Annotated in this window: 108 protein-coding genes, 2 tRNA genes, 1 other RNA gene and 9 pseudogenes (1 of these 120 only partly in view); 59 read left to right on the forward strand and 61 right to left on the reverse strand. The window is 62.2% G+C overall.

The window, feature by feature from the left end:
• The 5 genes from ACZ1G0_RS03685 to ACZ1G0_RS03705 form a co-directional block, all read left to right on the forward strand.
• A protein-coding gene (locus ACZ1G0_RS03685) for an O-fucosyltransferase family protein (protein WP_472735706.1) crosses the window boundary here: on the forward strand, nt 1-386 show its final stretch. It extends 1,714 nt beyond the left edge of the window; 386 of the gene's 2,100 nt are visible here — the last part of the coding sequence; its start codon lies off the left edge, out of view; its stop codon occupies nt 384-386.
• A 236-nt stretch (nt 387-622) separates the two neighbouring features.
• Nucleotides 623-922, forward strand: coding sequence for a BufA1 family periplasmic bufferin-type metallophore (locus ACZ1G0_RS03690; protein ID WP_472735707.1), 300 nt, complete (start codon nt 623-625; stop codon nt 920-922).
• Nucleotides 923-979: 57 nt separating this feature from the next.
• The gene (gene bufB, locus ACZ1G0_RS03695; RefSeq protein WP_472735708.1) at nt 980-1,828 is read left to right on the forward strand and encodes an MNIO family bufferin maturase; all 849 of its coding nucleotides are present in this window, start codon (nt 980-982) and stop codon (nt 1,826-1,828) included.
• On the forward strand, nt 1,825-2,547 hold the full coding sequence (locus tag ACZ1G0_RS03700) for an HvfC/BufC family peptide modification chaperone (protein WP_472735709.1): 723 nt from the start codon (nt 1,825-1,827) through the stop codon (nt 2,545-2,547). Before bufB ends, ACZ1G0_RS03700 begins: the two co-directional genes overlap by 4 nt.
• Before the next feature lie 4 nt (nt 2,548-2,551).
• Entirely contained in the window at nt 2,552-3,112 is a 561-nt protein-coding gene (locus ACZ1G0_RS03705) for a DoxX family protein (RefSeq protein ID WP_472735710.1), read from the forward strand.
• Here ACZ1G0_RS03705 and ACZ1G0_RS03710 read toward each other — a convergent pair.
• Nucleotides 3,109-4,548, reverse strand: coding sequence for an aldehyde dehydrogenase family protein (locus ACZ1G0_RS03710; RefSeq protein ID WP_472735711.1), 1,440 nt, complete (start codon nt 4,546-4,548; stop codon nt 3,109-3,111). The two genes, ACZ1G0_RS03705 and ACZ1G0_RS03710, sit on opposite strands and share 4 nt — an antisense overlap.
• Before the next feature lie 96 nt (nt 4,549-4,644).
• Nucleotides 4,645-8,052 carry a bifunctional proline dehydrogenase/L-glutamate gamma-semialdehyde dehydrogenase PutA gene (gene putA / locus ACZ1G0_RS03715; protein WP_472735712.1) on the reverse strand — a complete coding sequence of 1,136 codons (3,408 nt, stop codon included), beginning with the start codon at nt 8,050-8,052 and terminating at the stop codon, nt 4,645-4,647.
• A 125-nt stretch (nt 8,053-8,177) separates the two neighbouring features.
• Between putA and ACZ1G0_RS03720 the strand changes: the two genes are divergently transcribed.
• Nucleotides 8,178-8,651: an Lrp/AsnC ligand binding domain-containing protein gene (locus tag ACZ1G0_RS03720; protein WP_472735713.1), complete on the forward strand. Its 474-nt coding sequence runs from the start codon at nt 8,178-8,180 to the stop codon at nt 8,649-8,651.
• Here the strand turns inward: ACZ1G0_RS03720 and ACZ1G0_RS03725 are convergent.
• The 9 genes and pseudogenes from ACZ1G0_RS03725 to ACZ1G0_RS03765 all read right to left on the reverse strand — a co-directional run bounded on the left by ACZ1G0_RS03725 (nt 8,648) and on the right by ACZ1G0_RS03765 (nt 17,247).
• Entirely contained in the window at nt 8,648-9,409 is a 762-nt protein-coding gene (locus ACZ1G0_RS03725; RefSeq protein WP_472735714.1) for an ABC transporter permease, read from the reverse strand. The genes ACZ1G0_RS03720 and ACZ1G0_RS03725 overlap by 4 nt on opposite strands.
• Nucleotides 9,406-10,202: pseudogene (locus tag ACZ1G0_RS03730) on the reverse strand (ABC transporter ATP-binding protein). The gene ACZ1G0_RS03725 and the pseudogene ACZ1G0_RS03730 overlap by 4 nt, the downstream one beginning before the upstream one ends.
• 63 nt (nt 10,203-10,265) lie before the next feature.
• Nucleotides 10,266-11,270 carry an ABC transporter substrate-binding protein gene (locus ACZ1G0_RS03735; protein ID WP_472735715.1) on the reverse strand — a complete coding sequence of 335 codons (1,005 nt, stop codon included), beginning with the start codon at nt 11,268-11,270 and terminating at the stop codon, nt 10,266-10,268.
• A 171-nt stretch (nt 11,271-11,441) separates the two neighbouring features.
• Complete coding sequence (locus ACZ1G0_RS03740) at nt 11,442-12,614, reverse strand: DegT/DnrJ/EryC1/StrS family aminotransferase (RefSeq protein ID WP_472735716.1); 1,173 nt, start codon at nt 12,612-12,614, stop codon at nt 11,442-11,444.
• Nucleotides 12,611-13,537 carry a GDP-L-fucose synthase family protein gene (locus ACZ1G0_RS03745; RefSeq protein ID WP_472735717.1) on the reverse strand — a complete coding sequence of 309 codons (927 nt, stop codon included), beginning with the start codon at nt 13,535-13,537 and terminating at the stop codon, nt 12,611-12,613. Before ACZ1G0_RS03745 ends, ACZ1G0_RS03740 begins: the two co-directional genes overlap by 4 nt.
• A gap of 2 nt (nt 13,538-13,539) precedes the next feature.
• Nucleotides 13,540-14,658, reverse strand: coding sequence for a GDP-mannose 4,6-dehydratase (gene gmd, locus ACZ1G0_RS03750; protein ID WP_472735718.1), 1,119 nt, complete (start codon nt 14,656-14,658; stop codon nt 13,540-13,542).
• Between the two features lies 1 nt (nt 14,659).
• The gene (kdsA, locus tag ACZ1G0_RS03755; RefSeq protein WP_472735719.1) at nt 14,660-15,496 is read right to left on the reverse strand and encodes a 3-deoxy-8-phosphooctulonate synthase; all 837 of its coding nucleotides are present in this window, start codon (nt 15,494-15,496) and stop codon (nt 14,660-14,662) included.
• 1 nt (nt 15,497) lies between these two features.
• Entirely contained in the window at nt 15,498-16,280 is a 783-nt protein-coding gene (locus tag ACZ1G0_RS03760; protein WP_472735720.1) for a 3-deoxy-manno-octulosonate cytidylyltransferase, read from the reverse strand.
• Nucleotides 16,281-16,290: 10 nt separating this feature from the next.
• Complete coding sequence (locus ACZ1G0_RS03765; protein ID WP_472735721.1) at nt 16,291-17,247, reverse strand: KpsF/GutQ family sugar-phosphate isomerase; 957 nt, start codon at nt 17,245-17,247, stop codon at nt 16,291-16,293.
• 78 nt (nt 17,248-17,325) lie between these two features.
• Here ACZ1G0_RS03765 and ACZ1G0_RS03770 point away from each other — a divergent pair, with 78 nt between their 5' ends.
• Nucleotides 17,326-17,991 carry a DUF2161 domain-containing phosphodiesterase gene (locus ACZ1G0_RS03770; protein ID WP_472735722.1) on the forward strand — a complete coding sequence of 222 codons (666 nt, stop codon included), beginning with the start codon at nt 17,326-17,328 and terminating at the stop codon, nt 17,989-17,991.
• Here the strand turns inward: ACZ1G0_RS03770 and ACZ1G0_RS03775 are convergent.
• On the reverse strand, nt 17,988-18,524 hold the full coding sequence (locus tag ACZ1G0_RS03775) for a hypothetical protein (RefSeq protein WP_472735723.1): 537 nt from the start codon (nt 18,522-18,524) through the stop codon (nt 17,988-17,990). The two genes, ACZ1G0_RS03770 and ACZ1G0_RS03775, sit on opposite strands and share 4 nt — an antisense overlap.
• A 385-nt stretch (nt 18,525-18,909) precedes the next feature.
• Between ACZ1G0_RS03775 and ACZ1G0_RS03780 the strand changes: the two genes are divergently transcribed.
• From ACZ1G0_RS03780 to ACZ1G0_RS03795, 4 genes are all read left to right on the forward strand, one after another.
• Nucleotides 18,910-19,197 (forward strand): co-chaperone GroES, encoded by a 288-nt coding sequence (locus tag ACZ1G0_RS03780; protein WP_472735724.1) that lies wholly within the window; start codon nt 18,910-18,912, stop codon nt 19,195-19,197.
• 38 nt (nt 19,198-19,235) lie between these two features.
• The gene (gene groL, locus ACZ1G0_RS03785) at nt 19,236-20,879 is read left to right on the forward strand and encodes a chaperonin GroEL (RefSeq protein ID WP_472735725.1); all 1,644 of its coding nucleotides are present in this window, start codon (nt 19,236-19,238) and stop codon (nt 20,877-20,879) included.
• Nucleotides 20,880-21,214: 335 nt separating this feature from the next.
• Nucleotides 21,215-22,138, forward strand: a complete 924-nt coding sequence (locus ACZ1G0_RS03790) for a hypothetical protein (protein ID WP_472735726.1) — start codon at nt 21,215-21,217, stop codon at nt 22,136-22,138.
• Nucleotides 22,138-22,983: a DMT family transporter gene (locus ACZ1G0_RS03795; RefSeq protein WP_472735727.1), complete on the forward strand. Its 846-nt coding sequence runs from the start codon at nt 22,138-22,140 to the stop codon at nt 22,981-22,983. The genes ACZ1G0_RS03790 and ACZ1G0_RS03795 overlap by 1 nt, the downstream gene beginning before the upstream one ends.
• On the opposite strand, the gene ACZ1G0_RS03800 is transcribed toward ACZ1G0_RS03795, so the two are convergent.
• A complete protein-coding gene (locus ACZ1G0_RS03800; protein ID WP_472735728.1) occupies nt 22,953-23,402 on the reverse strand; it encodes an NUDIX domain-containing protein in 450 nt (149 codons plus the stop codon). The two genes, ACZ1G0_RS03795 and ACZ1G0_RS03800, sit on opposite strands and share 31 nt — an antisense overlap.
• Before the next feature lie 64 nt (nt 23,403-23,466).
• Here ACZ1G0_RS03800 and ACZ1G0_RS03805 point away from each other — a divergent pair, with 64 nt between their 5' ends.
• The 6 genes from ACZ1G0_RS03805 to ACZ1G0_RS03830 all read left to right on the forward strand — a co-directional run bounded on the left by ACZ1G0_RS03805 (nt 23,467) and on the right by ACZ1G0_RS03830 (nt 26,880).
• The gene (locus tag ACZ1G0_RS03805) at nt 23,467-24,252 is read left to right on the forward strand and encodes an esterase/lipase family protein (RefSeq protein WP_472735729.1); all 786 of its coding nucleotides are present in this window, start codon (nt 23,467-23,469) and stop codon (nt 24,250-24,252) included.
• Nucleotides 24,253-24,419: 167 nt separating this feature from the next.
• Nucleotides 24,420-24,566, forward strand: coding sequence for a hypothetical protein (locus ACZ1G0_RS03810; RefSeq protein WP_472735730.1), 147 nt, complete (start codon nt 24,420-24,422; stop codon nt 24,564-24,566).
• Nucleotides 24,563-25,231, forward strand: coding sequence for a LysM peptidoglycan-binding domain-containing protein (locus tag ACZ1G0_RS03815; protein ID WP_472735731.1), 669 nt, complete (start codon nt 24,563-24,565; stop codon nt 25,229-25,231). Before ACZ1G0_RS03810 ends, ACZ1G0_RS03815 begins: the two co-directional genes overlap by 4 nt.
• A 41-nt stretch (nt 25,232-25,272) precedes the next feature.
• Nucleotides 25,273-26,385, forward strand: a complete 1,113-nt coding sequence (locus tag ACZ1G0_RS03820) for a pyridoxal phosphate-dependent aminotransferase (protein ID WP_472735732.1) — start codon at nt 25,273-25,275, stop codon at nt 26,383-26,385.
• A 51-nt stretch (nt 26,386-26,436) separates the two neighbouring features.
• Entirely contained in the window at nt 26,437-26,643 is a 207-nt protein-coding gene (locus ACZ1G0_RS03825; RefSeq protein ID WP_472735733.1) for a hypothetical protein, read from the forward strand.
• An 18-nt stretch (nt 26,644-26,661) separates the two neighbouring features.
• Nucleotides 26,662-26,880: a hypothetical protein gene (locus tag ACZ1G0_RS03830; RefSeq protein ID WP_472735734.1), complete on the forward strand. Its 219-nt coding sequence runs from the start codon at nt 26,662-26,664 to the stop codon at nt 26,878-26,880.
• A gap of 3 nt (nt 26,881-26,883) precedes the next feature.
• On the opposite strand, the gene ACZ1G0_RS03835 is transcribed toward ACZ1G0_RS03830, so the two are convergent.
• Nucleotides 26,884-28,068: a pyridoxal-phosphate-dependent aminotransferase family protein gene (locus ACZ1G0_RS03835; protein WP_472735735.1), complete on the reverse strand. Its 1,185-nt coding sequence runs from the start codon at nt 28,066-28,068 to the stop codon at nt 26,884-26,886.
• Nucleotides 28,069-28,170: 102 nt separating this feature from the next.
• Between ACZ1G0_RS03835 and ygfZ the strand changes: the two genes are divergently transcribed.
• Nucleotides 28,171-28,899, forward strand: coding sequence for a CAF17-like 4Fe-4S cluster assembly/insertion protein YgfZ (gene ygfZ, locus ACZ1G0_RS03840; protein ID WP_472735736.1), 729 nt, complete (start codon nt 28,171-28,173; stop codon nt 28,897-28,899).
• A gap of 20 nt (nt 28,900-28,919) precedes the next feature.
• Nucleotides 28,920-30,733 (forward strand): annotated as a pseudogene (locus ACZ1G0_RS03845) (M3 family oligoendopeptidase).
• A 96-nt stretch (nt 30,734-30,829) separates the two neighbouring features.
• Here ACZ1G0_RS03845 and ACZ1G0_RS03850 read toward each other — a convergent pair.
• The 4 genes from ACZ1G0_RS03850 to ACZ1G0_RS03865 form a co-directional block, all read right to left on the reverse strand.
• Nucleotides 30,830-31,099 carry a DksA/TraR family C4-type zinc finger protein gene (locus ACZ1G0_RS03850; RefSeq protein ID WP_472735737.1) on the reverse strand — a complete coding sequence of 90 codons (270 nt, stop codon included), beginning with the start codon at nt 31,097-31,099 and terminating at the stop codon, nt 30,830-30,832.
• Nucleotides 31,099-32,067, reverse strand: coding sequence for a Gfo/Idh/MocA family protein (locus ACZ1G0_RS03855; protein ID WP_472735738.1), 969 nt, complete (start codon nt 32,065-32,067; stop codon nt 31,099-31,101). The genes ACZ1G0_RS03850 and ACZ1G0_RS03855 overlap by 1 nt, the downstream gene beginning before the upstream one ends.
• Nucleotides 32,068-32,119: 52 nt before the next feature.
• Entirely contained in the window at nt 32,120-33,016 is an 897-nt protein-coding gene (gene rpoH, locus ACZ1G0_RS03860; protein WP_472735739.1) for an RNA polymerase sigma factor RpoH, read from the reverse strand.
• Nucleotides 33,017-33,200: 184 nt separating this feature from the next.
• Nucleotides 33,201-34,205: an RluA family pseudouridine synthase gene (locus tag ACZ1G0_RS03865; RefSeq protein WP_472735740.1), complete on the reverse strand. Its 1,005-nt coding sequence runs from the start codon at nt 34,203-34,205 to the stop codon at nt 33,201-33,203.
• Here ACZ1G0_RS03865 and ACZ1G0_RS03870 point away from each other — a divergent pair.
• Nucleotides 34,195-34,500 carry a DUF6476 family protein gene (locus tag ACZ1G0_RS03870; RefSeq protein ID WP_472735741.1) on the forward strand — a complete coding sequence of 102 codons (306 nt, stop codon included), beginning with the start codon at nt 34,195-34,197 and terminating at the stop codon, nt 34,498-34,500. The genes ACZ1G0_RS03865 and ACZ1G0_RS03870 overlap by 11 nt on opposite strands.
• A 12-nt stretch (nt 34,501-34,512) precedes the next feature.
• Here the strand turns inward: ACZ1G0_RS03870 and ACZ1G0_RS03875 are convergent.
• A tRNA-His gene (locus ACZ1G0_RS03875) sits at nt 34,513-34,589 on the reverse strand.
• A gap of 115 nt (nt 34,590-34,704) precedes the next feature.
• Here ACZ1G0_RS03875 and ACZ1G0_RS03880 point away from each other — a divergent pair.
• Nucleotides 34,705-34,890, forward strand: a complete 186-nt coding sequence (locus ACZ1G0_RS03880) for a DUF6324 family protein (protein ID WP_472735742.1) — start codon at nt 34,705-34,707, stop codon at nt 34,888-34,890.
• On the opposite strand, the gene ACZ1G0_RS03885 is transcribed toward ACZ1G0_RS03880, so the two are convergent.
• Nucleotides 34,874-35,344, reverse strand: coding sequence for an MmcB family DNA repair protein (locus ACZ1G0_RS03885; protein WP_472735743.1), 471 nt, complete (start codon nt 35,342-35,344; stop codon nt 34,874-34,876). The genes ACZ1G0_RS03880 and ACZ1G0_RS03885 overlap by 17 nt on opposite strands.
• A gap of 76 nt (nt 35,345-35,420) precedes the next feature.
• On the opposite strand from ACZ1G0_RS03885, the gene ssrS reads away from it, so the two are divergent.
• A non-coding RNA gene (gene ssrS / locus ACZ1G0_RS03890) (6S RNA) lies at nt 35,421-35,577 on the forward strand.
• A gap of 11 nt (nt 35,578-35,588) precedes the next feature.
• Here ssrS and ACZ1G0_RS03895 read toward each other — a convergent pair.
• From ACZ1G0_RS03895 to ACZ1G0_RS03985, 19 genes and pseudogenes are all read right to left on the reverse strand, one after another.
• Nucleotides 35,589-37,933 (reverse strand): annotated as a pseudogene (locus tag ACZ1G0_RS03895) (ligase-associated DNA damage response DEXH box helicase).
• A 109-nt stretch (nt 37,934-38,042) separates the two neighbouring features.
• Nucleotides 38,043-38,540, reverse strand: coding sequence for a hypothetical protein (locus tag ACZ1G0_RS03900; protein ID WP_472735744.1), 498 nt, complete (start codon nt 38,538-38,540; stop codon nt 38,043-38,045).
• Between the two features lie 219 nt (nt 38,541-38,759).
• Nucleotides 38,760-39,332 carry a hypothetical protein gene (locus ACZ1G0_RS03905; protein WP_472735745.1) on the reverse strand — a complete coding sequence of 191 codons (573 nt, stop codon included), beginning with the start codon at nt 39,330-39,332 and terminating at the stop codon, nt 38,760-38,762.
• 83 nt (nt 39,333-39,415) lie between these two features.
• Nucleotides 39,416-40,729, reverse strand: a pseudogene (locus ACZ1G0_RS03910) (ATPase).
• A 50-nt stretch (nt 40,730-40,779) separates the two neighbouring features.
• Nucleotides 40,780-41,283, reverse strand: coding sequence for a prepilin peptidase (locus tag ACZ1G0_RS03915; protein ID WP_472735746.1), 504 nt, complete (start codon nt 41,281-41,283; stop codon nt 40,780-40,782).
• A gap of 3 nt (nt 41,284-41,286) precedes the next feature.
• A complete protein-coding gene (locus ACZ1G0_RS03920; RefSeq protein ID WP_472735747.1) occupies nt 41,287-42,144 on the reverse strand; it encodes a tetratricopeptide repeat protein in 858 nt (285 codons plus the stop codon).
• 32 nt (nt 42,145-42,176) lie between these two features.
• The gene (locus ACZ1G0_RS03925) at nt 42,177-42,734 is read right to left on the reverse strand and encodes a tetratricopeptide repeat protein (RefSeq protein ID WP_472735748.1); all 558 of its coding nucleotides are present in this window, start codon (nt 42,732-42,734) and stop codon (nt 42,177-42,179) included.
• A 27-nt stretch (nt 42,735-42,761) separates the two neighbouring features.
• Nucleotides 42,762-43,718 carry a type II secretion system F family protein gene (locus tag ACZ1G0_RS03930; RefSeq protein ID WP_472735749.1) on the reverse strand — a complete coding sequence of 319 codons (957 nt, stop codon included), beginning with the start codon at nt 43,716-43,718 and terminating at the stop codon, nt 42,762-42,764.
• A 3-nt stretch (nt 43,719-43,721) separates the two neighbouring features.
• The gene (locus tag ACZ1G0_RS03935; RefSeq protein ID WP_472735750.1) at nt 43,722-44,690 is read right to left on the reverse strand and encodes a type II secretion system F family protein; all 969 of its coding nucleotides are present in this window, start codon (nt 44,688-44,690) and stop codon (nt 43,722-43,724) included.
• A 15-nt stretch (nt 44,691-44,705) separates the two neighbouring features.
• Nucleotides 44,706-46,166, reverse strand: coding sequence for a CpaF family protein (locus ACZ1G0_RS03940; protein WP_472735751.1), 1,461 nt, complete (start codon nt 46,164-46,166; stop codon nt 44,706-44,708).
• A gap of 17 nt (nt 46,167-46,183) precedes the next feature.
• Nucleotides 46,184-47,191 (reverse strand): AAA family ATPase, encoded by a 1,008-nt coding sequence (locus ACZ1G0_RS03945; protein ID WP_472737766.1) that lies wholly within the window; start codon nt 47,189-47,191, stop codon nt 46,184-46,186.
• A gap of 513 nt (nt 47,192-47,704) precedes the next feature.
• Complete coding sequence (locus ACZ1G0_RS03950; RefSeq protein WP_472735752.1) at nt 47,705-48,340, reverse strand: OmpA family protein; 636 nt, start codon at nt 48,338-48,340, stop codon at nt 47,705-47,707.
• Between the two features lie 5 nt (nt 48,341-48,345).
• A complete protein-coding gene (locus tag ACZ1G0_RS03955) occupies nt 48,346-49,722 on the reverse strand; it encodes a type II and III secretion system protein family protein (RefSeq protein ID WP_472735753.1) in 1,377 nt (458 codons plus the stop codon).
• A 169-nt stretch (nt 49,723-49,891) separates the two neighbouring features.
• Nucleotides 49,892-50,047, reverse strand: a complete 156-nt coding sequence (locus ACZ1G0_RS03960) for a hypothetical protein (protein ID WP_472735754.1) — start codon at nt 50,045-50,047, stop codon at nt 49,892-49,894.
• A 53-nt stretch (nt 50,048-50,100) separates the two neighbouring features.
• Nucleotides 50,101-50,715 (reverse strand): Flp pilus assembly protein CpaB, encoded by a 615-nt coding sequence (gene cpaB / locus ACZ1G0_RS03965; protein ID WP_472735755.1) that lies wholly within the window; start codon nt 50,713-50,715, stop codon nt 50,101-50,103.
• A 227-nt stretch (nt 50,716-50,942) separates the two neighbouring features.
• Nucleotides 50,943-51,158 (reverse strand): pilus assembly protein, encoded by a 216-nt coding sequence (locus tag ACZ1G0_RS03970; RefSeq protein WP_472735756.1) that lies wholly within the window; start codon nt 51,156-51,158, stop codon nt 50,943-50,945.
• 200 nt (nt 51,159-51,358) lie between these two features.
• Nucleotides 51,359-51,544, reverse strand: coding sequence for a pilus assembly protein (locus ACZ1G0_RS03975; RefSeq protein WP_472735757.1), 186 nt, complete (start codon nt 51,542-51,544; stop codon nt 51,359-51,361).
• Between the two features lie 200 nt (nt 51,545-51,744).
• Nucleotides 51,745-51,930 carry a pilus assembly protein gene (locus ACZ1G0_RS03980; RefSeq protein ID WP_472735758.1) on the reverse strand — a complete coding sequence of 62 codons (186 nt, stop codon included), beginning with the start codon at nt 51,928-51,930 and terminating at the stop codon, nt 51,745-51,747.
• 207 nt (nt 51,931-52,137) lie between these two features.
• On the reverse strand, nt 52,138-52,356 hold the full coding sequence (locus ACZ1G0_RS03985; RefSeq protein WP_472735759.1) for a pilus assembly protein: 219 nt from the start codon (nt 52,354-52,356) through the stop codon (nt 52,138-52,140).
• A 333-nt stretch (nt 52,357-52,689) separates the two neighbouring features.
• Between ACZ1G0_RS03985 and ACZ1G0_RS03990 the strand changes: the two genes are divergently transcribed.
• On the forward strand, nt 52,690-53,499 hold the full coding sequence (locus ACZ1G0_RS03990; RefSeq protein ID WP_472735760.1) for a lytic transglycosylase domain-containing protein: 810 nt from the start codon (nt 52,690-52,692) through the stop codon (nt 53,497-53,499).
• A gap of 2 nt (nt 53,500-53,501) precedes the next feature.
• Here the strand turns inward: ACZ1G0_RS03990 and ACZ1G0_RS03995 are convergent, their stop codons facing one another.
• The 4 genes from ACZ1G0_RS03995 to ACZ1G0_RS04010 form a co-directional block, all read right to left on the reverse strand.
• The gene (locus ACZ1G0_RS03995) at nt 53,502-54,005 is read right to left on the reverse strand and encodes a hypothetical protein (protein WP_472735761.1); all 504 of its coding nucleotides are present in this window, start codon (nt 54,003-54,005) and stop codon (nt 53,502-53,504) included.
• 86 nt (nt 54,006-54,091) lie between these two features.
• Nucleotides 54,092-54,718, reverse strand: coding sequence for a 3-oxoacid CoA-transferase subunit B (locus ACZ1G0_RS04000; protein WP_472735762.1), 627 nt, complete (start codon nt 54,716-54,718; stop codon nt 54,092-54,094).
• Between the two features lie 4 nt (nt 54,719-54,722).
• The gene (locus tag ACZ1G0_RS04005) at nt 54,723-55,436 is read right to left on the reverse strand and encodes a CoA transferase subunit A (protein ID WP_472735763.1); all 714 of its coding nucleotides are present in this window, start codon (nt 55,434-55,436) and stop codon (nt 54,723-54,725) included.
• 109 nt (nt 55,437-55,545) lie between these two features.
• Nucleotides 55,546-56,139 (reverse strand): SRPBCC family protein, encoded by a 594-nt coding sequence (locus ACZ1G0_RS04010; protein WP_472735764.1) that lies wholly within the window; start codon nt 56,137-56,139, stop codon nt 55,546-55,548.
• A gap of 99 nt (nt 56,140-56,238) precedes the next feature.
• On the opposite strand from ACZ1G0_RS04010, the gene ACZ1G0_RS04015 reads away from it, so the two are divergent.
• A complete protein-coding gene (locus ACZ1G0_RS04015) occupies nt 56,239-56,727 on the forward strand; it encodes a MarR family winged helix-turn-helix transcriptional regulator (protein ID WP_472735765.1) in 489 nt (162 codons plus the stop codon).
• A gap of 122 nt (nt 56,728-56,849) precedes the next feature.
• On the opposite strand, the gene ACZ1G0_RS04020 is transcribed toward ACZ1G0_RS04015, so the two are convergent.
• Genes ACZ1G0_RS04020 through ACZ1G0_RS04030 form a run of 3 tightly spaced genes read right to left on the reverse strand, consistent with a single transcriptional unit; the run spans nt 56,850 to nt 58,974 of the window.
• A complete protein-coding gene (locus tag ACZ1G0_RS04020; RefSeq protein ID WP_472735766.1) occupies nt 56,850-57,956 on the reverse strand; it encodes a class II histone deacetylase in 1,107 nt (368 codons plus the stop codon).
• Between the two features lie 33 nt (nt 57,957-57,989).
• Nucleotides 57,990-58,220, reverse strand: coding sequence for a DUF6455 family protein (locus ACZ1G0_RS04025; protein ID WP_472735767.1), 231 nt, complete (start codon nt 58,218-58,220; stop codon nt 57,990-57,992).
• A 55-nt stretch (nt 58,221-58,275) separates the two neighbouring features.
• Entirely contained in the window at nt 58,276-58,974 is a 699-nt protein-coding gene (locus ACZ1G0_RS04030) for a M48 family metallopeptidase (RefSeq protein WP_472735768.1), read from the reverse strand.
• Between the two features lie 50 nt (nt 58,975-59,024).
• Between ACZ1G0_RS04030 and ACZ1G0_RS04035 the strand changes: the two genes are divergently transcribed.
• On the forward strand, nt 59,025-59,396 hold the full coding sequence (locus tag ACZ1G0_RS04035; RefSeq protein ID WP_472735769.1) for a thiol-disulfide oxidoreductase DCC family protein: 372 nt from the start codon (nt 59,025-59,027) through the stop codon (nt 59,394-59,396).
• Between the two features lie 18 nt (nt 59,397-59,414).
• Nucleotides 59,415-59,765, forward strand: a complete 351-nt coding sequence (locus ACZ1G0_RS04040) for a YigZ family protein (RefSeq protein WP_472735770.1) — start codon at nt 59,415-59,417, stop codon at nt 59,763-59,765.
• Nucleotides 59,766-59,774: 9 nt separating this feature from the next.
• On the opposite strand, the gene rimO is transcribed toward ACZ1G0_RS04040, so the two are convergent.
• Nucleotides 59,775-61,133, reverse strand: a complete 1,359-nt coding sequence (gene rimO, locus ACZ1G0_RS04045; RefSeq protein WP_472735771.1) for a 30S ribosomal protein S12 methylthiotransferase RimO — start codon at nt 61,131-61,133, stop codon at nt 59,775-59,777.
• Between the two features lie 132 nt (nt 61,134-61,265).
• Nucleotides 61,266-62,945 (reverse strand): acyl-CoA dehydrogenase family protein, encoded by a 1,680-nt coding sequence (locus ACZ1G0_RS04050; RefSeq protein WP_472735772.1) that lies wholly within the window; start codon nt 62,943-62,945, stop codon nt 61,266-61,268.
• A 166-nt stretch (nt 62,946-63,111) separates the two neighbouring features.
• Between ACZ1G0_RS04050 and ACZ1G0_RS04055 the strand changes: the two genes are divergently transcribed.
• Nucleotides 63,112-63,870, forward strand: a complete 759-nt coding sequence (locus ACZ1G0_RS04055; RefSeq protein ID WP_472735773.1) for a sulfite exporter TauE/SafE family protein — start codon at nt 63,112-63,114, stop codon at nt 63,868-63,870.
• Here ACZ1G0_RS04055 and ACZ1G0_RS04060 read toward each other — a convergent pair whose 3' ends face one another.
• From ACZ1G0_RS04060 to ACZ1G0_RS04070, 3 genes are all read right to left on the reverse strand, one after another.
• On the reverse strand, nt 63,871-64,968 hold the full coding sequence (locus tag ACZ1G0_RS04060; RefSeq protein ID WP_472735774.1) for a tetratricopeptide repeat protein: 1,098 nt from the start codon (nt 64,966-64,968) through the stop codon (nt 63,871-63,873). It abuts the gene before it with no gap.
• 3 nt (nt 64,969-64,971) lie between these two features.
• On the reverse strand, nt 64,972-65,484 hold the full coding sequence (locus tag ACZ1G0_RS04065) for a DUF3859 domain-containing protein (RefSeq protein ID WP_472735775.1): 513 nt from the start codon (nt 65,482-65,484) through the stop codon (nt 64,972-64,974).
• Between the two features lie 99 nt (nt 65,485-65,583).
• Nucleotides 65,584-67,194: a phosphoenolpyruvate carboxykinase gene (locus ACZ1G0_RS04070; RefSeq protein WP_472735776.1), complete on the reverse strand. Its 1,611-nt coding sequence runs from the start codon at nt 67,192-67,194 to the stop codon at nt 65,584-65,586.
• Between the two features lie 303 nt (nt 67,195-67,497).
• Here ACZ1G0_RS04070 and ACZ1G0_RS04075 point away from each other — a divergent pair, with 303 nt between their 5' ends.
• The 7 genes and pseudogenes from ACZ1G0_RS04075 to ACZ1G0_RS04105 all read left to right on the forward strand — a co-directional run bounded on the left by ACZ1G0_RS04075 (nt 67,498) and on the right by ACZ1G0_RS04105 (nt 72,928).
• Nucleotides 67,498-68,199: a response regulator transcription factor gene (locus tag ACZ1G0_RS04075; protein ID WP_472735777.1), complete on the forward strand. Its 702-nt coding sequence runs from the start codon at nt 67,498-67,500 to the stop codon at nt 68,197-68,199.
• Nucleotides 68,196-69,930 (forward strand): annotated as a pseudogene (locus ACZ1G0_RS04080) (sensor histidine kinase). Before ACZ1G0_RS04075 ends, ACZ1G0_RS04080 begins: the two are co-directional and overlap by 4 nt.
• 47 nt (nt 69,931-69,977) lie before the next feature.
• The gene (locus tag ACZ1G0_RS04085; protein ID WP_472735778.1) at nt 69,978-70,412 is read left to right on the forward strand and encodes an HPr kinase/phosphorylase; all 435 of its coding nucleotides are present in this window, start codon (nt 69,978-69,980) and stop codon (nt 70,410-70,412) included.
• A 53-nt stretch (nt 70,413-70,465) separates the two neighbouring features.
• A complete protein-coding gene (gene rapZ, locus ACZ1G0_RS04090) occupies nt 70,466-71,380 on the forward strand; it encodes an RNase adapter RapZ (RefSeq protein ID WP_472735779.1) in 915 nt (304 codons plus the stop codon).
• A complete protein-coding gene (locus tag ACZ1G0_RS04095) occupies nt 71,377-71,775 on the forward strand; it encodes a PTS sugar transporter subunit IIA (RefSeq protein WP_472735780.1) in 399 nt (132 codons plus the stop codon). The genes rapZ and ACZ1G0_RS04095 overlap by 4 nt, the downstream gene beginning before the upstream one ends.
• On the forward strand, nt 71,772-72,041 hold the full coding sequence (locus ACZ1G0_RS04100; RefSeq protein WP_472735781.1) for an HPr family phosphocarrier protein: 270 nt from the start codon (nt 71,772-71,774) through the stop codon (nt 72,039-72,041). The genes ACZ1G0_RS04095 and ACZ1G0_RS04100 overlap by 4 nt, the downstream gene beginning before the upstream one ends.
• Nucleotides 72,042-72,058: 17 nt before the next feature.
• Nucleotides 72,059-72,928: a lysophospholipid acyltransferase family protein gene (locus tag ACZ1G0_RS04105; RefSeq protein WP_472735782.1), complete on the forward strand. Its 870-nt coding sequence runs from the start codon at nt 72,059-72,061 to the stop codon at nt 72,926-72,928.
• Here the strand turns inward: ACZ1G0_RS04105 and ACZ1G0_RS04110 are convergent.
• Entirely contained in the window at nt 72,925-73,800 is an 876-nt protein-coding gene (locus tag ACZ1G0_RS04110; RefSeq protein ID WP_472735783.1) for a 3-hydroxybutyryl-CoA dehydrogenase, read from the reverse strand. The genes ACZ1G0_RS04105 and ACZ1G0_RS04110 overlap by 4 nt on opposite strands.
• Nucleotides 73,801-73,962: 162 nt before the next feature.
• Between ACZ1G0_RS04110 and ACZ1G0_RS04115 the strand changes: the two genes are divergently transcribed.
• Nucleotides 73,963-74,778 carry a DUF6473 family protein gene (locus ACZ1G0_RS04115; RefSeq protein WP_472735784.1) on the forward strand — a complete coding sequence of 272 codons (816 nt, stop codon included), beginning with the start codon at nt 73,963-73,965 and terminating at the stop codon, nt 74,776-74,778.
• 59 nt (nt 74,779-74,837) lie between these two features.
• On the opposite strand, the gene ACZ1G0_RS04120 is transcribed toward ACZ1G0_RS04115, so the two are convergent.
• The 6 genes and pseudogenes from ACZ1G0_RS04120 to ACZ1G0_RS04145 form a co-directional block, all read right to left on the reverse strand.
• Complete coding sequence (locus ACZ1G0_RS04120) at nt 74,838-75,767, reverse strand: electron transfer flavoprotein subunit alpha/FixB family protein (RefSeq protein WP_472735785.1); 930 nt, start codon at nt 75,765-75,767, stop codon at nt 74,838-74,840.
• Nucleotides 75,768-76,529: an electron transfer flavoprotein subunit beta/FixA family protein gene (locus ACZ1G0_RS04125; protein ID WP_472735786.1), complete on the reverse strand. Its 762-nt coding sequence runs from the start codon at nt 76,527-76,529 to the stop codon at nt 75,768-75,770.
• Between the two features lie 127 nt (nt 76,530-76,656).
• Nucleotides 76,657-77,228 (reverse strand): annotated as a pseudogene (locus ACZ1G0_RS04130) (cob(I)yrinic acid a,c-diamide adenosyltransferase).
• A 14-nt stretch (nt 77,229-77,242) separates the two neighbouring features.
• Complete coding sequence (locus ACZ1G0_RS04135) at nt 77,243-77,440, reverse strand: twin transmembrane helix small protein (RefSeq protein ID WP_472735787.1); 198 nt, start codon at nt 77,438-77,440, stop codon at nt 77,243-77,245.
• Between the two features lie 33 nt (nt 77,441-77,473).
• Nucleotides 77,474-78,294 (reverse strand): annotated as a pseudogene (locus ACZ1G0_RS04140) (SDR family NAD(P)-dependent oxidoreductase).
• Nucleotides 78,295-78,351: 57 nt separating this feature from the next.
• Nucleotides 78,352-78,864, reverse strand: a complete 513-nt coding sequence (locus ACZ1G0_RS04145) for an SH3 domain-containing protein (protein WP_472735788.1) — start codon at nt 78,862-78,864, stop codon at nt 78,352-78,354.
• A gap of 148 nt (nt 78,865-79,012) precedes the next feature.
• Between ACZ1G0_RS04145 and ACZ1G0_RS04150 the strand changes: the two genes are divergently transcribed.
• The 7 genes from ACZ1G0_RS04150 to ACZ1G0_RS04180 all read left to right on the forward strand — a co-directional run bounded on the left by ACZ1G0_RS04150 (nt 79,013) and on the right by ACZ1G0_RS04180 (nt 86,872).
• Nucleotides 79,013-81,319 carry a DNA topoisomerase IV subunit A gene (locus ACZ1G0_RS04150; RefSeq protein WP_472735789.1) on the forward strand — a complete coding sequence of 769 codons (2,307 nt, stop codon included), beginning with the start codon at nt 79,013-79,015 and terminating at the stop codon, nt 81,317-81,319.
• 3 nt (nt 81,320-81,322) lie between these two features.
• On the forward strand, nt 81,323-82,525 hold the full coding sequence (locus tag ACZ1G0_RS04155) for a DUF898 family protein (RefSeq protein ID WP_472735790.1): 1,203 nt from the start codon (nt 81,323-81,325) through the stop codon (nt 82,523-82,525).
• Nucleotides 82,525-83,691, forward strand: a complete 1,167-nt coding sequence (locus ACZ1G0_RS04160) for a M48 family metallopeptidase (protein ID WP_472735791.1) — start codon at nt 82,525-82,527, stop codon at nt 83,689-83,691. The genes ACZ1G0_RS04155 and ACZ1G0_RS04160 overlap by 1 nt, the downstream gene beginning before the upstream one ends.
• 63 nt (nt 83,692-83,754) lie before the next feature.
• The gene (locus ACZ1G0_RS04165; RefSeq protein WP_472735792.1) at nt 83,755-84,336 is read left to right on the forward strand and encodes a hypothetical protein; all 582 of its coding nucleotides are present in this window, start codon (nt 83,755-83,757) and stop codon (nt 84,334-84,336) included.
• 100 nt (nt 84,337-84,436) lie between these two features.
• A complete protein-coding gene (gene tuf / locus ACZ1G0_RS04170) occupies nt 84,437-85,612 on the forward strand; it encodes an elongation factor Tu (protein WP_472735793.1) in 1,176 nt (391 codons plus the stop codon).
• A gap of 123 nt (nt 85,613-85,735) precedes the next feature.
• A complete protein-coding gene (locus tag ACZ1G0_RS04175; protein ID WP_472735794.1) occupies nt 85,736-86,713 on the forward strand; it encodes a hypothetical protein in 978 nt (325 codons plus the stop codon).
• 83 nt (nt 86,714-86,796) lie between these two features.
• Nucleotides 86,797-86,872 (forward strand) — tRNA-Trp (locus ACZ1G0_RS04180).
• Between the two features lie 4 nt (nt 86,873-86,876).
• Here ACZ1G0_RS04180 and ACZ1G0_RS04185 read toward each other — a convergent pair.
• A complete protein-coding gene (locus ACZ1G0_RS04185) occupies nt 86,877-87,569 on the reverse strand; it encodes a lysophospholipid acyltransferase family protein (protein ID WP_472735795.1) in 693 nt (230 codons plus the stop codon).
• 109 nt (nt 87,570-87,678) lie between these two features.
• Between ACZ1G0_RS04185 and secE the strand changes: the two genes are divergently transcribed.
• Nucleotides 87,679-87,870: a preprotein translocase subunit SecE gene (gene secE / locus ACZ1G0_RS04190; RefSeq protein ID WP_472735796.1), complete on the forward strand. Its 192-nt coding sequence runs from the start codon at nt 87,679-87,681 to the stop codon at nt 87,868-87,870.
• Between the two features lie 143 nt (nt 87,871-88,013).
• Nucleotides 88,014-88,547, forward strand: a complete 534-nt coding sequence (gene nusG / locus ACZ1G0_RS04195; protein ID WP_472735797.1) for a transcription termination/antitermination protein NusG — start codon at nt 88,014-88,016, stop codon at nt 88,545-88,547.
• Nucleotides 88,548-88,589: 42 nt separating this feature from the next.
• Here the strand turns inward: nusG and ACZ1G0_RS04200 are convergent, their stop codons facing one another.
• On the reverse strand, nt 88,590-90,209 hold the full coding sequence (locus ACZ1G0_RS04200) for a methyl-accepting chemotaxis protein (RefSeq protein WP_472735798.1): 1,620 nt from the start codon (nt 90,207-90,209) through the stop codon (nt 88,590-88,592).
• Nucleotides 90,210-90,808: 599 nt separating this feature from the next.
• Here ACZ1G0_RS04200 and rplK point away from each other — a divergent pair.
• The 11 genes and pseudogenes from rplK to ACZ1G0_RS04255 all read left to right on the forward strand — a co-directional run bounded on the left by rplK (nt 90,809) and on the right by ACZ1G0_RS04255 (nt 105,777).
• Nucleotides 90,809-91,257 (forward strand): annotated as a pseudogene (gene rplK / locus ACZ1G0_RS04205) (50S ribosomal protein L11).
• 1 nt (nt 91,258) lies between these two features.
• Nucleotides 91,259-91,957, forward strand: a complete 699-nt coding sequence (gene rplA, locus ACZ1G0_RS04210; protein WP_472735799.1) for a 50S ribosomal protein L1 — start codon at nt 91,259-91,261, stop codon at nt 91,955-91,957.
• A gap of 123 nt (nt 91,958-92,080) precedes the next feature.
• Entirely contained in the window at nt 92,081-92,563 is a 483-nt protein-coding gene (locus ACZ1G0_RS04215) for a putative pterin-binding protein (RefSeq protein WP_472735800.1), read from the forward strand.
• 3 nt (nt 92,564-92,566) lie between these two features.
• On the forward strand, nt 92,567-93,919 hold the full coding sequence (locus ACZ1G0_RS04220; RefSeq protein WP_472735801.1) for a sensor histidine kinase: 1,353 nt from the start codon (nt 92,567-92,569) through the stop codon (nt 93,917-93,919).
• Between the two features lie 280 nt (nt 93,920-94,199).
• Nucleotides 94,200-94,712: a 50S ribosomal protein L10 gene (gene rplJ / locus ACZ1G0_RS04225; RefSeq protein ID WP_472735802.1), complete on the forward strand. Its 513-nt coding sequence runs from the start codon at nt 94,200-94,202 to the stop codon at nt 94,710-94,712.
• Between the two features lie 66 nt (nt 94,713-94,778).
• Entirely contained in the window at nt 94,779-95,156 is a 378-nt protein-coding gene (rplL, locus tag ACZ1G0_RS04230) for a 50S ribosomal protein L7/L12 (protein ID WP_472735803.1), read from the forward strand.
• Between the two features lie 255 nt (nt 95,157-95,411).
• On the forward strand, nt 95,412-99,566 hold the full coding sequence (gene rpoB, locus ACZ1G0_RS04235) for a DNA-directed RNA polymerase subunit beta (RefSeq protein WP_472735804.1): 4,155 nt from the start codon (nt 95,412-95,414) through the stop codon (nt 99,564-99,566).
• A gap of 65 nt (nt 99,567-99,631) precedes the next feature.
• On the forward strand, nt 99,632-103,852 hold the full coding sequence (gene rpoC / locus ACZ1G0_RS04240; protein WP_472735805.1) for a DNA-directed RNA polymerase subunit beta': 4,221 nt from the start codon (nt 99,632-99,634) through the stop codon (nt 103,850-103,852).
• Nucleotides 103,853-104,060: 208 nt separating this feature from the next.
• Nucleotides 104,061-104,255, forward strand: a pseudogene (locus ACZ1G0_RS04245) (glycosyltransferase); the annotation flags it as partial.
• A 23-nt stretch (nt 104,256-104,278) separates the two neighbouring features.
• Nucleotides 104,279-104,878, forward strand: a complete 600-nt coding sequence (locus tag ACZ1G0_RS04250; protein WP_472737767.1) for a glycosyltransferase — start codon at nt 104,279-104,281, stop codon at nt 104,876-104,878.
• Nucleotides 104,879-104,880: 2 nt separating this feature from the next.
• Entirely contained in the window at nt 104,881-105,777 is an 897-nt protein-coding gene (locus tag ACZ1G0_RS04255) for a DMT family transporter (RefSeq protein ID WP_472735806.1), read from the forward strand.
• Here ACZ1G0_RS04255 and ACZ1G0_RS04260 read toward each other — a convergent pair.
• On the reverse strand, nt 105,745-106,542 hold the full coding sequence (locus ACZ1G0_RS04260; RefSeq protein ID WP_472735807.1) for a glycosyltransferase: 798 nt from the start codon (nt 106,540-106,542) through the stop codon (nt 105,745-105,747). The two genes, ACZ1G0_RS04255 and ACZ1G0_RS04260, sit on opposite strands and share 33 nt — an antisense overlap.
• A 289-nt stretch (nt 106,543-106,831) precedes the next feature.
• Between ACZ1G0_RS04260 and rpsL the strand changes: the two genes are divergently transcribed.
• The 4 genes from rpsL (at nt 106,832) to tuf (ACZ1G0_RS04280) (ending at nt 111,126) form a co-directional block, all read left to right on the forward strand.
• Entirely contained in the window at nt 106,832-107,203 is a 372-nt protein-coding gene (gene rpsL / locus ACZ1G0_RS04265; RefSeq protein WP_472735808.1) for a 30S ribosomal protein S12, read from the forward strand.
• A gap of 12 nt (nt 107,204-107,215) precedes the next feature.
• Entirely contained in the window at nt 107,216-107,686 is a 471-nt protein-coding gene (gene rpsG / locus ACZ1G0_RS04270; protein WP_472735809.1) for a 30S ribosomal protein S7, read from the forward strand.
• A 61-nt stretch (nt 107,687-107,747) separates the two neighbouring features.
• Entirely contained in the window at nt 107,748-109,865 is a 2,118-nt protein-coding gene (gene fusA / locus ACZ1G0_RS04275) for an elongation factor G (protein WP_472735810.1), read from the forward strand.
• Nucleotides 109,866-109,950: 85 nt separating this feature from the next.
• A complete protein-coding gene (gene tuf, locus ACZ1G0_RS04280; RefSeq protein WP_472735793.1) occupies nt 109,951-111,126 on the forward strand; it encodes an elongation factor Tu in 1,176 nt (391 codons plus the stop codon).
• The last annotated feature ends 102 nt before the right edge of the window (nt 111,127-111,228 follow it).

A 111,228-nucleotide genomic window follows, 5' to 3' on the forward strand; every position in this document is an offset into this window, starting at 1 on the left:
GCCGCGCCGATCTGTTTGCGGCCATGGACAAACCGATCCGGGCCGAGGCCGACTACAGGGCCGCCGCTGCCGTGGCGCCGGACAATCCGTTCTATCTGACGGATCTGGGCACATGGCTGTTCGACAATGACGCCCGGCGCGAGGGGCTGGACACCCTGCAGCGGGCGGCCCAGATGCCCCACGATTTCGTCGGGCTGCATGTCCACCTCGCCCGGATCATGCGCCCGGGGCGCACCCGCGCGCTGGCCCACACCATGGCCGATCGCGCCTTGGACATCCTGCCCACCGAGGTGCCCGTTCTGCGCGCCAAGATCCGCCTGCTAGAGGCTGATGACCGCGACGCAGAGGTCGCGGCCCTGCGCGCCCGCCTGCCGGGACAGCAGTAATTTTGTCACGCGACCGCAGCGATTCTTGAAACATTTGATCCAATTTCGCGCCGCACGTGACGGGCGCGTTTCGTCCGATCCATGGAAATTCAAAGACTTGTATCCCACGGTATGCTCACGCGCGATCACCGCGCCGTGACCCACGCCTCCGTGATTGGTTTGTGATCGAATTTGCCGATTAGGGTGAAAGCGTACCCCAATGGGGCACAGCACACCTCAAACTAAGGAAAACGTAAATGTCCAAAGCAACCACAACTCTGGCCCTCGCCGCTACCCTCGCAACCGCTGTCGCTGGCGTGGCCACCGTTGCAAACGCCCAAGCCAACGAAAAATGTTTCGGTGTGTCCTTGGCCGGTGCCAATGATTGTGCCGCCGGTCCCGGCACCACCTGCGCGGGGTCTTCCACCGTTGACTATCAGGGCAACGCTTGGACCCTTGTCCCCGCGGGGACATGCGAGACCACTGTGATCGAGGCTGCCGACGGCGAGAAGCGCATGGGCTCTCTCGAAGCGTTGGATCGTGACCTGCCCGCATAAGACACGCTGCCCCCCGGTCCATCTGCCGGGGGGCACCCAATTTCCGGACCCGCACCCATGTTTGACCTGACCCATCCCCGCCTGCCCAACCGCCCCGGCGTCGGCTACAAGCCGCAGCACTTTAGCGATCTGTTGAACGATCCCGGTGCCGTGGGCTGGCTGGAAATCCACGCGGAAAATTACATGGGGGCCGGGGGGCGACCGCAGGCGCAACTGCGCCACTTGGCCGAACGCTTTGCGATATCCGTACACGGGGTCGGCCTGTCCATCGGCGGCGAAGGCCCGCTGGACGTCGATCACCTGACCCGCCTGCGCACCCTCTGCGATGCCATCAACCCCGCCAGCTTTAGCGAACACCTTGCATGGTCCACCCATGATGGCGCGTTCCTCAATGACCTTCTGCCTTTGCCATACACCGCCGCCACCTTGTCTCGCGTGGCGGACCACATTGATCAGGTGCAAAACACTCTTGGTCGTCAGATGCTGTTGGAAAACCCCTCCAGCTATCTGGCCTTTGCCGACAGCGAGATGTCCGAGACGGATTTTCTGGCCCAAGTGGTGGCCCGCACGGGCTGCGGCCTGCTGCTGGATGTGAACAACGTGTTCGTGTCGGCCACCAACCTTGGCTATTCCCCCCAAGGCTACATCGACGCCTTCGCCTTGGACGCGGTGGGCGAGATCCACCTTGGCGGCCATGACGAGGACGCCGACGAGACCGGCGCGCCGCTGCTGATCGACAGCCACGGGCGCGCGGTGGCGGACCCGGTCTGGGCGCTGCTGAACTATACCCTCGCACGTTCCGGCCCCAAGCCTGTGTTGATCGAATGGGACACGGATGTCCCCGAGTGGCCCGTTCTCGCCGCAGAGGCTGCGCGCGCCGCCACCGCCCTTGCGACTGCGCCATGACCCAGACCGATTTTCGCATAGCCCTGCTGGACCCCGCCGCGCCCGCGCCCGCAACCTTGCGCAATCCGGGCGGGGCGGGGGCGACCAAGCGGTTCGACGTCTACCGCAACAATGTGGCCGTGTCCCTGACCGAGGCGCTGGTGCAGGCTTTCCCCGTGATCCACAAACTGGTGGGGGAGGCGTTCTTTCGCGCCATGGCGGGCGTGTTCCTGCGCGCCCATCCCCCGACCTCGCCCGTGATGATGCACTACGGGGCACAGATGCCGGGCTTTCTTGCGGGCTTTGCCCCCGCCGCCAGCCTGCCCTACCTGCCCGATGTGGCCCGGTTGGAACAGGCGGTGCGCGCGGCCTATCACGCCGCCGACGCGGCCGCCGTGCCCGCCGATGCGCTGACAGCCGTGGCCCCCGATGCCCTGCCGGACCTGCGGTTCACCTTTGCCCCCAGCGTGCACCTGATCCCGTCCGCCTATCCCTTGGCCAGCCTGTGGCACGCCAATTCCGGCGGCGGGACGGTCGGGCAGGGGGCGCAGCCCGCCCTTGTGACCCGTCCAAACTTTGACCCTCACGTGGATGCCTTGACCCCGGCGCAGGCCCTGATCCTTGGGGACCTGATGCAAGGTGTCCCCATGGGGACAGCGGCCCTGCACGGGGGCGATGCCTTGGGTCCCCTTCTCACCCTCCTGCTTGCGCGCGGCGCGATCACCGAACTGAAAGTCTAGCCCCATGATCCCTATGTACACCCGCGCCACCACTGCGCTCCAGGCCAGCGCCCCGGCGATCCTGCCCACACTGGCCCGCTTCGTCTTTGCCGCAACGCTGTTCATGTACTTCTGGAACTCGGGGCTGACCAAACTGGGCGACGGGGTCTTGGGCCTGTTCTCGCCATCCTTGGGTGCCTATGCCCAGATCTTCCCGCAGGCCATGGCCGCGGTTGGCTTTGACGTGTCGCAACTGGGTTGGTTCCACTGGGCCGTGGTCGTGGGCGGCACGGCGGCAGAGTTCGTCTTGCCCGTGCTGATCGTGCTGGGTCTGTTCACCCGGTTGGCGGCCTTGGGCATGATCGGGTTTGTCGTGGTGCAATCCCTGACCGACCTTTACGGCCACGGCGGGATTGCCCATGCAGACACCCTTGGCGCGTGGTTCGATCCCATTGCGGACGGGGTGATCCTGGACCAACGGGCGTTCTGGGTGCTGGGGTTGACCACCATCGCGATGCTGGGCGCTGGCCCCCTGTCCGCCGACCGCGCGCTGCGTGCGCGCGGCCAGCGTTTGCAAGTCGCCTAGGCGGAGGTCCAGCCGCCGATGGCGCGGACCTCAAGGAACTCGTCCAGGCCCCACTCCCCGCCTTCGCGCCCGTTGCCCGATTGCTTCATGCCTCCGAACGGAGAGCCTGCACCACGCGCGCGTCCGTTGATATCCACCATGCCCGACCGCACGGCCCGCGCCACGCGGCGGGCCTTGTCGCCGTCGGTGGTCTGGACATAGTTCGTCAGGCCATAGTCGGTGTCGTTGGCAATCGCGATGGCCTCTTCCTCGGTGTCGAAGGGCATCATGGACAGAACGGGGCCAAAGACCTCTTCGCGCATGATGCGCATGTCGTTGGTGCAATCCGCGAACACAGTGGGCCGGACGAAGTAGCCGCGATTCAACCCCTCGGGGCGACCTGGGCCCCCGGCCACAAGATGTGCCCCTTCGTCGATCCCGATCTGGATCAACTCTTGCACCTTGTCGAACTGCATCTGCGACACCAGCGGGCCGATATGCTTGCCCTCTACCGCCGCAGGGTTCACGGTGGTGGCATTGGCGGCGGCGACCGCTTCTTGCACGGCCGCATCATAGCGGGACCGTTCCACCAACATCCGGGTCGGCGCGTTGCACGACTGGCCGGTGTTGTTGAAACAGCGCGCGATCCCCTGGGCCACGGCGCGTGGGTCGGCATCGGCGAACACGATGTTGGCCCCCTTGCCGCCCAGTTCCAGCGAGACGCGCTTGATCGTCTCGGCGCCCGCGATGGAGATGGCCTTGCCCGCGCGGGTGGATCCGGTGAAGGAAACCATGTCCACGTCCTTGTGCGACGACAGCTGCGACCCCACGCCCGGACCATCGCCGTTCAGCATGTTGTAGACGCCTGCGGGCACGCCGGCCTCGTGCATGATCTCGGAAAACAGGATGCCCGACAGGGGCGATTGTTCCGACGGTTTCAGCACCATGGTGCAGCCCGTGGCCAGCGCCGGGATCACCTTGAGCGTGATCTGGTTCATGGGCCAGTTCCACGGCGTGATCAGGGCACATACGCCGATGGGTTCCTTGATGATCTGGGTGTCTTCCTCGCCCGGGCGCAGGGGGTGTTCGAACTCAAACCCCTGTAATGCCTCGATAAATGCCTTGAGGTGGTAGGACCCGGTGCCCGATTGCTGCACCCGTGCCATGTCGATGGGCGCGCCCATTTCCGTGCTGATCACCGCCGCCATATCGTCGGAGCGTTTCATGTAGACGTCCAGGATCGACTGCAACAGGTCCAGACGTTCCGCCTTGGACGACAGGCGCCATTTCGGAAAGGCGGCCTTGGCGGCGGCGACGGCGGCGTCCGTGTCGGCCTGCCCGCCCAGCGATATCGTGGTTGCCACCTCTTCGGTGCTGGGGTCTATGACGTTGAAATCATTGCCCGATTGCGGGGCGACCCAAGCGCCGTTGATGTAGAAATTGCGTGCGTTGTCCATGGGGACCCCCTTTTTGCGTTTGTCGATACATGGGGGTCCGGCGCGCCGATGTCCACGGGGGATGCGGCGCGCCGGGGCTTTGTTGCGACCTTTGCGCTAGCTCGCCTCGGCCAGCAGGGCGGCGTTGCCCCCGGCGGCGGTGGTGTCGATGCACACATGGCGTTCCGCCTGACACATCAGGGCCATGTCCGACCGGGTCAGCAGGGGCAGGATCGCCCCGTCCCGCGCGGCCAATGCGGTGCGGTAGGGGGTCAGATCCGCGCCAAAATAGGCCACGGCGGCCAGGCCGGTCAGGGTCGAAAGATCGTGGGGATACAATAGTTTACCCTTGGGCAAGGTCACGGGCACCGCGCCGTTCGCGGTGGCCGTGCGCACCTGATCCGCCACGTCCTGGGCCGTGGGGCCAAGGCACAGAACCGTCCCGCGCCCCAGAGTGGTCAGGCGGTTCGATTCGCCGGTCGGACCGGGTAGGGACTGGGTGGTCAGCACGCGCGGGGCAGGGGCATTGTCCAGCGCGGCCTGCACTGTGGCGGGGTCGGCCAGCGGGGCGTCGGACCCCGGCGCGCCGGTCACGACCCGGCCCGTGAACCGCGCCACGTAAGAGGGCCCGCCCGCCTTGGGTCCGGTGCCAGAAAGTCCTTCGCCGCCAAAGGGTTGGGAGCCTACGACCGCCCCGATCTGGTTGCGGTTGACGTAGATATTGCCCGCGTGCACCGCGCTGGTCAGCTGCTGCACCCGGTCGTCAATCCGGCTGTGGATGCCGAAGGTCAGGCCGTATCCGCTTGCGTTGATATCAGCGACCACTTGGTCGATCTGGTCCGCCTCAAAGGTGGCGACATGCAGGACGGGGCCGAAAACCTCGGACGTCAGATCCTTGATCCCCGATACCCGCAGGACCGTCGGCCCGGCAAAAGTGCCGATTTCGGGGGCGGGCGACTCGTGCATGATCCCGCACGCGTGGGCCGCGACATGTGCACGAATCCCAGCAAGTGCGTCGGAATGGATGATCGGGCCCACATCCGTGGACAGGTCCCAAGGGTCGCCCACGCGCAGCTGATCCATGGCCCCTTTCAGCATCTCGATCATGGTGTCGGCCACATCCTTTTGGACATACAGCATCCGAAGGGCAGAGCAGCGCTGCCCCGCCGATTGGAACGCGCTGGCGACGATGTCGCGGACCGCCTGTTCGGGCAGGGCGGTGCTGTCCACGATCATGGCGTTCAGCCCGCCGGTTTCCGCGATCAGGGGGGCGGCGGGGCTGGCGGGGGCCAGGGTCCGGTTGATCCGCTGGGCCGTGGCGGTGGAGCCTGTGAAACACACGCCGTCCACGGTGCGGGTCAGGGCCGCGCCGACCTCGGCCCCCGTGCCGGGCAGCAGTTGCAGGGCGGACAGGGGCACGCCCGCCCGGTGTAGCAGCGACACGGCGAGATGGGCGATCAGGGGCGTGGGTTCGGCAGGTTTGGCCACCACCGCGTTGCCCGCCGCCAGAGCCGCCGCGATCTGGCCGGAGAAAATCGCCAGCGGGAAGTTCCACGGCGAAATGCAGGTGAAGGTGCCGCGCGCGGGTGCCGTCAGCTCCGTTGCGCGGGCGGCGTAGTAGCGCAGGAAGTCCACCGCCTCGCGCAGCTCGGCAATGGCGTCCATGGCGGTCTTGCCCGCCTCGCGGTGGAGCAGGGCAAAGACCTCGCCTGCGTTGTCCTCGTACAGGTCGGCCGCCGCGTTCAGGATGCGCGCCCGGGTCGCGGCATCTGCCCCCCAGGGGGAGGCGTCGGATAGGGCTTGGGCGGCATCGGCGGCTGTGGCCAGTGTCGCGGTGCCCACGGTGTCGCCGGGGCGGGCGGGGTTGGTGATCGTGTCGACCGCTGTCCCCGTGGGGACGGCCACCATCAGGGGGGCCACGTGCCACTGGCACTCGGCAAAGGGGGCGCGCCGGGCGGTGTAATCCGCAAGGTCCACCGGGTCGTGCAGGTCCCAGCCCTTGGAATTGGGCCGTTCGGGCGCGTAGAGGTCGCGGGGGTGATCCACCACCGGGGCCGCGCCAAGGTCCAGCACGGGATCGCGGGCGACCTGTGCGGCGGGCACATCCTCGTCCACGATCTGGTTCACAAAGCTGCTGTTGGCCCCGTTTTCCAACAACCGGCGCACCAGATAGGCCAGCAGGTCCGCGTGGGCCCCCACGGGGGCATAGATGCGCGACCGCGCCCCGCCCGCAAGGATCAGGTCGTGCAGCGCCTCGCCCATGCCGTGCAGGCGCTGGAATTCGAACGCCGCCGGGTCCGCGCCCATTTCCAGAATGGTGGCGACGGAATGGGCGTTGTGGGTGGCAAACTGCGGATAGATGCGATCCGTGACCGACAGCAGCCGCGCCGCGCAACACAGATAGCTGACGTCGGTGGCGGGTTTGGTGGTGAACACCGGAAACCCGTCCAGACCCTCGACCTGGGCGCGTTTGATTTCCGTGTCCCAATAGGCGCCCTTGACCAGCCGCACCATGATGCGGCGGTCGTGTTGGGTGGCCAGGGCGTGCAGCCAGTCGATGACCGGCAGGGCGCGTTTGCCATAGGCCTGCACCACCACGCCGAACCCGTCCCAGCCCGCAAGGCTGGGGTCCGACAGCACGGCCTCGATCACGTCGAGGGACAGGTCGAGGCGGTCTGCCTCTTCGGCGTCGATGTTCAGGCCCATGTCGGCGCCCCGGGCCATCTGGGCCAGTTCCAGCGTGCGCGGCACCAGTTCGGCCATGACGCGGTCGCGCTGGCCTTCCTCGTAGCGCGGATGCAGGGCGGACAGTTTGATCGAGATGCCGGGGTTGCTGCGCACATCGCCGGTGCAGGTCTTTGCCAGCCGCTGGATCGCGGCGCGGTAGGCGGCAAAGAAGGCATCGGCGTCGGCCATGGTCAGGGCCGCCTCGCCCAGCATGTCATAGCTGAAGGTGTAGCCCTGTTTGGCCTTGGGCGCACCGCGCTTGAGCGCCTGTTGGATCGTCTCGCCCAGCACGAATTGCCCGCCCAGTTCCTGCATCGCGCGGCGCACGGCCACACGGATCACCGGTTCGCCCATGCGTTTGATCGCGCCGCGCAGGACCTGCGCCGTGCCCCGGCCGTCCGACAGCACCTTGCCCGTCAGCATCAACGCCCACGTAGAGGCGTTCACAAGGGTCGAGGAGGAGTGCCCCAGATGTTCGGACCACTGGCTGGGGGCGATCTTGTCCTCGATCAGGGCGTCGATGGTGTCGGCGTCCGGCACGCGCAGCAGCGCCTCGGCCAGACACATCAGGGCGATGCCCTCGTCCGTGGACAACCCGTATTCGGCCAGGAACACCTCCATCAGGCCGGGGGCCTTGTCGGACCGGATCGCCTGCACCAGACCCGTGGCCCGGGCGGTGGCGCGGGCGCGCAGGTCGCTGTCCAAGGGGGCGATGCGTTGCAAGGTGTCCAGCACGGCGGCGTCCTCGGCGCGGGCTTGGGCACGGATGCGGGCGCGGATCGGGTCGAGCATGTTCATGGCGGCACCTTTGGGCTGTGGGGTTTGGCGATGGAGCCAGTCTAGGCGATTGCCCCTAGGCAAAGGGCCTTTTCAGGGGCAATATGCAGACGATCCGCCCTTATTTCAGCGAAAGGTGCGTCATTATGGATGCAAAACTGGCCCATGCGCGGCAAATCGACCAATTTGACCGCAAGATGCTGCGGATTCTGGCCAGCGACGGGCGGATCGCCATCACCGAGCTGGCCAGCCGGGTGGGTCTGTCCAAGACCCCCTGTCAGAACCGCCTGAAACGCCTGATGGCCGAAGGGTATATCGAGGGGTTCCGCGCCGTGCTGTCGCCCGAAAAGCTGCGCGTGGATCACGTGGCCTTTGTTGAGGTGACGCTGTCGGACACCCGCGAGACGGCCCTGCGGGACTTCAACACCGCTGTGCTGGCGTTGGAAGAGATCGAGGAATGTCACATGATCGCCGGGGCGTTCGATTATCTGCTCAAGGTACGGACCACGGACATCCGCGCCTATCGCAGCACCCTGGGCGAGCGGATCAGCACGCTGCCCCATGTCGCCTCCACCTCCACCCATGTGTCCATGGAGGCGGTGAAGGACGAGGCGTTCTAGCCCGGTTGCCGGTCGGCCCAGCCTGCAAAGACTTTCTCCAGCGCGACCACGACGTAGTAGAGCACGATGCCCAGAAACGCCAAGGCGATCAGGACCGCGAACATCAAGGGATAGTCGCTGTTGGTCTTGCCGCTGTCGAACAACGCGCCCAGGCCGCGCCCGTGGGGGGACACGATTTCCATTAGGTTGGTGCCGATAAAGGCCAGCGTGACCGACACCTTCAGCGCGCCGAAGAATTCGGGCAGGGTCTTGGGCAGGGCGATTTTCCAAAAGATCGTGGTCTGCGAGGCCCCCAGGGACCGCAGGATGTCGCGGTATTCCGGTTCCAGCGTGGACAGGCCGATGCTGACCGAGACGGCGATAGGGAAGAATGAGATCATGAAGGCGATCAGCACGGTGTTGAAATCATGCTGGCCCACGAACATCAGCGCCACGATGGGCACCACGGTGGCCTTTGGAATGGCGTTGAAGCCCACCAGCAGGGGGTACAGCGCGTCGCGCATGGTCTTGGAAAAGCCCATGATCATGCCGATCCCCGTGCCCACCACGATGGCCAGCAGCAGGCCCACCACCGTGCGCCACAGGGTCTGCCAGCCCATGGTCAGGAACAATTCCCAGTATTTCACATAAGCGGGCCACAGGTCCGAGGGGGACGCCATGCGGAAGTTCGGCCAGCCGTTGAACCAGACGATCCATTCCCAGAACACAAGAAAGATCACGATGGCCAGCAGGGGCGTTGCGATTTGTTTGACGGTCATTGGGCGGCCTCCGTGGCGTCTGCGCGGCCTTGGGCGACCTCGATCTGGTGGCGCAGGATCGCCAGTTTGTCGGCGGTGTCCTTGGTGTACAGCATGTCGATGGGGCGCGGCCCGTTTAGGGGGTTGTCCATGACGTATTGCGTGCGCGCCGGGCGGCCCGACAACACGATCACCTGATCCGCCAGATAGATGCTTTCGCGCAGGTCGTGGGTGATCAGCACGCCGGTGAAGGGTTCCTTGTCCTTGACCTGGTGCATGATCTGCCAAAGGTCCTCGCGGGTGAAGGCGTCCAGCGCGCCGAAGGGTTCATCCAGGATCAACACCTCGGGCGAATGGACAAGGGCGCGGCACAGGCTGGCGCGCTGGCGCATCCCGCCGGACAGCTCGGACGGGCGCTTGTCCTCGAACCCCGCAAGGCCCACAAGGTCCAGCAAGTACCGCGCGCGGTCCTGTTGCTGTGCCTTGGTCATCTTGTTGGGTACGATTTCAAGGGGCAGGATCACGTTGTCCAGAATGGTACGCCATTCCAGCAGGACGGGGTTTTGGAACGCCATGCCCACGGTGGACCGGGGGATTTCACCCGCTCGCCGTGCAGCCAGACCTCGCCGTGGTCGGGTTTCAAAAGGCCCGCCACCAGTTTGGTCAAAGTGGACTTGCCACAGCCCGAGGGGCCGACAACGGCCACGAAACCGCCCTCGGCCACTTGCAGTTCCAGCCCGTCCAGAACCGGCAGGGGGCCGTCCTTGGTTTGATAGGCGTGGCGCACGCCCTTGATGTCGATCAGGTGTTCCATGGTCTTCCCCACACGTAAAAAAGGCCGGGCGGTGCCGCCCGGCCTTGTGTCGTCCGCGCGCGCTTATTTCAGCGCGAACCCGCCCTCGGGCAGGTAGGCGTCGGTGAAATACAGGCTTGCGTCAGGTTCGGCCTGGAATTCGTAGGTCAGCTTCATCTGCTCCAACGCGTTGGCCATGCGGTCGGCGTCCACCAGCCCCATGCCGTTGGCCATCACCGCGTCCGTGGCCACATTGGCGTCGATGGCCAGTTGCAGGCGGCGCTGTTCAAGGGCGGCATCGGCGGCGGGGTTGCGTTCAATCAGGCTGGCGGTGGCGGCGGCGGGATCGGCAATCGCGTCTTTCCACCCCATGGCCACGGCCTCCAGAAAGCCCTTCACGGCATCGGGGTTTGCGGCGGCAAAGTCGGTGTTCACGATGATCGCGTTGCCATACAGGTCCACGCCGTGATCGGCCATCAGGATGGTGCTGATGTCATCCTCTGGCACGCCAAGGCGCACAAGGTTCAGGTAGGACGAGAAGGAAAAGCCGGTGATCGCGGCCACGTTGCCCTCGGCCAGCATGGGTTCGCGGGTGGGGAAGCCCACGGGTTCCACGGTGATGCTGTCCACGTCGATGCCCGTTTCGGCGGCAAAGATTGGGAACTGTGCCCATGCGCCGTCCGGGGGCGGGGCGCCCAGCACCTTGCCTTCCAGATCGGACGGGGCCATGACGCCCAGGGACTTGCGGCCCACGATGGCAAAGGGCGGCTTGTCATAGACCATCATGGCGGCAATCACGGGCGCGCCGGGGTTTTGATCCAGAAAGCGCACAAGGCTGTTGATGTCGGCAAAGCCGATGGGGAAGGCACCGGTGGCCACCTTCGGGATCGCGTCCAGCGAGCCTTGGCCCGCGCTGATCTCGACGCTGAGGTCGGCGGCGGCGAAGTGGCCGTTGTCGATGGCGGCGAAATAGGGGGCGGCGGGGCCTTCGAATTTCCAATCAAGGGCGAAGGGCATGGAAGTTTCTGCCGTGGCGGCGGTGGCCGCGATGGCCAGACCCACAGCAGCAGTGAGTGAGCGATAGAACATGGAGGTCTCCCGGTTGTGACGTTGGTCCTAGACGCGCAGACTTTTCCTTGCCCGTGCGCCGGTGGCCAGATGCCATCGTTTTTTTACCGGTTTACCCTGCCCACTGCCTTGGAATTGGGCAAGGAAAATCATCCCTGCCCAAGGTTTGCGCGTTTGTTACAGGGCCACGTGTTATAGTCTCAGGGCGGCCAAGGTCTCTACCGCTTCGTCCAGCGGGTAGTGGTGGTTGCCCACGAACAGGCCCCGGTCGTGGATGCGGTCGGCCACGGACAGATCGCCGTGCACGGTGTAGTCAAAGTAGTCGATCACCGGGTTGCGGGTGAAGTTGCCGGTGACGATGGGGCGACATTCGAACCCCGCCGCTTGCAGCTGGGCGATGGCGTCCTTGCGGTCGGCGGTCACGTCTTCGCGCAGCACAAGGCTGAAGCCGAACCAGCTGCTGGCGCCCTGTTCGGCCTGAATGTCGAACACGGGGTGGTCGGCCATGGCCGCTTGGAACTTGGCCCCGTTGGCGCGCCGCCCCTCGATCAGGCCGGGCAGCTTTTTCAACTGTTCCTGCCCCAAGGCCCCGGACATCTCCAGGGGGCGCAGGTTGTAGCCCGGCAGCACGAAGCGGAAGCTTTCGACAAAGGGATCGTCGGATTTGGTCCCGGTGACATGGTTTTCGCGCGGCAGGTTGCGGGTCCAGCCGTGGGCGCGGATCGACAGCAGGACGTGGTAGATCTCTTCGTCGTCGGTCACGATGATCCCGCCTTCCATGGTCGAGATATGGTGCGAGAAGAACGACGAATAGCTGCCCATGATGCCAAAGGTGCCGCATTGTTTGCCGCCCCACGTGGCCCCCATGCTTTCGCAATTGTCCTCGATCACGACCAGATTGTGCTTGTCCGCCAGGGCTTGGATCCGGTCGAAATCGTTGGGGTTGCCCAGCAGGTTCACCACCATGATGGCCCGGGTTTTGGGGGTCACGGCGGCCTCAAGGGCGTCCAGATCGTAGTTCAGTGTGGCGGCGTCGATATCGACGAACCGCATTTTCAGCCCGTATTGGTGCAAGGGGTAATAGGTGGTGGACCACGACACGGCGGGCACCAGCACCTCGTCGCCTTCGTTCAGGCGCAGGGCATCGTTCTTGGTGTAGCGCAGGGCCGCGATGATGGCGAGGTTCGCCGAAGAGCCGGAGTTGACCATGACCGCAAAACGCGACCCGGCCCACTGGGCAAACTGTGCCTCGAAGGTGGCGACCTCGGCCCCCATGGAAAACATGTCAGAGGCGATCACCCGTTGCAGGGCGGCCTGTTCGGCCTCATCCCAGCTGGAGGTGGCAAGGGGGAAACGGTAGCTCATGTGCGGGCCTCGTTGCGGTAAAAGTCCAAAGTTTGGGCAAGGCCCTGTTCCAGCGTCGTCTGTGCCCGCCAGCCCCAGTCGTGGGCGCGGGCTGCATCGCAGAGTTTCTGCTTCATGCCCACGGGTTTGGTGGTGTCATGGGTGAACTGCCCGTCCCAGCCGACGATCCGGGCGGCGATGGCGTAGTAGTCGTTGATCGAATAGTCGTGCCCCAGCCCGACGTTCATCAGGTCGGGCATGGTGTCCATGTGATCCACGGCGCGCCAGATGGCATCGGCCAGATCGGTGGCGTACATGAATTCGCGCCGGGCGGTGCCGTCGCCCCAGATCTCGACCGTGTCCAACCCTTGGTCCTTGGCGGTCTGCATCTTGTGCAGGATCGCCGGGATCAGGTGAGAGGCGGCCGGATCGAAGGTGTCGTGCCGCCCGTACAGGTTGCAGGGGATCATGGTCTTGTACTGTGCGCCCGGATCCTCGCGCCGGATGTATTCACACAGGCGCAGGGCGGCGATCTTGGCGATGGCGTAGCCTTCGTTGGTGGGCTCCAGCGGGCCGGTCAGGATCAGATCCTCGGTCAGGGGATTGCGCCCCTCGCGCGGGTAGATGCAGGTGGACCCAAGGTTCAACAGGGCCGGGACGCCCGCGCGCCACGCCCCTTCGATCACGTTCTGCCCGATGGACAGGTTTTGGGTCAGGAACGCCACCGGGTGGGCCATGTTGGCCTGTATCCCGCCCACGCGCCCGGCGGCGTGGATCACGATGTCCGGCTTGTGGGTGGCATACCACGCGTCCACGGCGCGGCGGTCGGTCAGGTCCAGATCGGCGCGGCCGGGGGCCAGCACCTCGTGGCCTTGGGCCAAGGGATGCTCGGCCACGTTGCGCCCCACCATGCCGCGTCCGCCTGTCAGAAAAACCCGCGCCATGGCTAGTCCTCGATGCTGACGGGCATTTCCAGCCCGTGTTCTTTCAACAGGGCGTGGCGGCGGGCGGTCTTGAGGTCCTCGCGGACCATTTCGGCGCACATTTCCTGAACGGTGATTTCTGGCACCCAGCCCAACTCGCGCTTGGCCTTGGACGGATCGCCCAGCAGGGTCTCGACCTCGGCGGGGCGGAAGTAGCGGGGGTCCACCCGCACGATCACGTCGCCCACCTTCAGGGCCGGGGCCAGATCGCCCTGCACCGCATCCACGATGCCCACCTCGTCCACGCCGGTGCCTTCGAACCGCAGGGTCACGCCCATTTCGGCGGCGGACCATTCCACGAACTGGCGGACCGAATACTGGACACCGGTGGCAATCACGTAATCCACCGGCGCATCTTGTTGCAGCATCATCCACTGCATCCGCACGTAATCCTTGGCGTGGCCCCAGTCGCGCAGGGCGTCCATGTTGCCAAGGTACAGGCACGGCTCCAGACCTTGGGCGATATTGGCCAGCACCCGGGTGATCTTGCGCGTCACGAATGTTTCGCCGCGACGGGGGCTTTCGTGGTTAAACAGGATGCCGTTGCAGGCGTACATGCCGTAGGCCTCGCGGTAGTTCACGGCGATCCAATAGGCGTACATCTTGGCCACCGCGTAGGGGGAGCGGGGGTGGAACGGCGTCGTCTCGGTCTGGGGGATTTCCTGCACCAGACCATAAAGTTCCGAGGTGGAGGCCTGATAGAACCGGGTCTTCTTTTCCAGCCCCAGAAAGCGGATCGCCTCCAGCAGGCGCAGGGTGCCGATGGCGTCCACGTCTGCGGTGTATTCCGGTGCCTCGAAACTGACGGCCACGTGGGATTGTGCGCCGAGGTTGTAGATCTCGTCCGGTTCGATGTCGCGGATCAGGCGCGTCAGGTTGGAACTGTCCGTCAGATCGCCGTAATGCAGGTTCAGGGGGTTGTTCTGCTGTGGCCCGGTGATCAGGTGGTCAATCCGGCTGGTGTTGAAGGAGGAAGCGCGGCGTTTGATGCCATGCACCTCGTAGCCCTTTTCCAGCAGAAATTCCGCCAGATAGCTGCCGTCCTGTCCGGTGATCCCGGTGATAAGCGCGCGTTTGGTCATGTCATAGTCCTTTGCGAAGGGCGTCGAAGGCCCGCAATTCTGCGATCAGCGCGCCCATTTGATCCACGGGGATCATGTTGGGGCCATCGCTGGGGGCGGTGTCGGGATCTTGGTGGGTCTCGATGAACAGGGCGCTGACGCCCACGGCGCAGGCGGCACGGGCCAGAACCGGGGCAAATTCGCGCTGGCCGCCGGACGTGGTGCCTTGCCCGCCCGGTTGCTGCACCGAATGGGTGGCGTCAAAGACGACCGGATAGCCCGTCGCCTCCATGGTGGGCAGGCCGCGAAAGTCCGACACCAGCGTGTTGTAGCCAAACGACGTGCCCCGGTCGCACAGCAGGATGCGCGTGTTGCCGGTGCTGGCGATCTTGGCGGCCACATTGCCCATATCCCAAGGGGCCAGAAACTGCCCCTTTTTGACGTTGATCGCGGCCCCGGTTTCACCGGCGGCCAGCAGCAGGTCCGTCTGGCGACACAGGAACGCAGGGATTTGCAGGATGTCGCAGACGGCGGCGGCAGGGGCGCAATGGCTGGCCTCGTGCACATCCGTCAGGACGGGGCAGCCGAATTCCGCCTTGATCTGGCCCAGTATTTCGAGGCCCTTTTCCATGCCCAGGCCCCGTGCTGTCCCGATGGAAGAGCGGTTGGCCTTGTCGTAGCTGGCCTTGAAAATGAAGCGCGTGCCTGTGGCCGCACACGCCTCTGCGATGCGTTCGGCCATCATGCGGGCGTGGTCGAGGGATTCCAGCTGGCACGGCCCGGTGATCAAGGCAAAGGGGTTGGCTGCGCCAATAGGTATATCGCCTACGACCACGGTCTGGGACTTTATCGGGTCCATGTCAGCTCTCCTTCAGGACGGCGTTGATGCGGTCCACGTCTGCGGGGTTGTTGAGTTCCCAGAACACGCGGCCCCGGGCATCCACTTCGACACATTTCACGGTTGCGCCGTTTTCAAGGAAACGCAACTGTTCCAACCCTTCGCGGGCCTCTAGCGTGCCCTCGGGCCATGTCACGTATTGGCGCAGGGCGGCGGGGCGATAGGCGTAGACGCCCACGTGGTGGAACACCGGGATCGGGTCGGGCAGTTTGCCCGGGTCGATGTAGGGGATCACTTCCTTGGAGAAATAGAGCCCCTGATGATCGGTGCCGAACACCGCCGTCGTCCCGCCCACGCGCCCCGCCGCGCGGTCCTCGCGGAACATGGCGTAGGTCTGGGCGTCACAGCGCAGAACCGGGGTGGCCACCTGGGCCTGTGGGTCGGCGGCCATGGCCTCGATCAGCGCCTCAAGGAACCACGGGGGCGTCAGGGGGGCGTCGCCTTGCAGGTTTACGATCAGGTCGGCGTCCAGCCCCCGTGCGGCCTCGGCACAGCGGGCGGTGCCGTTCTCGGCCTCGGGGCTGGTCATCAGGACCGGGGCCCCGATGCGCGCAGCCTCGGCGGCGATGCGGTCGTCGTCGGTCACCACATAGGCGTCGTCGGCGCCTTTGATGCCTTGCGCCGCCTCCCACGTCATCTGGATCAGGCTTTTCTGCGTGCCGTCCTTTTGGGTCAGCAGGGCCAGCGGTTTGCCCGGATACCGGGTCGAGGCATAGCGGGCGGGGATCAGGATGGTGGTTTTCATGTCAGCCTCCTTACGCGACGCCGGCGCGCAACAGATCGTGCAGGTGCACGATGCCCACGGGGGCGGACCCCTCGCAGACCATCAGCACGCTGATCTTGCGGGTTTGCATGGTGGCCAGCGCCGAGGCGGCCAATGTGCCGGGGGTGATGGTCACGGGGCCGGGGGTGGCCACTTGCCCGGCGGTGCGCGCCATCAGCTCGCCCATGTTGCGGCGCAGGTCCCCGTCGGTGATCACCCCCACCAACGCGCCGCCCGCCGTCGCGTCCACAACGCCCGTGACGCCGAACCCCTTGGAGGTCATTTCCAACAGGGCATCGGCCATGGCGGTGTCCGCAGTGACCAAGGGCACCTCGTCGCCCCGGTGCATCAGGTCGCCCACCTGCGCCATCTGTGCGCCCAGCTTGCCGCCCGGGTGGAACACGGCGAAATCCTCGGGCGCAAAGTTGCGCCGCCGCAACAGCGCCACGGCCAGCGCGTCGCCCATGGCCAGCGTCAGGGTGGTGGATGTGGTGGGCACCATGCCGATGCCGCAGGCCTCGGGCAGTTTGGGCAGGGTCAGGCAGTGGGTGGCGGCCCGGCCCAGTGTGCTGTCCGCGTTGGAGGTGATCGCCACAAGGGGCACCTTGAACCGCAGGCAATGGCCCAGGATGTCCTTCAACTCCGCCGTTTCGCCCGAGTTCGACAGCAGCACGCAGATGTCGTCCCGGGTGATCATGCCCAGATCGCCGTGGCTGGCCTCGGCCGGATGGACGAATTGCGCGGGCGTGCCCGTGCTGGCCAAGGTTGCGGCAATCTTGGCGCCGATGTGGCCGGACTTGCCCATGCCCGAGACGATCACGCGCCCCGCCGTGGCCTCGGCCGCTTGGACAACGGCGTCGAAATCGGGGGGCAGGTGGGCTGCCAGATAAGTCAGCGCCTCGGCCTCGGTCGTCAGGACCTCGCGGGCGATATCGGGTGCATTTGTCATGCCCGCGCTTATGGTACGCCCCGCGCCCCCGCGCAAGCGGGCGTGACACCGGCGGCCCCCCGTGCCACGGTCCGCCCCATGAAAGAAAGCGATCTTTATGCCCCGGTAAAGGCCTATCTGCAGCGCCAAGGCTATACCGTGAAGGCCGAGGTGGGGGCGGCGGATGTGGTGGCCCTGCGCGGCGGCGAGGACCCGGTGGTCGTGGAGCTGAAGGTGGGTTTCAGCCTGACCCTGTACCATCAGGCCATCGCGCGCATGGGGGTGACGGACACGGTCTATGTCGCCGTGCCCCGGCCCAAGGGGGCGCGCGCCCGGCGGATCCTGTTGGAAAACACCCGCATGTGCCGGCGACTGGGTCTGGGCCTGCTGACCGTGCGGCCCGACGGCATGGTCGAGGCCCAGTGCGACCCCGGCCCCTACGCCCCGCGCCGCAACAAGAAGAAGGGCGAGAAACTGCTGCGCGAGTTTGACCGCCTGCCCGGGGATCCGAACCTTGGGGGGGCGACGCGCCACGGGATCGTCACAGGCTACCGCGCCGATGCCCTGCGCTGCGCGGCCTATCTGGCGGAAACGGGGGCCGAGAAGGGGGCGATTGTGGCAAAGGCCACGGGGGTCAAGGCGGCCACAGGCATCATGCGCGACAACCACTACGGCTGGTTCTTCAAGGTCGAAAAGGGCGTCTATGACCTGACGCCCGAGGGCCGCAAGGGCCTGGCCGATTGGGGGGATGTGTTGGCCCCCTAAAGGAAACCTTCCTCGACGGCGCGGCATTCGCGCGCTTCGACCACCCTTGACTGCTCGTCGATGTTGGACTGGATGCGGTTGTAGGCTTCGCTGCCTTCTGCATAGTCGCCCGAGGCCAACAACGCCTCGAACCCAGCCAGTTTTTCGCGGTCACGATCGATGTTGGAAAGGATCAATTCTGCGGCCAGCTCGGGGTCTCTATCGAGCGTATCGTCCCAATTGCCCCACATCGTGCCATAGGTGTCATGTTCGATCCACATGGCAGAGCGGCTCTGATTAGCGGTGTTTGCAGGCTCGATCCACAGCCAGACCCGATCGTCGGGCTTGTAGAAGTCGCTGCCATGAAAACACCCGTTGGCAAAGCTGGTCTTGATGATGTCGTTACGCTTCAATTCGGCGTCGATATCCTTGCTCAGGTCCTCTACGCCGCCACGCACCACACCCATCGCCGCAAGGCCCAAGCCCACAATTGCGGCCGTCAAGACCACCCAATCTACGGTGACAGCACCGGTGTCATCTTTAATAAATGTCACGCGATCTGCTCCCGTGGTTGCGCGAATGTGGAAAGAGAGTGCTTGTGGAAAATGTCATTTTTATGGCGCTGTCTGGGTGGCTTTATGGCGCTGTCTGGGTGGCGGCCCAGTTCGTGCGTGGGTGATCCAAAGGCGCGCGGCTGTTAGGCCTGAAAGAAACCACGCGAAGACGCGGCGTTTTGCAACAGGTCCGGGGGGCGGTTCGCAAGCGGCGCAGGGGCGTCGCGGGGTGACGTGTGCCCCCGTTAATCGATGCGACACTCTGTCAAAAAACTCTGGTTCTGCCCGTTGACTCGCCTCGGCCACCCGCCTATCTACCGGTCGTTAGCACTCACCCCGAGGGAGTGCTAAAGCAAATTCACGAGAACCCAAGGAGAGTTCTGAAATGGCTTTGACACCACTTCACGACCGCGTTCTGGTCCGCCGCGTAGAGTCCGACGAAAAAACGTCCGGCGGCCTGATCATCCCCGAAAGCGCAAAAGAAAAGCCAGCAGAAGGCGAAATCATCGCCGCCGGTGAAGGCGCCCGCAAAGACAGCGGCGAGCTGATCCCGATGGCCGTGTCCGTTGGCGACAAAGTGCTGTTCGGCAAGTGGTCCGGCACCGAAGTCACCGTTGATGGCGAAGAGCTTCTGATCATGAAAGAAAGCGATATTCTGGGGATCATCTCCTAATTTTCGCTTTTGAAACAACATTCTAAGGAGACATGAAAATGGCTGCTAAAGACGTAAAATTCAACACCGACGCCCGCAACCGCATGCTGGCTGGTGTCAACATTCTGGCCGACGCCGTGAAGGTCACCCTGGGCCCCAAAGGCCGCAACGTGGTGCTGGAAAAATCCTTCGGCGCACCTCGGATCACCAAAGACGGTGTGTCCGTGGCCAAAGAGATCGAGCTGGAAGACAAGTTCGAGAACATGGGCGCGCAGATGGTGAAAGAGGTTGCCTCTCGCACCAATGACGAAGCCGGCGACGGCACCACCACCGCCACCGTTCTGGCCCAGGCCATCGTCAAAGAAGGCATGAAATCGGTTGCCGCTGGCATGAACCCGATGGACCTGAAGCGCGGCATCGACATGGCAACCGCCAAAGTCGTCGAAGCGATCAAGGCGGCCTCGCGCCCCGTGAACGACAGCGCCGAAGTGGCACAGGTCGGCACGATCTCTGCCAACGGCGAAGCCGAAATCGGCCAGCAGATCGCAGACGCGATGCAGAAGGTCGGCAACGAGGGTGTCATCACCGTCGAGGAAAACAAAGGCCTGGAAACAGAGACCGATGTTGTCGAAGGCATGCAGTTCGACCGCGGCTACCTGAGCCCCTATTTCGTGACCAACCCAGACAAGATGATTGCAGAGCTTGAAGACTGCATGATCCTGCTGCACGAAAAGAAACTGTCCTCGCTGCAGCCCATGGTGCCCCTGCTGGAATCCGTGATCCAGTCGCAAAAGCCCCTGCTGATCATCGCAGAAGACGTGGAAGGCGAGGCGCTGGCCACGCTGGTCGTCAACAAACTGCGCGGCGGTCTGAAAATCGCAGCCGTCAAGGCACCTGGCTTCGGCGATCGTCGCAAAGCCATGCTGCAGGACATCGCCATCCTGACCGGTGGTCAGGTGATCTCCGAAGATCTGGGCATGAAGCTTGAGTCCGTGACCATGGACATGCTGGGCACAGCCAAGAAAATCCAGATCACCAAGGACGAAACCACCATCGTCGACGGCAATGGCGCCAAGGCCGAGATCGAGGCCCGCGTGTCCCAGATCCGTCAGCAGATCGAGGAAACCACCTCGGACTACGACCGCGAGAAACTGCAAGAGCGCGTGGCCAAGCTGGCCGGCGGTGTTGCCGTGATCCGCGTCGGTGGCATGACCGAAGTGGAAGTCAAAGAGCGCAAGGACCGCGTTGACGATGCCCTGAACGCGACCCGTGCGGCCGTGCAGGAAGGTGTTGTCGTGGGCGGCGGTGTCGCGCTGGTGCAAGCCGCCAAGGCCCTTGCGGGTCTGGAAGGTGCGAACAACGACCAGAACGTCGGTATCTCGATCATCCGCAAGGCCATCGAAGCACCTCTGCGCCAGATCGCCGAGAACGCCGGTGTCGACGGTGCCGTTGTTGCGGGCAAGATCCGCGAAAGCGACGACCTGACCTTTGGGTTCAACGCGCAGACCGAAGAATATGGTGACATGTTCGCCTTCGGTGTGATCGACCCTGCCAAAGTGGTGCGCACCGCGCTGCAAGACGCGGCCTCCGTGTCCAGCTTGCTGATCACCACCGAAGCCATGGTGGCCGACAAGCCTTCGAAAGAAGGCGCAGGCGCCGGCGGCGGCATGCCCGACATGGGCGGCATGGGCGGCATGATGTAAGGCGAAAACGCCTAGCGTTTTCTGCCGGCGCGATGCGACCGGCAGTGCAAAGGGGTCCCCGAGAAATCGGGTGGCCCCTTTGTCACGAGAGGGCGTGTCGCACCCCGCAAAAGAATGGTGCGAAAACGCCTAGCGTTTTCTGCCGGCGCGATGCGACCGGCAGTGCAAAGGGGTCCCCGAGAAATCGGGTGGCCCCTTTGTCACGTTTGGGGGCGCTGCCCCCACACGCCTGCGGCGCTCCCCCCGAGGGTATTTGTGGAACAATGAGGGGCGGGGGCGCCTTGACCCGGCGCGGGCTTGGTGGCCTAGCTGGGACAACCAAAGCGAAGGCCCCCATGATCCGTCGAGTTTTCCGAATAAGCGTTGTGACGGTGATCGGCCTGTCGGCGGTGCTGTACATCCCTTACGTCCTGCTGGGCGTGTGGAACCGGGTGTTTGGCGGCTGGCAATCGGTGTTCTTTTGCTATCCAGCCACGCAGGCCCATGTGACACGATATGCCCCGCCGGTGATCTACCGGGCGTTTCGCTGGGTGCCTTCCCCCATCGGGGTGCTGCAGCAGAATGGCGCGCGCGGGGTCGTCTTTGCCGCCCCCGTGACCGAGGCGCAGATGCTGGATCCGGCCAACCGCGCGGCCTGCCTGCGGTTGCAAAAGCGCCTGCGCCGGATCGCAGCGGCGCTGGGCACGCCGGATATCAATCTGGCCGGTGTCTTGCCCGGGCGATTTGCCCCCATGGGGGTGATTGCCGTGCCGGATCGGCGCGATGTGGTCGTGGGGGCCGTGGCCCAAGCGGTGGCCGAGATGGATGATATGGCCTTTGGCGGGGATCCGGTGCCGGTGATCGTTCTGGGCGGCGCAGGCTACATCGGCGCGCCCTTGGTCGCGGAACTGGTGGCACGCGGGCGCGCGGTCCATGTGGTGGACCCCAAGACCGGTGCCACGGACCTGCCGCCCGCCTTGCGTGGCCAACCCGCCCTGTTGCTGGACGTGGCGCGCAAGGGTGCGTTGGAGGCTTTGGCGGACCAGATGTGGCCGGGCCTTGTCGTGTTGAACGAGACCTTTCCGCCGCCCGACCCTGCTACCTTGCGCCTGTGTGCCGACCGGGCGGTCGCGGTCTGGCACCTGTCCGGGGTCGCGGGGCGGGTCACGCCCAAGCTGCCCATGGGGTATGACGACGCGGTGCCCTGTTGCGCCGTGCACGGGCTGGGCGATCCCGTGTCCGTGCGCCTGCGCGCGCTGTCTGCGCCAAGGGGGGCGTGATGCGTTTGTTCCTTTTGACCGTGCTGACGATGCTGCTGTTTGCGGCGAACTCCCTTCTGACCCGGGCGGGGGTCGGCGCGGGCGCGGAGCCTGTGACCTTTGCCCTGATCCGCGTGGCCGCTGGGGCCGCGACCCTTGCGGCCATCGCCTATGCCACGCGCGGGCATGTGCCCCTGACAGGCCGGGCGCGAGGGGTCGCGGCGGCGGCACTGGCGGTCTACCTGATCGGCTTTTCCATGGCCTACCTGACCTTGGATGCCGGTGTCGGCGCGCTGATCCTGTTTGCCGTGGTGCAGGCGGGTCTTTTCGCAGGCGCTGTGGCCACGTCCGAAGGGGTCGGGCCCCGCCGGTGGCTGGGCATGGGGGTGGCGCTGGCGGCCCTGGCGTGGCTGGTCTGGCCCGGGGCAGGGGCCTCCGTGCCATTGGCGGGGGCGGCGTGGATGGCCTTGGGCGGGATGGGCTGGGCGCTGTATACATGGCAGGGCCGGTCAGAGCCTTGGGCCCTTGGCGGATCGGCGGGCAATTTCATCTGGGCCACGGTCGCCTTTGCGGGCCTTGCGGCGGTCTGGGGTGGGCCGGTGACGTGGGGCGGCTCGGGCTATGCCGTGGCCTCGGGCGTTGTGGCCTCGGGCCTTGGATACGCCCTGTGGTTCACGGTCCTGCCGCAAATGCGCGCCACCACCGCCGGGCTGACGCAACTGTCGGTGCCGGTTATCGCGGTGCTCGGCGGGGCGCTGTTTCTGGGCGAGGCGCTGGACCGCGACACCCTGTTGGCCTGCGCCGGGGTGTTGGGCGGCATCGCGCTGGCCACGGTTCAGGTCACAAGACGTTCCAAGGGGTCGTAGGCGGGCGCCCCCGGATCGGCCCAAGCCACGGCGGGCAGGGCATCGGGCTTGAACCGAAGGTCGGCCATGTCGGCGCGTGTGACCCAGCGGCGGCGGTTCACCACGCCCTCGGGGTCTTGCCACGCGGGGTCCAGCACGCCCCGGCGCAGGCGGCAGCGAAAGAAGACCTCCACCTGGTGGAACCCGCGACGGGGGTCGTGAAATTCATTGACCAGACAGGGGGCGTCCACCCGCACGCTCAGGCCCGTTTCCTCGTAAACTTCGCGGGCCAGATTGTCGGGCAGGCTGGCGTGGGGGTCGGCCCCGCCGCCGGGCGCGCACCACAGATCGCTTTGATCACCGGGAAAGGCGTTGACCAGCAAAAGGCGGTTTTGGTGCATCAGGATGGCGCGGGCGGCAAGGCGGATGGGATGGGTCATGGGGGTGGCTTAGCGGGCGCGCTTCCCCCTCGCAATGGGGCGGCAAAGGGCCTAGATAGGCGGCATGTTGAAATACGCCGCCCTTTTCGCCCTGCTGGCCAGCCAAGCCGCCGCGCAAGAACCTGCACAGGACCCCGCACTGGACCCCGGATCCAAGGGCTGTGCGATCCTGCTGCATGGGTTGGCGCGGTCCGACCTGTCCCTTGGCGTCATGGAAGAGGCGCTGGAGCAGGCGGGTTTCGCCGTCATCAACAAATCCTACCCCAGCACCGAAACCTCGATCAAAGGGCTGGCCGAACGGGCGATCCCCGCCGCGCGCATCCAATGCGCGATCACCGCCCCCGGCGCGCCGATCCATGCGGTCACACATTCCATGGGTGGGCTGTTATTGCGCGACTGGGCCAAGGCGCATCCGTCTGCGGCCTGGGGCCGTGTCGTCATGCTGGCCCCGCCCAATCAGGGCAGCGAGCTGGTGGACCAACTGGGCCAACTGCAACCGTTCCAGTGGATCAACGGCCCCGCCGGGATGGAGTTGGGCACTGGTCCCGATCACACGCCTGCGCGCCTTGGGCCCGTGGATTTCGAGCTTGGCGTGATTGCCGGGGACCGCAGCCTGAATGCGATCTATTCCAGCCTGCTGCCCGGGCCGGACGATGGCAAGGTCACTGTCGCCTCGACCAAGGTGGCGGGGATGGCCGCCCATACGGTTTTGCCCGTGACCCATACGTTCATGATGAACAACCCAAGGGTGCTGTTGCAGACCGTCACCTTTCTGGAACAGGGCCGCTTTCTGGACGATCCGACCCTTGCCGATGCCGTGGTCGAAGTGATCGAGCGGGCCACGGACTAGGCCCACAGATTAGGCCCTTGCGCTAAATCATGGGGTGCACCCGCCCGGTCGCACCCACTTGTGGTTGACTTTGATTCGCACCTTCCGCACTATGTTAACCAATCGGCAGGACATGCGCAGTCAACCAAAAAAACAACAGGTGGTGCGCATCACCCAAGGACAGAAACATGATTTGCACCCAAGCGGCCATTGATCCGGCCGCAGCACAGATCGGATTCGAGGCACGCGACACCATGGGTGTTGCGCTGCGTGGTCCGGTCGGTGCGGGACCGTGGGCCGCCGCCCGCACCCCATGGGCAGGAGGCGTACAATGATCCGCATGATCCTCATCTACACTGGTTTGTTTGCCGCCGCCGCCGTGGCCCTGTGGCTGCGCCCGGATGCAGCGGCGCAGGATCAGGCCGAAGTTGCCACCCGCAATGATGCGACCGGCAGCCTGATGATGGCCAGCGCCCGCCCGACAGAGCGTCCCACCTACACCACCGCCAGCCCAATTACCGCCAGCCCAATTACCGCCAGCCTTGACACCGTCAGCGACGAGGCGATGCAGCAATTCCGCAGCCGCAACGGCCTTGCCTCTTTGGTGATGCAAGAGTTGGAACAGGACGCCAGCAGCAACGCCCTGGCCAACCTTGGCGCGACCGATGGCGGCGCAGTCGATCTGGCCCCTCTACTGGAGGTGCCGGGCTCGGTGCGCACCGGGGACGGCACGCGCGTGCTCGCCTCTGCCCTGCGCCACGCCGAGACGTTGAACGGCGGGTCCAGCCTGCAGGACGAGATCAGCAACATCGCCACCGTAGCGGTGACGCCTGATCCGGATGTGCAGTATTACACCGTCAAGGCCGGGGACAGTCTCGCGTCCATTGCGCGGGCGCACTACGGGTCCACCAGCGCCTACCAAGAGATTTTCGAGGCCAACCGCGATGTCTTGCGCACCATGGACGCGATCCGCGTCGGTCAGCGGTTGCGTCTGCCCTGACCGCCTGCTTTGACTTGGTCACCACATTCAGGGGCCAAGACATGACCGGACCGAAACTGACCGAACTTGCCGCGGGCCTGCCTGCCACCGTCCCCTTCGTGGGGCCAGAGGCGCAGGAGCGCGCCTTGGGCCGCCCCTTCGCGGCGCGCATGGGGGCCAACGAGTCCGGCTTTGGTCCCAGTCCCCGTGCCGTGGATGCCATGACCCGCGCCGCTCAGGATGCGTGGATGTACGGCGATCCCGAAAGCTTTGATTTGCGCATGGCCCTTGCCGCCCACCACGACATTGATCCCGCGCACATCATGGTGGGCGAGGGGATAGACGGCCTGCTGGGCTATCTGGTGCGCCTGCTGGTGGGGCCGGGGGACAGTGTCGTCACCTCTGCCGGGGCCTATCCGACCTTTAACTACCACGTGGCGGGGTACGGCGGAGCGCTGCACACGGTGCCCTACGAGAACGACCGCGAGGATCCGCAGGCCCTGATCACCCGCGCGGCGGAGGTGGGGGCCAAGCTGATCTACCTTTCCAACCCGGACAATCCCATGGGCACCTGGCACGATGCACAGGCCGTGCAGCGGATGATCGACGCCGTGCCAGAGGGCTGCCTGCTGGTGCTGGACGAGGCCTATGTGGACCTCGCCCCCGAAGGCACGGCCCCGGCCCTGAACCCCGCCGATCCGCGCGTGATCCGGATGCGCACATTTTCCAAGGGCTATGGTTTGGCGGGTGCGCGGGTGGGCTATGCCATCGGCGGGGCGGATATGATCATGGCCTTCAACAAGGTGCGCAATCACTTCGGCATGTCCCGGGTGTCACAAGCCGGAGCCTTGGCGGCGCTGGCCGATCAGGACTGGCTGGCCGCCGTCCGCACACAGGTCGAGGCCGCACGCCTGCGCATTGCCGCCGTGGCCGCGCCCAATGGGTTCGTGGCGATCCCCTCTGCCACGAATTTCGTTACGCTGGACTGTGGCCGGGACGGGGATTTCGCCCGCGCGGTGCTGGCTGGCCTGATCCAGCGCGGGGTCTTTGTGCGGATGCCCGGCGTGGCGCCCCTGGACCGGTGCATCCGCGTGTCCTGCGGGCCAGACGCCGATGTGACCGCCTTTGCCGCCGCGTTGCCCGAAGCCATCGCAGAGGCGCGCGCAACTTTGTGACTTTTCAAATCGTGATGCTCCGCTACCGTTAAGACGGCAGGAGGATACGATATGCGAGGACGCCCCCAAGGCCGCGCGCCGGATTTCACGAACGCCTTTCTGGTGTCCGCCTACGCCGTTCTGGTCATCGCGCTGGTGGCGGTCTGGGCGATCTGGGGCTACGGCGCGGCGCTGCTGGTCGGGTTCGCGGGCCATGTCTATCTGGCGCGCAAACTTTCCGCGCGCTACCGCAATTCGGGGCTTGATGCGGCGGAATGACGCACTATCGTTTCGGCCATGGATTGGTTCGGACGCATATTTTTGGGGCTTGGGATCACGATTGCCCTGAACGCCTTGGTCATTCTGTTCCTGCTTGGGGGGCTTTGGCTGATCGGGGCGGTGGCCCTGCTGGTGCACGGATTGCTGTGGCTGGCAGAGCGGTGCGAAGACGGGGAACAGGCCCGCGTCCGGTCGCAGACGGAAGACAGCCTTTGGGATGCCTTCCGCCGGGACTAGGCGTCAGCCCTCGGCCAGGACCTCTGCCGCTGCGGCCAGGGCTCCGTTGCCGTAGGGCAGGCCAAGGGCCGCCATGGCGGTCTCGATGGACCCAAGGGTGCCCATCATCATATGCCCGGTCTGGTGCCCCATATGCCCGATGCGGAAGGCCGCGTCGGGGTCGTCCATGCCCAGACCGATGCCGAGGGTCACACCCATTTTCTGTTCCAGATGTTCGCGCAGACGTGTCCCCATGGGGACAGGTAGGCGCAGACTGGTGACCGCGTGGCTGCGGTGGGCAGGGTCGGCCACGTTCAGGGACAGCGCGCCGCCCTCGGCCCAGACATCGCAGGCGGCCCACAGGGCGCGGGCCAGGGTTTCGTGCCGGGTCCAGACGTTTTCCACACCTTCCTCGTGCACGATCATGTCCAGCGCCGCGCGCAGGCCATACAGGTGATGGGTGGGGGCGGTGCCGTTCCACAGTTGCCAATATCCCGTGGGGTTCGCGCGCCCGGTCCAATCCCAGTAGCCCGTGGCCAGATCCGCCGTCGCGCGCGCCGCGGCCGCCTTGTCGTTGAACCAGACAAAGCACATCCCGGGGGGCGTCATCAGACCCTTCTGGCACCCGGCCATGGTGATATCCACGCCCCATGCGTCCATCTCGAACCGGTCGCAGCCCAGGGACGCCATGCAATCGGCCATCAACAACGCGGGGTGGCCGGCCGCATCCAAGGCGCGGCGCAGGGCCCGGATATCCGCCTTGATCGAGGTGGAGGTGTCCACATGCACCGCCAGCACGGATTTGATCTGGTGCTGTGTGTCTGCGCGCAGACGTTCCTCGATCGCGGCGGGGTCCATGGGGTTGGATTTGCCGAAATCCATGAACTCCACGTCCAGACCCATGGTCTTGGCATGGTTCGCCCAGCCCATGCCGAAATGCCCGTTGGAGGGCACCAGCACCTTGTCCCCGCGCGAATGGGTGTTGGCAAGGGACGCCTCCCACGTGGCGTGGCCGTTGCCGATGTACATGGCCAGATTTCCCTCGGTCCGGGCCACGGCCTTGAGGTCGGGGATCAGGGAATAGGTCATGTCGATCAGCTGCCCGGTATAGATGTTGGGCGCGGCGCGGTGCATCGCCTGCAACACCCGGTCGGGCATGATCGAGGGGCCGGGAATGGCAAGGGTATGGCGGCCGTGGGACAGGGTCATGGGCATCTCCTTTCCCATTGGCGTAGCCTTGGGGCGCGGAACGGTCAATCGCCTCTTGTTGCCCCGCGCCGTGACGTTATCTGTTAAGGGAAGGAGACGCCGATGCGCACGATTTTCCGCCTGACCGGGGCTGACCGGCTGAAATTTCTGGACGGGCTGATCACCAACAAGGTGCCCGAGGCGGGGCTGGGCTATGCCGCGCTGCTGACGCCGCAAGGCAAGTACCTGGCGGACTTTTTCGTGTGGCAGGACGGGGATGCTGTGTTCCTTGATGTCGCCACCGATCTGGCGCAGGACATTGGGCGGCGGCTGATGATGTACAAGCTGCGCTCTGACGTTGGGATCGAGGACAGCGGGCTGCACCTGTCGCGCGGCACCGGCCCTGCGCCCGACGTGGCCATGGCCGACCCGCGCCACCCGGACATGGGCTGGCGCGCCTACGGGGCGCAGGCGGGCGATGACGGCACCGATTGGGACGCCCTGCGCGTGGCCTGCAAGGTGCCCGAAACCGGGGTCGAACTGATCCCCAACGCGACCTTCATCCTTGAGATGGACTTTGAACGGCTCCACGGCGTCGATTTTCGCAAAGGCTGTTACGTGGGGCAGGAAATCGTCGCCCGCATGAAACACAAGACCGAACTGCGCAAGGGGCTGGCCCGCGTGACCCTGTCCGGCCCTGTCCCCACGGGGACAGAGATTACTGCCGACGGGAAACCCGCAGGCACCCTGCACACGGTCGCGGGCTCCCGCGCGTTGGCCTACCTGCGATTTGACCGCGCCACGGGCGCGATGCAGGCGGGCGGCGCAACGCTGACCCGCGACGACACATGACCACAGAATTGAGGCACCTTATGACCCACCCCATCCCCCGCGACGCCCAGTCCGACACCGGCAGCCAACCCTATGGCGATCTGCCCGAATGGGACCTGACGGACCTATACGCCGCGGATGACGCCCCTGAACTGCTGCGCGATCTGGAGTGGTTGGAGGGCGAATGCGCCGCCTTCGCCGCCGACTACCAAGGCAAGATGGCAGACCTCGACGCCGCCGGCCTGCGCCAGATGATCGAGCGCAACGAGAGGATCGACCAGATCGCCGGGCGCATCATGTCCTACGCGGGCCTGCGCTATTACCAGCAGACCACCGATGGCGAACGGGCCAAGTTCATGTCCGACATGCAGGACAAGCTGACGCAATTTACCGGGCAACTGGTGTTCTTCAGCCTTGAATTCAACACGCTGGACGATGCCGCCCTAGAGGCCGCCTATGGTGCCGACGCGGGCCTGGCCCGCTATCGCCCGGTGCTGGACCGGATGCGCGCGATGAAGCCCTACCAGCTGTCGGATGAATTGGAACGGTTCCTGCACGACACCTCGGTCGTGGGGGCGACCGCGTGGAACAAGCTGTTCGACGAGACCATTGCCGGGTTGGAGTTCGAGGTGATGGGCGAGACCTACAACATCGAAGGCACCCTGAATTTCATGTCCGACCCCGACCGCGCCAAGCGCGAGGCGGCGGCCGTGGAACTGGCCCGGGTCTTTGGCCAGAACGTGCGCACCTTTGCCCGGGTGCACAATACGCTGGCCAAGGAGAAAGAGATCGGCGACCGCTGGCGCGGGTTGGAGACGCCCCAGATGGGCCGTCACCTTGCCAACCACGTGGAGCCGGAGGTGGTGCAGGCCCTGCGCGATGCGGTGGTGGCCGCCTATCCGAAACTGTCGCACCGGTACTACGCGCTGAAGGCGAAATGGATGGGGCTGGACACGTTGCAGGTCTGGGACCGCAACGCCCCCCTGCCCATGGAAGACACCCGCACGGTAAACTGGGACGAGGCGCGCAGCACTGTGATGGACGCCTACGCCGGGTTTGATCCGCGCATGGCCGATCTGGCCGCCCCGTTCTTTGACAAGGGCTGGATCGACGCGGGCGTGAAACCGGGCAAGGCGCCGGGTGCCTTTGCCCACCCCACGGTGACGGATGTGCACCCTTACGTGATGCTGAACTACATGGGCAAACCGCGCGACGTGATGACCCTGGCCCATGAATTGGGCCACGGCGTGCACCAGGTGCTGGCGGCCGAGCAGGGAGAGATGTTGTCCTCCACCCCCTGACCCTGGCCGAGACGGCCAGCGTGTTCGGCGAGATGCTGACCTTCCGGTCCATGTTGGACAAGGCCGACAGCGATGCAGCGCGCAAGGTGATGCTGGCGGGCAAGGTCGAGGACATGATCAACACCGTTGTGCGCCAGATCGCCTTTTATGACTTTGAATGCAAACTGCACGCCGCCCGCCGCGAAGGCGAGTTGACGCCCGACGACATCAACGCCCTGTGGATGAGCGTACAGGCCGAAAGTCTGGGCCCCGTGTTCGAGTACATGCCCGGCTACGAGACGTTCTGGGCCTACATCCCGCACTTCGTCCACTCGCCCTTCTACGTCTATGCCTATGCCTTTGGGGATGGTCTGGTGAACGCGCTTTATGCGGTCTACGAGGAGGGCGACGCGGATTTCCAGGAAAAGTATTTCGAGATGTTGCGCGCAGGCGGGTCCAAGCACCACAAGGAGCTGCTGGCCCCCTTTGGGTTGGACGCAAGCGATCCGGCATTCTGGGACAAGGGCCTGTCGATGATCTCGGGCTTTATCGACCAGTTGGAAGCGATGGAGTGAGGGTTTGCGCCGGGCCTTGCGGCCCGTCGCGACGCCGGGGGAGGCGCTGCCTCCCCGGACCCCCACCGGGGTATTTTTGACCCAATGAAGCTGGGCTTATTTTAGTTGGCTGTCCTTTGAGCCGCGGCGGTTGATGCCGCCTTTGGGGGCGGCGGCTGCCGCGCGGTCCTGGGCGCAGTCGATGCAGATTTTGACGCCGGGGATGGCCGTGCGGCGGGCCTCGGGGATCGGTTCTTCGCATTCCGCACAGTGGGTCAGGCTGTCGCCCTGGGGTCTGGATTGCGCGCGCAGGCGCGCCAGCTCATCGTTGATCGAAGCCTCGATCTGTTCGCCCACGGCCCCGTCCTTTGCCCAGCCGCCCGCCATCACTGCGCCGCCTGACCAATGGCGTCGATCACCTGTTGGGTGCCGCGCGCCTGTTCCAGCGTCCAGCGCAGCGGGGCATCCCCGCGCACGGCGGCGGCGAAATTTTCCACCTGGGCCATGTATTGGTTGGCGCGCGGAAAGCGGTGTTCGGTTCGTCTGTGCTGCGTCTCGACCGTGACGCGCGCGGCATCATGGGCCAGGGGGTTGAAGGGCGTGTCCAGCCGGATCACCCCTCGCGTGCCGTGGAAGGTCATCTGCTGCCACCGGTCCATCCGCATGGAGGTCAGCCAGTGCGCCGTGAACCCGGCAAAGCGCGCGGCGGCGCGGGCGGTGACCTCGGTCTCGCCCTCAAGGGTCAGGTCTGCGTAAGCGATGGCCAGCGGTTCTGCCCCGGTGGCCCAGCGGGTGGCACCGATGGTGTAGACGCCGATATCGGGCAGGGATCCGCCGCCCATATCCGCCCTGTTGCGGATGTTGCCCGGGTCTGCGGCGTTGTTGTAGGTGAAGGTGCCCTGCACGTGCCCAAGGGTGCCGATCGCGCCCTTTGCCAGCAGGTCGCGCACGAGGTCCCACTGGGGATGGTGGACGATCATGAAGGCCTCGGTCGCCACCAGGCCCGCCGCGTCCCGGGCGGCGATCAGGGGGGCAATGTCGGGCGCGGTCATGGCCGTGGGCTTTTCCACCAGCACGTGTTTGCCCGCCTTCAGGGCCTTGATGCCCCATGGGACATGCATCGGGTGGGGCAGGGGGATATAGACCGCGTCCACCTGCGGGTCGGCCAGCAGAGCCTCGTAATCGCTGTGCACGGTCAGACCCGGCGCGAATGCGGCAAAGGGTGCAGCCTTGGCCGGGTCCCGCGTGGCCAGGGCCACCAATGCCGTATCCCGGGCGGCGTGGATCGCGGGGGCCATGTCCTGGCTTGCAAAATTGGAGGCGCCCAGGATGCCCCATCGCAGTGGTGTGGTCATTGTCGCCCTCCCCGGCGGTGCGTGGGGAAGGCTACGATATTGGCGGCGGGGGTCAAGCCGCTGGCAGCATGCCCTTTTCCGTAGCCAGTTCCTTCATGCGCTTTTGCAGTTTCTCAAAGGCGCGGACCTCGATCTGGCGGATCCGTTCGCGGCTGACGTCGTATTGGCCGGACAGATCCTCCAGGGTGACGGTTTCCTCGGACAGGCGGCGCTGGACAAGGATGTCCCGCTCCCGCTCGTTCAATACCTCCATGGCGTCCTGCATCAGGGCAAGGCGGGCCTGCATCTCGTCCCGCTCGGCGTAATCACCGGCCTGATCGGCGCTGTCGTCTTCCAACCAGTCCTGCCACTGGGTCGCGCCTTCGCCATCCGCAGACACGGTGGCATTCAGGGACGCGTCCCCGCCCGACATGCGCCGGTTCATGGAGATCACCTCTTCTTCGGTGACGCTGAGGTCGGTGGCGATGCGGGCCACGTGTTCGGGGCGCAGGTCGCCATCTTCCAGCGCGCCGATGCGGGCCTTGGCCTTGCGCAGGTTGAAGAACAGTTTTTTCTGGGCCGAGGTCGTGCCCAGTTTCACCATGGACCACGACCGCAGCACATATTCCTGGATCGAGGCGCGGATCCACCACATGGCGTAGGTGGCCAGACGGAACCCCTTTTCGGGGTCGAACTTCTTGACCGCTTGCATCAGGCCCACGTTCGCCTCGGAGATCACCTCGGCTGTGGGCAGGCCATAACCGCGATAGCCCATGGCGATCTTGGCGGCCAGACGCAGGTGGCTGGTGACCAGTTTGTGGGCCGCGCCTGTGTCCTCTTTCTCGACCCATGCCTTGGCCAGCATGTACTCTTCCTCAGGCTCCAGCATCGGGAACTTACGGATTTCCTGCATATAGCGGTTCAGGCCCTGTTCGGGCGACGGGGCCGGCAGTTTGGTGTAGTTGGACATGATCTATCCCCCAAAATCAGCGATGTTAACGCGTGTTACTTATGTACGAAATGGGGCGTTAACAAAGGGTTTACAAGTGTGGTCGCGCAAAAAGCGAACCGATTGGTTCAGATAATACGCGCGGTGGTGCACAAGTCTAGGGGTATCACGCGAAGGTTATGTGCAGTGATGCAGGGTGATCCCCTCAGCCGCGCAGGGCGTCCAGCAAGGTGGCGAAGTCTGCGGGCAGGGGGCTGTCGAAAGACATCTGTGCCCCCGTGACGGGATGTTCAAAGCCCAACTGGGCCGCGTGCAGCGCTTGGCGGCGAAAGGCCGACACGGCCTCGGCCCCGGGCATCTTGGGGGGCAGTTTGCGGCGGCTGCCATAGGTCGGATCACCCACCAGCGCGTGCCCGGCGTGGGCCATGTGCACCCGGATCTGGTGGGTGCGCCCGGTTTCCAGCCAACATTCGATCAGGGCGGCGGACCCGAAATCCTCGACCACCCGGGCGCGGGTCACGGCATGGCGTCCGCCGTCAAACAGAACCGCCTGACGCTGGCGGTCGGTCTTGTGGCGGGCCAGTTGGGTCGTCAGTTTCAACACGTTCCCGGGTTCAAAGCTGCTGCCCCGGATGCCGTGCAGGCGCGGGTCCGCCACCGAGGGCACGCCGTAGCACACCGCCAGATAGCGCCGGTGGACCGTGTGTTTTTCGAACTGCTTGGCCAAGCCGTGGTGGGCGGCGTCGGATTTGGCCACGACCAACAGGCCGCTGGTGTCCTTGTCGATCCGGTGCACGATGCCCGGACGCTTTTCCCCGCCCACCCCCGACAGCGCGCCGCCGAAATGGTGCAGCAGGGCGTTGACCAGCGTCCCGCTGGGCGAGCCGGGGGCCGGGTGCACCACCATGCCCGCCGGTTTGTCGATCACGATCAGGTCCTCGTCTTCGAACAACACGGTCAGGGGGATGTCCTCGGCCACGGTCTCGACCTCGGTGGCGATGTCGACGGTCACGGCAATTTCGGCCCCTTGGGCGATCTTGGCCTTTTGATCCGTTACCACGACCCCGTTCACCGTGACCGCGCCCTCGGCGATCAGGCGGGCCAGGCGCGAGCGGCTGAGGTGCGCGTCCGCTGGCACATCCCGCGCGATGGCCTTATCAAGGCGGGCAGGGGGCGCATCCCCGATATGGAATGTGATGATGTCCGACACCGAAGACTTTCCCGAATTGCCACCGCATTTGCGGTTGTTGAAAACGTTGGTCACCGTGCTGACGCTGGTGATGATTGGGGGGGTGGTAGTGATTGTGGCGCTGTTTGTCACGCGCTTCCCGGCGTCCGTTGTGATCCCCGAGGCGCTGGACCTGCCAGCCGGGGCCACGGCGCAGGCGATCACCCAAGGCCAGGGCTGGTGGGCCGTGGTCACGACCGACGACCGCATCCTGATCTTCAACCGCGACGGCAGCCTGCGCCAAGAGGTTACCGTCGAAGAGGCGGTCGTCGACTAAAGGTGTGGGAAGTGGTACCACCTCCCCGGCTCGAACGGGGGACCTCCTGATCCACAATCAGGCGCTCTAACCTACTGAGCTAAGGCGGCACGGGGGTCGGGATAGCGTCCCACCGAATGGATTGCAAGTGTGGAATCGGTCCCATTTGGTTGCGCGGGCGGGTTGTTTTCGCTACCTCGCAGTCAGGCAACAAGGAACAGGTCCATGGGCATCAACGACGAACGCGATATCCAAGCCAATTTGCAGATCGGCCCCACGTCCCAAGGCATGGTGCGATTGTTCATCGAGGCGGACGGGATCGAGATCCCCATGGATTTCGACCCCGAAGAGGCGCTGGACATCGCAGAAGAGCTGCGCGCCGCCGCCGCCATCGTCAGCCAAAAGGGCTGATGGCCATCGGATCGCGCAGGGCGTGCAGGCGCGCGCTGGCGGTGCGGGCGATTTTCAGGGTCAGGGATTTGCGACGGGGGCCGGGCAATTTGGTCAGCGGTCCCATACGCTGCACCTCGGCGCCGTAGCCATCGGCAAGGATCAGCCCCGTGTCGTCTGGCAGCAGGTCCGTGGGAAAATCCTGACCCACGGCCCAGAAATACCGGTCGCAAAACGGCAGGTATCCCTGCCATTTCCCGTCAGACTGGAAATCCGCGCGGGACGATTTGCATTCCACAATCCAGACCTCGCCCTTGGGGCCAAGGGCGATGACGTCCACGCGCAGGCCCCGATCGGGCACGAATTCCTCGACACAGGTGAAATCAAGGCTGCGCAACATCCGCGCGGTGCCCCGTGCCAGCAGTTGGCCAGAGGTCAGGGTTTCGGGCGTGATCTCGGTCATGTTCTCGATCATGGGGCGAATATGAACAAAAGATGAACACATGTCACCCCTTGCTGGATCGGGACCGGGGGCCTATGTCCATGGGTGGCGGGTACTGCGCGATGCGTCACCATAACGAACTTCCGGTGGCCTTAAGCAAATCCGAGGGAGCTGGCTCTGTCATGGCCGTGGCCTTGTTACCTGGCGCCCACCTGTACATACAGGTCCTCGGGAAGCCTTCGTTCGACGGTCGATGCGGTCCCGCCACCCGCAGGTTTTATTCGGACGGGCTGTTTTCCGTCAGGCCCGCCTCGGCCATCAGGCGCGCGGCCTCGTCCGCCAGCAGGCGCTGTTCGCCCAGACCCTTGATCGGCACCCGCCCGGGTTCCAGAAACAGCGGTGCGGCCAAGGGCGACACCCGTTTCAATTCCACCAGATCAATGCGGTCCCCGATGCGGTCCAGCATCTCTTCGATCCGGCCAAAATCCACCAAGCCGCGCATCGCCTCCTCTCGGGTGATTTGCAGCATCAGGTGGTCGGGGTCGTATTTGCGCAGGGTGTCGTACAGGATATCGCTGGAAAAGGTCGCCTGCCGCCCGGTCTTGCGCTTGCCGGGCAGGTTGCGCTGGATCAGGCCCGCGATGATGCTGGCCCCCTTAAAGGTGCGTTTCATCACCTGATTGCCCGACAGCCAGGTGTCCAGCGCATCGGCCAGCCCGTCGCGGTTGATCAACTGGTGCGGGTCGCGCACCGGGTCCAGTCCCCAGATCAGGGTGGCGTAGTCGGTGGCGACAAAGCCCATGGGGCCAAGGCCCGCCTCCTCCATCCGTTGGACCAGCAGCAGGCCCAGGGTTTGCTGCGCATTGCGCCCGGCAAACCCGTAGGCCACCGTGTTGGCGCGCCCGTCCATGGGAAAGCTTTCGATCAACAGCCGCCCCGGTTCGGGCAGGCGCGACACCCTGCGTTGCAGGGCCAGCCAGTCGCGGGTGTGGGCGGGCAGGTCGGGCCAGTCGTCTTGCTGGAAGATCCGCAGGATGCGGTCGGCCAGCTGGGTCGAGGTGGCAAACTTGGTGCCATAGAAGGTGGCCACCTTGGGCTGGGCGTTGGGGCGGTTGGACACTTCGACCGTCAACTCCTTCAACCCTTCGAACCGGACGATCCGCCCGCCCATCAGAAAAGTGTCGCCCGGGGTCAGGGTGGCGGCGAACTCTTCCTCCACCTCGCCCAAGGGGGTGCCGCCGCGCCCGCGCATCCGCACCTTCAGGGTTTCGGCCTGCAGGATGGTGCCGATGTTCATGCGGATGTCCCGGGTGGCGCGGGGGTCGCGCAACTGCCACTGGCCGTCGGCGCGCTGCATCAGGCGCTGCCACCGGTCATAGGCGCGCAAGGCATAGCCCCCCGTGGCCGCGAAATCGAGGCAATCGTCAAACTGCGCCCGGGTCAGGGATTGATAGGCCCCGCAGGTCTTGACCTCTGCATAAAGGTCATCGGCCGCGAAAGGCCCCGCGCAGGCGCGGATCAGGATATGCTGGCACAGCACGTCCCGGGGGCCGGGGGTGCGGGGTTCGCCGTCCAGATCGTGGGCGGCGGCGGCCTCAAGTGCTGCCTTGCACTCCACGATCTCCATCCGGTTGGCGGGCACCAGCAGGGCCTTGGACGGCGCGTTGTAGCGGTGGTTGGCCCGCCCGATCCGCTGCACCAGCCGCTTGACGTTCTTGGGCGCGCCCACCTGGATCACCAGATCGACGTTGCCCCAGTCGATGCCCAGATCAAGGCTGCCGGTGCAGACGATGGCGCGCAGATCGCCTGCGACCATGGCCGCCTCGACCCGTTCGCGGGCCTCGCGGGACAGGGCACCGTGGTGGATGCCGATGGGCAGGTTGTCGGTGTTGGCCTGCCACAGGGCGTGAAAGAACAGCTCTGCCTGCGCACGGGTGTTGTGAAAGATCAACGTCGTCTGGTGCGCCTTGACCTGTTCCAGCACCGCAGGGATCGCATAGCGCCCGCCGCCCCCGCCCATGGCGGGGCCTCGGCGGTGTTCAGCATCTGGATATCGGGGTTCGGGCCGGGGTCTGCGTGCAGGATCGGGCAGGCGTCCGGGTGGCGGGCCAGCACGTTTGCGATGGCCGCCGGGTCATCCACCGTGGCCGACAGGCCGACCCGCCGCAGGCCCGGGGCAATCGCCTCCAGCCGGGACAGGGCCAGCATCAACTGGTCCCCGCGCTTGCTGTCGGCCAGGGCGTGGATTTCGTCCACGATCACCCGCTGCACCCCCGCAAACATGCGTGGCGCGTCTTCGTAGCTGATCAACAGGGCAAGGCTTTCGGGTGTCGTCAGCAGGATATGGGGCGGGTCCGCACGCTGCGCCTTGCGCCGGGATTGCGGCGTGTCGCCGGTGCGGTCGTCGATGCGGATCGGCAGGTCCGCCTCCTCAACGGGGGTGCGCAGGTTGCGCTTGATGTCCGCAGCCAGCGCCTTGAGCGGCGAAATATACAGCGTGTGCAGCCCCTTGTGCCCGCCCCCAGCCAGTTCGCACAGGGTCGGCAGGAACCCGGCCAGCGTCTTGCCGCCGCCCGTGGGCGCGATCAACAGCAAGGCAGGATCGGCGGCGCGCTCCAGCATCGCCAGTTGGTGCGGGTGGGGGGACCAGCCACGCGTGTCGAACCACCGGGCGAGGGAGGGGGGATATTCATGCTCCACACGGTAGGGCCAGCGCCCCCCGCGCCAAGGGTCAAGAGGCGCGTTGATCCAACAAGGACCGCAGATAATCGCGCCGCGCTTCCTCGAACGTCAGCAAGGTGCGCTCATACTCTGACCACCCGCCCGGACGGGCCTGCAAGCGCGCCTTGTAGGTTTTGAAACTCAGGTCCGCCTCGGCGTAGATCTGGCGCAGGAAGTCCGGCCCCGACTGTTCCAGCAAGGCGTAGTAGTTGGAATCAACACTGATGGTCGCCGCAACGTCAGCATCCACCACATCCCGCAAGGCCGCGCGGCTTTCAGCGTAGCGTTCCTTGGGCGACAGATCGGCGTCAAAGGTGAAGGTCGTGAAGGCGACGTTGTCCACGTCAATGGACGAAGACTGCGGGGATGGCGCCAGAAGGTAGACCGCCAGACAGGCGGCCCCCAGCACGGCGCAGACATCCGTAAGGCGGCGCAGGTTCTTGACACTTTGCGTCGGTGTGCGCCGAAAGCGCAGGTCGTTGCGGTGGTAGTCGGAAGCGTTGCTCATGCCCATGGCCCCATTCTTTTGTTTCCCTATTGGATACAATCAGAATGGGGCAGAATCATGGCACGCCGCGTGGGATCACAGACGCGCGCCAGCCTGTCCAACTAAGATGGAGGCTGCGACCAACTGCGCGTGCCGAACCACTTCGTTAAGCGGGCGGGCAGAATGATCAGCCGCAGGGTCGTGCGGCACAGGATGGGGGCATGGCAGAGTGCCCCTCCATCAGCGGCTTTCCAAGATCTCGGAGATCAAGGCGTTCTCACCTTGGAAGTAGGTCGTGTGAACCTCCAACTGTTCGATCCTGGTGTCGCGCCAAGCTGTATCACTTGCTTGGCTCAGCGCCTCATTGGCGGTCAACCCTGTCATCTGTGTGGCCTCGGTGGTCCAAAGATCTGCATCGGGGCTGCCTGCGGCGACAGATTGATAGAAGGCAAGTTGCGCGGCGTCCACTGCAAGGTTCTGGGAATTGCTTGCCATCAGATTGGTCAAAGCGGCGTTGTCATGACCGTTGAGTTCGGCAACACGCCCCTCAAATCCAGACAGTTTGTAGGCCTCATCGCCGAGTTCGATATCATGCCATGCGGAATAGATTTCCCAGAAATCGGGGTTGTTGCGTTGCACAAAGCTGGTGAAAATCGGATTGTTCGACGTCAGTTGCCCCTCAATGTCGCCCGATACGTCCTCGACCCCTTTGGACACGACACCCATGGTCGCCAAACCAAGGCCCACAAGTGCGGCGGTCAGCACGACCCAATCAACAGTGACTGCGCCGGTTTCGTCGGTCACAAACTGCATGGCATTTCCTTTACTTTACTTTGCGTGTGCAAAGGGAATGGCCGGTCTTTTGGACGTTTTTGTGGCGGCAATTTGGAATTTGCCTAATGTGCGATCTCGCCTTCGCGGACGAACAGGTTTTCCCAGGCCCGGTCGATCAGTTCGGGCGTCATGCGGTTGCCCGTGCCCTCGTAGTCGCAAATGGCGATCATCTGGTCGATCAGGAAGGGCGCGTGGAAGTTGGCGTAGACGTGGTCAATCTCGGGGTATTTGTTTTTCAGCAAATGCACCAAGGACGCCTCGTCCAGGGGCATCTTCTTTTTCTTGGCGACCATGGCAAAAATCTTCAGGAAATCCTGCTGGTCCGGCCCGTCGATCATGATCTTGAAGAAAATCCGGCGCAGGGCCGCGCCGTCGAAGATCTTGTTGGGGTGAAAGTTGGTGGAAAACACCACAAGCGTGTCAAAGGGCACCTCGAACTTCTCGCCCGATTGCAGGGCAAGGATGTCGTACCCCATTTCCATGGGCACAATCCAACGGTTGATCAGGGCCTGTGGCGGCTCTTCCTGGCGGCCAAGGTCATCCACGATGAAAACCCCGCCCGAAGATTTCAGTTGAAGGCTGGCCTGATAGGTCCGCGCGACCGCGTTGTAGTTGAGGTCCAGCATGGACAGCGTCAACTCCCCCGGTCATCACCGTGGGGCGTTGGCACAGGATATAGCGGTCGTCGAACCGGGGGCCGGTGCGGCGCAGGCAGGTGGGGTCGTTCTTGGCCATGGGGATCGGCGTGTGGACGATTGGATCGAACAGGGTGATGATCTGGCCTGCGTATTCCAGGGCGCGGGGGATATAGATGTTGTCGCCAAGGGCGGCGCGGATCCCTTCGGCAATCGAGGATTTACCGTTGCCGGGGGGCCGTACATCAGCACCGACCGACCGGAGCCTACCGCAGGGCCCAATTGGTCGATCAGGCCCGGGGGCAGGATCAGGTGCCCCATAGAGCGTGACAGGCTTTCGCGGGTGATGGCGACGTTCTTGACCGATTGGCGATGGGTCTGGGCGCGGTACGCCTCCATCGGGACGGGCATGGCGCCGTAATATTCCGACTGGGTCAGGGCGTCCATGGCGCGGGCCTTGCCCGTATCGGTCAGTTGATAGCCCATTTCCGGGCTGCCGCCGGCCTTGAGCGTGCCAGTGGATTCCACCATCCCGCCATCGCGCAGGGTGTCGATCAACTGCTGCGACAGGGGCACGGGCAGGCAGATCGCCTCGGCCACCTCGCGCGCGGTTTCCACGGATTTGCGGAACATGGTTTTCAGCAACACATCGCGCAACATCACAGGCGTCAGGCCGGTGTCCGCCAAGGTCTTGAGCGGCGCCGGCGCGGGCACGCCTTGGGGCGGGGGCATTGCGTTCATCTCGGTCTCTCCTACCCGGTGCAGACTAGTGGCAAAGTCCTACGGAACCCTTACCCGAACGCGGCCAGATACAGGTAATGCACATGGACCACCGCCAGGGCGAGGCCCAGGGGGATGCGCCCGTCGGTCCAACTGGTCCAGCCCGGGGTCATGCGCGGGATCGGGGTGAATTTCTTGACGATATAGAACCCGATCAGCAGCACGAAGGAATAGATCACGTACAACAGCAGGGCGACCGACCAGTCCCCTAGGGCCACAAAGGGGGCCATGGCGGCGGCGAACTTGGCGTCCCCGGCCCCGAACCCGACCGTGGCGTTCAACACGAACCCGATGGCCAGAACCACGGCAAAATGGCTGTACCGCCACAGGTATTCTTCCAGCGGCATGACCATGGGGCCGATCACCACAAAGATCGCCAGCAGGGCCAAAACCGCCACGTTCGGGATTCGCATGGCGCTGACGTCGGTGTAGAACACCCAGATACAGATCGGGATGGACGGGATCAGAAACCACAGGCCCTGTTGGGCCGTTGCGACCACATCATAGTTCAACATCGTTTATCCTCGTGTGCCGCTGTCAAGGGCGCGCAGAGCGCGCACGGCGGCGTCAAAGTGTTGGGGGTGGGTGTCGATGGCCTCTTCCAGCAGGCCCCGGCCCTTGGTGGTCTCGCCCTGCTTGATCGCGGACAGGGCCGCGGTGTGCAGCAGTTGCGCCTGTTCCACGCGGGTCATTGGGACGGCGGGCAGGCTGTAGTTGTCTTGCGCGGCGCGGGCCAGCACAAGGTTGTTCTTGGCCGTGAACAGGGTGGAATCATAGGTGATGGCTTCGGTGAACAACCGCTCTGCCTGTTCGAAATCCCCCCGGGTCAGCTTGGAAAACCCCCAGTTGTTCAGGACACTGGCGGGGCGGGTGGTCAGACCTGCGGCAGTTTCATAGAAACTGTCGGCCTTGGCCCATTCCTTGTTGCTGTCGGCGATGATCGCCTCGATCCGGTAGCGCTCATAGGTCTCGAAGGTGGGCGGGACGGAGTTCAGCATTTTCTCTGCCTCGGGCCATTTGTTGGCGCGCAGCAGGGCACCGGCGTAATCCACGCGGTCCTCGTTGGTGGCGTCCTTGTGGTCCACCACCCGTTTCCACGCCAGATGCGCCTCGGTGTAGCGTTTGGCGCGGATCAGGCTTTTGCCCAGACCCCGTTGCAGGTCGATGCGGCCCGGGTTGTCCTGATTGGCGCGCAGAAAGTAGTCCACCGCCTCGTTCGGGTCGGCGACCGTCAGCATGATTTCGTTCAGGTTGGTCTCGTCCACGACGTTCAGCCCCTTGACGGTACGGCTGACATCGCTGCCGCCGGGCTGCACACAGCCCGACATGACCAAAACGCCCCCTAACAGGAGGGGTGTCAAAACACGGTGGCGCATTTTGCGTCCTTTACTGCTCGGCCTTCTTGTTTTTATGGGTCCGATTGGGTCAGGGAGAACATCCCGTTGCCACGCCGAACCAGGGTGAAGGCGTCGTTATTATTCGCACTATACGACGGATTTTCGATTTTTGCGAGTGCCGCGCGCAGATTTGCGCGAATTTCTGGTGAATTGCCGCTGTCCAGCGCAAATGCCTGCTGAAAAACCAGCCGCGCCTCGGGGTATTCGCCCTGTTTCATCAGCAAAACGCCCAGATCGTTCAACAGTTGCGGGTCTTCGGGGGCGTCCGCCAGAAGGCGGCGCAGGATGGTTTCGGCCTGCCCCAAGCGCCCCAACCGGATGTTGGCCGAGGCGATGGCGTGCTCCAGGTCCGGGGTTGGGCCGTTTTCCGCGACCGCGCGGCCATAGGCGCGCAGGGCCAGATCGAACTCTCCGGCCTGCATCAACCGGTCCCCCACAAGGGCCGGGTCCACCTGTGGTCCGCCGCGCGCCACGCCGGGGGGCGTCAGCGCGTCGCCCGTCTGCAACCGCTGGGCGGTGTCCGGCGCGCAGGCCGCAAGGGCAAGTGCTGCGGCCGTGATGGATGTCAAAAAGCGCCCCTTGCCCATGATCCGCCCTCAGCCCCCGCCCAAGGACGTGGCGATCCCGTGGATCGACGGCCCGATCAGGATGATCAGCAGGGGCGGCACGCAGAACATCATCGTGCCCACGGTCAGTTTCGTGGGCAGGACGTTGGCCTTTTCTTCGGCCCGCATGACCCGCTTGTCCCGCATTTCGGCCGCATAGACGCGCAGGGCGTCTGCGATGGATGTACCAAAGGCCGCCGATTGGATCAGAACGGTCACAAAGCTGCTGATGTCGGGGATATCGCACCGCTCTGCCAGATCTTTCAGGACCACAGGTTTGTCCTTACCCGCCTTCATCTCGTTGCTGACGATGGCCAGCTCGTCCGCCAGATCGGGGTAGGAGGCATGGATTTCCGTGCTGACCCGCTTGATGGATTGGTCCAGGGATTGGCCCGCCTCGACACAGACCAGCAACAGGTCCAGCCCATCGGGAAAGCCTGCGAGGATTTCCTCTTGGCGTTTGGCCGCCCGCTTTTGCACCCAGTATTTAGGGCCGTAGTAGCCGACAGCACCCGGGACAAGGGCCGACAGAACCATGTTCTGCGTGGACATGCCGGCACCGGCCACCAGCACATAGAACAGGCCCAGGATCAGAAGGCCCAGACCCAGCACCACTTGCGCGGCCTGCATGGTCTTGATGGCGTCGCGGTCGCGGTAGCCTGCGCGGATCAACAGCTTGCGCGTTTCGCTGATCTTCTCGGCGTCCTCTTCCTCGATCAGTTCGGCAAACTTGGCGATGTTCTTGTTCGCCTTGGTGTTGCGGTTCAGGCTGACCACCTCTTCGTCGGTGTCCTGAATGGCGGTGCCCTTGAGCTTGTCAAAGGGGTTCGCCTCGCGGTGCAGGACCCGGGGCAGGGCGATCAGCCCGATGATCGCACCGATGAAACCGGCGAACAGCCATGGCCCCATGGGCCCCAACATGTCGAGATATGCGTAGAAAGTAGCCATGAGTTATACCTTGATGTTGACCATCATGCGCATGAAAATCACGTTCACGATCAGGAACACGACAACCACGGCAGCGGCGGGGATGAACATCGCACTGTCCTTGACGTCGGCGTAATAATCCGGCTGGGCCACGTTGATCCCGATCAGGGCCAACACGGGAAAGACGGACAGAAAGATGCCGGACCAGCGCGCCTCGGCGGTGATGGCCTTCACCTTGCGAAACAGCTTGAAGCGGGAGCGGATGACCTTGGCCAGACCATCGAGGATTTCCGCCAGGTTGCCCCCGGATTTCTGCTGGATCGCCACGGCCACGGCCAGAAAGCGCATGTCTTGCAGGCCCGCCCGTTCGGCCAGCCCGCGCAGCGCCTCGGAGATGTCGCGCCCATAGGCCGCCTCGTCCGCTATAAAGCCCATTTCGGTGCCCAGAGGGTCGGGGATTTCCTTGGCCACGATACCAAGAGACGACGACAGGGGGTGGCCGACGCGCAAGGATCGCACCATCAATTCCACCGCGTCGGGCAGTTGTTCTTCCATCTTGGCCAGACGATCCTTGGCCTTCTTGTTGATCCAGAAATAGACGCCGCCGATCCCGCAGACCACGGACACCAAAAGGCGGATGGCAAGGCCCGACGTGGTGCCCACGGTCAGCGCGACAAAGGCCACGACGCAGACCAGCGCCATGATTCCCATCAGCATGGGCGGGGTGAACGCAATGTTCCCCTTTTGCGCCTTTTCTGCAATCAGGGAGTAGAACGGGATATTGCGCGCGGCCGAATGCTGTGTCTGTTCCTTGCGCAGCTTGTCCATCACCTCTTCGCGGGTGTCACCTTCCTTGAGCATCTCAAGGCGGCGGTTCACGCGGGCGTTGATGGAAATCGACTTGCCGAAGATCAGCAGATAGATCCCTTCCACCAGCATGATCACACCGACGAAAATACCGATATAAATCAGGGGTTCGATCGAGATGTTCATCGCGTCACTCCTTTCCTATTCCGCCGGCTCGTAGATCGAGGCGGGCAGGTCGTAGCCCCATTGCTTGAACCGGTCCGCGTAGTGGCTGCGGATGCCCGTGGCGGTGAACCGCCCGATGATCGTGCCGTCGGGTTCCAGACCCAAGCGTTCGTAGCGGAAGATTTCCTGCAAGGTGATCACCTCCCCCTCCATGCCTGTGACCTCGGTGATCGACACCATCCGGCGCGAGCCGTCTTGTAGACGAGAGGCCTGTACGATCAGGTTAACAGCGGAGGAAATTTGCGCGCGCACGGCCTTCAGCGGCATCTCAATACCCGCCATGGCGATCATGTTTTCCAAGCGGCTGACCGCATCGCGGGCGTTGTTGGCGTGGATCGTGGTCATGGATCCGTCGTGGCCGGTGTTCATGGCCTGCAGCATGTCGATAACCTCTTCGCCGCGGGTCTCGCCGACGATGATCCGGTCGGGGCGCATCCGCAGGGCGTTGCGCAGACAGTCGCGTTGGGTCACAGCACCCTTGCCTTCGACGTTGGGCGGGCGGCTTTCCATCCGGCCCACGTGGTCCTGTTGCAGCTGAAGTTCTGCCGTATCCTCGATGGTCAGCACCCGTTCCGCCTGCCCGATAAAGGACGACAGGGCGTTCAGGGTCGTCGTCTTACCAGAGCCTGTGCCGCCCGACACGATCACGTTCAGGCGCGTGGCGCAGGCGGCTTGCAGGTAGGCGGCCATTTCCTCGGTGAAGGCGCCGAACTTGACCAGATCGTCAACGCCCAGCTTCTCCTTCTTGAATTTACGGATCGACACCAGCGACCCGTCCACGGCCACGGGGGGCACCATGGCGTTGAAGCGCGAGCCGTCTTTCAGCCGCGCATCCACGTATGGATTGCTTTCGTCCACCCGGCGGCCCACGGCGGACACGATCTTGTCGATGATCCGCAACAGGTGCTGTTCGTCCTTGAACCGGATGTCCGACTTGGTCAGCTTGCCAGCCCGTTCAATGTAAATGTTGTGCGGCCCGTTCACGAGGATGTCGTTGACGCTGTCGTCTTTCAACAACGGCTCCAGCGGGCCCAGACCCGTGACTTCGTCGAACAATTCGGTGTTCAGGGTGCTGCGGTCGTCCTTGTTCAGAACGATGCCCATCTCGGCCAGCTCTTCGCTGGTGATGGCCATGATCTCGGCGCGCAGGTCAGCGGGGTTGGCCCCTTCGAGGGCGGCGAGGTTGAGATTGTCCAACAGGCGGTGGTGCATCTCGGTCTTCAGCTCGTCCAGACGGGCGCGGCGCTTGAGGTCCTTGTCGGACGGGGCGACCATGCCCGGCACAATCGCCCCATCGGGGGCGGCCATCTTGGGGGCAGGGGCCTTGCGCACCATCTTGACCGCCTCGGGGGCGGCCGCGGGTGTTTGCGCTTGCGGGGCGGCGGCGGCCACGGGTTTGGCCTTTTCCAACTGGGGCTTTTTGTAACGTGAAAACATGGGTCGACCTTTTCTCGCTATTTTCCGAAGCTAAACAGAGACTTGCGTTTCTTCTGCTTGGCCTTCTTCTCGACGCCGTCGTCGTCGCTTTGCATCACTTCCAGCAAGGTCTTGGCCACCTCGGCCACTTCCTTGCGCAGGGGGTTCTTGGGGGCGTGTTCCAGCAGGGGGCCGCCCTCGTCGTTCACATCGCGCACCTGTTGCCCGCCATCGGGCAGCTTTTGCGCGAATGTCACTTTCAGACTTTCGGCTAGGCGCTTGGCCCGCGCCTGACCCGCACTGTCGCGCGGTTTGGGGGCGCGGTTCAGGACCCAGCTGATCTTGTCCAGCGGCAGTTCTTCGCTGCGCAGGGCCTTGATGAACCGCAGGGCGTTCTGGGCGGACCGCAACTCCATCTCGACCATGGCGTAATAGATGTCGGCCTCTTGCAGGATCGTGTCTGTCCACGTCACCAAGGTGGTGGGCATGTCGATGATCACCACGTCGAAGTTCTGTTTGCACAGGGCCAGCAGCGCCTGAATGTTCTCGGGGTCCACCAGATCAAGGGGCAGGATGTCGGACGGGGCGGTGAACACCTGTAGGGTGTCTTCATAGGTCAGCAGGGCCTGACGGAACGCCTCGTTGTCCATGGACACGGTGTCGGCCAAAATCTCATAGATTTCGTCGCGGCGTTTGAGGTCAAGATAGGTGGCCACGGTGCCGAATTGCAGGTCCAGATCCACCAGACCCACGCGCAACCCGTCGTCCTTGCCGGCTTGGGCCATTTCCCATGCCAGATTGACCGCAAAGGTCGTGGAGCCTGCACCACCCGACAGGCCGTGGACCGCCAGAACAATCGTCTCGTCGGTGTTGGCGTCTTGCAGCGGGGCCTTGATCGGGGGGCCACGGCCATCTGTCCGTCCAACAGCAAGGGCGCTGCGGCAGGGGCGGCGTCTTGGGGCGCGCGCACGCGGTCGATTGTGTCGGCCAGCACCCCTTCGGGCAGGGGGTAGGGGACAAAGTCGTCGGTGCCCGCGCGCAACAATTCATGCAGCAGCATGGGGTTCAGGCCATCGGCAATCAGGATCACCTTGATCCCAAGGGTCTTGGCCGACCGGATCAGGACCGCCAGTTCGGGCAGGCGCGCCTCGTCCTCGGCATCCACGGCAAGGGCAAAGAACTCCAGTTCTTCGGCCTCGGATTGTTCCAGAAAGGACTTCGCCTCTTCGAAATTCAGGTCGCCCCAAGATTCCCCAAGGGCCGCTTCCATGTCCTCGATCAACAGGTCGAAATCTTGAATGTCCCGGCTGACCGTACAGGCCACCAGCGGTGCAGGTTCAGGTTTTAGTGCCAAGCTACTCGACATCGCGTTACCAAACTTTCCACGTGCCCGGATCGGGCAAAACAGGGACGCTGGCACAGCATTGCTGCGAACATACGGCCCCCTTCATGGTGTGTTGTGCAGGACAATTCGGGCAACAATGGGGCCGAATTCCTATATAAACGCGATAATCGTGAACAAGCGCGCTTTTGGGGCGGGATTGAACCGCCCCAAGGGGTCAGCCGCCAAAGGCGTACTGGCGATAGACGATGGCGGCGTAATTGCCATCCAGAACAAGGGGGTGGCCGCGCACGAATCCGCCCACCTCGGTCACGGCGCGGCGGTTGGCGGGTTGCCGACCAGAGGATGGGATCAAGGGATCGCGTTCGCCAAGGGACACCAGCGCATCAAGGCGCGAACGGCTGACCCCGGCGCGGGTCAGGGCGTTGACCACAGCCTCGGCCCGGCGGCGGCCCAGCCGTTCATTGGCCGCCGTTGATCCCACCGCATCGGCGTGCCCATAGACCGAAAAGCGCACTTCGGGGAATTGACGCATGAAATCGGCCTGCCGCGCGATGATCTGGCGGGCCTGACCATCCAGACGGGCGCTGCCAAAGGCAAAGTTCACGGTGGTGGGCACAGCGGCGGCGAAGCGTTCGCCCAACTCGTTTTGCGGATTGATGGTGCCGTTCTGCACCCCGGTGTTATAGGCGCTGACGTTGCCAAAACCGCCCTCGTCCAGTTCCGCGCCCGCCTCGGCGCCGCCCCTGGCCCATGTCTCGACCCGGTTTGTGACGTTGCGCACCTGTGCACAACCGGCAAGCGCTGTGGCGGAGACACCCAGCAAAAGGGCTCGGCGGGTGATGGTCGTCATGGCGCTCACTCCAGGATGTAGCCGTAGGACCCGTTGAAGTCCTGGCTGACCGCGTCGTTGCGGTTGTTGCGGGCATTGGTGGGCCGGCGCGCGTCCACGGCGGTTTCCCCAAACAGGAACAACTCCGATTCGGTGGGGATGCGGATGCGGTCCGTGGGCAGGGCCAGGGTTTCATCGCTGACGGGGGACACAAGATGCGCCGTGACGATGATCACCAGTTCGGACTGACGCCGGGAATAGCTGGCGGATCGGAACAGCGCGCCCAGGATCGGCAAATCGCCCAGCAGGGGGATCTGGTTGATACTGTCGGAAAAGTCGTCTTGCAGGATGCCCGCGATGGCAAAGCTTTGCCCGTCGCGCAGCTCTACGGTGGTTTGCACCCGGCGGTTGGTGGTGGTGGCCACTTCGGTGCCGCCCACGCTGACCTCGCTGTCGGCGACCACGGCCGTCACATCGGCGCTCAGTTGCAGGTTGATGATGCCATCGTCAATGACCGTGGGCAGCAGGCTCATGTTCACGCCGATGGGTTTGAATGACACGCCCACGCCGCCTTCGCCATCGGCCACGGGGATGGGCACTTCGCCGCCCGCAAGAAAGCTGGCGGTTTTGCCGGACAGGGCGGTCAGGTTCGGTTCGGCCAAGGTGCGCACGGCGCCCTTCGCCTCCAGGGCTTGGATCAGGACATCCGCCCCAAGGGAGGAGCCGCCGATGGAAAAGGCCAAGGCCCCGCCCGTCGCACCGGCCAGCCCGATGTTGTTGGTCAGGGTCGCGCCGTTCAGGGCCGTGCCTGTGGGCGTCAGACGCGCGCCCAACTCTTTGGACACCGTGCGCGACATCTCGGCAAAGCGGACCTTCATCTGCACTTGCTGCGATCCGCCCACTACCATCAGGTTCATCACACCGGAAGGCGCGTAGCGTTCCGCAATCTCCAGCGCGCGGCTGATCTTTTGGGCAGAGGACACCGTGCCGGACAACACGATCCCGGCGTTGGCCGTGCGCACCGAAATCGCTTCGCCGGGCAACAGCTCGGACAGACGTTCCTTTAGTTCCGCCACATCCAGCGTCACGTGCACGTCCACGTTTGTGATCAACCGCCCATCCAGACCCAGCAGGGTCAGCGTGGTGCGCCCCGGGGTCTTGCCCAGCACATAGATCGTGCGTTCCGACAGGGTCGCGATGTCTGCGATTTCGGGGTTCGCCACGGACAGCTCCGCAAAGGCGGCATCACTTTCGACCACCACCGCGCGGTTCAAGGGCACCCGCAGGGGCGATTGCGCCGTGCCGGTTTGCACCGTCAAAGTCTCGGCCAGCGCCATGGGCGCGGATGTTGAGAAAGCAGCCAAGCCCACAAGGGCGGCTGCAAGAATATGTCTAAAGGTCATGTGATCCTGCCTCTCTGATCACGACTGCTCTGAGGTGGGTCTTATGCCCATTCCGTTAAGTGTGCGTGATTTTTCATGTTTTTGCAACACAAGTGGCAGCTTGCGGTAAAACCCGCGCGCGCCTGGGCCAGATAGGGGTAGGGCGCGCGCGGGATCGCTATATCTGGTGTCAGCCCTCCTCGGGGCAGGGGACGCGGATCAACTGCACCTCGGCCCCGCGGCGATTCCGAACGGTGCACACCCGTTCCTGCTGTTCCGGTCCGCCCACGCCCAGCACCTCGCGGCGGCTGGCAGTGACCTGTTCGCTTTCGGTGTCGTCCTTCACACCCACCAGCGCCAGGGTCAGACGGCCAGACGATTGCGCCTGGGCCAGCTTGGCTACGGTTTCGGGGGGCCGGCCACGGTTACGGTGGTGGCAATCATCGGGTTGTTGCGCTGTTCGTCCGTGACCTGATCAATGGCCAGCAGTTCAAGGTTGGGGTGGATCAGACGGGTGATCTGCCCGACCTCGCCCCCGGACCCGGTCCAGTAGACATCCACCCGATCGCCCGGCCGCAGAAAGCCGGACACGCCGGACATCACGTCCACACGCAGGGTAAAGGCCCGCATCCCCGTCCCGATCCGCGAGGACACGCCCGCATCCTCGCCCGGGGCGGTGACCTTCATGATCAACAAAGGTTCGTCCCGTTCCATGGCGCGCAGCACCGTGCGGGGTTCGTTCTTATCGGGGGGGAAGATCTGATCCATCGAGGTGAAGGCCCCGGCGGGCACGTGGTTGGCAGGCCACGCGATAGCGCGCACGTCAGACCGGCGCAGGGTGTCCCCATAGGCCATGCGCCGTTTCACAACGTAGACGTCGCGCACGGGCACGATCTCGCGCTGTTGATCGGCAAGGGCGGTCTGATAGGCGTCAAAGCGTTCCTTGGCGGTCTTCACCGCAAAGCCCGCCAGGCCCACGCCCAGTATAAGTACAAGTCCAAAGATCAAACGCATGTGTCTGTCCTTTCCTATGGTTGGGTGCGGCCTGTCACAAAAACGGCGCACCGCGTCTTGGCCTGTATCGCGCCCGATTGCGGCAAAAGCATGGAGGGATCGGGGTCAGGATATGGAATGTGTCCGGTGGGTGCACTTTGCGCCCGGTCGGTCTGGACTGGCGCGCGCCCCGACACAAAAAGGCCGCCCGAATTGGACGGCCTTTGACTGAAACCGGGTTGCTGTGATCAGCAGGCATCGGTGCCGGTTGTGGTTGTGCCGAAGTCGGTCGAGACGCCTTGTGTACACAGCTGGCGTTCGATGTCGTCGCTCAGGTTCTCGATACCATCGGACACAACGCCCATCACGGCCAGGCCAAGGCCCACAAGGGCGGCGGTCAAGACCACCCAGTCCACTGTCACGGCCCCGGCCTCGTCCGTTGCAAAAGTCTTCAGGATTTCCATTCTACGCTCCTATTGATCAAAGGGGTCCGCGGGCGCACCGTCGGACGCCGCTTGATATCCAAGGATTCGGGGCGTGAATGAGGCCAAGGTTCCGGGAAACGCGGCAGACTTTCAAACAATTTTAATCGAATTGAAGGTCCACAGACGCAAAAGGGCCGCCCGAGGGCCGCCCTTCCACGATATCAATCTCGCGTTCGCGCTTATTCTGCGAATGCGGATGTGATGTGATCTTTTTCCAGCTGTGTTTTGATGTCGCCGGACAGGTTTTCCACGCCGTCGGACACAACGGCCATGACGGCCAGGCCCAGGCCCACGAGGGCAGCGGTCAGAACAACCCAGTCAACAGTAACGGCGCCGGATTCGTTTGCGATGAAGTTCTTGATCATTTTGATAGTCCTTTGGATTTGCTCGTTTGGTTTTTCAAAGCTGTCCCGCTTCGATAAGGTATGTTTGACGGTCAACCGTGGCGGGAATAGGGCACATTCTTGGTTAATGTGAGAAATTTACGATTTATCAATTGTGCCGCCAAAACGAAAAAGGCCGCCCCGAGGGGCGACCTTTCGCGGCATCACTTTCGCGTTCGAAATTATTCTGCGAATGTGGATGTGATGTGATCTTTTTCCAGCTGTGTTTTGATGTCGGTGGACAGGTTCTCGACGCCGTCGGATACAACGGCCATCACGGCCAGGCCCAGACCCACGAGGGCAGCGGTCAGAACAACCCAGTCAACAGTGACGGCGCCGGATTCGTTTGCGAAGAAAGACTTGATCATTGTGTTAGTCCTTTGGATTTGCTCGTTGAGTTTTCGGGGCTGTTCATCGCTCCGATACATATGGTTTGGCAGGGGGCTGTGGCAGAAATCGGGCGTGTTCTTGGTTAATTTAAGAAAAACGACCGGTTTTCATTTTACATCGCCTGACCCCCAAACGAAAAACGCCGCCCCGGGGGGCGGCGTTCGAAACTTCAAAGTCGGATCGACTTATTCTGGGCAGTCGGCAGGTGTGCTGGAGCTCAGGGTGGCGAAGGAGTTGCCGATGGTCTGACCACACAGCTGACGCTCGATGTCAGTGGACAGGTTCTCGACGCCGTCGGACACAACAGCCATCACGGCCAGGCCCAGACCCACGAGGGCAGCGGTCAGAACAACCCAGTCAACAGTGACGGCGCCGGATTCGTTTGCGAAGAAAGATTTGATCATGTTCTCGTTCCTTGAGTAGGTTTTTGTGGTTTCGGTGCTGTCCCGCTCCGATGACACCCTTATTAACCGCAATCGGGGCCGAAATAGGGCACGTTTGAGGAGAATTCGGGAAGGGGGGATCTATGACGCTTATGGGCAAAATGTATCAAGATCGCGCGATCAACGGCGTTTATATAGTGGGGGTGGCCTCACCCTCGCGCTGATTTTGACGTTTGACGGGTCGAATGTGTCCGAAATGTGGCCCGAATTATCCCAAATCGACACAATACGCCTGAAATTTGCTCTATTCCCCGGGCAGTCTGCGCCAACACTATCATAATGTCGGAGCGTTCCATGACCCGTTTCCTTTTGTCCTGCCTCCTGGCCCTTGGCGTCGGCACCGCCATTCCGTTGGCGGCACAACAGACCAACGGCGATTTTACGTTCAAACGGGTCAAGCCGCCCGCGCCGGGCACCACGCGCCGAATCAACATCCAGATCGCGCCGCAGATCACTGCCCCCGCGGCCACCCCGGCCCCCAAGGCAGCACCTGAACGCGCGGCGGCCCCTGCGGATCAACAGGATTGGTTCTGGGATGTGGTGAACCCCGCGCTGGAGCCGCCCGAGAACGGGCGCTTCCTGCAAGCCGCCGCATTGGCCAAGGCCGCGCCCGCCGCGTCGGGCATCACGGCCCCCAGCCTGCAAATCATGCGCGACATCGCACAGGCCCATGGGCCAGCGCTGTTGCTCAATTCCGTGTCCAGCGGCATCTCTCCGGCCCTGGCCCTGTCGGTCATCGCGGTGGAAAGCAGCGGGCGCGCGGACGTGACGAGTCCCGCAGGGGCGCAAGGATTGATGCAGTTGATCCCCGCCACGGCCGCCCGCTTTGACGTGACGGACCCCTTTGACCCGGCCCAGAACATCAAGGGCGGCATGACCTATCTGGGATGGCTGATGGAGGAGTTCTACGGCGACCCCCTGCTGGCCCTTGCGGGCTACAACGCGGGCGAGGGGGCCGTGCGCCGCCACGGGGGCGTGCCACCCTTTGCCGAAACCCGCGCCTATGTGCCCAAGGTTCTGGCCGCATGGCAGGTCGCCCGCCTGCTGTGCGTCACCCCGCCCGAGCTGCCTTCGGACGGCTGTGTGTTCGCAACGCCAAACTGACGTTACTTGTTGACCCCTGGGAATTCACCTTGCCCGCAGGTCTGGGTGTCAATACAGCCCACATCGACACCCTGCACTTGGGCGATGTAGGTCTGCATCTCGAATTCAGCGATCTCCCGGTCCGTCAAGTCAGTCCTGTCCTGATAATTGGCCAGCTTTTCCCAGGTTTCCTGAGGTTCTTGGCCGCGCGCTTTCTGGTTGATGTCTTGCATTTCGCTGGTGCTGGTGGCGGCTTCGAGTGCCTTCATGATGGCACCCCAGCTGTCGCCTTCGTAGGGGATCGCATCCACTTCGACATAGTCTGGCCCAAAAGCGGCTTTGATTATCCCGTCCTTCTTCATTTCGGCGCTGATGTCGTTTGACAGGTTGGACACACCCGACGAAACAACGCCCATCGTCGCCAGTCCAAGGCCGACCAGGGCCGCCGTCAAAACCACCCAGTCCACGGTGACCGCGCCGGTGTCATCTTTTATGAAGGTATGGGTCATCTCGTGCCTCTTGTTCATGTTCCGGCAAAGGTATCACTCGTAAGTGCGGCAAGAGTATGGCCCGCCCCGGTTCTATTTGGGACGGGCCACTGACCTGTATGGACCTAACCGACGATGGTCGCCTCGGTCAGGCTGCGCAGCTCTTCTTCGGTGACGCCATCGGCCAGTTCCACCAGCTTCAGCCCACCTTCGACCACGTCCAGCACGCCCAGATTCGTGATGATCCGGTCCACCACGCCCTTGCCCGTCAGGGGCAGGGTGCACGCCTTCAACACCTTGGACTGTCCATGCTTGTTGGCGTGATCCATGACCACGACCACACGGCCCACGCCCGCGACCAGATCCATGGCCCCGCCCATGCCTTTGACCAGCTTGCCCGGGATCATCCAGTTGGCCAGGTCGCCGTTCTCGGCCACCTCCATAGCACCCAGGATCGCCATGGCGATCTTGCCGCCCCGGATCATGCCAAAGGACTGCGCACTGTCAAAATAGGCGGTCTGGGGCAGTTCCGTAATTGTCTGCTTGCCCGCGTTGATCAGGTCGGCGTCAATGTTGTCCTCGGTCGGGAAAGGGCCCATGCCCAGCATCCCGTTTTCCGATTGCAACGTCACCTCGACCCCCTCGGGGATGTGGTTGGACACCAGCGTCGGGATGCCGATGCCCAGGTTCACATAGGTGCCGTCTTCCAACTCCTGTGCCGCGCGGGCGGCCATTTGATCTCTGTCCCACATGGCCTTAACCCTTACTGACTGTGCGTTGTTCGATGCGCTTTTCGTGATCGCCCTGAATGATCCGGTGCACGTAGATGCCGGGCAGGTGGATCGCGTCGGGGTCCAGCGTCCCCGTGGGGACAATCTCTTCGACCTCCAGCACGCAGACCTTGCCACACATGGCGGCGGGCGGGTTGAAGTTGCGCGCGGTCTTGCGGAAAATCGCGTTGCCCGTGGCGTCGGCCTTCCAGGCCTTCACGATCGACAGATCGGCAAAGATGCCGTTTTCCATGATATAGGTTTCCATGGCGCCATCGGGGCCGGTGGGGAAATCCTTGTGATCCTTGCCCTCGGCAATCACTGTGCCCACGCCGGTCTTGGTGTAAAAGCCCGGGATGCCGCAGCCGCCCGCGCGCATCCGTTCGGCGAGCGTTCCTTGGGGGTTGAACTCCAACTCCAGCTCACCGGACAGATACTGGCGCATGAATTCCGCGTTCTCGCCCACATACGAACTGATCATCTTTTTGACCTGCCGGGTCTGCAACAGGATCCCGATGCCGAAATCGTCCACGCCTGCGTTGTTGGATGCAAAGGTCAGATCCTTGGTCCCGGCCTCTTTGATCGCGGCCAACAGCAATTCGGGGATGCCGCACAGGCCAAAGCCCCCGGCGGCGATGAACATGCCGTCGTGCAAAAGCCCGTCCAGAGCCTCCGCGGCGCTGCCATACACTTTCTTCATGTGTGGAATTCCTCTGTTTGGTTGGCGCCAAAATGACGCAGCGGAACCGGAGTGTCAACGAAATGCCGCGCCGCAGCAGGGCGGCGCAGCATCCAATGGTTCGCGCGCCTTACGCCGCGTTATAGGCCGCCGCCGCCCCCGACAGGCCACTTTCCATGAAGGGCGCGAAATCCTGCGTCAAAAACCGGCGGATAAAGGGGCGCACCAGAAACACCCGGGGTGCAACCGCGTAGGTCCAGGTCACTTCGGTGCGATCCGGTCCGAGGGGGACATAAGTAAAGGTGCCCCGGATGTGGCTGATGACCCGCTGCTGGGGCGCAGTGAACCCCCAGACCTGATAGCTGAACGCCTCGGCGTCGTTGCGCAGCACCCGTTCAATCACGCTGTACCCGCCGTCCAGATGCACCCGGCGCACCGCACCGACCTGTGGAAAGGCACCCGCGACGGGTTCCAGCCGCGTGATTGCGGGGATCGCCGGGGTGGGTTGGACAAAGGCCAGAACGCCGGTCTCGGGGGCTTGCAGGCGCGCAATCACCTGCGCGCGCGGCCCGTTGAACACGGCAGAGGTGACGTTGGACAGATAGCCCGCATCGTCGCGCAGGGCAGGCGGCGCGCCTTCGGGCACGTCTAGGGCAAAGGCACGGGCGGACAGCAGTGGCAGGGCGGCGATCCCGGACAGGATCAGGGTGCGACGGGTCAGCATGGGTGGGTTCCTTTTAGTACGATATTCGCATTAAATATTGCGACAATCGTACTATTCAAGACGGCTTGTGCGTTTTTCCCACGCCTGCCACACAAGGCCATGGCGGATGCAAACGATCAGACCCACGACCTTTTGCTGGCGGTGGGCACCCTTTTGCGGGAATTCCACGTCAATGAACGGGCTTTCCCGATTGCCGAGGGGCGGATCGACTACAGCCCCCATGTGTTTCAGACCCTGAACTTTCTGGCCGCCCACCCCGGGGCGCGGGCCTCTGACCTGTCCGACGCCTTTGCCCTGCAACCCACCACCGTGTCGTCCCTGATCGCGCGTCTGGAACGGCAAGGGCTGGTGGCGCGCCAGCCCCATGCCCGGGACAAGCGCGCCAAGGCCCTGCACCTGACGCCCGAGGGGCAAGACGTCGTCGCCGCGATTCTGCGTCAGGATTTGCGGAACATGGATCTGATGCTGTCCGCCCTGACCGAGGCAGAGCGCGCGGATTTCGTCGCCATGATGAAACGCGTCGCGGCCCGGGTGGCCGAGGCTGCGCGCGGCGGTCCGGCCCCCGATCCGACGCGGCGTTTGGATTAGGCGTGTGGGGGCGCGCCGGGACGCGAAGACTGCCGACCTGCTGCAGACCATGCACGGGTTTTGCGCGACCCGTGCGGGATCGTGCACGAGTCAGGCAAGGTCGGCGCGGTGTCAGAGCGGTGTCAGAGGTGTGTTAACCCTTCGCTCATCTCTGTTAAGATTGCGCTGCAATACGCGTCGAACCGCGGGCTGGGCTGGCGGTCGCGGAACCGTTCGTCAAAGGGGTCTGGAACGCTGATCTCGCTGCCCGTCAGTTGTTCCAGCACCGCGTGTCCGCAGAACGGCACATAGACCTCGGAATAGCCGCCCTCATGGGACAAGACGAGGCGACCCTCGCAAAATTCTTGTGCAAATTCCTGCACTTGCGCGGTCATGGCCCGGAACGTCGCGGCGCGCGCCATCATTCGGCCAAGGGGGTCGATCATGGCCGGGTCAAACCCGCAGGCCACGATCACGATGTCCGGCTTGAAGGCGGCCATCTGGGGCAGGACAAGGCGCTTCATCGCCTCCAGGTAAGTGTTATGCCCGCCCCCGGGCGGTAACGGAATGTTAAGGTTTGCGCCACGCCCGCGCCCCTCGCCCCGATCTTCGTAAGCCCCTGTATCGCTTGGATAATTCCGCTCCTGATGGATCGAAATCGTCAGGACTTCGGGCCGGTCGTAAAAAATGGCCTCGGTCCCGTTGCCGTGGTGCACATCCCAATCCAGCACCACCACCCGCTCGCACCGTTGTTCGGCCAAGGCGGCCTCGACCGCAATGGCGATGTTGGCTAACAGACAGAAACCATTGGGAAAATTCGGCAGGCAGTGGTGCCCGGGCGGGCGGGACAGGGCATAGGCCTGGGTCATGTCGCCCGCCAGAACCGCGCGCACCGCCGCCGTGGTCAGACCCGCAGAAAGTGCAGCAATATCAAAGCCATCGGGGCCAAAAGGGGTGCGCAGGCCCAACTCTCCGCCGCCCTTGGCGGACATCTCGCGGAATTCGGTCAGATAGGCGGCGGGGTGCACGCGGCGCAGCTCTGCCTCCGTGGCTGCCACCCCCTTGGGCCAGACCATCTGATCCGCTAACCCACTGACACGCAACAGATTTACAAGGCGGCGCTTGGTCTCGGGGTTCTCGGGCAGACCCCCCAACATGGGTTGCACAAAGCCCCCCACCGGCAACATCCCGGCGTAATTCCCGCCCGAATGCCACATGCACCGCTCGTCATGGAAGAACCCAACCGTCATCGCCCTCTCCTTCGAGACGATGCTAGGGCAGGTCTACATCTTTGTCACGGCGCGCAACGCATCCCACCGCGCGTCATTGGCGCAGGTGTCCGGCGTACCGCCCGTGTTCAGCGCGCGGGCACAACCGCCTGGATCGCTGCAGCCGCGACACCGGGTGACAAGGTCCGCATGATCCGCGTCCGAAACAAGGCCCCGGGCGCGCAGCTCGTCCAGGTCAAACCCCTGCGCTTTGGACATTCGTTGGATCAGGGTGAGGTGTTTCACTATATCATTCATGGGTGTTTTCTATCACCCTGAAAGCACCGAACCTTGATCTAAATCAAAGACTTGCTGCGACGCGGCGCACTGTGGCGATGCGATCCGCATTGGCCGGGTGGGTGCCCAGAAAGCGGTCGCCCGGATCCGGGATGCGGGTGAAGAAAGCCGCCCCGCGCACGGGATCGAACCCGGCCTCATGGGCGAGGATGGTGCCGATGGCATCCGCCTCCAACTCGTGTGTCTTGGAGTAGCTGCGGGCGCCCACGGCGGCACCTGCGCGCCCGAACTCTTCGATCGTGGCGGCGTCGGCACCTGCCGCCGCGGCCACCAACGCGCCCAGTATGGCACCGGTGCGCGCGGACTCAACCTGCCGTGGGATGTGCCCTGCGATGTGGTGCGCGGCCTCGTGCCCGATGACAAAGGCGATCTCGTCGATGTTGCGCGCATCGGCAATCAGCGCCTGCGTGAAGGTCAAGACGGGACGCCCCGTGCGGTCCAATGACTGGAAAGCGTTAGGCGGAGCATTGCGATCAGGGTCCACTACGATATTGAAATCGCAGTTAATTCCACGGGTTTCAGCCCGGCAGAACGCCTCGGTCAGCGGTTCCATTCGGGCCACGGCCGTGGTGAAGTTGCGCGCGGCCTGCGCCCCGCTGAGTGACGGTGCAGCCGGTTGGCTGACCACCGGCGGGGCCTCGACCGTGGGCGTACATGCGGCCAACAAAGCCACCAGAAAAAGAGCAATGGTGCGACCAAACATAGCGAACCCTTTCGTCACTGCGCCCTATATCTAGGATATCGGAGGATGAAATGCCAAACCAAACACGTGTTCTTTACAACGGCGAATGTCCAATTTGTTCCCGCGAAATCGCGCATTATCAGCGCTATGCCGAAGGGGCGGCCCTTGATCTACGGTTCGAGGATTTGACCTCCACTGATTTGGCGGCTTGGGGCGTCGACGCAGACACCGCCGCGCGGCGTATCCATGTCATCAAGGACGGTCAGATGTATGTGGGCCTGCCTGCGTTCGTTGTCCTGTGGGCCGAAATGCCCAAGTTTGCATGGCTCGCGCGGATTGTGGGTCTGCCCGGGGTGCGTCACGTGGGTGCGGTGGTCTACGACCGTGTGCTGGTCCCGATCCTTTACGCCATGCACAAAAGGCGCATTGCGAAGGGCGGCTAGGGCAGGCAGGCTGCCCCGATGAAAGTGATCGAAGACGTTATCCGGGATCGTGGGTCCAGATACGCGGTGTCGGGCGGTCCCGCCTACAGTGCAGAGGACGCGAAGGCCTTGGTCAAATCCCTGTGCCGCAACAAGAAATTTGCCAAAGCGACGCACCACACGTGGGGTCTGTTGACTGCAGACGGACCGATCAAGAACGACGACGGCGAGGCGGGCGCAGGCATGGTCATAGTGCGCATGTTGGAACGCGAACAGGTCTTTGACACGGTCGTGGTCGTGACCCGGTGGTACGGCGGCAAACATCTGGGCGGCGACAGGTTCAGACACGTGGCCGAGGCGGTGCGCGTGTGGTTGGCAGCGGCCCGCTGAGAGTGCGGGCTAGATGCGGCCCCACAAATCATACTCGCTGGCCTCGTCCACCTCGACGCTGACGATGTCGCCGGGGCTAAACCCTTCGAAACCCTCATCAATAAACAGGTTTCCGTCGATCTCGGGCGCGTCGGCCTTGGTGCGGCAGGTGGCCCCTTCGGCGTCTACCTCATCCACGATCACATCGATCCGGGTGCCGACCTTGGCCTCCAGCTTGGCGGCCGAGATCGCTTGGGCCTTTTCCATGAACCGCGCAAAGCGGTCCTGCTTGACGTCCTCGGGCACATGATTGTCCAGAGCATTTGACCGTGCGCCGTCGACATTTTCGTATTGAAAACAACCCACCCGATCCAGTTGCGCCTCGTCCAGCCAATCCAGCAGGGTTTGGAATTCGGCCTCGGTCTCACCGGGGTAGCCCACGATAAAGGTCGAGCGCAGGGTGATATCGGGACAGATGTCGCGCCATTCTGCGATCCGGTCGAGGGTTCGTTCAGCCGCCGCAGGGCGCGCCATGCGCCGCAGGGTGTCGGGATGGGCGTGTTGGAACGGAATGTCCAAGTAGGGCAACAGGTTCCCCTCCGCCATCAGGGGCACGAGGTCTTTCACAAACGGGTAAGGATAGACGTAGTGCAGCCGAACCCAGGCCCCCAACGACCCAAGGTCGCGCGCCAGGTCCACGATGGGATGTTTCGAAGATCTGTCTTTGATATCAGTGCCATAGGCCGATGTATCTTGGGAGATGACCAGCAGTTCGCGCACACCGGCGTCCACCAGCCGTTCCGCTTCTCGCAGGACGGCCCCATGGGGGCGGGACATCAGTTTGCCGCGCATGTCGGGGATGATGCAGAATTTGCACTTGTGGTTACAGCCTTCGGAGATCTTGAGGTAGCTGTAGTGCCGTGGCGTCAGGGTGACGCCGGATGCGGGCAGCAGATCGATCTTGGGATCAGGGGACGGGGGCACGGCGGCGTGCACGGCGTCCAGCACTTGTTCGTATTGGTGGGGCCCGGTCACGGCCAGCACCTTGGGGTGTGCGCCGGTGATATACTCAGGCTCCGCCCCCAGACAGCCCGTGACGATGACTTTGCCATTGGCCTCGATCGCCTCGCCAATCGCCTCCAGGCTTTCGGCCTTGGCGCTGTCCAGAAACCCGCAGGTGTTGACGATGACCGCCTCTGCCCCCTCGTATTGCGGGGAAATCGCGTAGCCCTCGGCGCGCAAGCGGGTCAAAATCCGTTCCGAGTCCACCAGTGCCTTTGGGCAACCAAGGGACACCATGCCGATGGTCGGCTGACCCGGGCGCGCATCGCTTGGCAGCACCGCACGGGGGGCGAGGTCAGGGCGAAGTTCGGGTGGATTTTGGGACATGGGACACCTTTGCGCGGTTTGGGGCCGTGTAGCACCGAGGGGCGGAGAAGGCTAGGCGAGCGTTCGGGCGGCGCACAAACGAAAAGGGCGCCCAAGAGCGCCCTTTCCATTCCGCGTTTCTGCGGTCGGCTGTCAGGCCAGCAACCGACGGGCGATGACCTGTGCCTGGATCTCACCGGCCCCCTCAAAGATATTCAGGATGCGTGCATCGCACAGAACGCGGCTGATCTTGTATTCCAGGGCAAATCCGTTGCCACCGTGGATCTGCAGCCCGTTGTCGGCGGCGGCCCAGGCAACACGGGCACCAAGTAGCTTGGCCATGCCCGCCTCCAGGTCGCAGCGGCGGCCTTCGTCCTTTTCGTTGGCCGAGAAGTAGGTCAGCTGACGCGCCACCATGATTTCCACAGCCATCATGGCGAGTTTGCCGGACACGCGGGGGAAGTCGATCAGGGACTTGCCGAACTGCTTGCGGTCGATGGCATATTGCATAGAGATATCCAGCGCGTTCTGCGCCACACCAATGGCGCGGGCGGCGGTCTGGATACGTGCAGATTCAAAGGTTTCCATCAGCTGTTTGAAGCCCTTGCCTTCTTCCATGCCCAGTAGGTTCTCGCCTTTGACGTGGAAGTTATCGAAGCCCAGCTCATATTCCTTCATGCCACGGTAACCCAGAACCTCAATCTCGCCGCCGGTCATGCCCTCGGTGGGGAAGGGATTCTCGTCAGTCCCCGGGGTCTTTTCCGCAAGGAACATCGACAGGCCGCGGTGATCCTCGGTGTCGGGCTTGGACCGGGCCAGCACCGTCATCACGTGGGTGCGCGCGGCATGGGTGATCCAGGTTTTGTTGCCGGTGATCTTCCAATCGCCGTTTTCATCCTGCACCGCGCGGGTGCGCAGGGAGCCCAAGTCGGACCCGGTGTTCGGCTCGGTAAAGACAGCCGTGGGTAGGATCTCGCCAGAGGCCAGGCCTGGCAGCCACTTGGCTTTCTGCTCGTCCGTACCGCCACAGATGATCAGTTCCGCCGCGATTTCGGAGCGCGTCCCAAGGGACCCCACACCGATGTAGCCGCGCGACAATTCCTCGGACACGACACACATGGACGCCTTGGACATGCCCAGCCCGCCGTGTTCTTCGGGGATGGTCAGGCCAAAGACACCCATCTCCGCCAGTTCCTCGATGATCTCCATCGGGATCAGCTCATCCTTCAGGTGCCAGTCGTGGGCCACCGGGTCGATACGCTCTTTGGAGTAGCGGAAGAACTGCTCGCGGATCATCTCCAGCTCTTCATCAAGGCCAGAGGTGCCGAACATCGCTTCGGCCTGCTGGTCCTGCATCAACGCGACCAGTCGGGTGCGGGCGGCTTGGGTGTTGCCGGTCTGGGTCAGGGTCTGGACGGCCGTAGTCATAAGAACCGCCTGATCCGCCTGCGAAAGCCCCATGTCTTGGGGGCGCAGGATTTCTCCTTGGTTCATGGGGATGCCACCGTACATCTGCCACAGGTATTCACCAAAGGCGATCTGGTGGATGAGTTGTTCCATTTCCCCGAAAGTGCCATTGGCGGCGGCCGCTTCGGCCCACTTTTGCATCTGGCGCAGGGCCTCGGTGTAGGTGGCCAACCACGCCAGCCCGTGGGCGGCGGTCTGATTGGCCTCGACCAGCGCACCGGACACACGGCCCCCATCGGACACGGTTTCGCCCACGGCCTGTTTGGCCCGGGCCAAAAGCTCTTCGGCGGCGGGCACAGCATCTGCGGTCAGGGCCAAGAGGTCCGGCAATACAATCTGGTCTTGGGTCGTTACGTCACGGGGCATTTTCACAACTCCTACATCAATCGAGTCCCGGTTTAAGCGATTGTGCAAGTGCAGCGCAACATTATTCTGCACATGCGGCATTTTCAGTACAAATCGTGCGCGGCCAACTTGACGGCACGATTTTAGGGCCTAGCGGGCGCCTGCATTGCCGGGTAAGGCGCGCCCCATGGACTATATTACCACACATGCCCTGATCTTGGCGACACTGGTCGCCTTTACCGCCGGATTGATCAAAGGGGTGGTGGGCTTTGCCCTGCCGTTGATCATGGTGTCGGGGCTGTCGTCGTTCCTGCCGCCTCCGATCGCCATTGCGGGGATGCTGTTTGCGGTGATTGTCACCAACACCTGGCAAACATTCCGGCTGGGGTGGGCGCCCGCCTGGGCGGCGGTGCAGGAATTCTGGCGGTATCTGTTGATCGTCTGTGTGGCGATTGTGATCTTTGCCCAGCTTGTGACCCGGATCGAACCGCAGGTCTTTTATCTGATCCTGGGCATCCCGGTGGTGATCATATCCCTGATCCAACTGACGGGTGTGACCTTCCACATCCCGCCGCGACACAGGGGCTGGTCGGAATGGGTCGTGGGCCTGTTGTCGGGCATCATGGGCGGTTTTGCGGGCACATGGGGGCCAACGACGGTGCTGTACCTGCTGGCGATCGACACGGAAAGATCCAAGTTTGTGACAGTCCAAGGGGTGATCTACGGGGTCGGGTCCTTTGCCCTGTTCGCAGCGTACCTGAAATCGGGGGTGCTGAATGGGCAGACGTGGCAGCTGTCGGCCCTGTTGCTGGTGCCTGCGCTGGCGGGGCTGGTGATCGGGTTTCAGGTGCAGGACCGCATCTCGGCGGCGGTGTTCAAGCGGGCCACGTTGGTGGTGTTGCTGGTGGCGGGGCTGAACCTGATCCGCAAGGCCTATGTCGGCTAGCTAGGCCTTGGCCCGCAGCTGAGCGGCATCGGCCCAGAGGGGCCAAAGAGCGGCGGACCAATCCGCGGCGCTGGTGGCCCGGTACAAAGTGATCGTGGGATAAAGCGGCGTTGTGGCCCCGTCTGTGCCCCATCGCCAATCGCAATTGACCGGCAGGATCAACCAACACTGCACCCCAAGGGCTCCGGCCAGATGCGCCGTCGTGTTGTCGATGGTGATGACCATATCAAGGGTCTGGATAAACCCCGCCAGCGCCGAGATGTCCCTGCGGGTGTCCAGGGGCGGCGCGTGCAGTGGGGCGTTCAGCAGCTTGGAGGCCACCCCGAGGTCGCCCGCATCGTACTGCAGGTTGTGAAACCGCAGGTGGGGGTGGGTAGATAGGGGCGACAGCAGTTCGAGCGGGACGGACCTTTGCCGCCCCCGGTCCCCGGCGGTAGAAAACCACGACAGGCCGATGTTAAGGGCGCTTGGGTCCAGGGGCACGGCCTTGGGGGCGGTCAGGCATCGCGGGTCCATGGTGCCAAGGTGCGCCCATGCCGACAACATGGAGGTTTGGTAGTCAAAGGTCGCGCCCGCCACGGCGGGCCAAACCGGCTCGGTCTGGGGGGCAAAGGTCATCTGCCTGCGCGAAGGTTGCAGCAGGGCATGCAGGCGCGGGTCGCATTCCACCGTGATCTGTGCGCCGAGAGCGGCCAGCGCGTCCAGCGCGCGGGCCTGCATGATCTGGTCCCCAAGTCCTTGTTCTGCCCAGACCAGAAGGCGCTTGCCCCGCAGGTCCTGACCCTGCCAGCGCGGCTGGGGATGGGGGCGCAGGTGACGGCGCAGATCCGGGATCTGGGCGCGTCCGGCGTCATAAATAGGCAGGCCCCGGGCGAAGTCGCCCGCACGCAGCAGTGCCAGCCCAAGGGCGTGGCGCGCCGCGGGGCAGGTGGGGTCGGCGTCATGGGCGGCCCGGGCCAGCTGTGCCTGTTCCGTCCAAAGGCCTGCGTCGCGCAGGTGTTGCGATTGGCGTACCAGCAGTTCTGCTTGGGACCGACCCGGGGCCGCACGTGGTGCAACCCGAGACAGGGCGGCAAGGGCGCGATCTGGCGCAGTCATCGGTCAGGACATCGGCTGGGCGGCGAAACAGGTGCGGTTCACCGCCTCGCTACTGCCTGCGGGACCGACGGTGAAGGTCTCGGACCAAACGGTTTCGCCCGCGACTTCCAGACTGCGGGTCCAAGGGCCTTGCACCTTTTCGTAGTCAAACTCGAAGATCCAGTTGGAGCCGCTGATCGCACCGGGCCGGATCGGGATGATCTGTTCTTGCCGGGTCACGGCCTGCGCCCCGAGGGGCGGATGGGTGAGGACAAGTGTACCGGTGGTGGGCGCCGTATCGGGCGGCACGCGCCAAATGACCCCAAAGCCCAAAAGGTCCTCGGCGGGCACGTAATCCGTCACCAGATCAAAGGGTTGTACGCCCTCGGTCCCTTGTCGAACCCAACCAAGCTCCGTCCCCGGCGCGGGGATCTTTTGGCCATCGACGGGCGCGGGGCAGTAGATGCCCCGGGACAGCACCTCGAACGCGGGGGCGGGGCTGGCGGCAAGGCAGGCGAGGAGGACGAATGTGCGCATGGCGCCAAGGTAACGAGGTTTGACCAAAAGGAAAGGCGAGGCTGACGCCCCGCCTTACGACATGTTTCGTTTGGTGCCCCTTGAAGGCGGCAGAGCGCTTTAGCCGATGGCGCAGGCTTTGACGTCGTCGTCGATGTAGGGGACGTATTGCGCAAAGTTGTCTGAGAACATCTGCACCAGTTTGGCGGCCTGGGCATCGTAGGCCGCCTCGTCCGACCACGTGCGACGGGGGTCCAGCAGGACTTCGGCCACGCCGGTGCATTTCACAGGAACCTCAAACCCGAAGTTGGGGTCGCGACGGAACTCGCCCTGTTCCAATGTGCCGTTCAGCGCGCTGGTCAGCAAGGCGCGGGTTGCACGGATCGGCATGCGCGAACCGGTCCCATAAGCACCGCCCGTCCAGCCGGTGTTGACCAGCCAGCAGGTGGATCCGTTTTGTGCGATCTTGTCACGCAGCAGGTTGCCGTAGACCTCCGGCCGGCGGGGCATGAAGGGCGCCCCGAAGCAGGTGGAAAAGGTGGGCTCAGGCTCCGTCACGCCGCGCTCTGTGCCCGCAACCTTGGACGTGAAGCCCGACAGGAAGTGGTACATGGCCTGCGCGGGGGTCAGCCGCGCGATGGGGGGCAGAACCCCGAAGGCGTCGCAGGTCAGCATGATGATGTTCTTGGGATGGCCACCCAGTGCCGTGGACGACGCGTTGGAAATATAATCCAGCGGGTAGGCGCAGCGCATGTTGGCGGTCAGGCTGTCGTCGTCAAAATCCAGCTCGAAGGTGTCGGGATCAAACACCATGTTTTCCACAACGGTGCCGAATTGCGACATGGTATCGTAGATCTCGGGCTCCGCCTCGCGGCGCAAGTTGATCGTCTTGGCGTAGCAGCCACCCTCGAAGTTGAAGATGCCGCGACCCGACCAGCCGTGTTCGTCATCGCCGATCAGGGTGCGGCCCGGGTCCGCAGACAGCGTGGTCTTGCCCGTGCCAGACAGGCCAAAGAACACGGCGGCGTCGACGGGATTGTCGATGGCGTGGTTGGCGCTGCAATGCATGGGCATAATGCCTTTTTCAGGCAGCAGATAGTTCAGCAGGGTAAAGATGGATTTCTTGTTCTCGCCTGCGTATTCCGTGCCGCCGATCAAAATCAGCTTCTTGTCGAAATTCATGGCGATGACCGTGTCACTGCGGCAATCATGCTTGGCCGGATCAGCCTTGAAGCTGGGGCAGTTGATGACGGTGAATTCCGGGGTGAATGTGTCCAATTCTTCCGCTTCGGGGCGGCGCAATAGGTGGCGAATGAACAGGTTGTGCCACGCCAGTTCGGTCACCATCCGCACGTCCAGCCGGTGCGCAGGGTCCGCGCCGCCAAACAGGTCCTGCACGAAGTAATCGCGGCCCTTCATATGCTCCAACATATCGGCATAGAGCGCGTCAAACCCGGCCTCGGACATGGCGGCGTTGTTGTCCCACCAGATGGTGTCCTTCACGCTGTCGGTCTTGACGACGTGCTTGTCCTTAGGGCTGCGGCCCGTGAACTTGCCCGTCGTGGTCAGAAACGCGCCGCCTTTGCCCAGCGTGCCTTCCTTGCGCTCAATCGCCTGTTGGATGATCGCGGGTTCCAGCAAGTTGTAATAGACCGAACCTAGTCCTGTGATGCCTTGTGTTTCCAGGGTCTGCGACGGGTTTACGCGTCCACGCATGACGGATTGGGTCATCGGTCTCTCCTTGGGCTGCTTGTTAGCCCGTGTGTCTTTACGACAAGTTAAAGCGACAAGACCCCGCGTGGGGCCCTGTCCACTGCCTATAACATGGCCGATTTTGTGAAGGATAGGACGAAGGCGCGCAGTTAGCGCAACCAGTCTGACGCTAACAGCAGGGTTTTTACCGAGCATTAACACCAAAGGTGGTGTGCTGAGTGGTGATCGGGCCTCTGATTCGCTTTTTTGTTGATTCTCGGGGCTGAAAACGGGACACTGTGAAAAAAATAAGGCAAATCGGGCAACATAAGGAAATCAAACATGTCGAGGATCGCGCTGGTCGACGACGACAGGAATATCCTGACGTCAGTATCCATGACTCTTGAGGCAGAGGGTTTTGAGGTAGAAACGTATAACGATGGGCAATCCGCCCTGGAGGCTTTTGGACGTCAAATGCCGGATTTGGGTGTTTTTGACATCAAGATGCCTCGCATGGATGGAATGGACTTGCTGCAACGCTTGCGCCAGAAATCCAGTGTTCCGGTCATCTTTCTGACGTCCAAAGACGACGAAATTGATGAGGTTTTGGGGCTGCGGATGGGAGCGGACGATTATGTGCGCAAGCCGTTTTCGCAGCGGCTTTTGGTTGAACGCATCCGCGCCATCCTGCGCCGCCAAGAAGCCATTGCAAGTGATGAGACGGAAACCCCTGAAGAAACGCAGCAAATGATCCGTGGTGATCTGGCGATGGACCCGTTGCGTCACGCGGTGAAGTGGAAGGGCAAGGATGTAACGCTGACGGTCACTGAATTCCTGTTGCTTCAGGCGCTTGCCACGCGCCCAGGCTTCGTCAAATCGCGCGATCAGCTGATGGATGTGGCCTATGATGATCAGGTTTATGTGGACGACCGTACCATAGACAGCCACATCAAGCGCTTGCGTAAGAAAATGCGTACCGCTGATAATGAGTTTTCCGCCATCGAGACGCTTTATGGCATCGGCTACCGTTATAACGAAGAATGACAGCAACCCCTGACATGGATCTGGCACCCCAATCGGGCCGGGCGCGTCGCCGCGATAGCGAAGTCGTGTTGGGCGAAGATTGGGATCGGCCAGCGGGTTCCCTAGAGGAAGAGCTTGCGTCTGCGCGCGAACGGCGGGGGATGATCTCCCTCAACCGCTCGCCGTTGGCGCGTAAGATCATCCTGTTCAACCTTCTGGCAATCTTGATCCTCGTGGCAGGGGTTCTGTTTTTGAACCCGTCGCGTGACAGTCTTGTCACCCAACGCGAACGCGGGTTGGTGGTCGAGGCGCAATTGGTGGCCGACGTGTTCGAGGCATCGTTGCCCGGCACAGCGCCAGTCACGTTGGTTGCCAGCGATGGCGTGGATGTCCCGGCGGTCTTGGAACGCATTGATTTGCCCGCTGGCGTGCAGGTGCATGTGTTCGACACAGGCGCTAATCTGCTGGCAGATGCCGTGGGCAACACGCAAGAAACCGGCCCGGTCTTTGGCCTGACGGAAGAGCGGCAACAAACCACCATTATTACAAATGCCCTTAACCGTGTGTGGGAGGCCGTGGCGCGCGTACTTGCGAGCGGCGATACCCCCACGACTGATATCCCAAACCTAACTGTCGCCTCCGCAATGGTCGAGGATATCACCCTCGGCGAAACCCTGATCCGGGGGCGATCGACGACCCAGGGGTTGTTTATACTGTCGTTACGCCCATCGAACAGAATGGCCGCATCCTAGGATCTATTGCCGTGACCACAGGCGCTGGAGAAATCGGAGCGCTGGTCCGATCCGAGCGAGAGCAGGTTTTGCAGATGTTCGTGATCGCCCTTTTGGTGTCGATCGTTTTGTCGTTGGTCTTGGCCTCGACAATCGCAAACCCGTTGGCTGATTTGGCTGCCGCAGCGGAGCTTGGGCGCGACAAAAACGCCCGTAAAATGAGCCCGAACCGCGTGCGCATACCAGACCTTACCGCGCGCCCGGACGAGATTGGCCGATTGTCTGGCGCACTTCGTGGCATGGTGTCCGCGCTCTATGACCGCATCGACAGCAACGAACAATTTGCAGCCGACGTAGCCCATGAAATAAAAACCCCCTCGCGTCGTTGCGATCTGCGGTGGGCACGTTGCGTGTGGCGAAAACGGACGATCAACGTACCACGTTACTGGACGTGATTGATCACGATGTCCGGCGATTGGACCGACTGGTTAGCGATATCTCCAACGCGTCGCGCTTGGACAGTGAACTCGTCAAGGAAGAGGAAGAGCCGTTTGATCTAATCAAAATGCTCAATAACCTTTCCCTGTATCACTCCGAAGAGGCCCGCGCGAAGGACGTCGATTTCATCTCCGACCTGCCCAAGGACCCAACGATCATTCTCGGTCTAGAGGCGCGCTTGGCACAGGTTTTCGTGAACCTGATCACCAATGCTCTGTCTTTCTGTGAAGAAGGGGATGCTGTGCGCATTTGGGCTCGGCGGCGCGACAATCGTGTTTTGATCGTTGTCGAGGATACCGGGCCGGGCATTCCCGAAACCGCGCTGACCAAAGTCTTTAACCGTTTTTATTCCGAACGGCCCGAGAAGCAGTTCGGCAACCATTCCGGTCTTGGCTTGGCGATTTCAAAACAGATCGTTGAGGCGCACGGCGGCGTGATCTGGGCAGAAAACATCCGTCCGACAGATGCCGACCTGACATCTTCGCCCTTGGGTGCGCGCTTCGTGGTTGGCCTGCCAGTGTGATTACACCCGCTGCGCCCCTTAGCCTGCACGACATACCAGACAATTGCATGAATATCCGGCCCGATGGAGACTGGACAGTCCATGGCTCTGCGGTTGCTGTTTCGGGCAAGGGTGTTCTGTTGTTGGGGGCGAGTGGTGCTGGTAAATCGCGTACCGCCGCAAATATGCTCGCACTCGGTGCGCAACTGATCGCGGATGATATCTGTGTGCTGACGCCCGGTCCCGATGTCATTCACGTCTCTGCCCCCGCCCAACCGCCCCGGATCGAGCTTCGCGGTTTAGGTCTTGTTGAAACGCAGGTGTCACATCCCACGCCTTTGGATGCAGCCGTTCTGCTCGAAGCACGTCAGCCCGAACGGATGCCCGCCGAGTGTTCCATTAAGCTCCTAGAAAGGACAGTCCCACTACGTATCGTCGATTTACAGCCAGATTTGGGCGCCCGATTATTCGTATGGATGCGTGCAGGATGCCCTGGCTGGTAGCTGTGGCACCGGATGCCCTTGACCCGCGCTTCTTTTGACCTCACTTCTTGCCCATGACCGAATTGCCATCCAACTTGTCGCCCCCCGCGCACCGCGTTGTTTTCGTGGCCGGGCCTTCGGGTGCGGGCCGCAGTACCGCCATCGCGGCACTGGAAGATCTTGGCCACGAAGTCATAGATAACTTACCTCTGTCCTTACTGCCGCGCCTGCTGGGACCGGAGCCGTCGGAACGCCCCTTGGCCCTGTCCACGGATCCGCGCAACCGGGATTTCAGTGTAGACGCGCTGGTCGGGCTTATCCGGTCATTGCGTGCGCGGCCCGACGTAGATCTGTCGGTAATCTATCTGGATTGCGCCGACACGACTCTTGTGAACCGCTTTTCATCTACCCGCCGCCGCCATCCCGCCGCCCCGGACGACACGCCTGAAATCGGTATTGCGCGGGAACAAAGCCTGCTACCGCCGGTGCGCGACATTGCCGATATGGTGATTGATACCACCGAGATGAGCGTGCACGACTTGCGCGCCAAGGTAGATCAGGATTTCGCACCCGGTGCGGCGCATCTGCTGGCGCTGACGGTTCAAAGTTTCAGCTACAAACGTGGGCTGCCACATGGTTTGGATATGGCGTTTGATGTGCGTTTTCTGCGCAATCCATATTGGGATGCCACATTGCGCGAACTGGATGGACGGTCGCCCGAAGTGCAGGCCTATGTAGCCGAAGATCCCCGCTTTGACATCTTTTTTCGTCGGATTGAAGACCTTGTGCTCTCGTTGCTGCCAGCGTTTTTGGATGAGGGTAAATCGCATCTCTCCATTGGATTTGGGTGTACAGGCGGGCAGCATAGATCTGTTTCCGTGGCCGAGCGCCTAGGCGCGCGATTGAACCAAGCCGGCTGGACCACCGCCGTGCGCCACCGCGAGATGGAGCATCGCGGCACGCTCCGTAAACCCGAGGGACGCGCGTGATCGGTATCGTCATCGTGGCCCACGGGGGCCTGGCACGGGAATACCTGTCGGCCATAGAGCATGTAGTAGGCCAGCAAAGCGGGATGATCGCCATCGCGATTGATGCCGATTGCGATCGCGATGGCAAAGAGCGCGAGATTATTGCCGCAGCGGATCAGGTCGACACCGGGCAGGGTGTCGTCGTGGTGACGGATATGTTTGGCGGGTCGCCATCGAACCTGTCGTTGCCCGCATGCCGCGCTGACGATCGCGTGATCCTATACGGAGCAAACTTGCCAGCCCTCATCAAACTGGCCAAATCCCGCCGCAAACCCGTGGCCGAGGCAGTGAATGCCGCACGCGATGCAGGGCGGCGTTATATCAATACCTTCAGCGGACCGGAGACCCTCGTATGACCACTCAGGTTCTTGAAATCGTGAATCAAAAGGGTCTTCACGCGCGCGCCTCGGCAAAGTTCGTCGAGTGTGTGGAACAGTTTGACGCAAGTGCCGTGGTCCGAAAGGACGGTCTTGATGCTGCGGGTGACTCGATCATGGGGCTTTTGATGTTGGCAGCCTCCGTGGGAACCACTATTGAGGTTGAAACGTCCGGACCAGAGGCAACCGCCTTGGCAGAGGCGCTTGCCGCGTTGGTCGCCGACCGCTTTGGCGAGGACATGTGAGAGTTTGAGAGGCCAACTTGGTCGACAATACGGAACATCAGGGACATGTGACGCCGGGGCCGGGCCCCGACTATGTACCCTATGACAAGTCACGGCTTAGCTACGCGGGCACCTTCACCAACCCGTGGAAAGCCAACACAATCCGTGTGATGGAGTGGATGACGGGCAAAATTCGCCTGCTGCGTCTGATCCGCAAGTTTGAACGCCAAGGCGCGCCTTACGGCCACAGTTTCTTTACCCAAGCGCTGGACGTTATGGGGATCGACATCAATACCCCAGCGGATCAGTTGGCCAATATCCCGGCCTCTGGTCCCGCGATCATAGTCGCCAATCACCCCCACGGGCTGGTCGATGGTATGGTCTTGGCGGAACTGATTGGACGGGTGCGAACGGATTACAAAATTCTGACGCGCAGTCTTTTGACCGGCATCCCCGAGATCGAGGAATTCATGATCCCCGTGCCTTTCCCGCACGAGGAAAACGCCCTGAAAAAGAACCTGATCATGCGCAAGGATGCCATGGCGCATCTGGAAAAGGGCGGCGTGATCGCCCTTTTTGCATCAGGAGCCGTCGCGGCCTCGGAGACCTATTTTGGCCCGGCCGTAGAAAAGGAATGGAACCCGTTTACTGCGAAAATGATCCAGAAATCCGGTGCGGCTGTGGTGCCTGTGTTCTTTCCGGGCCAGAATTCGCGCTTGTACCAGATCGCCAATCTCGTGTCCGCCACCCTGAGGCAGGGGCTTTTGATCTACGAAGTTGTGCACGCGCTCAACAAACCGCAAAGCCCCGTTGTGCGCCCGATGATCGCGCGCGAGCAGATTGCGGAATGGGCTGACAACCCGCGCGGGTTCGTCGATTGGTTGCGGTCGAAAACGATCGACGGCTAGCGGGTCGGCACAGGCTCGGCACCCCTATAGTCATAGAAACCACGGTCAGTCTTGCGGCCCAGCCACCCGGCCTCGACATATTTGGTCAAAAGGGGACAGGGGCGGTACTTGGTATCCGCCAGCCCGTCGTGCAGCACGTTCATGATCGCCAGACAAGTATCTAGGCCGATAAAATCGGCCAGTTCCAGCGGGCCCATTGGGTGGTTCGCGCCCAGTTTCATCGACTCGTCGATGGATCGCACGTTTCCGACGCCCTCGTACAGGGTATAGACCGCTTCGTTGATCATGGGCATGAGGATGCGGTTCACGATGAAGGCCGGAAAATCCTCTGCGGTGGCGGCCGTCTTGCCGATCCGGTCCACAACGCCCTTGCAGGTGTTGAACGTCGCCTCGTCCGTGGCGATGCCGCGGATCAGCTCCACCAGTTGCATCACGGGGACAGGGTTCATGAAATGAAACCCCATGAACCGTTCGGGCCGATCCGTGCGGCTGGCCAGACGCGTGATCGAGATCGAAGACGTATTCGACGTCAGGATCGTATGCGGTTGCAGGTGGGGCAGCAGGTCTTCGAAGATCGCTTGTTTGACGGTTTCGCGTTCCGTCGCCGCCTCGATGATAAGATCCGTTTGGCCAAGGTCGGTCAGGGTCAGGGTCGTGTTGATCCGTTCCATGGCAGCTTGTTTCGCGGCGGCGGTGATTTTTTCGCGTGTGACCTGCCGGGTCAGGTTCTTGTCGATCTTTGCTACTGCGGCTGTCAGGGCATCTTGGCTGACGTCCGTCAACAGCACGTTGTATCCCGCCAGTGCGCAAACATGGGCGATGCCGTTGCCCATTTGGCCCGCGCCTACGATCCCGATTTTATCTACGTCCATGGTCACTCATGCCTCTGATTTGGGGGCACGCTACGCGCGTGAGGGGGCTGGGGCAAGGTGTGCAGATGCCGCAAAACTGGTGCAAATGCTTGGGTTAGGGAGGCGTTAAGGGCAGTGGGGGCAGTGTGGACGCGGGTGAGTCGGATATCAGTGGGAATGCGCATGAGCTACGAGCGAATGAGCGAAGACGTCCTGGAGTATTACCCCACCCGGTACGGCGCTTCGAAGAATGTATTTAGGGGGCCGAAAAGGCGCCTCGACAAACCATATGTCGCCTTTCTGGGCGGGTCGGAATGCTATGGCCGATATGTCGAGGAACCCTTTCCAGATTTGGTGGAGGAGGAGATTGGCACGCGCTGCATCAACCTTGGCCAAATGAACGCCGGGGTGGATCTGTTTTTGAGCGACCCCACGGTAATGGATATTGCCAAGGGGGCCGAGCAGGTGGTGGTGCAGATCATGCCTGCCCACAACCTGAGCAACCGGTTCTACAACGTCCATCCGCGCCGCAATGATCGGTTCGTGAAGCCCTCGGCACTGCTGACGACGCTGTTTCAAGACATAGATTTCAGTGACTATCATTTCACGCGCCACATGTTGCTGGGCCTGCGCGTCCAATCGTTGGATAAATACCGAATGATCGTAGAGGAATTGCAATCGGCGTGGATCGCGCGGATGCGATTGCTTTTGGCGCAAATCCCGGGGCCCGTGACCCTACTGTGGCTGCCGGACCAGACCCCGCGTGACATGGACCGCGATCTGGGGCCCGAGCCGTTGTATGTCACCCAAGCTATGGTTGATCAGGTCAAAGGCGCTGCCGCGCAAGTGGTCACTTATGATCCGCAGGCGCGCCGAGCGGAGGTGGGCACCTACGGCATGGTGTTTCCAGAAATGGACATGGCCGTGGCGCGCGAGTTACTGCCCCCCGCGTGCCATGAGGATATTGCGCAGGTCTTGGCCCCGGTCTTGGCGGCCTAGGCGAAGAAAAGCCGCCCCACGGGTGACCGGGGGCGGCTTCTGTGCACAAATGGCTGTGTTTAGCCCAGTTTTTCCGTCAGTTCGGGAACGGCGTCAAACAGGTCGGCCACCAGACCGTAGTCGGCCACTTGGAAGATTGGGGCTTCTTCGTCCTTGTTGATGGCGACGATGACCTTGGAGTCCTTCATGCCCGCCAAATGCTGGATCGCGCCAGAGATTCCGACGGCAATGTAAAGGTCCGGGGCGACCACTTTGCCGGTTTGACCCACCTGCCAGTCGTTGGGCGCATAGCCCGAATCGACTGCTGCGCGGGAGGCACCGACCGCAGCACCCAGCTTATCGGCCAGACCTTCGATCATGTTAAAGTCTTCCTCGGACCCCACGCCGCGCCCACCGGACACAACGATCCCAGCGGACGTCAACTCTGGGCGATCAGATTCCGCGACCTTGTCCTCGACCCATTCCGACAGGCCAGGGTTCGCGGTGGCGGCGATGGTTTCGACCGATGCGGTCCCACCTTCGCCAGCGGCGTCAAAGGTCGAGGTGCGGAAGGTGATGACTTTCTTGGCGTCCGAAGTTTGCACCGTCTGCATGGCGTTGCCTGCGTAGATGGGTCGCTCGAAGGTGTCGGACGACACAACGGCGGTGGCGTCGGAAATCACCATGGCGTCCAGCAGCGCCGCAACACGGGGCATCACGTTCTTGGCCGCTGCGGTGGCTGGGGCGACGATGTGTTCGTAGTCGCCCGCAAGGGATACGATCAAATCTGCCAGCGGTTCGGCCAGATCGTTGCCATAGGCGGCGTCATCGGCGCACAGCACCTTGGCAACCCCGTCCAGCTTTGCGGCGGTCTCGGCGGCGCCATTGCAGCCCGCTGATGCGCACAGAATGGTCACATCACCCAACTGTTTGGCGGCGGTCAGGGCCTTTGCGGTGGCGTCCACAGACAGTTCACCGCCCGAGACTTCGGCAAGTAGTAGTACAGCCATCTAGATCACTCCTGCTTCGTCTTTGAGTTTCGCAACCAGCTCGTCCACCGAGCCGACTTTGACACCGGCAGCGCGGGCCGCGGGTTCAACCGTCTTCACAACCGTCAAGCGCGGGGCCACGTCGACGCCCAGATCGGCCGGGGTCTTTGTGTCCATTGGCTTTTTCTTAGCCTTCATGATGTTGGGCAGAGACGCATAGCGCGGCTCGTTCAGGCGCAGGTCCACGGTCACGATGGCGGGCATCTTGACCTTGATGGTCTGCAGACCGCCGTCCACTTCACGGGTCACGGTGGCATGATCGCCGTCCACGGCCACTTCGGATGCGAAGGTCGCTTGCGACCAGCCCAGCAGGGCCGACAGCATTTGGCCTGTGGCGTTCATGTCATTGTCGATAGCCTGTTTGCCGCACAGAACCAGCCCGGGCTGTTCCTCGTCCACAACGGCCTTCAGCAGTTTGGCCACGGCCAGCGGTTCGATGTCCGTGTGCACGTCATCGGTGGCTTCGATCAGGATCGCGCGGTCGGCGCCCATGGCAAGACCTGTGCGTAGGGTTTCTTGATTTTTGGTTACGCCGATAGATACGACGACAACTTCGTCCGCTTGCCCGGCCTCTTTCAGGCGGATGGCCTGTTCGACGGCGATTTCGTCAAACGGGTTCATGGACATTTTGACATTGGCGAGATCGACACCCGTGCCGTCCGCTTTGACGCGGACCTTCACGTTGTAGTCGATGACGCGCTTTACAGGCACGAGGACCTTCATTGCGTGTACTCCTAACACTGGTGGGGCGCGGGCCCCGGACTCTCTTGACCCATTGGTTAGCGGAGGCGCGAGCGTGTTTACAGGATAAAATCGACGCCCCGGCGGTAGGGGACGTCGTGTTCTGGCTTTAGCGGTTTGCGCCGGGGACCCACAGCACGTCGTCCTTGCCATCGTTGTTTGCGATGCGACCGGCGACAAAGAACCAGTCGGACAGACGGTTAAGGTATTTCACGGCTGCGGGGTTGATTGCTTCGACCGAGGCCAGCTCTACCGATAGACGTTCGGCGCGGCGGCTGACGGTGCGGCACAGGTGCATCTGCGCGGCCAAGGCGGTGCCGCCAGGCAGAATGAAGGACCGCAGCGGCTCCAGCTTGCTGTTCATAGCGTCGATTTCAGCTTCGAGCCGTTCGACCTGTGCATCGGTCACGCGCAGGGGGGATACTCGCTTTCGGCATCCTTCTCCATGTCCGGGCGGCACATGTCCGCGCCAAGATCGAACAGGTCGTTCTGGATTGCGGCCAGTTGTGCGTCCATCTCACCCGTGGCGTGCTGGCGCGCCAGACCCACGGTGGCGTTGGTTTCATCCACAGTGCCGTAGGCGGTCACGCGCAAGGAATGTTTCGCAACACGCGCCCCGTTGCCCAAGGCTGTTTCGCCCGCATCGCCCGTTTTTGTGTAGATTTTCGAAAGTACGACCATGGGGCCCTCCAGATTTAGCCGCGCAGCCAGACGTATCCGACGATCAACAGCACCGCAACAAACTGCGCCGCCAGACGGTAGCGCATAAATTTGTTGGCGTTTTTCTGGTTGTACGCGCCACCCTTGGTAAAGGCGCCAAGGCCGAACACCAGAATGACCAAGACAACCAGACAGGCGCCGGCGATGACGTAGAACAGAGGATCTTCAAGCATGTGCGTTCCTTGTGTTGAAAGGCAGGTAGGGCGTCACCCGCGCGAGGCCACCCAATCCAGCGCCCGTGTGGGCAAAATACGACGCAAAGTGCCCATGAGATAGGTCGGGAAGGTTACGTAATAGCGCGCCCGGGGGCGGGGGCCTCGATCGCGTGGATCAGTTTGCGGGTGACGGCATCGCAGGTCAGCTCGAACGGATCGGGGCCTGTGTCCTCGTACAGCCGCTTGCGCGCCTTTGCATAGGTTGCGCGCCGGGCGCTGTTTTCCCAGTCGATCCATTTCTCGAAATGGGGAATCGCGTTGACCCGGATCTTTGTGCCGATGGGGCCGGGTTCGATCAGGATCGGGTGGATGTCTGTGCCGCGCATTTCAAGGCGCAGGGTGTCGGTCAGCCCCTCGACCGCGAATTTGGTGGAATTGTACGCTCCCCGGAACGGCAGCGCGGCAAAGCCTAAAACGCTGGAACATTGCACGATGCGCCCGTGCCCTTGGGCGCGCATCACGGGGATGACGGCGCGGGTCAGGCTGTGCCAGCCAAAGAAGTTCGCCTCGAAAATCGCGCGCAGAGCATCGGTCGGCAGGTCCTCGACCAGACCGGGCACGGCATAGGCCCCGTTGTTGAAGACGGCGTCGAGCGTGCCGCCGGTCTGTTTCAGCGTCGCGGCGAGGGCTGCGGGGATGGTGGCGGCATCTTCATAGTCCAGACGCGGGCTGAAAAGCCCCTCGGCGGTCAGGCGGTCGCAGTCCGATTGCTTGCGGCAGCTGGCGGCCACAAACCATCCGCGCGCCTTGAGGGCGTGGGCCGCGTCATAGCCAATGCCGCTGGAACAGCCCGTGATAAGGATAGATTTCATGACAGCCCCCGTTTGCCCGCAGGTGTAGACCGCAGGGTAGGGGGCCTCAAGCGGGGATCACAGGGCGGACAGGAACCGCGCCGACATAAACCCCGTCACGCCGGTCTCGACATCGCGGATTTCCATCCAACCGTTCACAGGCTCGCCCAAGGCTTCGGTCAGTGCGCCACGGGACAAAGCGGCAACGACAGGGTTGCCGGTGGATGGACCAGCACGCAAGTTCACGCGGTTGCCCGTGACCTCGAACAATGGCGGCAGGTCGTCCAACGTCGCGGTGGCGGCGGGCTCTTCCCGCTCCTCGGGTTGGATCAGGGATACTTGCAGCGGCTCTCCGACCAGTCGGGGCACGGTTGGCAGGCTTGCGTTGCGGGTGACAGTCACGGGGGCAGGGGCCGCGCCGTCGGTCACAACGGTGGGGGTGTCGTAAAATGCGGACCGTGTTTCAACAACCGGCGTGGCCGGTGCGGACTGGGTGGACGCGGTCGACGCCAATTCAGTTGAAGGTGCTTCGATCGGCTCTCCCCAAATGGCGAACATGGCAAACAGCGCCACACAAAGTGTGAAAGTCATTTTAATCACAGTGTTCTCCCCAGAACTCGTTACAGGTCTACAAGCACAGACTTTTTGTTCAGCAGCTAGAGGGAAGTTAACAGATTCCTTCCCCCATGTCAGCCGCGGACCGCTTTACCCTGTGAATCCCGTCCACTAAGACGGTGACATGAGTGATCCGCGCAACACCGACGACCTGCCTGTGGCAATCCCCGAACGGCTTTCGACCGCCATCGGGGAACGCTACCTGACCTATGCCCTGTCTACGATCATGCACCGGGCCCTTCCGGACGCACGGGACGGGCTGAAACCTGTGCACCGGCGTATCCTGTACGCCATGCGCGAGTTGCGTTTGTCCCCTACAGGCGGCTTTCGCAAATCCGCCAAGATCAGCGGCGATGTGATGGGCAACTATCACCCCCACGGGGATGCGGCGATTTATGACGCCATGGCGCGCTTGGCCCAAGATTTCGCCGTGCGCTATCCGTTGGTGGACGGGCAGGGGAACTTTGGCAACGTGGACGGCGATAACCCCGCCGCCAGCCGCTACACCGAGGCGCGCATGACCGCCGCCGCCGAGGCGTTGTTGGAGGGGTTGAACGAAAACGCCGTCGATTACCGCGACAACTACGATGGGACCTTGCAGGAACCGGTTGTTCTGCCAGCCGCCTTTCCCAACCTGCTGGCCAATGGGTCGTCGGGGATTGCCGTTGGCATGGCCACGAATATCCCGCCCCACAACCTGGACGAGCTGATCAAGGCCTGCCTGCATTTGATCAAGACCCCCGGCACCCGGGACGAGACGCTGGTGGACATGATCCCCGGCCCCGATTTCCCCACGGGTGGCGTGATTGTCGAGCCTAAGGAGAACATCCTTGAGGCCTATCGCACTGGGCGCGGGTCCTTCCGTCTGCGCTGCAAGTGGGAAATCGAGGATCTGGGCCGCGGACAGTGGCAGATCGTCGTCACCGAAATCCCCTATCAGGTGCAAAAGTCCAAGCTGATCGAGAAGCTGGCCGAGGTCATCCAGACCAAAAAGGTCCCCATTTTAGCCGATGTCCGGGACGAAAGCGCCGATGACATCCGCATCGTGCTGGAGCCGAAATCCAAGAATGTTGACGCCGAGGTGCTGATGGGCACGCTCTACCGCAACTCCGATCTGGAAACGCGGTTCTCGTTGAACATGAACGTGCTGATTGATGGGGTCACGCCCAAGGTCTGTTCCCTGCGCGAGGTGTTGCAGGCGTTTCTGGATCACCGGCGCGAGGTGCTGTTGCGCCGGTCGCAACACCGGATGGACCAGATTGACCACCGCCTAGAGGTTTTGGAGGGCTTTATCATCGCCTTCCTCAACCTCGACCGTGTGATTGACATCATCCGCTATGACGACGCGCCCAAAGGGGCCTTGATCCATGAGGATTGGGGTAAGGATCACGCCCGCGCGGTGGACGAGGGCGATTATGTCAGCCCTCTGCCCACTGACCGCGCACCGACACTGACCGAGGTGCAGGCTGAGGCGATCCTGAACATGCGCCTGCGCGCCCTGCGCCGCCTCGAAGAATTGGCGCTGTTGAAGGAACGCGACGCCTTGATGGAGGAACGCGCAGGGCTGGAGGATCTGTTGGAAAACGACCACGTCCAGTGGGACGCGATTTCCGAGCAGTTGAAAGAGACGCGCAAAGCCTTTGGCGCGAAGGCCCCGGGCGGCGCACGGCGTACCATGTTCGCCGAGGCGGGTGAGGTCGCGGATGTACCCCTGGAGGCGATGATCGAGCGGGAGCCGATCACCGTCGTCTGTTCCAAGATGGGGTGGATCCGGGCCATGACCGGCCACATCGACCTGACCCGCGAGATGAAGTTCAAGGACGGCGATGGTCCCCGCTTCATGTTCCACGCGGAAACCACGGACCGCCTGCTGGTGTTTGGCACGAACGGGCGTTTCTACACGCTTGGCGCGTCGACCCTGCCCGGCGGGCGCGGCATGGGCGAACCTGTGCGTCTGATGGTAGACCTGCCTCAAGATGTTGAAATCGTGGATATCCTGACCCATGTGCCCGCGCGCAAGTTGCTGGTGGCCTCTTCGGTCGGTGATGGGTTCATCGTGCCCGAGGATGACGTGATCGCCCAGACCCGCAGTGGCAAGCAGGTGCTGAACGTCAAGGGCGACGCTACTGCGCTGTGCGCGAAACCCGTCGCAGGAGATCACGTGGCCTGCGTGGGCGAGAACCGCAAAGTCCTGATCTTCCCCACCGCTGATTTGCCCGAAATGGGACGCGGCAAGGGGGTACGTTTGCAGAAGTTCAAAGACGGTGGTCTATCGGATGTGCGGACCTTCGATCTGGCGGCGGGGCTGTCGTGGCTTGACCCCGCGGGCCGCACGCGAACCGAAACCGCGCTGGAGGAATGGATGGGCGGGCGCGCCGGGGCTGGGCGGATGGCCCCACGCGGCTTTCCCAAGGACAACAGGTTTACCTAGCCCATGGATTTAACGCACGAGACCGAAACCGCAGGCTACCGCGCCATTCTGTTTGGTCTTGTGCTGCGCTGCGCGTTTCTCACTGTGCTGACCCTCGGGCTCTATTCCTTTTGGGCGCGGACACGCCTGCGCCGTTGGCTTTGGTCGTCGGTGCGTCCGGCGGGCAGTCCGGTGGAGTACACCGGCAACCCTTGGGAAAAGCTGTCGGGCATGTTCGTCGCCGCCGTGATCCTGACACTGTACGTCAGCATCGTGGTCATGGGGGCGATATTCCTAAGTCTGCAATTGACCGGGGGCTTTGTTGCCGGTGCCGTAGGCGCGGTGGCCATGGGGGTCCCCTTGTTCTTCGCCGCCCGCTATCGTGCATGGCGCTATTTGGTGAACCACACGCGGTGGCGTGGCATTGACTTCGCCGTGGCGCCCGGGGCTCTGGGCTACGCATGGCGGGCGTGTCTGTACGGGGTGCTGACCGTGGCGTCCTTTGGTTTGCTGGCCCCGTTGCAGCGGTTCCAGCTGGAAAAATTCAAGATTGATCGCACCTATTTCGGGTCGGAGCCTTTCTTTATGACGGGCTCTTTCTTTAGCTTGTACAAGGCGATCATCCCGCTCTACGCAGTTTTCATTGTAAATATAGGGCTCAGCGTTTGGGCCGTGATTGCCCAAGACATCGCCGCCCAAATCATCGCGGCCCTAGTCGCAGGCCTCGGCACAATCCCAGCGTGGGTGTACTGGCGCGTGGCCAGCTTTCGCATTCTTGTGAACCAAATCATTTACGGCGGCGGCACCGAGGTGGAGGTCTTCCCCAAAGCGCCCAAGGTCTTTTGGACCCACGTATTTGGATCCATTATCGTGGCCCTGCTGGTGGGTACGCTGCTGCCCTTGATCGCGATCGCGTTCTTTTTCGTCGTCGGGTTTGGCTTTGCCGGACTGTCACCGGATATCTTTACGGGCACAATTGGCGAATCCCTTTTAAATGTCGGGATCGTCGCCCTTGTCCTTGGCGCAGTCATTGTCTTTGCGACCGGCAACATCCTGTACCGCGAGGCCCGGCATGTGTTCATCACCTTTCCCGTGTTGCGCCACACCGCCGATACCCTTGTGATCGACGAGGTTATGCCGTTTGCAGATGTGAAACCCGCCGATCGTCGGTTCATGGGCGATGCGGATGGCTTGGCCGGGTTCTTTGATTTTGGAGGCGGGGTCTGATGGCTGAAACAGCGGGCGGCGCGGCCGACTACTACGATGGCGAAACAGCGGACCGACAGCGCGTGCGTCTGGGGTACGAGGATGGCGAACACGGCAAGGTCCTGCAAATCAGCCTGCCCGATGGGGAACACATGGTGTTGTGGCCCACACGGCGGGTGCGCACACTGCCCGATCAGGCGAGCTATGATGTGATGGTTCTTGCCCTCAATGATGGCAGTGCGTCGCGCCTTGTTGTCCGCGACCGCAACGCCGCGACCTTGGTCGTGCAGGTCTGCCCCCATGTGGCCGAGCCCATCAAGCCGCGTCGACAAGTCGGCCGGGCCTTCGCTACGGCTTTGATCTGCATTGGCCTGATCGCAGGCATTTTCCGGTTTTTGCTGCCCACCACGGCCACCGTTCTGGCCAGCGCCGTCAACGCAGAGACGGAGGTTGCCATGGGCGAGGCGACCTATGATCAAGTGCGCCTTTTCTTCGCGGCGGCCCCCGGGCAGGCTTTGGCCCAATGCAACGATCCGGCGGGGATGGCCGCGTACCAAAAGATGCTGGACCGGGTCATGGCGGGGCTGGATCTGCCCTATCCTGTGCGGGCTACAGTCTTTGACGATCGCGCTGCCCCACTCACCAATGCCTTTGCGCTGGCCGGTGGTCGGGTGATCTTCTTCGACTCGATGTTAAAGCTGGCAGATACGCCCGAGGAAATTGCCGCTGTGATGGCCCACGAGATCGGCCATGTGTATCACCGCCACGTGGTGGCCAATACGTTTCAGGCCTACGCGGCGGCGGCTGTCTCAACCCTGCTGTTTTTGGATGCGGGGGTTGTGGGGGTCAGTTTGGCAACCACCTATATCACCAGTGGCTATTCCCGCGCCGCCGAGATCGAGGCGGACACTTTTGCGCAAGAGCGGTTGCTGGCCGTGAACCTGCCCCCCTCGGCTCTGGCCTCTCTTTTTGCCAAGCTGCGCGCGCAGACAGGCGATGTGCCCGGTGCGCTGTCGCATTTTACATCGCACCCTCAATTGTCGGACCGGATCGCAGCCACGGCAGATATACCGGCCCCCACGGGCGCGCCGGTGCTGACACCTGCCGAGTGGGACGCCTTGCGCAACATCTGCAGCAGCACGGACGCCACTTCCCCGGGGCTGCCTGTTGCGGCGATCAGCCGATAGGGGCCACCTGCGTTGCGCCAAAACGCGCGCCGCGTTAAGGGTTGCCGCAGAAGAGGATGTGATATGTTGCGACGGTTTTTGGGTGCCCTTGGGGCTTTGGTACTGCTCGCGGCCTGTGCCGCCGAGGATCCCTTGACGACAGACCGCGCCGACCTCGGCGATTTCCGTCTGATGTGGACCATCGTTGTCGCCGATGATCCGCAGATCGTGCCCCCTTCGCGCGAGGCAACCGAACAGGAATGGAAAGACATTCTGGGTGGTGAAATCGACCGGCGCTTTCGTCAGTACGAAGGCACGCGGGACTATCACCTTGCTGTCAATGTCGATGCCTATTCGTTGGCCGTTCCGGGGATTCCGGTCGTGCTGGCCCCGAAATCCGTTCTCGTGATCTCAGCCAACATCTGGGACCATGAGCGCGGCGTCAAAATCCATGCCGAGCCGGAGCAGTTGACGATTTTCGAAGGGGCATCGGCGGATACGGTCATCGGATCGGGGCTGACGAAATCGCGTGAAGATCAAATGCGGACCCTATCGCGCAACGCCGCCCTCAAGATGGAAGAATGGCTGGTCGAGAACCGCCCGTGGTTTGATCCAAAGGAAGTGGCAACCCAAGATGCGCCGTCCTCCGCCGACACGTCTGACTAAGCCTGAAAACCTTGCTTGATTTCCGTCCCCGCGCCCTGTAAGCCGCGCGCGATATGGATAGGCTGCGTCCTTTCGCGCGCCGGGATATGAGGAGGCCATCATGGCTAAGGAAAAGTTTGAACGTTCTAAACCACACGTCAACATCGGCACGATTGGCCACGTTGACCACGGCAAGACGACCCTGACGGCAGCGATCACCAAGCAATTTGGTGACTTCAAAGCCTACGACGAAATCGACGGCGCCCCCGAAGAGAAAGCCCGCGGCATCACCATCTCGACCGCCCACGTGGAATACGAGACCGAGACCCGCCACTACGCCCACGTCGACTGCCCCGGCCACGCCGACTACGTCAAGAACATGATCACCGGTGCCGCCCAGATGGACGGCGCGATCCTGGTTGTGAACGCCGCTGACGGCCCTATGCCCCAAACGCGCGAGCACATCCTGCTGGGCCGTCAGGTGGGCATCCCCTACATGGTCGTGTTCATGAACAAAGTGGACCAGGTCGACGACGAAGAGCTGCTCGAACTGGTTGAAATGGAGATCCGCGAGCTGCTGTCCTCCTACGACTACCCCGGCGACGACATCCCCGTTGTGGCAGGCTCCGCGCTGGCCGCTCTGGAAGATCGCGACGACAACATCGGCAAAGACAAGATTGCTGAACTGATGGCCGCCGTCGACGACTACATCCCGACACCCGCGCGCGCCGTGGATCAGCCCTTCTTGATGCCCATCGAGGACGTGTTCTCGATCTCCGGCCGTGGTACGGTTGTGACCGGTCGCGTTGAGCGTGGCGTGATCAACGTCGGCGAAGAGATTGAAATCGTTGGTATTCGCGACACATCCAAAACGACCTGCACGGGCGTTGAAATGTTCCGCAAGCTGCTGGACCGCGGCGAGGCTGGCGACAACATCGGTGCCCTGCTGCGCGGTGTGGACCGTGAAGGCGTGGAGCGTGGCCAGGTTCTGTGCAAGCCAGGTTCCGTGAAGCCTCACACGAAGTTCGAGGCCGAGGCCTACATCCTGACCAAGGAAGAGGGTGGCCGCCACACGCCGTTCTTTGCGAACTACCGCCCGCAGTTCTACTTCCGCACGACGGACGTGACCGGCACGGTTGAGCTGCCCGCAGGCACCGAAATGGTGATGCCCGGCGACAACCTGAAGTTCAACGTCGAGCTGATCGCCCCCATCGCGATGGAACAAGGCCTGCGCTTTGCCATCCGCGAAGGCGGCCGCACCGTCGGCGCCGGCGTGGTGTCCAACATCACCGAGTAAGCCACCGCTTACCGAACATGCAGAAGGGCCGTCCCCAAGGGGCGGCCCTTTTTGCATCCGGCGGCTTGGCCTTGACGCGCACCACTTTCGACCTTTGTTAAGCGCAACAGCAGGGCGTTATTCATGCACTTCCAAGACGAACATGGTCCCATCGATGCATTGATCACATGGGTGGATGGAACCAACGCCACACATGCCGCGGCCCGAAGGCAAAGCTTGTCCACGACACGCCACGCTCCGGGTGAAAATGCAACCAATCCCCATCGCTGGGAAAGCGCGGGCGAGATATACTTTTGCCTCGCGTCCCTCGAAGCACATGCGCCGTGGCTGCGGTATGTATGGATTCTGGTGGAAGATCAGGGGCCGGACTTGTCAGGTGCCAGCCCTTGGTTGCGGGAACGGGTACGTATCGCGCGCCATGTCGATGCGTTTCAGGATCATGCCAATTTCCTACCGACCTATAACTCGCTGGCCATTGAATCCGCGATGTGGCGACTGCCTGATCTGGCAGAGCGGTTTTTGTATTTCAACGATGATGTGTTTCTGACGGCACCGCTTTCCCCGACGGATGTCTTTGCTGGTGTTGGTCCGGTTTTGCGGGGGCGATGGGTTGATTATGCCACGCGCATCGAGGCCCCGGATGCGCGGGATGATCCCGCTTTGTTCAACCATTTCATGCAGGCCAAGGCCGCTCAGATGCTTGGGTTCGGTGCAGATCGCATGTTCGCAGCGGCCCATGTCGTGCATCCGTTGTGCAAATCGGTCATGGCGGGCTTGTGGCAAACCCATGAGCCTGAGTTTATTCGGAACCTGTCTTTTCCGTTTCGTGATATCAGCCAGTTTTTGCCACAGGGCCTGCACAATCATGCCTGCCTACGTGACAGGACCGCACAGATCTCGACCGCCGCGGACCATATCCACATCAAAAGCGGGCAGTGGGCCAATGGGCTGCCACAAGATGGTTTTGCCGCGTTGCAGGATCAGGTTGCGGGGGGCACGAAGTTTCTATGTGTGAACGATCTGCCGCAACTTGAAAGGGTGGTGCCGGACATCAGGACGTGGTTGACGCAGGTGTGTGGTGGGATGGTTGCTGCGCGATAGAGCGCCCAGCACTTTTCCGGTTGGAAGCGACACCAAAGGCTCTTGCGCTTGGCCTCGGGCTATCGTACCTGATGCGGGTCCGCAGGGGTATAGCTCAGTTGGTAGAGCAACGGATTCCAAATCCGTAGGTCTCGGGTTCGAATCCTGATGCCCCTGCCAGACCCTACCTCTTGATTGCTGTATCGGCGGCATCTGTAGTCTGATTTAGCTTGTTCTGGATTGACGCGCGTAGGGTCTCGATCTCGGTGTCTGTTGCGCGTTTTGGCACGGTTTCTTCCCACTCTTGCACGATCAATGCACCGCGCCCGTAGGGTGTGGGCAGCATCATTGCATCCCATGTGGGCAGCTTGATCGGACGGTTGTGGGCAAACGCGGCGCAAAATACGCGGGCGCCGGTTGTGCGTTGCCAAATCAATGGCACGGTGGAGCTTTGTCGGTGTGGCCCGCGTGGACCATCTGCCGCGATCCCGATGGAATGGCCGGCTTTCGTTCTGCGCAATACTTCGCGAGACAGGGCCACATGGCGCTGGTGGCTGCCCATGGGGATGGTGTCGAAGCCGGATTGTCCCAAGATCAGACCCGCCATACGACCCGCGCGCGCTGCCGACGTCAGGGTCGAGAATGGGCCTTGGCTGATTTCGAAAATTTGTGGGGTCATGATCAGGCGCTGGTGCCAAGTGACGTATATGATCGGCGATCCGCTTGCGACGACCTGCATCATCTTATCCACCCCTTCGACATACCATGTCGATGTGGCATGCGCCCAATCCACGTAGCGGGACACGCGCGATGCAAACCCGCCCTGAACGCGTGGACTGTCGGCGATGCGGCGGCGAAGGGAGGACAGGCGTGACATAGCGCGTGGATATGGCAGCGCTGCCCCCTCGCAAGGGGCGCGCACGGATAGCCTTGATCCCGGGCGTCGCCGTCGTTATGTCCCAAGCAGTGCAAAGAGGACCCCGAACATGGCCACCAATCCGATTCAGTTCATTCAGCAGACCCGGGCAGAGGTGGGCAAGATCACTTGGCCGACCCGCAAAGAGGTGACCACGACAACGATCATGGTTTTCATCATGGCTGTTCTGTTGGCGACGTTCTTTTTCTTTGTTGACTGGATGATCCGCACAGGTCTGGAGATGATCCTGACCGCATTCTAATCGTTGCGGCCTTGCGTTGACCCTTAGGGGGCGGTAGGGAACAGGCATCCCCTGACATTTTGAAACGCAGACAAACTGCGGAGAACGTGTATCAGGTGCTCAGTTAATGGCCCCTTGGGCCCACCCCGGTAAGGACGCACATCATGGCAAAACGCTGGTATTCGGTTTCGGTTCTGTCGAACTTTGAAAAGCGTGTGGCGGAAACGATCCGCACGTCTGTTGAGGAGAACGGCTTGGAGGATCAGATCGAGGAAGTTCTGGTCCCTACAGAAGAAGTCATCGAGATCCGCCGCGGCAAAAAGGTCACAGCCGAGAGGCGGTTCATGCCCGGATACGTTTTGGTGCGGATGGAGATGTCGGACGAAGGCTATCACCTGATCAACTCCATCAACCGCGTCACCGGGTTTCTCGGACCTCAAGGTCGCCCAATGCCCATGCGCGACGCTGAGGTGCAGGGTATCCTTGGTCGTGTGGCGGAGGGTGAAGAGGCGCCGCGCAGCTTGATCACCTATGAAACCGGCGAAGATGTGAACGTGACGGACGGTCCGTTTGAAGGCTTCTCTGGCCAAGTGGAGGAAGTGGACGAGGAACAGCAAAGCCTCAAGGTTTCTGTGTCGATCTTTGGTCGCGCCACGCCTGTTGAGTTGAAGTTCACGCAAGTAACCAAAACCAACTGACGAATATCGGGGATGCCATTGCGTCGCATCCCCGGTGTTTTTTCAGGCTGCGGCGAACTTTGTCTCGTCGTCCCCTCGCGTAAGGGTGAACCTCTCTGTCAGTGTTCCCAAGGCCTCCACATCGCGTAACAGGTTTGTACATGCGGCTGAGGTCTCTTCGAGCATCGCCGCGTTTTCCTGCATGACCTGATCCAGACGTGTCACTGTGGCGTTGAGGGTCAGAAGGCCATCCTTTTGGTCATGAGAGGCTGTCTTGATTCCATCCGTACGTTCGGTGATGTCGAATATGTCGGTGATGACGTCTCCGAGGGCCGTAACTGTATGCGCGATTATTTCAGTACCGCGCTGCATCTCGTGATCAGATCGATCAATCATTTGGCGGATGCTTGTTGCGCTACCAGACGACCGCTGGGCCAAGGCGCGCACCTCGGCAGCAACCACAGAGAAGCCTTTGCCCGCTTCACCGGCGCGGGCGGCCTCCACGCTTGCGTTGAGAGCGAGTAGATTGGTCTGAAACGCTATCTCATCGATTACGCCGACAATTTTTGATATTTCCGCCGCCTCATGGGCCATGGATGTCATCACCTTCGAGGCTTGCGCTACGATTTCTTCGCCGGACTGTGCGTTGCCTTGCGCGCGTTTGGCAGAGGCGTTGGCGTCGTCCAATGCTGTCGCGGAATGGCTGACCTTTTGGGTCAGGCTCCCGAGTGTCTCTGTCGCTTCGCTGAGAGCATGCGCCTGGGCCTCGGTCCGTTTGGCAAGGTTGCTGGCTGCACTGGTGACCTCGCGCACCTCTCCTTTGATGCTGTCGGCGTAATCCATGACGTCGGCCACAAGCGTGTCGATGGCGGCAAGCGCTTGGTTGAACATATCCCGGAGGCCCGCGTAAGCCCCGGGCATGGTGTCTGTGATCCGAGCAGACAAATCACCGTTTTTCATGGCGGTCAGAGCGTGCTCCAAGGTTGCAACCACATGTTCACGCTCTGCAACTTTTGCGCGCTCTTCTTGCGCTTCGCGTTCTTGCAGTGCGTTGCGTTCTGCCATGGCTTGTTCGCGGGCCTTGGCAGCTGTTTGTATATCCTTAAGCAGGGTTTCTGATCGGGCCGCCTCGACTTGCGCCTCTTCCTTTGCAACTTGCGCTGCTGCCTCTGCATCTTGAGCCGCGCGCCGTGCGACCTCGGCATTGGCCAAACTCTCTTCAAGCTCCGTTCTTTTGCGCGCCATCTTGGCCTCCAACCCATTTAGGCGCAGCACGACGAAGATCAAAGCGGTCGCCTCCGCCAGCAGTACAACCGCATGGAACACTGTGCGGGGCAGAGTCTCTACAAGGGTCACGCTGGTCGGATAAACCAACTGGGGCAAGAAAAGAGCCAGCGTCAGGTGGTGAACAGCGACCAGGGCGGTCGCCATGATCAGGGCCTTGATATCGCGCAAGATCATCAGGACGGCCAGTAGTGCGAAGAACAACATATGGCTGTCGGATTGCAGGTCGCGCCCCTCTAGCGCGGCGGTGATGGCGATGGCTTGGCCGATGAGGGCTATGGCCGCGCCTGATGTTGCAAACGATGCGCTGACCCGGCTGAGCCCGAAGCCGAGTACCAGAAAGAAAAACGCAATCACGGGGCCTTGGGTCAAAGGCGTGCCGGCCAGAAGGCTTGTCACCACGCTGAGGGGGACAAGTGCCGCCGCTGTGGTCAAGACGACTCTGATGGGGTCTGTACGAAAAATGTTCTTCATAATGATGCTCGGCGACTAGAGGCACCGCAAAGAGCGGCAAACTGGCTGGCGGGTAAAACCCAAGAACCGGCGGCGATCAGGGCAACGTGACCTGAGGGCGAGGCTTGGACCAATCGTGCAAGGGGCATCTGATCTGTGCCCGCATCATAAACGCCTTCCGGCAGGGACACTCTGTCCGGCTGAAGGGATAGCAGCAGATACAATTGGGCGGGGTCCCGCGTGCCATGGGCAGACAGGACCAATGGTCCCGCAATGCCGCATATGCAGGCGATCAACACGAAAAAATGGGCGCAAAGCTCTCGCATGGCATCTGCCTAGGGCCAATCCACCAAGAAATCGTAAATCTGCCCGCCTATGTGCAAACCACTTGCCAAAGGGGTGTGCGCGCTGTACGCCCCGCCGAGTGTGGCCCGTGGGCCATTCATCCGCTGTGGGAGGCGCGCGTGTTGCGACACGCAGACCTGACCACACAACGAAAAGGATAGGGGACGCATCCCAGATCCGTTGGAAGAAGGAGAGGCCACATGGCCAAGAAACTTGCTGGCAAGATGAAACTGCAGATCCCTGCAGGTCAAGCCAACCCAAGCCCCCCGTCGGCCCCGCACTGGGTCAGCGCGGGATCAACATCATGGAATTCTGTAAGGCGTTCAACGCCAAGACGCAGGAAATGGAACAAGGCGCGCCTTGCCCCACCGTGATCACCTATTACCAAGACAAGTCCTTTACCATGGACATCAAGACGCCGCCCGCGTCCTACTACCTGAAGAAGGCCGCTGGCCTGAAGCCGGTTGGGAAACGGAACCGTCCCCGTGGTGCCGAGAACCCCGGTCGCGAGACCGTGGCTTCGGTGACTGTGGCGCAGGTGAAAGAGATCGCCGAAGCCAAAATGAAGGACCTCAACGCCAATGACGTTGAAGCCGCAATGCAAATCATCGTGGGCTCCGCAAAGTCCATGGGCATCGAGGTAAAGTAAGATGGCGAAACTTGGAAAACGTACCCGCGCCGCGCGCGCAGCTGTTGCTGACAAGGCGAACCTGTCTGTCGAGGATGCGGTCGCTCTGATCAAATCCAACGCCACTTCGAAATTCGATGAAACGATCGAAATCGCGATGTGCTTGGGCGTTGACCCCCGCCACGCAGACCAGATGGTCCGCGGCGTGGTGTCGTTGCCCAATGGTACCGGCAAGTCCGTCCGCGTGGCTGTGTTCGCCCGTGGACCCAAAGCCGAAGAAGCGCAGGCCGCTGGTGCGGACGTAGTTGGCGCAGAGGATCTGATGGAAGCTGTGCAAGGTGGCAAGATCGACTTTGATCGCTGCATTGCAACGCCCGACATGATGCCCATCGTTGGCCGTCTGGGTAAGGTGCTTGGCCCCCGGAACCTGATGCCCAACCCCAAGGTTGGCACAGTGACCATGGACGTCAAAGCCGCTGTTGAGGCCGCTAAAGGTGGTCAGGTGCAGTTCAAAGCTGAAAAAGCCGGTGTTGTGCACGCGGGCGTTGGCAAGGCCTCCTTCGACGAAGCCAAGCTGATCGAAAACGTCCGCGCGTTCGTGGATGCGGTGGCCAAGGCAAAACCGACCGGCGCCAAAGGCTCTTACATGCAGAAAATCGCGCTCAGCTCCACCATGGGCCCGGGCGTGACGATCTCGGTCGAAAGTGCGACTGGCAACTAAGTCGATCACAAAGATTGCAAAAGGGCACCTTCGGGTGCCCTTTTTTGTTACCTTTAGTAAACCAATTGCGTCTAAGGTCATAAAAGCAAGAAGGAAGATGCGATGCGTCGATTTGCATGGGTTATGGGTTTAGTCCTGTCTGTTCTGCCTCTTTGGGCCGGCGCGCAAACCCTTGCGGCACCAACCGGGCCAGTGTTGCTGACGGTGGATGGTGCGATTACGCAAGTGAACACCGATGATCAGACAGCCGTATTCGACCGCGATATGCTGCGCGCGATCGACTGGATCACGGTCGAAACCTTCACAGGCTTTACGGACGGGCCGCAGATGTTCAGTGGTCCCAGTGTGGGTGCTTTTCTAGATGCGCTTGGTGCGCAGGGTACCGAGATGACGGCGCGTGCCCTTGATGACTACCGTGTCACAATACCCGTTGATGTACTGCGCGATGCGGGCGCGATCCTTGCAATGGAACATAACGGTCTGCCCATGCGCATCCGCGACAAGGGGCCGATTTGGTTGATTTTTCCTTTGACGGAGGCAGAGGTCGAGGCCAGGGCTTTTCTGGCTGAAACCATCTGGCAGATGACTGCAATCACTGTTCGCTGACCCATGACACTGCGCGATGTCTATATCCGGGTGCCGATTGCGGTCCTTTTGTTGGTCGTCGGGGTGCTTGTCTTGTCCCAGTTCCGCACTTCGCTCGATGCGGCGGAACGCAACCTTGTGTTTGAAGTATCGAACAAATCACGAGAGGTCAGCGAGCTGGTGGCGGAGGGTAAGACCCTGCACGGTTTACTTATCCTATACGCCGTGGGCGAAGTGACTTTGGCGCAAATACAGCAAGACTTCGAGATCTTGTGGAGCCGTCACGCGCATATTTCCCGCTGGACGTATCCTGAAGGATCGGAGCTTCAGACGGCCGTGGGGGATTTGGCCGTGTTCCTAAGCAGCGCTGATCCGATCCTGTTTTCTAGTGTGCCCATGGACGGTCAGGTGGCGCGGGACATGGCCGGCCGACTGCTGCCGATCATTTCACAAATCAGAGGGACCTGGGCGCGCGAGTTCCGCGTGCGCAGTACCGATGATTGGCTTGCCGGGTCCGGCGAGGTACAGCGTCAGGCGCGCCTGCTGGATCAGCTTACGATTTTCATGGCCGTGCTGGTCGCGGTCTACTTGGGGCTGGAGGTCATTATGGCCCGCCGCGCCGCCCGCAAAGAGGTCGCCCTGCGCCAAGCGGCTGTTGATGCGAGTCACGCCAAGTCGGAGTTTTTGTCCAAGGTGAGCCACGAGATCCGCACGCCTTTAAATGGAATCATCGGTATGGTTTCGGTCCTGTCGGAAAAGCCGATGCCAACGGATCAGAGGATGTGTGTGAATGTGATCGAGAAGTCGGGTGCCCTGCTTCTGGCCACGATCAATGACGTTCTGGATCTGTCCAAGATTGAGGCCAAGGAAGTCGTATTGACACCGACCGATTTTGCGATCGGGCCGATGCTGGAAGAGATGCAGATGATCTACGACCGAATGGCCATGGACAAAGGCGTAGCGCTAACCCTGCGTAGCGGAGTGATCCCGATTGTTCACGGTGACGCGCGGCGATTGCGTCAGGTAATGAACAACCTACTGACCAATGCCGTGAAGTTTACGGACCACGGAAAGATCGAGGTCGTTGCCACCTATACCGATGGTGTGCTGACGGTCGATGTCACAGATACCGGTAAAGGTATTCCAATAGAGGCGCGCGACCGTGTGTTTGAAGCGTTTGAACAGGTGTCGGCCCAAGACGACGCAACGGGCACGGGGCTGGGCCTTCCCATCAGCCGCGAACTCTGCCGTGCGATGGGGGGTGACCTGACGATAGAGGCACACGCAGGGCCGGGCACCCGGTTCCGCGTGTGTTTGCCGTTGGCGCGTGCTGATGCGGCCTCTGACCGGCAGCCTACGGCGGGCGCATTGGCCTAAACCCATTCCGGGGCTTTCATTTTCGGCGTCATGGGTATATCGCAACGCGTAGGGGCAGCACCGTGATTCGGCGCGGCCCTTATTTCGTCCGAGACGGTGGGTTGCCAGAGGCCAAAAGCCAAACGCATTAATTCCTGCCTGAGACGGGAAAGTGAACACCTCGCCTGGTTTGTTTCCGGGCAATGGGCTGCGATCGACCCGTAAGGACCTTGCTGCTGTACCAATCGGTGCAGCGAAGAAGAGCCGGAGGGGTCGCCCCCTCCAAATTTGGAGTAAAACTGTGGATAGAGCCCAGAAAGAAAAATTGGTCGAAGAGCTCGGCCAAATCTTTGAAAGCTCTGGCGTCGTAGTGGTAAGCCGTTACGAAGGCATGACAGTTGCCGAAATGCAGGACCTGCGCGCTCAGATGAGCGAAGCTGGCGGGTTCGTGCGCGTTGCCAAAAACAGGCTCGCCAAGATCGCCCTGGACGGGAAGCCATGCGCAAGCATTGCTGACTATCTGACGGGTATGACCGTTCTCGCCTATTCCGAAGACCCTGTGGCAGCCGCCAAAGTGGTCGAGGCGTACTCCAAGGGGAATCCAAAACTGGAAATCCTTGGCGGTGCGATGGGTGAAAACGCTCTGGACGTCGCCGGTGTGAAAGCCGTCGCCGCAATGCCATCCCGCGAGGAGCTTATTGCCTCCATCGTCGGTTGCATCGGCGCACCCGCTTCCAACATCGCTGGCGCCATTGGCGCACCTGCTTCGAACATCGCGAGCATTCTTTCGACCATCGAAGAGAAAGCTGCATAAGCAACCCATCATCCCTTCGTGCGTCTTGCACGACGTTGGAACACACCTAAATACGGAAACAGTACAATGGCTGATCTGAAAAAACTTGCTGAAGAGATCGTGGGTCTGACCCTTCTTGAAGCACAAGAACTGAAAACCATCCTCAAAGACGAGTATGGCATCGAACCCGCCGCTGGCGGCGCTGTGATGATGGCTGGCCCTGCCGATGGTGGTGCCGGTGCAGCTGAAGAGCAAACCGAATTTGACGTGATCCTGAAAGCCGCCGGCGCTCAGAAAATCAACGTCATCAAAGAAGTCCGCGCCATCACTGGTCTGGGCCTGAAAGAAGCCAAAGAGCTGGTCGAAGCTGGCGGCAAAGCCGTCAAAGAAGGCGTCGACAAAGCCGAAGCAGAAGACATCAAAGCCAAGCTGGAAGCAGCCGGCGCCGAGATCGAACTGAAGTAATTGGCAAGGGTAGGGTGGGACTTGTCCCACCGCCCGCTAGATACATTGGCAGGGTTCGGATTTTCCGAGCCCTGCCGAACCTGTCTTGGCAAACCCCTTTGCACAAAGGTGTTTCCCAAGAAGAGGTTTGCAGGACGAGAGCATGCCCGTGGCAAGGTGCGCAAGAATGGTCCGGCTTCTTCTTTTCGCGATTGGCGCGGGGTGGATTGCCCACCCGTCCCCGGCCAGCGAACACGAGAAAGGCGCGCATAGCACATGACGCAAACGTATACTGGCACCAAGCGTATCCGTAAGTATTTCGGCAAGATTGACGAAGTTCTGAAAATGCCGAACCTCATCGAGGTTCAAAAATCCTCCTACGACTTGTTTCTGAAGTCTGGCGACCAGCCAACGCCCATGGACGGCGAAGGCATCATGGGAGTTTTCCAGTCGGTTTTCCCGATCAAGGATTTCAACGAGACGGCAATTCTGGAGTTTGTGAAATACGAACTCGAAAAGCCAAAGTATGACGTTGAGGAATGTCAGCAGCGCGACATGACCTACAGCGCACCGCTGAAGGTGACCCTTCGTCTGATCGTGTTTGATGTCGACGAAGACACCGGTGCGAAGTCGGTCAAGGACATCAAGGAACAAGACGTGTTCATGGGCGACATGCCCCTGATGACCCCCAACGGTACGTTCATTGTGAACGGCACCGAGCGTGTGATCGTCAGCCAAATGCACCGCTCCCCCGGCGTGTTCTTTGACCACGACAAGGGCAAGACCCACTCCTCCGGCAAACTACTGTTCGCCTGCCGCATCATTCCCTACCGCGGCTCTTGGCTCGATTTCGAATTCGACGCAAAGGACGTCGTGTTCGCGCGCATCGACCGCCGCCGCAAACTGCCTGTGACCACTCTGCTCTATGCCCTTGGCATGGACCAAGAGGCGATCATGGACGCATATTATGACACCGTGACGTTTAAGCTGGAAAAGAACAAAGGTTGGGCAACCAAGTTCTTCCCTGAGCGTGTGCGCGGCACCCGTCCAACCTATGATCTGGTCGACGCGGCCACGGGCGAAGTGATTGCGGAAGCGAATAAAAAGGTCACCCCGCGCGCGGTCAAGAAAATGATCGACGAAGGCACGGTGACCGAGTTGTTGCTGCCGTTTGACCAGATCATCGGCAAATACGTGGCCCAAGACATCATCAACGAAGAAACCGGCGCGATCTATGTCGAGGCCGGGGACGAGTTGACGTGGGAAGTGGACAAGGATGGCGAAGTCACCGGCGGAACGCTCAAGGATCTGCTGGATGCAGGTGTGACCGAGATTCCCGTGCTGGACATCGACAACGTGAACGTCGGCCCCTACATGCGCAACACCATGGCCGTGGACAAGAACATCGGCCGCGAAGGCGCGCTGATGGATATCTATCGCGTCATGCGCCCGGGTGAGCCACCCACCGTCGAATCCGCCCAGACCCTGTTCGACGGTCTGTTCTTCGACAGCGAGCGCTATGATCTGTCCGCCGTGGGTCGCGTGAAAATGAATATGCGTCTGGCGCTGGATGCCGAAGACACCGTACGCACCCTACGTCACGAAGACATCGTTGCCTGTGTCAAAGCGCTGGTGGATCTGCGCGACGGCAAGGGCGACATCGACGATATTGACCACCTAGGCAACCGCCGCGTCCGGTCCGTGGGCGAGTTGATGGAAAACCAGTACCGCGTTGGCCTGCTGCGCATGGAACGCGCGATCAAGGAGCGTATGTCGTCTGTCGAAATCGACACTGTCATGCCCCAAGACCTGATCAACGCGAAACCTGCGGCGGCGGCGGTGCGTGAATTCTTCGGCTCCAGCCAGCTGTCGCAGTTCATGGACCAGACGAACCCGCTGTCCGAGGTGACCCACAAACGCCGCCTCTCGGCGCTTGGCCCCGGCGGTTTGACCCGCGAACGGGCCGGCTTCGAGGTGCGCGATGTGCACGCCACCCACTACGGCCGCATGTGCCCCATTGAAACGCCCGAGGGGCCGAACATTGGTCTGATCAACTCGCTGGCCACCTTTGCCCGCGTGAACAAATACGGCTTCATCGAAACGCCCTACCGCAAGGTGGAAAACGGCGTTGTGACCGATGATGTGCAGTACATGTCCGCCACGGAAGAACAGCGGCACATCGTGGCGCAGGCCAACGCGGACATCAACGAAGATGGCACCTTCGCCAACGAGATGGTGAACACACGTCAGGCCGGGGAATACACCCTTGCGACCACCCAAAACGTCGACCTGATCGACGTCAGCCCGAAACAGCTGGTTTCGGTCGCGGCTGCGCTGATCCCGTTCCTTGAAAACGATGACGCCAACCGGGCGCTGATGGGCTCGAACATGCAACGTCAGGCTGTGCCTTTGCTGCGGGCCGATGCGCCTTATGTGGGCACGGGTATGGAAGCGGTTGTGGCGCAGGACTCCGGCGCCTCCATCATGGCAAAACGCGGTGGCGTGATCGACCAGGTGGACGCGCAGCGGATCGTTGTGCGTGCGACCGAGGATCTGGAGTTGGGCGATGCGGGCGTGGACATTTATCGTCTGCGCAAATTCCAACGTTCCAACCAGAACACATGCATCAACCAGCGTCCGCTGGTGAAGGTTGGGGACAAGGTCGCCAAGAACGAAGTGATTGCAGACGGTCCGTCCACTGACATGGGGGAACTGGCGCTTGGCAAGAACGTCGTCGTCGCCTTCATGCCCTGGAACGGCTACAACTACGAAGACTCCATCCTGATCTCCGAGCGGATTGCCCGCGACGACGTCTTCACCTCGATCCACATCGAGGAATTCGAAGTCGCCGCCCGTGACACCAAGCTTGGGCCAGAGGAAATCACCCGCGACATTCCCAACGTCGGCGAGGAAGCCCTGCGCAACCTCGACGAGGCGGGCATCGTCTACATCGGCGCTGACGTCGAACCCGGTGACATCCTTGTGGGCAAGATCACTCCCAAGGGCGAAAGCCCGATGACGCCAGAAGAGAAGCTTCTGCGCGCCATCTTCGGGGAGAAGGCGTCCGATGTGCGTGACACCTCTCTGCGCGTAAAACCCGGTGACTTTGGCACCGTGGTCGAAGTGCGCGTCTTCAACCGCCACGGCGTGGAAAAAGACGAACGTGCCGTGCAGATCGAGCGGGAACAGGTCGAACGTCTGGCCCGTGACCGCGACGACGAAATGGTGATCCTGGATCGCAACATCTATGCCCGTCTCAAGGGTATGATCCTCGGCAAAACTGCCGTGAAGGGCCCCAAGGGCATCAAGTCCGGCACCGTCATCGACGAGGCCGTTCTGGACACCCTGTCCCGTGGTCTGTGGTGGCAATTGGCCCTCGAAGAGGAAGCGGATGCGCAACAGGTCGAGGCCCTGAACGAGCAATACAACATCCAGAAACGCGCCCTAGAGGCCCGCTTCGAGGACAAGGTCGAGAAGGTTCGTCGCGGCGACGACCTGCCACCCGGCGTCATGAAGATGGTCAAAGTGTTCATCGCGGTGAAGCGCAAGCTGCAGCCCGGTGACAAGATGGCTGGTCGTCACGGGAACAAAGGTGTGATCAGCCGCGTTGTGCCCATGGAGGACATGCCGTTCCTGGGCGATGGGACCCCTGTGGACTTCGTTCTGAACCCGCTTGGCGTTCCTTCGCGCATGAACGTCGGCCAGATCCTTGAGACCCACATGGGTTGGGCCAGCCGTGGTCTGGGTATCCAGATCGACGAGGCTTTGGGTGAATACCGCCGGTCCGGTGACATGACCCCCGTGCGTGATGCCCTGCGCATCGCTTACGGCGACGAAGTCTACAATGACGCTTTCGCGGACATGGACGAAGATCGCCTGCTGGAGACCGCCGGCAACGTCACTAACGGTGTGCCAATTGCGACGCCCGTCTTTGACGGCGCGAAGGAAGCGGACGTGAACGCGGCCCTGACCGCGGCGGGTTTCGACACCTCCGGTCAGTCGGACCTGTATGATGGCCGCACCGGCGAGCAATTCGCGCGTAAGGTCACCGTGGGCGTCAAGTACCTGCTGAAACTGCACCACCTTGTGGACGACAAGATCCACGCCCGCTCCACCGGGCCCTACTCGTTGGTCACACAGCAGCCCTTGGGCGGTAAGGCACAGTTTGGCGGCCAGCGTTTCGGCGAGATGGAGGTCTGGGCGCTGGAAGCTTACGGGGCCGCCTACACTTTGCAGGAAATGCTGACGGTGAAATCGGACGACGTGGCAGGCCGGACCAAGGTCTATGAAAGCATCGTGAAAGGCGAGGACAACTTCGAGGCTGGCGTGCCAGAATCGTTCAACGTTCTTGTCAAAGAGGTCCGGGGTCTGGGCCTCAATATGGAACTCCTGGATGCGGAGGACGACGAGGGCGGGATCGCTGCTGAATAGTAGCGCCCCGTAGGGCGGGACTTGTCCCGCCGCCCCCTCCCTTCGCACACATTAAGGAATTGAAAATGAACCAGGAACTTACCAACAACCCGTTCAACCCTGTTGCCCCGCAAAAGGTGTTCGACGAAATCAAAGTGTCGCTGGCTTCGCCCGAACGGATCCTGTCGTGGTCCTTTGGCGAGATCAAAAAGCCCGAGACCATCAACTACCGGACGTTCAAACCCGAACGGGACGGCCTGTTCTGCGCGCGTATTTTTGGCCCGATCAAGGACTACGAATGTCTGTGCGGCAAATATAAGCGCATGAAGTATCGCGGCGTCGTCTGCGAGAAATGCGGTGTCGAAGTGACGCTGCAAAAGGTCCGCCGCGAACGCATGGGCCACATCGAACTGGCCTCCCCCGTCGCGCACATTTGGTTCCTCAAGTCGCTGCCGTCCCGCATCGGCCTGATGCTGGACATGACCCTGCGCGATCTGGAACGGATCCTGTACTTCGAGAACTACGTCGTGATCGAACCGGGCCTGACCGACCTGACCTACGGCCAGCTTCTGACCGAAGAAGAGCATATGGACGCTCAAGATGCTTACGGCATGGACGCCTTCACCGCGAACATCGGGGCCGAAGCCATTCGCGAGATGTTGCAGAACATCGACCTCGAGTCCGAGGCCGCAAACCTGCGCGAAGAGCTCAAGGAAGCCACCGGTGAACTGAAGCCCAAGAAGATCATCAAGCGTTTGAAAATCGTCGAGAGCTTCCTTGAATCCGGCAACCGCCCGGAATGGATGATCCTGACCGTGATCCCCGTGATCCCGCCAGAACTGCGCCCACTGGTGCCGCTGGATGGGGGCCGTTTTGCGACCTCTGATCTCAACGACCTCTATCGCCGTGTGATCAACCGCAACAACCGTCTGAAACGTCTGATTGAATTGCGCGCACCTGACATCATCGTCCGCAACGAAAAGCGGATGCTGCAGGAATCCGTGGATGCTTTGTTCGACAACGGCCGCCGTGGCCGGGTGATCACCGGTGCCAACAAACGCCCGCTGAAATCCCTGTCCGACATGCTGAAAGGCAAACAGGGCCGCTTCCGTCAGAACCTTTTGGGCAAACGCGTCGACTTCTCGGGCCGGTCTGTGATCGTGACCGGGCCTGAGTTGAAGCTGCACCAATGTGGTCTGCCGAAAAAGATGGCGTTGGAGTTGTTCAAGCCGTTCATCTATTCCCGGCTAGAAGCCAAGGGCCTGTCGTCCACCGTTAAGCAAGCCAAGAAACTGGTGGAAAAAGAACGCCCCGAGGTGTGGGACATCCTCGACGAGGTGATCCGCGAACACCCCGTCCTGCTGAACCGCGCGCCGACCCTGCACCGTTTGGGCATCCAAGCGTTTGAACCGGTTCTGATCGAAGGCAAGGCGATCCAGCTGCACCCGCTGGTTTGCTCGGCCTTCAACGCCGACTTCGACGGCGACCAGATGGCTGTTCACGTGCCGCTTTCGCTGGAAGCACAACTGGAAGCCCGCGTGTTGATGATGTCCACGAACAACGTGCTGTCGCCCGCCAACGGCGCGCCGATTATCGTGCCGTCGCAGGACATGATCCTCGGTCTCTACTACATTTCCATGGAGCGGCAGGGCATGAAGGGCGAAGGCATGGTCTTCGGCTCCATCGAAGAGGTCGAGCATGCGCTGGCCGCCGGTGTTGTCCACCTGCACGCCAAGGTCAAAGCCCGGATCAAACAGATCGACGACGAGGGCAACGAGGTCGAGGTTCTGTTCGACACCACCCCTGGCCGCGTGCGTCTGGGGGCACTTCTGCCCCTGAACGCCAAGGCTCCGTTCAGCCTTGTCAATGACCTGCTGCGTAAGAAAGACGTGCAGCGCGTCATCGACACCGTTTACCGTTATTGCGGCCAAAAGGAATCTGTCATCTTCTGTGACCAGATCATGACCATCGGGTTCCGCGAGGCGTTCAAGGCGGGCATTTCCTTCGGCAAGGACGACATGGTCATCCCCGACAGCAAATGGCCCATTGTGGACGAGACCCGCGAACAGGTCCGCGACTTCGAACAACAGTATATGGACGGCCTGATCACTCAGGGCGAAAAGTATAACAAAGTTGTCGATGCCTGGTCGAAGTGTAACGACAAGGTCACCGAAGCCATGATGACCCGGATTTCCGAATCCGGTGTGGACGAGAACGGCGCAGAGAACGAGCCGAACTCGGTCTACATGATGGCCCACTCCGGTGCCCGTGGTTCGGTCACGCAGATGAAACAGCTGGGCGGGATGCGCGGCTTGATGGCCAAGCCAAACGGCGACATTATCGAGACGCCGATCATCTCGAACTTCAAGGAAGGTCTGACCGTTCTTGAATACTTCAACTCCACCCACGGGGCCCGTAAGGGTCTGTCTGACACGGCGTTGAAGACGGCGAACTCCGGCTACCTGACCCGCCGCTTGGTGGACGTGGCGCAGGATTGCATCGTGCGCGAACCCGACTGCGGCACCGACATCGCCATCACGGCCTCTGCGGCGGTGAACGACGGCGAGGTTGTGGCCTCCATCGGGGAACGCGTGTTGGGCCGGACCTCTGCGGATGACGTCGTGGTGCCCGGCACGGACGAGGTGATCGTTGCAGCAGGCGAGCTGATCGACGAACGTAAAGCCGACGCCATCGAGGCGGCGGGCGTGGCGACTATGCGCATCCGCTCCCCTCTGACCTGCGAGTCCGAGGAAGGCGTCTGCGCGGCCTGCTACGGTCGGGATCTGGCTCGTGGCACCAAGGTCAACCTTGGCGAAGCGGTCGGCATCATCGCGGCACAGTCCATCGGGGAACCCGGTACTCAGCTGACGATGCGGACTTTCCACATCGGCGGCGTGGCCCAAGGTGGCCAGCAGTCCTTCCAAGAGGCGGGGCATGACGGCAAGGCGGAATTCCGTAATCCGCAGATCCTCGAAAACTCCGCTGGCGACATGGTCGTCATGGGCCGGAACATGACCCTTGCGATCATGTCCGACGCGGGCGAGGAATTGGCGACGTTCAAATTGGGCTACGGCACCAAGCTGCACGTCAAGGATGGGGCCACCATCGCGCGCGGCGACAAGCTGTACGAATGGGACCCTTACACCCTACCGATCATCGCGGAAAAAGCCGGGACCATCAAATTCGTCGATCTGTTCGCGGGCATCTCGGTCCGGGATGAAACCGACGATGCGACCGGCATGACCCAGAAAATCGTGACCGATTGGCGTTCCGCGCCAAAAGGCAACGAGCTGAAGCCTGAGGTCATCGTGGTGGGCGAAGACGGCGAACCCATGCGCAACGATGTGGGCAATCCCGTGACTTACGCCATGTCTGTAGATGCCATCCTGTCGGTCGAAGATGGTCAGAAGATCGACGCCGGTGACGTGGTGGCCCGTATCCCGCGCGAGGGTGCCAAGACCAAGGACATCACCGGGGGTCTGCCCCGCGTGGCGGAATTGTTCGAGGCACGTCGTCCCAAGGACCACGCCATCATCGCCGAGATCGACGGCTACGTGAAATACGGGCGCGACTACAAGAACAAGCGCCGTATCTCCATCGTGCCCGCGGACGAAGCGCTGGAGCCCGTCGAATACATGGTGCCCAAGGGGAAACACATCCCCGTGGCCGAAGGCGACTTCGTCCAGAAGGGCGACTACATCATGGATGGCAACCCCGCCCCGCACGACATCCTGCGGATCATGGGGATCGAGGCGCTGGCCGAGTATCTGATCGACGAAGTGCAGGACGTCTACCGTCTGCAAGGCGTGAAGATCAACGACAAGCACATCGAAGTCATCGTGCGCCAGATGCTGCAAAAGTGGGAAATCCTCGACAGCGGTGAAACCACGTTGCTGAAAGGCGAACACGTGGACAAGGCCGAGTTCCTGGAGGCCAACGCCAAGGCCGAGGCACGGGGTGGGCGTCCCGCGCGGGGCGAACCGATCCTGCTGGGCATCACCAAGGCGTCGCTGCAAACCCGCAGCTTCATCTCGGCGGCGTCCTTCCAGGAAACCACGCGCGTTCTGACCGAGGCGTCTGTCCAAGGGAAGAAGGACAAGCTGGTTGGCCTGAAAGAGAACGTCATTGTGGGTCGTTTGATTCCGGCGGGCACCGGTGGGGCAACCCAGCAGATGCGCAAGATCGCGCAAGACCGCGACAACGTCGTGATCGCCGAAGCCCGGGCAGAGGCTGAACAGGCCGCCGCTCTTGCCGCCCCCTCGGCCGAGGCGGACGCGGTCTTTGGCGACGCGCCGTCGGACGACTAATACCTGTCACATTTTGGAAAAGGCCCTCGCACCGCGGGGGCCTTTTTCGTTTGCGGGGTGTTGGGCCGTCTCTCGTTCGGCCTGCCAAAGGTTAACCCTTGCCATTGCGGATCAAATGCACGGGGGTAAGTCGGGGGACAGTGGATTTTCCCACTCTCTCGATAGCGTTTACCTTTCCCATTCCGGGGGGCTGCGTTACGCTCAAGCCATGGCATTTGTTAACCAAATCATCGGCGTCATGCGCTTTTCCTACCCCGCGAAAGAGGGGTTTTCTGTCAGTCAGCTATCGGCTGAGGAGTTGGAGGCGCACCTCTATGATCCAGACCGTTTGCAGACCCGGTTTAAATACCTTGAACACATCACCCTGCCGTCGCTGGCCGCCCAGACGGACGCTGATTTCCGGCTGGTGATCTTGGGGGAGACACCCTGCCGTTCCGGTTCAAACGCCGCCTGCGCGATCTGGCGGAGGTCCACCCCTTCGTCAAACCTGTGTTTCTCGAACGCATGGGCGCGCTTGGAGCCGCCAAGCGGGCTTTCCGCCGCGCGATTGCCGACGAGACGACCCACGTCACGGGCTTTCGCATTGACGACGATGATGCCGTTGCCATTGATTATATTGAAAAAACGCGTGTGATTGCGGATAAGGTCATCGCCGGTGGTCTGTTTGATCGGCCCTATGTGGTGGCCTTTTCCAAGGGGCTGTACTGGGACATGAACGACGCCGATGCGCCGTTTCACGAGTTCCGCGAGCCGCAGCCCTTGGGCCTTGCCTGCGCCATGATCACCACCCGCGAGATGGAGACCTGCATCTATCGCTACAACCACCGGCGGCTGTGTTGCTACGTGCCGACCTACATGGATCCTGACGATTTCATGTTCATGCGTACCCTGCACGGGCACAACGATTCCGGCCGCTCGATCCCGCCGCACGCGGTGCAGATGGGGCTGCAAAAGGGGCACAAGATGATGGAAAAACGGTTCGCGCTGGACCTAGACAAGGTCCTGCCTTTGGCCCCGGCTGGTTAACCATGTCCCACTCCGACAACCTGCGGGGTGCGGCGTTGATGATGGGGTCCATGGCAGCCTTCACGTTCAACGACGCCAGCCTTAAGTACGCCGCCCAAGACCTGCCGTTGTTTCAAGTGGTTGCCCTGCGCGGGTTGGTGGTGACGGCTTTGCTGGCGGGGCTGGCATGGTACATGGGCGCCCTGTCTCAGCCCATCCCCCGGGCCGAGCGAGGCAAGGTCGTCCTGCGCGCCGCTGCCGAACTTGGCGCGTTTTTACCATTTGTTATTGCGCTGGCGAATATGCCTTTGGCCAATATCACCGCGATCCTACAGGCGTTGCCTTTGACGGTGGCCTTGGCGGGGGCGGTGTTTTTGGGCGAGCATGTCGGCTGGAAACGGTGGCTGGCGATTGGGATTGGATTCTTTGGTGTGATGTTGATCGTGCAACCGGGCGGAGAGGGGTTCAACCGCTACGCATTGCTGGGCCTGTTGGCGGTCGTGATGGTGACGTTACGCGATATCGTTACGCGCAAACTGTCGTCGGAAGTGCCCAGTCTGACCGTGGCGGTGATCACGGCGGCGGGCGTGATGATGCTAGGCTTCGTCGGGTCCGCGTTTCAACCATGGCAACCTGTGGATGCGGGGCAGGGGGTCGTGATCGTTGCCGCCGCCGTTTTCATTCTGGGCGGCTATGTTTTCTCCGTCATGACCATGCGTGTGGGCGAGATCGGGTTTGTGGCACCGTTCCGTTATACGGCGTTGGTGTGGGGATTGCTGTTGGGCTGGCTGGTCTTTGGGGACTGGCCCAACGCAATGGTTCTTGTGGGCAGTGCGATCGTCGTCGCTACGGGCATGTTCACCCTGTGGCGCGAGCGGGTGACGCGTCTAAAAGCTACGCGCGATGGCGCGAAGGTCTAGGGCAAAGCGGGTCTCCAGATCCTTGGTTTGATCCGCGTCGGCAAAGGGCATGTTGACGACCGCCGGACCCAAGGCGCTGTCGTTCATGCCATCCACCCCGCGCAGCCACATGGGGGCGTCTGTCACTGACACCGCTGGCATAAGCTGGCCGACCTTGTGGTGGGGATAGTGGACAGCGGTGCGCCGGTTTTCGGGACGCAAGAACAACGCATGAGCGACCCCAAGATGGTTGCGCACGGCAGGGGATACACGAGGTCCATTGGCGGTCAGCTCCATCATGTAACCCCGATTGAAATCCAGTGCGAGGGTGCCACGTTCCGCCCAGAGCCCGTGCACTTGCGCAAAGATCGTTCGGCTCCGCTCGATAAACCTGCGGGCGACACCGTCATCGTCATCTTGGCGAAACTGCATGATCACCTCGGCGTGGCGATCCTTGTGGGCCTCGACGACCTGTTCCATGGCGTGGCGTTGGTTCATGGGGGGCAGTTGCACAAGACGTGCTTGTGGGACCGCTGCGACCATAGTCTGCAGACGGGTCAGATAGGGCGGGGGCAGGCTTTCCCCTGTCAGGATTACAAACTGGAAATCCGGGTCCGTCTGAGCCGCAATGGTCCGCAGACAGACGTGCTCAAGGCTGCGCAAACGCGCCTCCATCCGGGCGGGGGCGTAAAGGTGCGCCTCGCGTTCCGCCACGGTTTCATGTTCAATCCGAAAACCGCCCAGGCCCGGGTAGGCAAAGCGGCACATGCCGATGATCTGAAGCACACGCGGCCCCCTTGGTTTGACCCCCGAACCGTGGCAGATCGCGCCCATTGGGACAAGCGGACAAGGGTCTGTTGACACCCTGACCGATTCCGCCTATTGCAGCCGCACATTGGCCCGGATGCCGTGCATCCTTTCGTCAAATCCCATTCTGGTGGTCAAGGTCTGTCCTAATGCTGGACACACCCTCTGCAAACCAACCGCGGCGTCTAGATCGGATATCAGACGCAGGCGGCTTTTGGGCGTTGTTGGGGTCGCATACGATTAATCATAGGTAACATGGGGAAACCTGATGCCAACTATCCAACAGCTGATCCGCAAGCCGCGTCAGCCAAAACGTAAAACCTCCAAGTCCCAGCACTTGGAAAGCTGCCCGCAAAAGCGTGGCGTGTGCACCCGCGTGTACACCACCACGCCCAAGAAGCCGAACTCCGCTATGCGGAAAGTTGCGAAGGTGCGCCTGACCAACGGCTTCGAAGTGATCAGCTACATCCCGGGTGAAAGCCACAACCTTCAGGAACACTCTGTGGTTCTGATCCGCGGCGGTCGTGTCAAAGACCTTCCCGGTGTGCGCTACCACATCCTGCGTGGTGTGCTCGATACGCAAGGCGTCAAAGACCGTCGCCAGCGTCGTTCGAAATACGGCGCCAAGCGTCCTAAATAAGGAGATACCAGTATGTCTCGTCGTCACGCCGCTGAGAAGCGCGAAGTCCTGCCCGACGCCAAATATGGCGATCGCGTTCTGACCAAATTCATGAATAACCTGATGCTCGATGGTAAGAAATCGACCGCAGAGAAAATCGTCTACAACGCCTTTGATCGTATCGAAGGCAAGCTGAAGCGCAGCCCCGTTGAGGTGTTCGCCGAAGCTTTGGACAACATCAAACCCGCCGTCGAGGTGCGTTCGCGCCGCGTGGGTGGTGCAACCTACCAGGTGCCCGTCGAAGTGCGCCCCGAGCGTCGCGAAGCATTGGCCATCCGTTGGCTGATCAACGCGGCCCGTGGTCGTAACGAAAACACGATGGAAGAGCGTCTGGCCGGTGAGCTGATCGATGCTGTTCAATCCCGTGGGTCCGCCGTCAAAAAGCGTGAAGACACCCACAAGATGGCCGACGCCAACCGCGCGTTCAGCCACTATCGCTGGTAATTCCTTCGGGGCCCTGTTCGGGGGCCCTGAACCCTTTCTCCCCATTTGAGGACACGAGCCTATGGCACGCGACTATCCCCTCGAGCGTTATCGCAACTTCGGCATCATGGCCCACATCGACGCAGGTAAGACCACCTGTTCCGAGCGGATCCTGTTCTACACCGGCAAATCCCACAACATCGGTGAGGTGCACGATGGTGCGGCCACCATGGACTGGATGGAGCAAGAGCAAGAGCGTGGCATCACGATCACCTCTGCTGCGACCACCACATTCTGGGAACGCACCGAAGACGGCAAGACGCCTGATTCCAAAAAGCACCGCTTGAACATCATCGACACCCCCGGCCACGTTGACTTCACCATCGAAGTTGAGCGTTCCTTGGCCGTTCTGGACGGCGCGGTTTGCGTGCTGGATGCGAACGCCGGTGTTGAACCCCAGACCGAAACTGTGTGGCGTCAAGCTGACCGCTACAAGGTGCCGCGCATGGTGTTCGTCAACAAGATGGACAAGATCGGCGCTGACTTCTTCAACTGTGTGCGCATGATCGAAGACCGCACCGGTGCCCGCGCCATCCCCGTCGGCGTCCCAATCGGGGCCGAGACGGAGCTGGAAGGCCTGGTCGATCTGGTCACCATGGAAGAATGGCTGTGGCAAGGCGAAGACCTTGGCGCGTCGTGGATCAAGGCACCGATCCGCGAAGAGCTGCAGGACATGGCCGCCGAATGGCGCGAGAAGATGCTGGAAGCGGCGGTCGAGCAAGACGACGACGCCATGGAAGCCTATCTTGAAGGCAACGAGCCTGACGTTCCAACCCTGCGCGCCCTGCTGCGCAAGGGCACTCTGGCGATGGACTTCGTTCCCGTTCTCGGTGGTTCCGCATTCAAAAACAAAGGCGTGCAGCCTTTGCTGAACGCTGTTGTCGATTATCTGCCCAGCCCGCTGGACGTGGTCGACTACATGGGCTTCAAACCCGGCGACGAAGAAGAGACCCGCAACATCCCCCGCCGTGCGGATGACAACATGGCGTTCTCTGGCCTTGCGTTCAAAATCATGAACGACCCCTTTGTGGGCTCCCTGACCTTCGTGCGGATCTACTCTGGCACGCTGTCCAAGGGCGACTCGATGTTGAACTCCACCAAGGGGAACAACGAGCGTGTCGGTCGTATGATGATGATGCACTCCAACAACCGCGAAGAGATCGAAGAGGCATTTGCCGGCGACATCATCGCGCTTGGTGGTCTGAAGAACACCACGACCGGGGACACGCTGTGCTCCAAGTCTGATCCGGTGGTTCTGGAAACGATGACCTTCCCCGATCCGGTGATCGAGATCGCCGTCGAGCCCAAAACCAAGGGTGACCAAGAGAAGATGTCCCAGGGTCTGGCCCGTCTGGCCGCCGAGGACCCCTCTTTCCGTGTGGAAACTGACATCGAATCCGGTCAGACCATCATGAAGGGCATGGGCGAACTGCACTTGGACATCCTCGTTGATCGTCTGAAGCGTGAGTTCAAAGTGGAAGCCAACATCGGTGCGCCCCAAGTGGCCTACCGTGAGACCATCGGCCACGAGGTCGAGCACACTTACACCCATAAGAAACAGTCCGGCGGGTCTGGTCAGTTCGGTGAGGTCAAGCTCATCATCACCCCCACAGAGCCTGGCGAAGGCTATTCCTTCGAGAGCAAGATCGTCGGCGGTGCCGTGCCCAAGGAATACATCCCGGGCGTGGAAAAAGGCATCAAGTCGGTCATGGACTCCGGTCCATTGGCAGGCTTCCCTGTGATCGACTTCAAGGTCGCCCTGATTGACGGCAAGTTCCACGATGTGGACTCCAGCGTTCTGGCTTTTGAAATCGCCGCACGGATGTGTATGCGCGAAGGCATGAAGAAGGCGGGCGCGAAACTGCTCGAACCTATCATGAAGGTCGAAGTGATCACGCCGGAAGAATACACCGGCGGTATCATCGGCGATCTGACGTCCCGCCGTGGCCAAGTCTCGGGTCAAGAACCCCGCGGCAACGCCATCGCGATCGACGCCTTTGTGCCTCTGGCGAATATGTTCGGCTACATCAACACCCTGCGTTCCATGTCTTCTGGCCGCGCGCAGTTCACGATGCAGTTCGACCACTACGATCCAGTGCCGAACAACATCGCCGAAGAAATCCAGGCGAAATACGCCTAAGCGGTGCGGCGGGCCTTGGCCCGCCCTACCACCCCGTAGGGTGGGACTTGTCCCACCGCCCCCCTGATGAATAAGGAGCCTTCCCATGGCTAAGGAAAAGTTTGAACGTTCTAAACCACACGTCAACATCGGCACGATTGGCCACGTTGACCACGGCAAGACGACCCTGACGGCAGCGATCACCAAGCAGTTTGGTGACTTCAAAGCCTACGACGAAATCGACGGCGCGCCCGAAGAGAAAGCCCGTGGCATCACGATCTCGACCGCCCACGTGGAATACGAGACCGAGACCCGTCACTACGCCCACGTCGACTGCCCCGGCCACGCCGACTACGTCAAGAACATGATCACCGGTGCGGCCCAGATGGACGGCGCGATCCTGGTTGTGAACGCCGCCGACGGCCCCATGCCCCAAACGCGCGAGCACATCCTGCTGGGCCGTCAGGTGGGCATCCCCTACATGGTCGTGTTCATGAACAAAGTGGACCAGGTCGACGACGAAGAGCTGCTCGAACTGGTTGAAATGGAGATCCGCGAGCTGCTGTCCTCCTACGACTACCCCGGCGACGACATCCCCGTTGTGGCAGGCTCCGCGCTGGCCGCTCTGGAAGATCGCGACGACAACATCGGCAAAGACAAGATTGCTGAACTGATGGCCGCCGTCGACGACTACATCCCGACACCCGCGCGCGCCGTGGATCAGCCCTTCTTGATGCCCATCGAGGACGTGTTCTCGATCTCCGGCCGTGGTACGGTTGTGACCGGTCGCGTTGAGCGTGGCGTGATCAACGTCGGCGAAGAGATTGAAATCGTTGGTATTCGCGACACATCCAAAACGACCTGCACGGGCGTTGAAATGTTCCGCAAGCTGCTGGACCGCGGCGAGGCTGGCGACAACATCGGTGCCCTGCTGCGCGGTGTGGACCGTGAAGGCGTGGAGCGTGGCCAGGTTCTGTGCAAGCCAGGTTCCGTGAAGCCTCACACGAAGTTCGAGGCCGAGGCCTACATCCTGACCAAGGAAGAGGGTGGCCGCCACACGCCGTTCTTTGCGAACTACCGCCCGCAGTTCTACTTCCGCACGACGGACGTGACCGGCACGGTTGAGCTGCCCGCAGGCACCGAAATGGTGATGCCCGGCGACAACCTGAAGTTCAACGTCGAGCTGATCGCCCCCATCGCGATGGAACAAGGCCTGCGCTTTGCCATCCGCGAAGGCGGCCGCACCGTCGGCGCCGGCGTGGTGTCCAACATCACCGAGTAAGCCACCGCTTACCGAACATGCAGAAGGGCCGTCCCCAAGGGGCGGCCCTTTTTGCATCCGGCGGCTACACCATCGTCGATGCCATTTGATGGTGACGCCCAG

The organism is Thalassobacter sp. HA4-2, from assembly GCF_055693705.1.

Bases quoted from the DNA above. Each gene is read 5' to 3' on its own strand.
- ygfZ (WP_472735736.1), top strand. From the start codon at position 28,171: ATGCGCACGATTTTCCGCCTGACCGGGGCTGACCGGCTGAAATTTCTG.
- ACZ1G0_RS03915 (WP_472735746.1), bottom strand. From the start codon at position 41,283: ATGTTGAACTATGATGTGGTCGCAACGGCCCAACAGGGCCTGTGGTTT.
- ACZ1G0_RS03985 (WP_472735759.1), bottom strand. From the start codon at position 52,356: ATGATCAAATCTTTCTTCGCAAACGAATCCGGCGCCGTCACTGTTGAC.
- ACZ1G0_RS04145 (WP_472735788.1), bottom strand. From the start codon at position 78,864: ATGACTTTCACACTTTGTGTGGCGCTGTTTGCCATGTTCGCCATTTGG.
- bufB (WP_472735708.1), top strand. From the start codon at position 980: ATGTTTGACCTGACCCATCCCCGCCTGCCCAACCGCCCCGGCGTCGGC.
- kdsA (WP_472735719.1), bottom strand. From the start codon at position 15,496: ATGGACCCGATAAAGTCCCAGACCGTGGTCGTAGGCGATATACCTATT.
- ACZ1G0_RS03805 (WP_472735729.1), top strand. From the start codon at position 23,467: ATGTTGAAATACGCCGCCCTTTTCGCCCTGCTGGCCAGCCAAGCCGCC.
- ACZ1G0_RS03970 (WP_472735756.1), bottom strand. From the start codon at position 51,158: ATGGAAATCCTGAAGACTTTTGCAACGGACGAGGCCGGGGCCGTGACA.
- ACZ1G0_RS03810 (WP_472735730.1), top strand. From the start codon at position 24,420: ATGATTTGCACCCAAGCGGCCATTGATCCGGCCGCAGCACAGATCGGA.
- ACZ1G0_RS03855 (WP_472735738.1), bottom strand. From the start codon at position 32,067: ATGACCACACCACTGCGATGGGGCATCCTGGGCGCCTCCAATTTTGCA.
- ACZ1G0_RS03790 (WP_472735726.1), top strand. From the start codon at position 21,215: ATGATCCGTCGAGTTTTCCGAATAAGCGTTGTGACGGTGATCGGCCTG.
- ACZ1G0_RS03870 (WP_472735741.1), top strand. From the start codon at position 34,195: ATGTCCGACACCGAAGACTTTCCCGAATTGCCACCGCATTTGCGGTTG.
- ACZ1G0_RS03990 (WP_472735760.1), top strand. From the start codon at position 52,690: ATGACCCGTTTCCTTTTGTCCTGCCTCCTGGCCCTTGGCGTCGGCACC.
- ACZ1G0_RS04075 (WP_472735777.1), top strand. From the start codon at position 67,498: ATGTCGAGGATCGCGCTGGTCGACGACGACAGGAATATCCTGACGTCA.
- ACZ1G0_RS04035 (WP_472735769.1), top strand. From the start codon at position 59,025: ATGCCAAACCAAACACGTGTTCTTTACAACGGCGAATGTCCAATTTGT.
- ACZ1G0_RS04065 (WP_472735775.1), bottom strand. From the start codon at position 65,484: ATGCGCACATTCGTCCTCCTCGCCTGCCTTGCCGCCAGCCCCGCCCCC.
- ACZ1G0_RS04005 (WP_472735763.1), bottom strand. From the start codon at position 55,436: ATGAAGAAAGTGTATGGCAGCGCCGCGGAGGCTCTGGACGGGCTTTTG.
- ACZ1G0_RS03795 (WP_472735727.1), top strand. From the start codon at position 22,138: ATGCGTTTGTTCCTTTTGACCGTGCTGACGATGCTGCTGTTTGCGGCG.
- ACZ1G0_RS03980 (WP_472735758.1), bottom strand. From the start codon at position 51,930: ATGATCAAGTCTTTCTTCGCAAACGAATCCGGCGCCGTCACTGTTGAC.
- ACZ1G0_RS03920 (WP_472735747.1), bottom strand. From the start codon at position 42,144: ATGCGCCACCGTGTTTTGACACCCCTCCTGTTAGGGGGCGTTTTGGTC.
- ACZ1G0_RS03950 (WP_472735752.1), bottom strand. From the start codon at position 48,340: ATGACGACCATCACCCGCCGAGCCCTTTTGCTGGGTGTCTCCGCCACA.
- ACZ1G0_RS03975 (WP_472735757.1), bottom strand. From the start codon at position 51,544: ATGATCAAGAACTTCATCGCAAACGAATCCGGCGCCGTTACTGTTGAC.
- ACZ1G0_RS03765 (WP_472735721.1), bottom strand. From the start codon at position 17,247: ATGACAAATGCACCCGATATCGCCCGCGAGGTCCTGACGACCGAGGCC.
- ACZ1G0_RS04160 (WP_472735791.1), top strand. From the start codon at position 82,525: ATGGCTGAAACAGCGGGCGGCGCGGCCGACTACTACGATGGCGAAACA.
- ACZ1G0_RS04220 (WP_472735801.1), top strand. From the start codon at position 92,567: ATGACACTGCGCGATGTCTATATCCGGGTGCCGATTGCGGTCCTTTTG.
- rpoB (WP_472735804.1), top strand. From the start codon at position 95,412: ATGACGCAAACGTATACTGGCACCAAGCGTATCCGTAAGTATTTCGGC.
- ACZ1G0_RS04000 (WP_472735762.1), bottom strand. From the start codon at position 54,718: ATGTGGGACAGAGATCAAATGGCCGCCCGCGCGGCACAGGAGTTGGAA.
- ACZ1G0_RS03780 (WP_472735724.1), top strand. From the start codon at position 18,910: ATGGCTTTGACACCACTTCACGACCGCGTTCTGGTCCGCCGCGTAGAG.
- ACZ1G0_RS03930 (WP_472735749.1), bottom strand. From the start codon at position 43,718: ATGGCTACTTTCTACGCATATCTCGACATGTTGGGGCCCATGGGGCCA.
- ACZ1G0_RS04165 (WP_472735792.1), top strand. From the start codon at position 83,755: ATGTTGCGACGGTTTTTGGGTGCCCTTGGGGCTTTGGTACTGCTCGCG.
- ACZ1G0_RS03745 (WP_472735717.1), bottom strand. From the start codon at position 13,537: ATGGCGCGGGTTTTTCTGACAGGCGGACGCGGCATGGTGGGGCGCAAC.
- ACZ1G0_RS03835 (WP_472735735.1), bottom strand. From the start codon at position 28,068: ATGACCCTGTCCCACGGCCGCCATACCCTTGCCATTCCCGGCCCCTCG.
- ACZ1G0_RS04155 (WP_472735790.1), top strand. From the start codon at position 81,323: ATGGATTTAACGCACGAGACCGAAACCGCAGGCTACCGCGCCATTCTG.
- gmd (WP_472735718.1), bottom strand. From the start codon at position 14,658: ATGACCAAACGCGCGCTTATCACCGGGATCACCGGACAGGACGGCAGC.
- ACZ1G0_RS03995 (WP_472735761.1), bottom strand. From the start codon at position 54,005: ATGAACAAGAGGCACGAGATGACCCATACCTTCATAAAAGATGACACC.
- ACZ1G0_RS03770 (WP_472735722.1), top strand. From the start codon at position 17,326: ATGAAAGAAAGCGATCTTTATGCCCCGGTAAAGGCCTATCTGCAGCGC.
- ACZ1G0_RS03800 (WP_472735728.1), bottom strand. From the start codon at position 23,402: ATGACCCATCCCATCCGCCTTGCCGCCCGCGCCATCCTGATGCACCAA.
- ACZ1G0_RS03760 (WP_472735720.1), bottom strand. From the start codon at position 16,280: ATGAAAACCACCATCCTGATCCCCGCCCGCTATGCCTCGACCCGGTAT.
- ACZ1G0_RS03825 (WP_472735733.1), top strand. From the start codon at position 26,437: ATGCGAGGACGCCCCCAAGGCCGCGCGCCGGATTTCACGAACGCCTTT.
- ACZ1G0_RS04040 (WP_472735770.1), top strand. From the start codon at position 59,415: ATGAAAGTGATCGAAGACGTTATCCGGGATCGTGGGTCCAGATACGCG.
- ACZ1G0_RS03735 (WP_472735715.1), bottom strand. From the start codon at position 11,270: ATGTTCTATCGCTCACTCACTGCTGCTGTGGGTCTGGCCATCGCGGCC.
- rpsG (WP_472735809.1), top strand. From the start codon at position 107,216: ATGTCTCGTCGTCACGCCGCTGAGAAGCGCGAAGTCCTGCCCGACGCC.
- ACZ1G0_RS04110 (WP_472735783.1), bottom strand. From the start codon at position 73,800: ATGGACGTAGATAAAATCGGGATCGTAGGCGCGGGCCAAATGGGCAAC.
- ACZ1G0_RS04135 (WP_472735787.1), bottom strand. From the start codon at position 77,440: ATGCTTGAAGATCCTCTGTTCTACGTCATCGCCGGCGCCTGTCTGGTT.
- ACZ1G0_RS04175 (WP_472735794.1), top strand. From the start codon at position 85,736: ATGCACTTCCAAGACGAACATGGTCCCATCGATGCATTGATCACATGG.
- ACZ1G0_RS04015 (WP_472735765.1), top strand. From the start codon at position 56,239: ATGGCGGATGCAAACGATCAGACCCACGACCTTTTGCTGGCGGTGGGC.
- rplA (WP_472735799.1), top strand. From the start codon at position 91,259: ATGGCGAAACTTGGAAAACGTACCCGCGCCGCGCGCGCAGCTGTTGCT.
- fusA (WP_472735810.1), top strand. From the start codon at position 107,748: ATGGCACGCGACTATCCCCTCGAGCGTTATCGCAACTTCGGCATCATG.
- ACZ1G0_RS03690 (WP_472735707.1), top strand. From the start codon at position 623: ATGTCCAAAGCAACCACAACTCTGGCCCTCGCCGCTACCCTCGCAACC.
- ACZ1G0_RS03935 (WP_472735750.1), bottom strand. From the start codon at position 44,690: ATGAACATCTCGATCGAACCCCTGATTTATATCGGTATTTTCGTCGGT.
- ACZ1G0_RS03725 (WP_472735714.1), bottom strand. From the start codon at position 9,409: ATGACCGTCAAACAAATCGCAACGCCCCTGCTGGCCATCGTGATCTTT.
- ACZ1G0_RS04150 (WP_472735789.1), top strand. From the start codon at position 79,013: ATGAGTGATCCGCGCAACACCGACGACCTGCCTGTGGCAATCCCCGAA.
- rplL (WP_472735803.1), top strand. From the start codon at position 94,779: ATGGCTGATCTGAAAAAACTTGCTGAAGAGATCGTGGGTCTGACCCTT.
- ACZ1G0_RS03720 (WP_472735713.1), top strand. From the start codon at position 8,178: ATGGATGCAAAACTGGCCCATGCGCGGCAAATCGACCAATTTGACCGC.
- rpoH (WP_472735739.1), bottom strand. From the start codon at position 33,016: ATGTCCAACTACACCAAACTGCCGGCCCCGTCGCCCGAACAGGGCCTG.
- ACZ1G0_RS04115 (WP_472735784.1), top strand. From the start codon at position 73,963: ATGAGCTACGAGCGAATGAGCGAAGACGTCCTGGAGTATTACCCCACC.
- ACZ1G0_RS03850 (WP_472735737.1), bottom strand. From the start codon at position 31,099: ATGGCGGGCGGCTGGGCAAAGGACGGGGCCGTGGGCGAACAGATCGAG.
- nusG (WP_472735797.1), top strand. From the start codon at position 88,014: ATGGCAAAACGCTGGTATTCGGTTTCGGTTCTGTCGAACTTTGAAAAG.
- ACZ1G0_RS03820 (WP_472735732.1), top strand. From the start codon at position 25,273: ATGACCGGACCGAAACTGACCGAACTTGCCGCGGGCCTGCCTGCCACC.
- ACZ1G0_RS04055 (WP_472735773.1), top strand. From the start codon at position 63,112: ATGGACTATATTACCACACATGCCCTGATCTTGGCGACACTGGTCGCC.
- ACZ1G0_RS03955 (WP_472735753.1), bottom strand. From the start codon at position 49,722: ATGACCTTTAGACATATTCTTGCAGCCGCCCTTGTGGGCTTGGCTGCT.
- ACZ1G0_RS03705 (WP_472735710.1), top strand. From the start codon at position 2,552: ATGATCCCTATGTACACCCGCGCCACCACTGCGCTCCAGGCCAGCGCC.
- ACZ1G0_RS03905 (WP_472735745.1), bottom strand. From the start codon at position 39,332: ATGCAGTTTGTGACCGACGAAACCGGCGCAGTCACTGTTGATTGGGTC.
- ACZ1G0_RS03815 (WP_472735731.1), top strand. From the start codon at position 24,563: ATGATCCGCATGATCCTCATCTACACTGGTTTGTTTGCCGCCGCCGCC.
- ACZ1G0_RS03885 (WP_472735743.1), bottom strand. From the start codon at position 35,344: ATGATCGAGAACATGACCGAGATCACGCCCGAAACCCTGACCTCTGGC.
- putA (WP_472735712.1), bottom strand. From the start codon at position 8,052: ATGAACATGCTCGACCCGATCCGCGCCCGCATCCGTGCCCAAGCCCGC.
- ACZ1G0_RS04255 (WP_472735806.1), top strand. From the start codon at position 104,881: ATGTCCCACTCCGACAACCTGCGGGGTGCGGCGTTGATGATGGGGTCC.
- ACZ1G0_RS04185 (WP_472735795.1), bottom strand. From the start codon at position 87,569: ATGTCACGCCTGTCCTCCCTTCGCCGCCGCATCGCCGACAGTCCACGC.
- secE (WP_472735796.1), top strand. From the start codon at position 87,679: ATGGCCACCAATCCGATTCAGTTCATTCAGCAGACCCGGGCAGAGGTG.
- ACZ1G0_RS04010 (WP_472735764.1), bottom strand. From the start codon at position 56,139: ATGCTGACCCGTCGCACCCTGATCCTGTCCGGGATCGCCGCCCTGCCA.
- groL (WP_472735725.1), top strand. From the start codon at position 19,236: ATGGCTGCTAAAGACGTAAAATTCAACACCGACGCCCGCAACCGCATG.
- rpoC (WP_472735805.1), top strand. From the start codon at position 99,632: ATGAACCAGGAACTTACCAACAACCCGTTCAACCCTGTTGCCCCGCAA.
- ACZ1G0_RS03830 (WP_472735734.1), top strand. From the start codon at position 26,662: ATGGATTGGTTCGGACGCATATTTTTGGGGCTTGGGATCACGATTGCC.
- ACZ1G0_RS03900 (WP_472735744.1), bottom strand. From the start codon at position 38,540: ATGAGCAACGCTTCCGACTACCACCGCAACGACCTGCGCTTTCGGCGC.
- ACZ1G0_RS04060 (WP_472735774.1), bottom strand. From the start codon at position 64,968: ATGACTGCGCCAGATCGCGCCCTTGCCGCCCTGTCTCGGGTTGCACCA.
- ACZ1G0_RS04120 (WP_472735785.1), bottom strand. From the start codon at position 75,767: ATGGCTGTACTACTACTTGCCGAAGTCTCGGGCGGTGAACTGTCTGTG.
- ACZ1G0_RS04050 (WP_472735772.1), bottom strand. From the start codon at position 62,945: ATGCCCCGTGACGTAACGACCCAAGACCAGATTGTATTGCCGGACCTC.
- ACZ1G0_RS04100 (WP_472735781.1), top strand. From the start codon at position 71,772: ATGACCACTCAGGTTCTTGAAATCGTGAATCAAAAGGGTCTTCACGCG.
- rapZ (WP_472735779.1), top strand. From the start codon at position 70,466: ATGACCGAATTGCCATCCAACTTGTCGCCCCCCGCGCACCGCGTTGTT.
- rpsL (WP_472735808.1), top strand. From the start codon at position 106,832: ATGCCAACTATCCAACAGCTGATCCGCAAGCCGCGTCAGCCAAAACGT.
- rimO (WP_472735771.1), bottom strand. From the start codon at position 61,133: ATGTCCCAAAATCCACCCGAACTTCGCCCTGACCTCGCCCCCCGTGCG.
- tuf (WP_472735793.1), top strand. From the start codon at position 84,437: ATGGCTAAGGAAAAGTTTGAACGTTCTAAACCACACGTCAACATCGGC.
- cpaB (WP_472735755.1), bottom strand. From the start codon at position 50,715: ATGCGTTTGATCTTTGGACTTGTACTTATACTGGGCGTGGGCCTGGCG.
- ACZ1G0_RS04125 (WP_472735786.1), bottom strand. From the start codon at position 76,529: ATGAAGGTCCTCGTGCCTGTAAAGCGCGTCATCGACTACAACGTGAAG.
- ACZ1G0_RS04070 (WP_472735776.1), bottom strand. From the start codon at position 67,194: ATGACCCAATCCGTCATGCGTGGACGCGTAAACCCGTCGCAGACCCTG.
- tuf (WP_472735793.1), top strand. From the start codon at position 109,951: ATGGCTAAGGAAAAGTTTGAACGTTCTAAACCACACGTCAACATCGGC.
- ACZ1G0_RS04085 (WP_472735778.1), top strand. From the start codon at position 69,978: ATGAATATCCGGCCCGATGGAGACTGGACAGTCCATGGCTCTGCGGTT.
- ACZ1G0_RS03740 (WP_472735716.1), bottom strand. From the start codon at position 12,614: ATGAGCTACCGTTTCCCCCTTGCCACCTCCAGCTGGGATGAGGCCGAA.
- ACZ1G0_RS03710 (WP_472735711.1), bottom strand. From the start codon at position 4,548: ATGGACAACGCACGCAATTTCTACATCAACGGCGCTTGGGTCGCCCCG.
- ACZ1G0_RS04030 (WP_472735768.1), bottom strand. From the start codon at position 58,974: ATGTTTGGTCGCACCATTGCTCTTTTTCTGGTGGCTTTGTTGGCCGCA.
- ACZ1G0_RS03940 (WP_472735751.1), bottom strand. From the start codon at position 46,166: ATGTTTTCACGTTACAAAAAGCCCCAGTTGGAAAAGGCCAAACCCGTG.
- ACZ1G0_RS04215 (WP_472735800.1), top strand. From the start codon at position 92,081: ATGGGTTTAGTCCTGTCTGTTCTGCCTCTTTGGGCCGGCGCGCAAACC.
- ACZ1G0_RS03880 (WP_472735742.1), top strand. From the start codon at position 34,705: ATGGGCATCAACGACGAACGCGATATCCAAGCCAATTTGCAGATCGGC.
- ACZ1G0_RS04020 (WP_472735766.1), bottom strand. From the start codon at position 57,956: ATGACGGTTGGGTTCTTCCATGACGAGCGGTGCATGTGGCATTCGGGC.
- ACZ1G0_RS03700 (WP_472735709.1), top strand. From the start codon at position 1,825: ATGACCCAGACCGATTTTCGCATAGCCCTGCTGGACCCCGCCGCGCCC.